General features: G+C 64.4%; 62 protein-coding genes and 2 pseudogenes. 27 read left to right on the top strand and 37 right to left on the bottom strand.

What is annotated here, in order from left to right:
- The 4 genes from DMX12_RS16820 to DMX12_RS16805 all read right to left on the bottom strand — a co-directional run.
- Positions 1–623: phosphate/phosphonate ABC transporter permease (locus DMX12_RS16820; RefSeq protein ID WP_110678813.1), on the bottom strand; the 623-nt coding region annotated here is incomplete at its 3' end.
- A complete protein-coding gene (locus DMX12_RS16815; RefSeq protein WP_110678811.1) occupies positions 620–1,447 on the bottom strand; it encodes an ABC transporter permease in 828 nt (275 codons plus the stop codon). The genes DMX12_RS16820 and DMX12_RS16815, both read right to left, overlap by 4 nt.
- Complete coding sequence (locus DMX12_RS16810) at positions 1,441–2,250, bottom strand: phosphonate ABC transporter ATP-binding protein (protein ID WP_110678808.1); 810 nt, start codon at positions 2,248–2,250, stop codon at positions 1,441–1,443. Before DMX12_RS16810 ends, DMX12_RS16815 begins: the two co-directional genes overlap by 7 nt.
- Positions 2,247–3,101 (bottom strand): putative selenate ABC transporter substrate-binding protein, encoded by an 855-nt coding sequence (locus DMX12_RS16805; protein ID WP_110678806.1) that lies wholly within the window; start codon positions 3,099–3,101, stop codon positions 2,247–2,249. The genes DMX12_RS16810 and DMX12_RS16805 overlap by 4 nt, the downstream gene beginning before the upstream one ends.
- A gap of 279 nt (positions 3,102–3,380) precedes the next feature.
- Here DMX12_RS16805 and selD point away from each other — a divergent pair, with 279 nt between their 5' ends.
- Together selD and mnmH are read left to right on the top strand one after the other, a co-directional pair.
- Complete coding sequence (gene selD, locus DMX12_RS16800) at positions 3,381–4,415, top strand: selenide, water dikinase SelD (protein ID WP_110678804.1); 1,035 nt, start codon at positions 3,381–3,383, stop codon at positions 4,413–4,415.
- On the top strand, positions 4,415–5,527 hold the full coding sequence (gene mnmH, locus DMX12_RS16795; RefSeq protein WP_110678802.1) for a tRNA 2-selenouridine(34) synthase MnmH: 1,113 nt from the start codon (positions 4,415–4,417) through the stop codon (positions 5,525–5,527). Before selD ends, mnmH begins: the two co-directional genes overlap by 1 nt.
- Before the next feature lie 575 nt (positions 5,528–6,102).
- Here the strand turns inward: mnmH and DMX12_RS16790 are convergent.
- From DMX12_RS16790 to DMX12_RS16770, 5 genes are all read right to left on the bottom strand, one after another.
- Positions 6,103–6,489: a lysozyme inhibitor LprI family protein gene (locus DMX12_RS16790; RefSeq protein WP_110678799.1), complete on the bottom strand. Its 387-nt coding sequence runs from the start codon at positions 6,487–6,489 to the stop codon at positions 6,103–6,105.
- A 20-nt stretch (positions 6,490–6,509) separates the two neighbouring features.
- On the bottom strand, positions 6,510–7,049 hold the full coding sequence (locus tag DMX12_RS16785) for a hypothetical protein (protein WP_110678797.1): 540 nt from the start codon (positions 7,047–7,049) through the stop codon (positions 6,510–6,512).
- Between the two features lie 11 nt (positions 7,050–7,060).
- Complete coding sequence (locus DMX12_RS16780; protein ID WP_009681616.1) at positions 7,061–7,624, bottom strand: GNAT family N-acetyltransferase; 564 nt, start codon at positions 7,622–7,624, stop codon at positions 7,061–7,063.
- Positions 7,625–8,125: 501 nt separating this feature from the next.
- A complete protein-coding gene (locus tag DMX12_RS16775) occupies positions 8,126–8,377 on the bottom strand; it encodes a DUF3077 domain-containing protein (RefSeq protein WP_110678793.1) in 252 nt (83 codons plus the stop codon).
- 19 nt (positions 8,378–8,396) lie between these two features.
- Positions 8,397–8,594, bottom strand: a complete 198-nt coding sequence (locus DMX12_RS16770) for a hypothetical protein (RefSeq protein ID WP_174824176.1) — start codon at positions 8,592–8,594, stop codon at positions 8,397–8,399.
- A 444-nt stretch (positions 8,595–9,038) separates the two neighbouring features.
- Between DMX12_RS16770 and DMX12_RS16765 the strand changes: the two genes are divergently transcribed.
- Complete coding sequence (locus DMX12_RS16765) at positions 9,039–9,824, top strand: RHS repeat-associated core domain-containing protein (protein ID WP_110678791.1); 786 nt, start codon at positions 9,039–9,041, stop codon at positions 9,822–9,824.
- 285 nt (positions 9,825–10,109) lie between these two features.
- Here the strand turns inward: DMX12_RS16765 and DMX12_RS16760 are convergent, their stop codons facing one another.
- The 10 genes from DMX12_RS16760 to hmpA all read right to left on the bottom strand — a co-directional run bounded on the left by DMX12_RS16760 (position 10,110) and on the right by hmpA (position 21,012).
- Positions 10,110–10,493, bottom strand: a complete 384-nt coding sequence (locus DMX12_RS16760; protein ID WP_029886718.1) for a YkgJ family cysteine cluster protein — start codon at positions 10,491–10,493, stop codon at positions 10,110–10,112.
- Between the two features lie 126 nt (positions 10,494–10,619).
- Positions 10,620–11,747 carry a hypothetical protein gene (locus DMX12_RS16755; protein WP_110678789.1) on the bottom strand — a complete coding sequence of 376 codons (1,128 nt, stop codon included), beginning with the start codon at positions 11,745–11,747 and terminating at the stop codon, positions 10,620–10,622.
- A 197-nt stretch (positions 11,748–11,944) separates the two neighbouring features.
- Positions 11,945–13,153, bottom strand: coding sequence for an alanine transaminase (gene alaC / locus DMX12_RS16750; RefSeq protein WP_054911420.1), 1,209 nt, complete (start codon positions 13,151–13,153; stop codon positions 11,945–11,947).
- Between the two features lie 337 nt (positions 13,154–13,490).
- Positions 13,491–14,378, bottom strand: coding sequence for a heme o synthase (gene cyoE, locus DMX12_RS16745; protein ID WP_029886721.1), 888 nt, complete (start codon positions 14,376–14,378; stop codon positions 13,491–13,493).
- An 11-nt stretch (positions 14,379–14,389) separates the two neighbouring features.
- Complete coding sequence (gene cyoD, locus DMX12_RS16740) at positions 14,390–14,722, bottom strand: cytochrome o ubiquinol oxidase subunit IV (protein ID WP_003248599.1); 333 nt, start codon at positions 14,720–14,722, stop codon at positions 14,390–14,392.
- Positions 14,722–15,348, bottom strand: a complete 627-nt coding sequence (gene cyoC / locus DMX12_RS16735; RefSeq protein WP_029886722.1) for a cytochrome o ubiquinol oxidase subunit III — start codon at positions 15,346–15,348, stop codon at positions 14,722–14,724. The genes cyoD and cyoC overlap by 1 nt, the downstream gene beginning before the upstream one ends.
- A 3-nt stretch (positions 15,349–15,351) precedes the next feature.
- Positions 15,352–17,370, bottom strand: a complete 2,019-nt coding sequence (gene cyoB, locus DMX12_RS16730) for a cytochrome o ubiquinol oxidase subunit I (RefSeq protein WP_110678787.1) — start codon at positions 17,368–17,370, stop codon at positions 15,352–15,354.
- A gap of 3 nt (positions 17,371–17,373) precedes the next feature.
- Positions 17,374–18,315, bottom strand: a complete 942-nt coding sequence (gene cyoA / locus DMX12_RS16725; protein ID WP_054890292.1) for a ubiquinol oxidase subunit II — start codon at positions 18,313–18,315, stop codon at positions 17,374–17,376.
- A gap of 557 nt (positions 18,316–18,872) precedes the next feature.
- Positions 18,873–19,379 (bottom strand): disulfide bond formation protein B, encoded by a 507-nt coding sequence (locus DMX12_RS16720; RefSeq protein ID WP_009685199.1) that lies wholly within the window; start codon positions 19,377–19,379, stop codon positions 18,873–18,875.
- Between the two features lie 457 nt (positions 19,380–19,836).
- Complete coding sequence (hmpA, locus tag DMX12_RS16715) at positions 19,837–21,012, bottom strand: NO-inducible flavohemoprotein (RefSeq protein ID WP_110678784.1); 1,176 nt, start codon at positions 21,010–21,012, stop codon at positions 19,837–19,839.
- A gap of 153 nt (positions 21,013–21,165) precedes the next feature.
- Here hmpA and norR point away from each other — a divergent pair, with 153 nt between their 5' ends.
- The 16 genes and pseudogenes from norR (at position 21,166) to DMX12_RS16630 (ending at position 58,136) form a co-directional block, all read left to right on the top strand.
- Positions 21,166–22,722, top strand: coding sequence for a nitric oxide reductase transcriptional regulator NorR (norR, locus tag DMX12_RS16710; RefSeq protein WP_110678782.1), 1,557 nt, complete (start codon positions 21,166–21,168; stop codon positions 22,720–22,722).
- A gap of 187 nt (positions 22,723–22,909) precedes the next feature.
- Positions 22,910–39,790, top strand: coding sequence for a BapA/Bap/LapF family large adhesin (locus DMX12_RS16705; protein WP_110678780.1), 16,881 nt, complete (start codon positions 22,910–22,912; stop codon positions 39,788–39,790).
- A gap of 63 nt (positions 39,791–39,853) precedes the next feature.
- The gene (locus DMX12_RS16700) at positions 39,854–41,290 is read left to right on the top strand and encodes a TolC family outer membrane protein (protein WP_110678778.1); all 1,437 of its coding nucleotides are present in this window, start codon (positions 39,854–39,856) and stop codon (positions 41,288–41,290) included.
- Positions 41,287–43,455 carry a type I secretion system permease/ATPase gene (locus DMX12_RS16695; RefSeq protein ID WP_110678775.1) on the top strand — a complete coding sequence of 723 codons (2,169 nt, stop codon included), beginning with the start codon at positions 41,287–41,289 and terminating at the stop codon, positions 43,453–43,455. Before DMX12_RS16700 ends, DMX12_RS16695 begins: the two co-directional genes overlap by 4 nt.
- The gene (locus DMX12_RS16690; RefSeq protein WP_054911426.1) at positions 43,452–44,636 is read left to right on the top strand and encodes an HlyD family type I secretion periplasmic adaptor subunit; all 1,185 of its coding nucleotides are present in this window, start codon (positions 43,452–43,454) and stop codon (positions 44,634–44,636) included. The genes DMX12_RS16695 and DMX12_RS16690 overlap by 4 nt, the downstream gene beginning before the upstream one ends.
- A gap of 508 nt (positions 44,637–45,144) precedes the next feature.
- On the top strand, positions 45,145–46,044 hold the full coding sequence (locus DMX12_RS16685; RefSeq protein WP_009685181.1) for a chemotaxis protein: 900 nt from the start codon (positions 45,145–45,147) through the stop codon (positions 46,042–46,044).
- 87 nt (positions 46,045–46,131) lie between these two features.
- Entirely contained in the window at positions 46,132–46,443 is a 312-nt protein-coding gene (locus DMX12_RS16680; protein WP_110678773.1) for a hypothetical protein, read from the top strand.
- Positions 46,440–47,174, top strand: a complete 735-nt coding sequence (locus DMX12_RS16675; RefSeq protein WP_110678771.1) for a YkgJ family cysteine cluster protein — start codon at positions 46,440–46,442, stop codon at positions 47,172–47,174. Before DMX12_RS16680 ends, DMX12_RS16675 begins: the two co-directional genes overlap by 4 nt.
- A gap of 166 nt (positions 47,175–47,340) precedes the next feature.
- On the top strand, positions 47,341–48,504 hold the full coding sequence (locus DMX12_RS16670) for an efflux RND transporter periplasmic adaptor subunit (RefSeq protein WP_110678766.1): 1,164 nt from the start codon (positions 47,341–47,343) through the stop codon (positions 48,502–48,504).
- Positions 48,501–51,593, top strand: coding sequence for a multidrug efflux RND transporter permease subunit (locus tag DMX12_RS16665; RefSeq protein WP_110678764.1), 3,093 nt, complete (start codon positions 48,501–48,503; stop codon positions 51,591–51,593). Before DMX12_RS16670 ends, DMX12_RS16665 begins: the two co-directional genes overlap by 4 nt.
- A 9-nt stretch (positions 51,594–51,602) precedes the next feature.
- Positions 51,603–52,277, top strand: a complete 675-nt coding sequence (locus tag DMX12_RS16660; protein ID WP_054890587.1) for a heavy metal response regulator transcription factor — start codon at positions 51,603–51,605, stop codon at positions 52,275–52,277.
- The gene (locus tag DMX12_RS16655; RefSeq protein WP_110678761.1) at positions 52,252–53,685 is read left to right on the top strand and encodes a heavy metal sensor histidine kinase; all 1,434 of its coding nucleotides are present in this window, start codon (positions 52,252–52,254) and stop codon (positions 53,683–53,685) included. The genes DMX12_RS16660 and DMX12_RS16655 overlap by 26 nt, the downstream gene beginning before the upstream one ends.
- A 55-nt stretch (positions 53,686–53,740) precedes the next feature.
- Positions 53,741–54,151: pseudogene (locus DMX12_RS16650) on the top strand (ATP-binding protein); the annotation flags it as partial.
- Positions 54,152–54,307: 156 nt separating this feature from the next.
- Positions 54,308–54,532 carry a hypothetical protein gene (locus DMX12_RS16645; RefSeq protein WP_029888076.1) on the top strand — a complete coding sequence of 75 codons (225 nt, stop codon included), beginning with the start codon at positions 54,308–54,310 and terminating at the stop codon, positions 54,530–54,532.
- 206 nt (positions 54,533–54,738) lie between these two features.
- Positions 54,739–56,073: an OprD family porin gene (locus DMX12_RS16640; RefSeq protein ID WP_110678758.1), complete on the top strand. Its 1,335-nt coding sequence runs from the start codon at positions 54,739–54,741 to the stop codon at positions 56,071–56,073.
- Between the two features lie 572 nt (positions 56,074–56,645).
- The gene (locus DMX12_RS16630; protein WP_110678751.1) at positions 56,646–58,136 is read left to right on the top strand and encodes a sensor domain-containing diguanylate cyclase; all 1,491 of its coding nucleotides are present in this window, start codon (positions 56,646–56,648) and stop codon (positions 58,134–58,136) included.
- Here DMX12_RS16630 and DMX12_RS16625 read toward each other — a convergent pair.
- A complete protein-coding gene (locus DMX12_RS16625; protein WP_054911435.1) occupies positions 58,133–58,609 on the bottom strand; it encodes a PA2169 family four-helix-bundle protein in 477 nt (158 codons plus the stop codon). The two genes, DMX12_RS16630 and DMX12_RS16625, sit on opposite strands and share 4 nt — an antisense overlap.
- Positions 58,610–58,810: 201 nt before the next feature.
- On the opposite strand from DMX12_RS16625, the gene DMX12_RS16620 reads away from it, so the two are divergent.
- Positions 58,811–59,029, top strand: a complete 219-nt coding sequence (locus tag DMX12_RS16620; RefSeq protein WP_009682711.1) for a DUF3820 family protein — start codon at positions 58,811–58,813, stop codon at positions 59,027–59,029.
- A gap of 98 nt (positions 59,030–59,127) precedes the next feature.
- On the opposite strand, the gene DMX12_RS16615 is transcribed toward DMX12_RS16620, so the two are convergent.
- Genes DMX12_RS16615 through ptsP form a run of 3 tightly spaced genes read right to left on the bottom strand, consistent with a single transcriptional unit; the run spans position 59,128 to position 64,664 of the window.
- Complete coding sequence (locus DMX12_RS16615; protein WP_009682710.1) at positions 59,128–60,867, bottom strand: PTS fructose-like transporter subunit IIB; 1,740 nt, start codon at positions 60,865–60,867, stop codon at positions 59,128–59,130.
- Positions 60,864–61,811 carry a 1-phosphofructokinase gene (gene pfkB, locus DMX12_RS16610; RefSeq protein WP_110678749.1) on the bottom strand — a complete coding sequence of 316 codons (948 nt, stop codon included), beginning with the start codon at positions 61,809–61,811 and terminating at the stop codon, positions 60,864–60,866. The genes DMX12_RS16615 and pfkB overlap by 4 nt, the downstream gene beginning before the upstream one ends.
- On the bottom strand, positions 61,812–64,664 hold the full coding sequence (gene ptsP / locus DMX12_RS16605; RefSeq protein WP_110678747.1) for a phosphoenolpyruvate--protein phosphotransferase: 2,853 nt from the start codon (positions 64,662–64,664) through the stop codon (positions 61,812–61,814).
- A gap of 388 nt (positions 64,665–65,052) precedes the next feature.
- On the opposite strand from ptsP, the gene cra reads away from it, so the two are divergent.
- Both cra and DMX12_RS16595 read left to right on the top strand, forming a co-directional pair.
- A complete protein-coding gene (cra, locus tag DMX12_RS16600) occupies positions 65,053–66,048 on the top strand; it encodes a catabolite repressor/activator (RefSeq protein WP_110678745.1) in 996 nt (331 codons plus the stop codon).
- A 2-nt stretch (positions 66,049–66,050) separates the two neighbouring features.
- Positions 66,051–66,827, top strand: a complete 777-nt coding sequence (locus DMX12_RS16595; protein WP_110678742.1) for a TatD family hydrolase — start codon at positions 66,051–66,053, stop codon at positions 66,825–66,827.
- Between the two features lie 21 nt (positions 66,828–66,848).
- Here DMX12_RS16595 and ampE read toward each other — a convergent pair whose 3' ends face one another.
- The 3 genes from ampE to DMX12_RS16580 all read right to left on the bottom strand — a co-directional run bounded on the left by ampE (position 66,849) and on the right by DMX12_RS16580 (position 70,451).
- Positions 66,849–67,679 carry a regulatory signaling modulator protein AmpE gene (ampE, locus tag DMX12_RS16590; protein WP_110678738.1) on the bottom strand — a complete coding sequence of 277 codons (831 nt, stop codon included), beginning with the start codon at positions 67,677–67,679 and terminating at the stop codon, positions 66,849–66,851.
- The gene (gene ampD / locus DMX12_RS16585; RefSeq protein ID WP_110678735.1) at positions 67,676–68,248 is read right to left on the bottom strand and encodes a 1,6-anhydro-N-acetylmuramyl-L-alanine amidase AmpD; all 573 of its coding nucleotides are present in this window, start codon (positions 68,246–68,248) and stop codon (positions 67,676–67,678) included. Before ampD ends, ampE begins: the two co-directional genes overlap by 4 nt.
- Before the next feature lie 73 nt (positions 68,249–68,321).
- The gene (locus tag DMX12_RS16580) at positions 68,322–70,451 is read right to left on the bottom strand and encodes a DUF1631 domain-containing protein (protein WP_110678733.1); all 2,130 of its coding nucleotides are present in this window, start codon (positions 70,449–70,451) and stop codon (positions 68,322–68,324) included.
- 221 nt (positions 70,452–70,672) lie between these two features.
- On the opposite strand from DMX12_RS16580, the gene nadC reads away from it, so the two are divergent.
- A complete protein-coding gene (gene nadC, locus DMX12_RS16575; RefSeq protein ID WP_054914219.1) occupies positions 70,673–71,521 on the top strand; it encodes a carboxylating nicotinate-nucleotide diphosphorylase in 849 nt (282 codons plus the stop codon).
- 342 nt (positions 71,522–71,863) lie between these two features.
- On the opposite strand, the gene trxB is transcribed toward nadC, so the two are convergent.
- Positions 71,864–72,826 carry a thioredoxin-disulfide reductase gene (trxB, locus tag DMX12_RS16570; RefSeq protein WP_110678731.1) on the bottom strand — a complete coding sequence of 321 codons (963 nt, stop codon included), beginning with the start codon at positions 72,824–72,826 and terminating at the stop codon, positions 71,864–71,866.
- Between the two features lie 322 nt (positions 72,827–73,148).
- On the opposite strand from trxB, the gene cysZ reads away from it, so the two are divergent.
- Positions 73,149–73,877, top strand: a complete 729-nt coding sequence (cysZ, locus tag DMX12_RS16565; RefSeq protein ID WP_054890456.1) for a sulfate transporter CysZ — start codon at positions 73,149–73,151, stop codon at positions 73,875–73,877.
- Between the two features lie 163 nt (positions 73,878–74,040).
- On the opposite strand, the gene DMX12_RS30365 is transcribed toward cysZ, so the two are convergent.
- Both DMX12_RS30365 and DMX12_RS30360 read right to left on the bottom strand, forming a co-directional pair.
- Positions 74,041–74,451 (bottom strand): methyl-accepting chemotaxis protein, encoded by a 411-nt coding sequence (locus tag DMX12_RS30365; RefSeq protein WP_371928269.1) that lies wholly within the window; start codon positions 74,449–74,451, stop codon positions 74,041–74,043.
- Between the two features lie 129 nt (positions 74,452–74,580).
- Positions 74,581–75,267 (bottom strand): annotated as a pseudogene (locus DMX12_RS30360) (PAS domain-containing protein); the annotation flags it as partial.
- Between the two features lie 266 nt (positions 75,268–75,533).
- Between DMX12_RS30360 and DMX12_RS16555 the strand changes: the two are divergent.
- Positions 75,534–76,739 (top strand): glycosyltransferase family 1 protein, encoded by a 1,206-nt coding sequence (locus tag DMX12_RS16555; RefSeq protein WP_110678727.1) that lies wholly within the window; start codon positions 75,534–75,536, stop codon positions 76,737–76,739.
- On the opposite strand, the gene DMX12_RS16550 is transcribed toward DMX12_RS16555, so the two are convergent.
- The 3 genes from DMX12_RS16550 to DMX12_RS16540 form a co-directional block, all read right to left on the bottom strand.
- Positions 76,731–77,621 carry an RHS repeat-associated core domain-containing protein gene (locus DMX12_RS16550; RefSeq protein WP_110678725.1) on the bottom strand — a complete coding sequence of 297 codons (891 nt, stop codon included), beginning with the start codon at positions 77,619–77,621 and terminating at the stop codon, positions 76,731–76,733. The genes DMX12_RS16555 and DMX12_RS16550 overlap by 9 nt on opposite strands.
- 122 nt (positions 77,622–77,743) lie before the next feature.
- Complete coding sequence (locus tag DMX12_RS16545) at positions 77,744–78,226, bottom strand: glutathione peroxidase (protein WP_110678723.1); 483 nt, start codon at positions 78,224–78,226, stop codon at positions 77,744–77,746.
- 144 nt (positions 78,227–78,370) lie between these two features.
- Positions 78,371–78,856, bottom strand: a complete 486-nt coding sequence (locus DMX12_RS16540) for a peptidylprolyl isomerase (RefSeq protein WP_029887748.1) — start codon at positions 78,854–78,856, stop codon at positions 78,371–78,373.
- Here DMX12_RS16540 and DMX12_RS16535 point away from each other — a divergent pair.
- Complete coding sequence (locus tag DMX12_RS16535) at positions 78,855–79,157, top strand: DUF3565 domain-containing protein (RefSeq protein ID WP_009682694.1); 303 nt, start codon at positions 78,855–78,857, stop codon at positions 79,155–79,157. The genes DMX12_RS16540 and DMX12_RS16535 overlap by 2 nt on opposite strands.
- A 31-nt stretch (positions 79,158–79,188) precedes the next feature.
- Positions 79,189–81,276, top strand: coding sequence for a phosphate acetyltransferase (gene pta, locus DMX12_RS16530; protein ID WP_110678721.1), 2,088 nt, complete (start codon positions 79,189–79,191; stop codon positions 81,274–81,276).
- A 35-nt stretch (positions 81,277–81,311) separates the two neighbouring features.
- On the opposite strand, the gene DMX12_RS16525 is transcribed toward pta, so the two are convergent.
- The 5 genes from DMX12_RS16525 to DMX12_RS16505 all read right to left on the bottom strand — a co-directional run bounded on the left by DMX12_RS16525 (position 81,312) and on the right by DMX12_RS16505 (position 88,032).
- Complete coding sequence (locus tag DMX12_RS16525; RefSeq protein ID WP_029887746.1) at positions 81,312–82,034, bottom strand: OmpA family protein; 723 nt, start codon at positions 82,032–82,034, stop codon at positions 81,312–81,314.
- Between the two features lie 108 nt (positions 82,035–82,142).
- A complete protein-coding gene (locus DMX12_RS16520) occupies positions 82,143–82,787 on the bottom strand; it encodes an MBL fold metallo-hydrolase (protein WP_029887745.1) in 645 nt (214 codons plus the stop codon).
- A 72-nt stretch (positions 82,788–82,859) separates the two neighbouring features.
- Positions 82,860–83,552 carry a sensor histidine kinase KdpD gene (locus DMX12_RS16515; protein ID WP_009682688.1) on the bottom strand — a complete coding sequence of 231 codons (693 nt, stop codon included), beginning with the start codon at positions 83,550–83,552 and terminating at the stop codon, positions 82,860–82,862.
- Positions 83,549–85,156 (bottom strand): response regulator, encoded by a 1,608-nt coding sequence (locus tag DMX12_RS16510; protein ID WP_009682687.1) that lies wholly within the window; start codon positions 85,154–85,156, stop codon positions 83,549–83,551. Before DMX12_RS16510 ends, DMX12_RS16515 begins: the two co-directional genes overlap by 4 nt.
- Before the next feature lie 158 nt (positions 85,157–85,314).
- Positions 85,315–88,032: a LuxR C-terminal-related transcriptional regulator gene (locus DMX12_RS16505; RefSeq protein WP_110678719.1), complete on the bottom strand. Its 2,718-nt coding sequence runs from the start codon at positions 88,030–88,032 to the stop codon at positions 85,315–85,317.
- Positions 88,033–88,518 lie beyond the last annotated feature (486 nt).

The following is an 88,518-nucleotide window of genomic DNA, read 5'->3' as shown; positions in this document are numbered from 1 at the left end:
GCCCCGACAAACCCCAGCACGCTGGCCATGCGAATGTTGTTCTCCCAGCGGTACAAGCTGTACGCCAGCAACTGCGGCCACACATTGGGCAAGGTGCCAAAGCAGAAGGCCGCCACCTGGCTACCCCCCTGCAAACGGATCGCCGCCGCAGGCTCTGGCGGCGCGTTCTCCAGCGCCTCGGCAAACAACCGCCCCAGTACCCCGGCAGTGTGCAGCGCCAGGGCCAGGGTGCCGGCATTGGGCCCAAGCCCGGCAGCCAGCACGGTGAGCGCCGCCCACACCAGCTCCGGAATGGCGCGCAGGGCATTGAGCAGCAACCGCGCAGCGCCCTGCAACGGCCAACCGAAGCGGCCCGCCGCCGGCAGCGCCAGCAGCATCCCCAGCACCATCGCCAACAGGGTGCCCAGCCCGGACATGGCCAGGGTCTCCAGCGCCCCGTGCCATACCGCTTTCAGGTGCCCGGCAGACCAGTCAGGGTGCAGGAAGCGCCCGGCGTATTCGCCCATCTGCCCCAGGCCGCCATTGCCGACCAGTGCTTGCAAGTCCAGCTGCAGGTAGGCAAACGAGGCCGCTACCGCCGCCACGATGGCCCCCAGCAGTAGCAGGTTGATCACCCGGTTCATGCCAACCTCCAACGCAGCAAGCGGCTGAGCAGGTCGGCCAGGATCACCAGCAACAGGAAGGTCAGCAGCATGCTGGCAACCTCGGCACCCGCAAACATGCGCATCGACAGGTCGATCTGCTGCCCCAGCCCCCCGGCGCCAACAAAGCCCATCACCACCGAAGCCCGTACCGCGCATTCCCAGCGGTAAACGGTGTACGACACCACCTCGGCGGCGGCATTGGGCAGGATGCCGTAGAGGAACGCCGCCAAGCGCCCGCTGCCCGCCTGCAACAAGGCATGTGCCGGGCGCTGGTCGACCGATTCGAAAATCTCGGCATAGACCTTGCCGAGCATGCCGCTGTAGGTAATGGCAATGGCCAGTACCCCTGCCGTCGGCCCCAACCCCACCGCACGCACGAACAGCAACGCCCAGACAATCTCGGGCACGCTGCGCAGGAAAATCAGCAACCCGCGCACAGGCATGCGTACCACCCGTGACCCGAACCCGGCCCGTCCGCCCCTGGATGCAGCGCGCAACGACAACGCCCGGCTGGCCAGCAAGCCAGCCGGGATCGCCAGCAGCAATGCCAGCGCCATGCCGGCAGTCGCCACGGCCAGGGTCTGCAACGTGGCGTCGTACAGCAACGCAAGGAAATCGGCATCGTGGGCCGGCGGCCAGAACGCGCGGGTGAACTGGGCGATCTGCTGCCGGTTCTCTGCCTGCAGCAGCACACCGGGGTTCAGCTCGCTCAACTGGATACCCGGCCACAAGACTGCCACAGCCAGCACGGCCAGCAGCAACCGCGGCAATAAGGCCGGGTCGCGGGTGCTGGCATTCAGCATCGCGGAATGTGCACGGTCAGGGGTGCCCCAGGGGTTGGCGGCGAGGCCAGGTGTTCATTGGCGTACAACGCATCCAGCATCTGCCTGGTGACCGCAGTGGCCGGGCAGTCGAACGCCACCTGCCCCTCGCGAATACCGACCACCCGAGGGAAATGCGCCAGCGCCAGCTCCACCGCATGCAGGCTGGCCACCAGGGTGACGCCATGGCGCTGGGCATGGCGGTTGAGCAAAGCCAGGCTGTGGTCGGCCAGCACCGGGTCCATGGCCGACACGGGTTCGTCGGTGAGCAGTACCTGCGGCCGTTGATACAACGCGCGCGCGATGCCGACCCGTTGCAACTGCCCGCCGGACAGTTGCCCACATTGCACGAACAGCTTGTCGGCCAGGCCCAGTTCAGCCAGAACCTGCCGAGCGCCTGCGACATCGCTGGGGTACAGCAGGTTGAACAAGCCGCGCAGCAGCCCCCACTGCCCCAGGCGCCCTGCCAGCACTGCCGTGACCACCCGTTGGCGCGGCGGCAAGGGTGGCGCCTGGTGTACCAGGCCGACCCGCGCACGCAAGCGTTGACGCGCCCGCACCGACAACGCCCAGGGCTGCTCACCGAGCAGTTCCAGGCGCCCGCTGCCAGGCCGCACGGCCGTGGCCATCAGGTGCAGCAAGCTGGACTTGCCCGCGCCCGAAGGCCCGATGATGGCCACGCGCTCGCCCTGGCCGATCTGCAGGCTGACGGCATCGAGAGCGCGCACCTGACCGTGGCGCAGGCCGGCGCCATGCAGGTGGATGGCCGCGTTCGAGGCTGTCACTTGAGCAGGCCGGCCTCACGCGCCGCTTGCTCGGTGCCCAGGTAGTTCTCGGCCTTGGTCTCGATGAAGCGGCTGGCGGCCTGCAGGTCGAGAATCGCCTTGTCCGCCGGGTTGGCCGGGTCGAGGGCGAGGAAGGCCTGTTTGATCTTCTCTTTCAGCGCCGGGTCCATGTTGCCGCGCACGGTCCAGTTGTAGTCGAAATAGGTCGGTGTGGTGGCGAAGACCTTCACCTTGCTGGTATCGACCTTGCCGGCGTCCACCAGCTTCTGCCAGACGCTGGCATTGAGCACACCTGCGTCGACCTTGCCCGCCTGCACCCACGCCACGGTGGCGTCATGCGCACCGGAATAGGCCACACGGCTGAAGTAGTCCTCAGGCTTGATGTTGTCTTGCTTGAGCATGAAGTAGCGCGGCATCAGGCTCCCCGACGTGGACGAGATGGAGCCGAAGGCAAACGACTTGCCCTTCAGGTCGGCCAGGCTTTTCACGTTGGGGTCGGCGGTAATGAACTTGGAGGTGAACTGCGCATCCTGCTCACGCTGCACCAACGGCGTGACGGTCGGGTCCTTCAGGTGAACCTGGACGAACGTGAACCCACCCAGCCAGGCCAGGTCGAGGCGGTCGGAAGCCAGCGACTCGACCACAGCCGGGTAATCGGCCACCGGCACGAACTTCACTTCCATGCCCAACTGCTTGGCCAGGTACTCGCCCAACGGCTTGAACTTGCGCTGCAGTTCGGTGGGTGCTTCATCTGGGATGGCGCTGACCCGCAAAGTTTCAGCGGCCTGCACGACAACGGCACAGCAGGACAGCACAAGGCCAGCGGCGAGCGCCAGGGGGCGTTTGAGCATGGGGGGTTCTCCGGTTCAATGGCGGGGAAAAGCGGCTGCGAGTCGCAAGTCGCAAGTCGCAAGCTGCAAGCTGCAAGCTGCAAGCTGCAAGCAAAAGCAAAAGCAAAAGCAGCCTGCATGTGGCTTTTGCTTTTGCTTTTGCTTTTGCTTGAAGCTTGAAGCTTGAAGCTTGAAGCTTGAAGCTTGAAGCTTGAAGCTGGCCCAAGGAATTATAAGAGGCACAGGCGCAAAGGCCAGCTTTGCTACAATCGCGCAACAAATTGACCTGCTGAGGTACGTATGAGCGAGCCGATTCGCCTGACCCAGTACAGCCACGGTGCCGGCTGTGGCTGCAAGATTTCCCCCAAGGTGCTGGACGTGATCCTCGCTGAAAGCGGCACCCAGGCCCTGGACCCGAAACTGTGGGTCGGCAACGCCTCACGCGATGATGCCGCGGTATACGCACTGGACGACGAACGTGGCGTGGTTTCGACCACCGACTTCTTCATGCCGATCGTCGATGACCCCTATGACTTCGGTCGAATCGCCGCCACCAACGCCATCAGCGACATCTATGCCATGGGCGGCGACCCGCTGATGGCCATCGCCATCCTTGGCTGGCCTGTCAACGTGCTGCCACCGGAAGTCGCCCGCGAAGTCATCCGCGGTGGCCGTGCCGTGTGCGCTGAAGCCGGTATTCCTCTGGCCGGCGGCCACTCCATCGACGCTCCCGAGCCCATCTTCGGCCTGGCTGTCACCGGCGTGGTCAGCAAGCGCCACCTCAAGCGCAACGACACCGCTAGCGCCGGCTGCCAGCTGTACCTGACCAAGCCACTGGGCATCGGCATCCTCACCACTGCCGAGAAAAAGGCCAAGCTGCGCGCGCAGGACCAAGGCCTGGCCCGTGACTGGATGTGCACCCTCAATACCCCCGGCAGCCGCTTTGGCAAGCTGGACGGGGTCAAGGCCATGACCGACGTCACCGGCTTCGGCCTGCTCGGCCACCTGGTCGAACTGGCAGAAGGCAGCGGCCTTACCGCGCACCTGGACTACGCCGCTGTACCGCGCCTGCCCAGTGTCGACCACTACCTGGCCGAGGGTTGCATTCCCGGCGGCACGCTGCGCAACTACGACAGCTACGGGCACAAGATCGGTACGCTCAGCGACGACCAGAAGCACCTGCTGTGCGACCCGCAAACCAGCGGTGGCCTGCTGGTGGCAGTTACCCCGGAAGGTGAAGCAGAGTTCCTGGCGGTGGCCGCCGAACTGGGCCTGCAACTGGCGCCGATCGGCAAGCTGGTCGAGCGGCAGAGCCACGCGGTCGAGGTGATCTGATGCGCCCCGACTGCACCGATTTTCGCCAGCTGTTCCTCGACGACGTGCCGATGATGGACATGCGCGCGCCGGTCGAGTTCGCCAAAGGCGCCTTCCCTGGCGTGGTCAACCTGCCGCTGATGAACGACCAGGAGCGGCAGAAGGTCGGCACTTGCTTCAAGCAACAGGGCCAGGCCGCCGCCATCGCGCTGGGCCACCAGTTGGTCAGCGGTGCTACCAAGCACGCCCGCCTGCAAGCCTGGGTAGCCTTTACCCAGGCGCATCCCGAGGGCTACCTGTACTGCTTCCGGGGCGGCCTGCGCTCGCAGATCGTGCAGGGCTGGCTGCGCGATGAAGCGGGCATCCAGTACCCACGCGTCAAAGGTGGCTACAAGGCCATGCGTAACTTTCTGCTGGGGACGACCCAGCAGGCGGTGGCCCAATGCGATTTCGTGCTGGTCGGCGGCCTGACCGGCACCGGCAAGACCGATGTGCTGCAGCAACTGGACAACGTGCTCGACCTGGAAGGCCACGCCAATCACCGCGGCTCCAGCTTCGGCAAGCGCGCCACGGCGCAGCCGGCGCAGATCGATTTCGAGAACCAGTTGGCCATCGATGTGCTGAAGAAGCGTGCCCGAGGGGTCGAGCAGTTCGTGCTGGAAGATGAAGGCCGTATTGTCGGCAGTTGCACGTTGCCGCTGGAGCTATACCAAGGCATGCAGCGGTATCCGCTGGTGTGGCTGGAGGACAGCTTCGCTAACCGCGTGGAACGCATTCTTCGCGACTATGTGATCAACCTGAGTGCCGAGTTTATGGCCGTGCATGGCGAGGAAGACGGTCGCCGCCTGTTTGCCGAGCGCATGCTGCAGAGCATGGCCAACATCCACAAGCGCCTGGGTGGCGAACGCTACCAACGGCTATCGGAAGTTCTGCGCCTGGCCTTGGAAGAACAGCAGCGCAGCGGCGCGGTGGACCTGCACCGGGGCTGGATCGAGGGTTTGCTGAACGAGTACTACGACCCGATGTATGCCTACCAGCGGGCAGCCAAGGCCGAGCGCATCGAGTTTGCCGGGGATGCCGTGGAAGTGCGCGAGTACCTCAAGGCCCGGGCACTGCGCCAGCCACACCTGTAAAACCAGGGTCGCATCGCGCCCCATCGCAGGCAAGCCAGCTCCCACAGGGATTGCATCAGGGCTGACAGGTGGTTGCCACAAGGTATGGCAGCGCCTGTGAGATCGAGCGCCGCCCGCGCGGCGCAATCGCGAGCTGCGCTCGCTCCTACGTTTGTTTCGGGCCAATTATTCCTGTGGGATTCGCGCGCGAACGCCTTGGTGCATGCCTCAATATCGCGCCGTACAAACAAGGCGGCCGCGCGCGCCTGTCACAGGCGTTACTGGCCCGAAACAAACGTAGGAGCGAGCGCAGCTCGCGATTGCGCCGCGCGGGCGGCGCTCGATCTCACAGGCGCTGAAGATGCTCCGGCTACCCTTGCCAGGAACCATAGAATCTCCCACTTCGATCGCATCGACTTCAAATCCTGTGCAATCCCTGGGGGAGCAACTGTCTTGCTCAAAAGCCCTAAGCTAACGCAACCCCTGTGGGAGCTGGCTTGCCGGCGATGAGGCCAGTCCAGGCAATACAAGACAGTTGCTCCCAACACTACCCCTGTGGGAGCGGGCATGCCCGCGAAGAGGCCCGTACAGGCAACTCACTGCCCCGGGCTAAGCACCCGCTCCAGCTCCGCCGCGCGGTCGCGGGTCATGCTCATCATGCAGGTACCGCCTTCCAACTGCGCCATGGTCCCGCCACTGGCCTGCACATGAAACTGGCAATTGCCATCGCGGTACGCCAGCCACTTGCGCTGCACATCGCGCAAACTTTTCTGCTGCCCGGCATCCAGCTTGCCCATCAGTTGCTTGTACACCCGGTTCAAGCGCTGGTCCTGCACCTGCATCTCGGCCCCGATGCACTCACTCATGGCCACCGTGCTGGAGGCCTTGTCCATGCACTGCACGTACGCCGCCGTGTAGTCATCGGCCACAGCCAATGGCAGCACGCAGGTCAGTGCCAGCCCTGCCAGGTATTGCTTGCACATGCCAACTCTCCTTTTAGGTATCAAAGCGTCTGGGGTAGCACCGGCGGCATCAGCACCTTGCCCGGCTCGAATTGCAGCGCTGGCATCTGTGTGGCGGCATAAACCGCCACACCCAACGCCGCAATCAAGGCCACATCAAGCCAGTTCCAACCGGGCATGTCCTCAGCGCTGCGGGCCTTCCAGCAATGCCAGGCCTGGCCCAGGCAGAACACGCCCATCGCCGCCAGCCACAGGTAGAAGCCGGCACCAAACCCGCTCAGGTCATGGAATTCATAAGTCTGGTTATCCGGCAGACGGGTGATGCCGAAGCTGCTGCCCGCCAGGTAAGCCGCCGCCAACCCGGCCAGCAATGCCAGCCGGCGAAAGCGCCGGTGGGCAAGGATGGCCAACGCCAGCAGCGGGTTGGCAAACCATTGGTGCAAGCCGAAGGGCAAGCCCCATGGCCCGTACAGCAGCATCTGCAGCGCCGGCATGTGATGCCCGCCATTCATGTGCGCGCCGTTGAAGAACAGGGCGAGCAAGTACAGCAGCAGGCTGATGCTCAGGTAGAAAACGGGCAAAGGGCAAATTCCTAGGCGACCGGGGGCTCAAGCAGCAGACCATAGATGCCGGAGTCGGACAACTCACCGGCCACGCACCAGCGCGCCCGCAGGGTGCCTTCAAGCACGAAACCTTGCCGTTCCAGGGTGCGTGCCGAGCCTTGGTTGCGCGGGTCGATCTCACCTTCCAGGCGGCGCATGTGCAGGGTGTTGGCCAGGTAATCGATGAAGCAGGTGAGCGCTTCGTCCATGTAGCCCCTGCCCTGCACGGCGCTGGCCAGGCAGTAGCCGATCTCGCCACGGCGGGAAACATCGTCGATGTTGAACAGCTGGACCATGCCGATGAGTTCACCGTTGTCGCGGCGGTACATACCCAGCTTGAGCTGGTCGCCATTGGCATAGGCTTCGCGGTCGGCGGCCAGGGCGCTTTCGGCCTCGGCCAGGTTTTGCCAAGGGGCATGGTGCCAATAACGCATGACCTCGGGGTCGGCCATGATCGCCAGCCACTGCGCGGCATCGGCATGGCGCATGGGGCGCAGTTGCAGGCGCGGGCTGTCGAGGCAGAGGTCACTGGGGAAACTGCGGGGTGGGGTCACGCCGGATCTCCTGTCCATTGCTGGGGAGATGACAGTTTAACGTCAAGCGCGAGGTTACGGCATCCCGGGGCTGCTGCGCAGCCCATCGCGACACAACACCTGAGCTTTGCGCAGTACCTGTGGGAGATTCTATGGTTTCTGGCAAGGGTAGCCGGAGCATCTTCAGCGCCTGTGAGATCGAGCGCCGCCCGCGCGGCGCAATCGCGAGCTGCGCTCGCTCCTACGTTTGTTTCGGGCCAGTAACCCCTGTGCCAGATGCGCGCGGCCGCCTTGTGCTTACGACGCGATTTTGAGGCATGCGCCAAGGCGTTCGCGCGCAAATCCCACAGGAATAATTGGCCCGAAACAAACGTAGGAGCGAGCGCAGCTCGCGATGCGCCGCGCGGGCGGCGCTCGCTCTAACAGGCGCTGCATACCTTGTGGCAAACACCTGTCAGCCCTGATGCGCCCCCCGTGGGCTGGCTTCCCGGCGATGGGCCGCAGAGCGGCCCCAAAAATCGCTCAGGCGCCGCGATTCAACCCCACTTCCATATCATTGATCAGCGCCTTGGCCATGGCACTGAGAATCCGCGCCGCGCTGCCGGCGATCTTGTCGCCCTCCATCTCGGCCTCTTCGTTCAGGTGCTTGATGCAGCCGATCAGCACCGACAATTCATCGAATGCCAGGTCGAGCGGCACACCCGGCTCTACCCGATACAGCTCAAGAAATTTCTCCACGCCTGCAGTGGTGCGGGACTTGAGGTGGTCGCTCATGCCTTGGCCTCCTGCTCTTTCATGTGGGCCAGCAGGCTTGTAACAGGTCGGTTTGGGCTGACATCGCTTCCAGCAGGCTGGAGCGCACGGCTGGGGCTTCGGCGTCGAGGTATTGGAGAATGGTGCCGGAGAGGTGGTCCATGACCTGGGTGGCCTGGGACTTGGCGGCTTGGTAGGTAACGTCAGTAATGGGTGTATCAGGTACAAGTCTTTTCATAGTCATCTCGGAAATATTTTCAGAGGCAACCACTCGCATCCTTCTCACAGATAAGGTGGCAGCCGTACGCGAGGTGAGAAGACCGTGTCCGAGGTTTCACGGCCAGACCGAAGTCTGCACGCGCACGGCTGCCATAACTGGCAAGCCATCTCGAAACACCGGGCTTCTCACACCCGATCGCCATTTGTGGCGACGCTGGAACGTTATCTCTGAGGTTCCTACTTGCCTATCAGACGGCATCCGACTGAGCTCGTAGGATAATTCCTAATCCCTGGCAACCTGAAGCATTTGGTTTCAAGTTCAGAATCTTCTTACAGCTGGTGATCCTTTCGCGGGCATGCCCGCTCCCACCATGCCAGCAGGGCTTGACAAAAATGCCAGTTGTGACTGCCCACAAACTGAGACAGTGTTGAACTCGGTTTTCTAACGGCGGAGCCATTGATCATGATGACCCAGTTGTTCGACGAGAACGCCCACCTACAAATGAAACGGCGTAGCAACCAGACAGAAATGACGTACACAGCCTACGGCCTGCACACTGTCTCTGATTCAACGACTCCGACCCTTGCCTACAATGGTGAATTTCAAGACACGCTGTCTCAGCTTTATCTACTTGGGAATGGTCATCGCCCCTACAACAGTCGATTGATGAGATTCAACACGCCGGACGCAGAAAGTCCATTTTCGCTGGGCGGCATCAATAGCTATTGCTATTGCATCGGCGACCCAATTAACTTTTCGGACCCAAGCGGAAAAACTCGCACCCCATTTGGTCCGGCAAATTCCTTACAACGTCGCCACGGAGGTAATCCCACTCTCCGAGAATCTTCGAGGTTACGTCAGCGTGAAGCATTACTTAAGCGTCAAGCTAGACTTGCCGATGCGAACGCGAGACGAGACGCACAAGCGGCTCAAGACTTGGCAACATTTGCGGAAAAAGCCAGGGCGGCGATAAACAGTACAAACGATGCGATCCATCGACAAATTTATAGTGCTGTCGCCGATTTGAATCAGCAGCAGCGATCATATCTAGTTGCTCACAGCGCGGACAACCGGGCACTTGAATTATCATTTTTGAATGAAGCTGAACGATTGGCTGAAACCCGAACTGCCCTACTTCTGACCGAATACGAAAACGTGCCCTTGCCACAGGTAAATCCACCAGCCATACCGGTACCGACCCTAGCCACATCGATTCGGCGAACGACTGTCCGAGGAGTCAATTCATGAAATCCGACGAAAAAATCAAATCAGTCGTAGGGCTCGAATGGAACAGCTGCCTGAATACTTTTCTCAACTTTGGGTGGCAGCAGTATGTAAAGTGAGAAGGTCAGGTTTAAGGTTCAAAAAAACCTGATGGTTAGCGCGGTCCCTGCGGGAGCGGCCTTGTGTCGCGAAAGGGCTGCAAGGCAGCCCCAGCAGTTCCTGCAGCGCCGCTGATGCCATGGGGCCGCCTTGCAGCCCTATCGAGACACAAGGTGCTCCCACATCATTCGCGTTGTGCCCAGAGAAATTTCAGGCCACCTCGGCCCCGTCATCCGGCCAATGCGGCTCGTTGGCCCCAGGCGGTGTCAGCGGTGGCAGGCCATATGCTGCCCGGGCGGCGTCACAGCTGGGGTTATGCACCCCACCCTCCCACGACGCCTCGAACTCACGGCAGGGGCTGGAGCGGTTGGCATAAATGGTACAGGCCACCTCTTTGCCGACCTCGCCCTGAAGGGCGATACAGCGGCACGGCTTGGCATCGGTGCCGATCATGGCCACACGGGTAGGGTTGACCTGCACCACCAGGTCATCCGGGACAACGCCCCCGGCAGACTGGCATTCGCCCCAGAAGAAAGACACACGGAAGTACCCGCAGCAGGCGCCGCAGTCAAGGCAAGGGTTGTATTCGGACATGATGGCACGGAGGGAAGGTTGTTGTTATCGGGTCTGGCCCGCGGCGCCATTCTCAGTCCAAGCAGGGGCGGCTGGATAGAGGGGCAATGCAAAAAAAATTGCCGCTGATCCGGCCGCCTGGCAACGCTAGCAGATGGCTTTGTAGGTGTCGGCGTCCCAGCGCTGCAAGGCCAGGCCCGTGCTGGGTTCGTAGGCTGCACCCTGCACCTCGCTGAAGCGCATGGGCGCTTGGCCACAGTGCACCAGGCGGTCGTCCTTCTCACCCTCGGTGATCACGGTATAGGACGCCTTTCGCATGGCCTGGTACTGGTCGTCTGCCGCCGCCATTTGCTGGTGATACTGCATCAGCTGGCTGTCGGTCAACGCCAGGCGCTTGCCCAACTGCACACCCCAGCGGGCCAGGCAGACTTCGGCAAAGTGGCGAACGATCAACCCCGGCTCAGCCAACACCTTGCCCGCGCCCGCGCCGTCAAGCGATGCGTTGCCTACCAGCGTGGCGTGCCGGCCAGGCATTGGATAGATGCAGATGCGTGTAGTGCTCGCCACGGCAGGAACCACGCAGGCAAACCCTTTGGAACGCTCATCCCGTGAATAGAACCCCACGTACTCCTTCACGTTGCCGGTCAGGCTGACCCGCTGCTGCTGCACATTGCCAACGCCCGGTACCGGGTCGATGGCAAAGATGTTCACCGGTATGTCGCGCAGTACAGGGTCTTGTGCCATGGCATTGGCCAGCATGTGGCAACTGATCCCTCCCCTGCTCCAGCCCACCAGGTTGACCTGGGTCGGCAGGCGCGGCTTGCGGAACATGCTGATGATGCCCTCCTGCAATTGCTGCGGTGTGGGGTGGCGGGCGCCGTAGCTGTAGTTGCGCCAGAACCATGAGGCCGCAGACCCGGCATCCGGTATCGGCACCCCGGCTTGCTTCAGCCGCTCGTATTCTTCCTTGCTCAGTTCGTTGCGCTGCCAGTTGCTTTCGCCTTTGATCACCTGCAGCACGTGGTTGACGTTTTCTTCCCAGCCGCGGCCAAACAGCTGCCCGGTCCAGTTGTAATAGCCACCAGGTTCCACGAACAGGTTGTCATCCTGAAGGTTGCCGCTGCCTGGACCATCCACAGCAATCCAATGGGCGAACTCGTGGCCCTGCTCGTTGCTGGCCAGGGTCGAAACCAGCTCGCCGTTCCAGAAGTTGGGGTTGGCGTGGTCGAAGCGGTGCGAGCCGGTGCCGCAGAAATAGGCGGTGAAGACACTCATGGGGGGATCCCTTCGGTGAGAAATGAGTGCCGAAGGTAGGTTGGCTGAGGCTTGGAATGCAGGCGGAAAGCTCGCCCGGCTGAAGATCCTGGGGCTGCTTTGCAGCCCTTTCGCGACACAAGGCCGCTCCTACCGGTACAGCGCAGCTTTCGGATGCTGCGTGGTCCCTGTGGGAGCGGCCTTGGGTGGCGATGGCCTTACTTGCGGGCCAGCCCGTCAGCCCGGAACATCTGCCGGATGCCGCGGATGGCCTGGCGAATGCGGTCCTGGTTCTCGATCAGGGCAAAGCGCACATGATCATCGCCGTAATCACCAAAACCGATGCCCGGCGACACGCATACCTTGGCCTCGGCCAGCAGCTTCTTGGAAAACTCCAGCGACCCCAGGTGCGCATACGCTGGCGGAATCTTCGCCCAGACGTACATCGACGCCTTGGGGTTCTCGACCATCCAGCCCAGCTCGTGCAGGCCTTTGACCAGCAGGTTGCGGCGCTGGCGGTACTGCTCGGCAATGTCGCGCACGCACTGCTGGTCGCCTTCCAGGGCAGCGATGGCCGCCACCTGCAGCGGGGTGAAGGTGCCGTAGTCGTGGTAGCTCTTGATCCGCGCCAGCGCATTGACCAGCTCGGGGTTGCCGACCATGAAGCCAATGCGCCAACCCGCCATGTTGTAGCTTTTGGACAGGGTGAAGAACTCCACCGCAATGTCCTTGGCGCCCGGCACCTGCATGATCGACGGGGCTTTCCAGCCGTCATAGACGATGTCGGCATAGGCCAGGTCATGCACCACCAGCACACCATACTGCTTGGCCAGTGCCACCACACGCTCGAAGAAGTCCAGCTCTACGCACTGCGCGGTGGGGTTGGACGGGAAGCCAAGGATCATCATCTTCGGCTTGGGTATCGACTCGCGAATGGCGCGCTCAAGCTCGTTGAAGAAGTCCACCCCCGGCACCAGCGGCACGGAGCGCACCTGGGCGCCGGCGATCACCGCGCCGTAGATGTGGATCGGGTAGCTGGGGTTGGGCACCAGCACGGTGTCGCCCTGGTCGAGGGTGGCGAGCATCAGGTGCGCCAGGCCTTCCTTCGAACCGATGGTCACAATGGCTTCGCTCTCCGGGTCGATGTCGACTTCGTAGCGTTCCTTGTACCAGTTGGCGATGGCCCGGCGCAGGCGCGGAATACCGCGCGAGGTGGAATAGCCGTGGGTGTCTTCACGCTGGGCAACCTGCACCAGCTTCTCGACAATGTGCGGCGGCGTGGCGCCATCGGGGTTACCCATGCTCAGGTCGATGATGTCCTCGCCACGGCGGCGGGCAGCCATCTTGAGCTCGGCAGTGATGTTGAAGACGTAAGGGGGGAGACGATCGATGCGTGCAAAGCGGCGCGGCGAACCTGGGTTGGCCATGGTTTCCTCTGAGAACGTAAGCGCCCGGAACCGTCCGAGCGACGCTGGCCGATATGGCGGCCTGGATCAGAAGATAGTGCCGAGACAGGATACCTGTAAAGGACAAAATCCTGTTTTGCTAGATTTTTTCAGAAGTATTTTTTGAAAATACAGGATTTATGTTTTCCTGCGCTGGCCTCTTCGCGGGCTCGCCCGCTCCCACAGGGTTACCCGCAGCCCCTGGGACCTGCGCCGTACCTGTGGGAGCGGGCAAGCCCGCGAAAAGGCCGGAACAGGAAAAACACCCATAAAAAAACCCCGGCACATGGCCAGGGTTTTCGTGAAACAGGCAGCTATTTCAGCGTGCGTATGTCATCAGCACGTCTGCAGCGGTTTGGCTGTCCACACCCATCATCACGCTCAGGGCAGTGACGGTGAGGATGGAGAAGCCGAACACCTTGCGCGCCCACTTGCTGTCGTCCTCGGCCTTGTAGCCACCCCAGGCCATGTACAGCCAGTACAGGCCCATGGCAGCTGCCACGGCCAGGTAGCCGAGGCCGGCGTAACCGCCGAGGGTGAGCATCAAGGTAGCGAGCACGAAAGCCAGTACGTACAGCACGATCTGCTTCTTCGCCGCCAGAATGCCGCGCGCCACCGGTAGCACCGGAATGTTGGCAGCGCTGTAATCCTTGAAGCGGAAGATGGCAATGGCAAAGCTGTGCGGCATTTGCCACAGGCTGAACATCACCAGCAGGGTTACCGCAGCCAGGTCGAAGCTGTTGCTCACGGCGCAGTAACCGATCACCGGGGGCATGGCACCCGACAGGCTGCCGACCAAGGTGCCGTGCACCGACTTGCGCTTCAGCCACAGGCTGTAGAAGCCGACGTAGACGACGAACCCTACTGCTGCGCAGAACGCCGACAGCGGGTTGGCCTGGACATACAGCAGGCTGAAACCCGCCACCCCAAGCAGGGTGGCGTAGATCAGCGCGAGGGGCAGCGACATGCCGCCCTGAACCATCACGCGGTTCTTGGTGCGCTCCATCTTGTGGTCGATGTCACGGTCGATGCAGTTGTTGAACACGCACCCGGACGCCACCACCAGCGAAGTACCGATCACCGCCGCCAGGAACAGGGCGAAATCCACATGGCCCTTCGAGGCAAGGAAGAAACCGCCTGCCACGGAAAGCACGTTACCGAAAATGATCCCCGGTTTGGTGATTTGGATAAAGTGCTTAACGGACATGCAGTCTTACCTCACTTGGCCAGCATTTCGAAGTGGATGCTGAACATGATCCACAGCGACAGGCCGACCAGCAGTGCGATCACCAGCGTGGTGAACAGGAACGTCGATACGTTGTTGCGTTGCTCTTTCGAGCGGTCCATGTGCAGGAAGTACACCAGGTGCACAACCACCTGGATCACGGCCATGGCAACGATGATCAGAACGGTCAGGTTCTTCGGCAGGCTGGCGGTCATGGCCAGGCCGAACGGGATCGCGGTCAGGATGATCGACAGTACGAAACCGATCATGTACGACTTGACGCTGCCGTGATTACCTTCGTGATGAGTGTCGTGTGCGTTAGCCATTACAGAACCCCCAGCAGGTAAACGACGGTAAATACGCAGATCCAGACCACGTCCAGGAAGTGCCAGAACAGGCTCAGGCAGCTCATGCGGGTCTTGGCGGTCGGCGTGATGCCGTGCTTGTTGATCTGGTACATCATGATTGCCATCCAGATCAGACCAGCAGTCACGTGCAGGCCGTGGGTACCTACCAGGGCAAAGAAGCCCGACAGGAAGCCACTGCGCTGCGGGCCGAAGCCCTCGCCGATCAGGTGATGGAATTCATAGATTTCCATCGCGATGAAGCCTGCACCGAACAGGAAGGTCACAGCCAACCAGCCCAGCACACCTGCTTTCTTGCCATCGAACATCTTCAGCATGGCGAAGCCGAAGGTGATCGAGGACAGCAGCAGGAACAGCGTTTCAACAGCTACGAAGTCGAGCTGGAAGATGTCGTGACCCGACGGGCCGCCGGCAAAACTGCCGGACAGCACCGCGTAGGTGGCGAAGAGCGACGCAAACAGGATGCAGTCGGTCATCAGGTACAGCCAGAAACCCAGTACGGTCATCTGGCCCGAGTCGTGGTGGTGGTCGTCATGCCCATGGTCGTGACCATGAGCTGCGCCGCCGTGCATTACTTGACTGGACATTGATTACACCCGCTCAAACGATTCGACACGTGCGCCGGCAGGCAGAGCACCTGCATTGGCCAGCGCTTTCATACGCTCGCCTTCGATGCGCGCCACTTCTTCGGCCGGAACCATGTAGCCCTGGTCGTCACGTGCAGCGTGGCGAACGAAGACCGCGATGGTTGCAACCAGGCTCGCGCCCACCAGCCACCAGATGTGCCAGATGAAAGCGAAGCCGAAGACGGTCAGGAACAGGCCCATGAACAGACCGGTAGCAGTGTTGCTCGGCATGTGGATGGCTTCGTACTTGGCCGGAACCTTGTACGCAACGCCTTCTTCCTTGGCTTCGTGCCAGCAGTCCAGGCCAACTTTCTCAGGCATGTGAGCGAAGTTGTAGAACGGAGGTGGCGAAGAAGTCGACCATTCCAGGGTACGGCCGCCCCATGGGTCGCCGGTCACGTCCAGGTTCTGGTTGCGGTCGCGGACCGAAACGTACAGCTGGATCAGCTGGCAAGCGATACCGAACAGTATCAGCACGGCGCCGACAACGGCTACGTACAGGTAGGGTTCCCACAGTGGGTTGTCGGAGTGGTTCAGACGACGGGTCATGCCCATGAAGCCCAGGGCGTACAGCGGCATGAACGCAACGTAGAAGCCCGACAGCCAGAACCAGAAGGCAGCTTTGCCCCACTTCTCGTTCAGGGTGAAGCCGAAGGCTTTCGGGAACCAGAAGGCGAAGCCGGCGATGTAGCCGAATACCGCGCCACCGATGATCACGTTGTGGAAGTGCGCAATAACGAACAGGCTGTTGTGCAGAACGAAGTCAGCACCTGGAACGGCCAGCAGTACGCCGGTCATGCCACCGATGGAGAAGGTGACCATGAAGCCCAGGGTCCAGAGCATCGGCGGGGTGAAGCGCACGCGGCCCTGGTACATGGTGAACAGCCAGTTGAACAGCTTCACACCGGTCGGGATGGAGATCAGCATCGTCGCCAGGCCGAAGAAGGTGTTGACGCTGGCGCCGGCACCCATGGTGAAGAAGTGGTGCAGCCATACCGCAAAGCCAAGGATGGCGATCGCGCCCGATGCGTAGATCATCGAGTGGTGGCCGAACAGGCGTTTGCCAGAGAACGTCGAAGTCACTTCCGAGAACACGCCGAAGGCCGGCAGGATCAGGATGTAAACCTCAGGGTGACCCCACGCCCAGAACAGGTTGACGTACATCATCGGGTTCCCACCAAGCTCGTTGGTGAAAATGTGGAAGTCCAGATAACGGTCAACAGTCAGCAGCGCGAGTGCAGCAGTCAGGATCGGGAACGATGCAACGATCAGGACGTTGGCCCAGGTGCAGGTCCAGGTGAAGATCGGCATGTCCATCAGCTTCATGCCAGGTGCGCGCATCTTCATCACGGTGACGAGGAAGTTCACGCCGGTAAGCGTCGTACCCAATCCGGATAGCTGTAGCGCCCAGATATAGTAATCGACACCTACCCCAGGGCTGTACTGGATGCCTGCGAGCGGCGGATAGGCAACCCAGCCGGTCTTGGCGAATTCACCAACGCCCAGCGAAATGTTGACCAGCAGCACGCCTGCCAGCAGCAGGTAGAAGCTCAGGGAGTTCAGGAACGGGAAGGCAACGTCACGTGCACCGATCTGCAGAGGAACCGCCAGGTTCATCAGGCCGGTGAAGAACGGCATCGCCATGAAGATGATCATGATCACACCGTGGGCGGTGAAGATCTGGTCATAGTGTTCAGGCGGCAGGTAGCCTTCGGAGCCACCGGTTGCGGCAGCCAGCTGGGTACGCATCATGATGGCGTCGGCAAAGCCGCGCAGCAGCATGACCATCGCGACGATGATGTACATCACGCCGATCTTTTTGTGGTCGACAGTAGTCAGCCACTCGCTCCACAAGTAGGTCCACTTGCGGAAATAGGTGATAAGACCGACGACAGCGATACCGCCGAGCGCGATCATGGCAAGCGTCACCATGACTATCGGCTCGTGATAGGGTATCGCCTCCAGGCTTAATTTACCGAACATCTCTTACTCCTCTGCACCGGCAGCTGGTTGCATACTCGATTCCACACCCTTGGTTGTGGCCAGATCTTTGCTGCCAGCTTCTTCGTGGCTACGGCCGCGGTTCATGCCTTCGTACTTGTCTACGATCAGCTGGAACTGCTCTGGCGATGCCTCGCTATACAGCGCGACTGGGTTGTTTTCGCTTGGTTTGGCCAAGGCTTCGTATTCGGCCTTGTCCAGCTTCTTCGGCGACTGCTTGACCTCGGCGACCCACTTGTCGAAGTCTTCCTGGGAAGTGGCAGTAGCCTTGAATTTCATGCCGGTGAAGCCAGCACCGCTGTAGTTGGCGCTGATACCGTCGAATTCGCCGTTTTCGTTGGCGATCAGGTGCAGCTTGGTGGTCATGCCGGCCATGGCGTAGATCTGGCCGCCCAGGCCCGGGATGAAGAACGAGTTCATCACGGCGTCGGAGGTGACGCGGAAGTTGACCGGGGTGTTAGCCGGGAAGACGATCTTGTTGACGGTGGCAATGCCCTGCTCCGGGTAGATGAACAGCCACTTCCAGTCCAGCGCGACCACGTCGATCTGTACCGGCTTGACGTCGGAGTCCAGCGGACGGTACGGATCCAGCTTGTGGGTGGACTTGTAGGTGACGTAACCCAGGGCGATGATGATCAGGATCGGGATGATCCACACCGCGGCCTCGATCTTGGTCGAGTGCGACCAGTCAGGGGTGTAGGTGGCAGCCTTGTTGGAAGCACGGTACTTCCAGGCGAACGCCAGGGTCATGATGATGACGGGCACCACCACCAGCAGCATAAGCCCGGTAGCGATCAGGATCAGGTTCTTTTGCTCAATGCCGACCTGGCCCTTCGGGTCGAGCAGGGTCCAGTTGCACCCACTGAGTAAAAGCATGCCTAAAAAGGGCAATATGCCAAACAGTCTGGGGTAACGCTTTTTACTCATCTCACGACCTCTAGATCAGCTTGCTTCAATGCAATTTGTGTTTTGGTAGCCAACACTTCGTCCTGCCAAGTGAGGCATGTCGCGCCCGTACTCGCTCCTGCCTGGGTCTGACTGCAGGACCTTGGCTCAAGCGGGTTAGCGGTGCTTTTGGTTTCGTAGGCAACAGGCCTGTACTTCAGACCAAGTCCATTTGGTGCGGGAAAACGCGGAGGGGGGTCCGCCCGGTATCGCCGTTGGGCGAAACTTGACGAAGTCAGCAAAAAGAAGCGCTGAGGCTTCCTTCAATCCTGCGACTCGCAAGCAGTGCCGAACGGGAATTGGGGGCGATTGTAGTTAGGTCGCCAACCCTTGACTATGACTTATTGAGCAACAGTCTTTTACAGAATCTGCAACAATGGCGACTGATTATTCAACTTCGCGACAGTTTGTCGCACCCCGCTTGCCAGGCCTCAAAGCCGCACGCTGCAAGGCTTTGAGATTGATCCAGATCAAGCGGGCGGCAACTTTTCCCTGTTCTCGCGGCCTGTAAAAGACCCCATGCAAATCGGGACTTTTGTCTAAGCCTGGCGGCGGTTTCGGTAGATGCCAAGCGGCACCAGCACAGCGGTCAGAACGAAGGCTACCAGCGCCCATTGCGCCAGCGACAAACCGAGGATCGGCGGGTATGGCGTGCTGCAGAAGCCGTCGACCTGGAATGCCAAGGGCCACAGCTTAGCCAGCGGCAGGTCATCGACGATCGGCTGGAGCGTATCGATACCACAACTGACCATCGGGTTGGCGAGTATATACACATGGTTGCCAGCCGCAATCATTCCGCCAATGGCACTGAGCACGACCAGGGCCTCGAAGAACGTCAGGCTACGGCGCCCGGGCATGGCCGCCGCGATGAACGCGAACACAGCAATGAACAGCAGTGCGTAGCGCTGCAGGATGCACAACGGGCACGGCGCCTCGCCCAGTACCACCTGCATGTAGAGCGCGCCGCCGATCAGCGAAATGCAGATCAGGCCCAGCAGCACCAGAAAGCGCCGTTCCCGATTCAGGCGCGATGTTTGTTCGTTCATTACCGGTTCCTTCGATGGAAAGTGGCAGCGTGGTCCGCCTGCCCTGGCGCAAGTCTACACGCTGAGCGGGGCCTGTGAGCGTGCCGAGGAAGCGGCGTGATAGCACTGCGCAGGGCTATCCGGTGTGGCTGAGACCGGCCAGAACGAGGTCGGTTCAACGGCGGGCGGCAAAAAACCACTGCCCGGGCGCCGCGCAGGGGCAAGCCCCTCGACACCCGGGAGTGAAGGATACCGTGATTAAAGGATGATTAAGAATGAAAGCGGCGCTGGTGCTTTCATCTTTCCTTTATATATAGGCAGAAAGGTGTGATGCGTGGCATGCCGCTGGAAATGCATAAGCCTGGACCGGCCCTATCGCCGGCAAGCCGGCTCCCACAGGGAACATTACAAGCCCCAAAACCTGCTCAGTCCCCGTGGGAGCCGGCTTGCCGGCGATAGGGCCGGTACGGCCACTACCTCACTCCAGCGCCGCTGCCGGCCCGAAGAACTCGTAGCGGCTCTGCTGTTCCGGCACGCCCAGGCCCTTGAGCTGGCGCTTGACCGCCGCCATGAAGCCCTTCGGCCCAAGGAAGTACGCATCCACGTCCCGTTCACGCGGCAGCCACTCGGCCAGCAGGTCTTCGCTCAGCACGCCCACGGCATCGGCCGCACCACCATCCGCCTCGGCATAGCAGTAGAAGCGCTTGAGCTGCGGGTGGCGCGCCGCCAGGCCATCGATCCAGTCGCGGAAGGCATGCACCGCACCATTGCGTGCGCAGTGAATGAAATGCACCTGACGCCCGGTGTGCAGGGCGGCCTGCAGCATCGCCAGGGTCGGGGTAATGCCCACACCGCCACTGATCAGTACCAGCGGCTTGGCACTGGCTGCCAGGGTGAAGTCACCTGCTGGCGGGAACAGTTGCAGGGTATCGCCAACCTGCAACTGGTCATGCAGGTAGTTGGACACCTTGCCGCCCGCCTCGCGCTTGACGCTGATGCGGTACTCCTTGCCGTCGCACAACGCCGACAGCGAATAGTTGCGGCGCTGTTCGGCACCGTCGATGTTCAGTTTCAGGCCAATGTACTGCCCGGGCTCGGCCATGAGCACCGGTTTGCCGTCTACAGGGGCGAAGTAGAACGAAACGATTTCGCTGCTTTCCTGTTCGCGGCGCACCAGGCGGAACTCGCGGGTCCCGCGCCAGCCACCTTCGGCCGCTTCCTTTTGCTGGTAAAGGTTTTCTTCGGCACCGATCAGAATGTCGGCCAACTGACCATAGGCAGCGCCCCAAGCCTCGATCACCGCCGGGGTGGGAATGTCCTTGCCCAGCACTTCCTCGATGGCGCGCAGCAGGCAACTGCCGACGATCGGGTAGTGCTCCGGCAGAATCTGCAGGGCGACGTGCTTGTTGATGATCTGCCCGACCAGGCCGCCCAGTTGCTCCAGCTGGTCGATGTGGCGGGCATACATCAGCACGCCGTTGGCCAGCGCGCGCGGCTGGTCGCCACTGGCCTGGTGGGCCTGGTTGAACAGCGGACGCACTTCGGGGTACTCGCTGAGCATCATCTTGTAAAAGTGAGTGGTCAGCGCTTCCCCGCCGCTTTCCAGCAGTGGAACAGTGGCCTTGATGATCGCACGTTGGTCGGCATTGAGCATTGCGGTGACTCCTGGGCCTAGTGCTTCAAATGATGCCTAAGTCATTACACCAATCGTGCCAACTAAAATTTCCAACTAAATCAATCAGTTGAGACTTACCATGTCAAAAAGACCCAGCGAGCGGTATAGTCATAAAGACCTACTGGAGTCCATATGACCACAAAGCCTTTGCTCACCACGTTGCTGCCACTGGTCAGTGACCTGTCCCGCGAACTGCCCGACCAGGAGCGCTACCGCCGCCTGTTGCAGGCCATGCGCAGCCTGCTGCCATGCGATGCCGCCGCGCTGCTGCGCCTGGACGGCGAATGGCTGGTACCGCTGGCCGTGGACGGGCTGAGCCCCGATACCCTCGGCCGGCGGTTCCGGGTGAGCGAACACCCGCGCTTCCAGATCCTGCTCAGCCGCCCCGAGCCCACCCGCTTCGCCAGCGATTCCGAGCTGCCCGACCCCTACGATGGCCTGGTGACCGCCGTCGCGGCCTCGCTCGAAGTTCACGACTGCATGGGCTGCCCGCTGATGGTCGATGAGCGCCCATGGGGCCTGGTCACCCTCGATGCGCTGACCCCGGGGCAGTTCCAGAGCCTGGAGCTGGATGCCCTGCAAGCTTTCGCCAGCCTGGCCGCCGCGACCGTAACCGTGGCCGAGCGTATCCACCACCTGGCCCTGCGTGCCGAAGACGAACACCACCGCGCCGAAATCTACCGCCAGGCCAGTGGCCAGCACCAGGAGCTGATCGGCCAAAGCCCGGCCCACAAACGCCTGGTGGAAGAGATCCGCCTGGTCGGTGGCAGCGACCTGACGGTACTGATCACCGGTGAAACCGGTGTTGGCAAGGAGTTGGTGGCGCAAGCCCTGCACCAGGCCAGTAGCCGCGCCAACCAGCCGCTGGTCAGCCTCAATTGCGCAGCCCTGCCGGACACCCTGGTGGAAAGTGAGCTGTTCGGCCATGTGCGCGGGGCCTTCACCGGCGCGCACGGCGAGCGCCGCGGCAAGTTCGAACTGGCCAACGGCGGAACGCTGTTCCTCGACGAAGTCGGCGAACTGCCGCTGACCGTGCAGGCCAAGCTGCTGCGCGTTTTGCAAAGCGGTCAGTTGCAACGCCTGGGGTCGGACCGCGAGCACCGCGTGGACGTGCGCCTGATCGCCGCCACCAACCGTGACCTGGCGGCCGAAGTGCGCAACGGCAACTTCCGCGCCGACTTCTATCACCGCCTCAGCGTGTACCCGCTGCAGGTACCGCCACTGCGCGAACGTGGGCGTGATGTGCTGCTATTGGCCGGCTACTTCCTCGAACAGAACCGTTCGCGCCTGGGCCTGAACAGCCTGCGCCTGAGCAGTGAGGCCCAGGCCGCGCTGCTGGCGTATGCCTGGCCTGGCAACGTGCGCGAACTGGAACACCTGATCGGCCGTTCAGCGCTCAAGGCGCTGGGCCAACACCCCGACCGGCCACGTATCCTGACCCTTGAGGCCAGCGACCTGGACGTGCGTACAACGGCACCGGCGGCCGCAGCCACGCCCCTCCCTGCCCCGCCGCTGTCGGTAGCCAACCTGCCCGAGGGTGGCCTGCGCGAGGCCGTCGACAGCTACCAGCGCCAGGTGATCGAAGCGTGCCTGCAACGGCATCAGGACAACTGGGCGGCAGCGGCGCGCGAGCTGGGTCTGGACCGTGCCAACCTCAGCCGATTGGCCCGTCGGCTGGGGCTTCGCTGAGGTTTATCTACAAAAGGATTAACCCAGAAAGCCATCTGGTTGCTTCCCGCCTGGCTGCTATATCTCCCTAACCACCCCACTCTCGGCTGCCTGGTCGAGGCTGTGCGTAACACCCCTGCACGGGTCCTGTTACTGCGGTTGTAGCCCGATAACGGGCTGGGGATCCGGACACCAGCAGGGAGCATCCATGGACAACATCGTCGTCGCCGATAAGCAAACTGAAGTCGCCACTCAGAGCGCCTGGGGCAATATCAATCTCAAAGGGCCAGGCGTCGTGCAGATGCCCGTGGCTCCCGATCAGCTGGCCACCGTCACCCAGCGCGGGCAGGACTTGGTCCTCACCCTGAAGTCCGGGGAAAAAATCACCATCGGCAATTTCTTCGCAGTGGACCAGGCCGGTGTCGGCAGCGACATTGTCTTCGTTGGCGAGGACGGCACCCTGTGGCACGCCCAGTACAATGCGGCGGCATTCGAGGGCTTCACCTTCGAAGACGTAAACTCCCTGGATGAGCTGGTTGCAGGCCTGGGTACCGCTGGCAGCGCCATGCCCACCTGGGCGATTGCCGGGCTCAGCCTGCTCGGTGCCGGCGGTGCGGCGGCGGCGGCCGGCAGCGGGGGTGGCGGTGGCGGGGGTGGCGCCGACCCGGACACCACCCCACCGGCCACGCCCATCGACCTGTTGGTATCGCCCGATGGCCTGCGTCTGAACGGCCGCGCCGAAGCCGGCTCGACGGTAACCGTACGCGGGGCCGACGGCGCAGTGCTGGGCACTGCCGTAGCCGGCGCCGACGGCCAGTTCAGCATCACCCTGCAACCTGCGCAAACCGATGGTCAGGCTCTGGAGGTCAGTGCCAGCGACGCCGCCGGCAATGTTTCACCGCCGGCCAGCATCAACGCGCCAGATATCGACACGCCCGACACCACGGCCCCTGACCAGCCGAGTGACCTGGCCCTTGCCAATGGCGTTACCCTCAGCGGTCGCGGCGAGCCGGGTGCCACCGTGCAGGTGCGCGATACTGCCGGTAACCTGATTGGCAGCGGCGTGGTCAACGCCGACGGCACTTTCAGCCTCACGCTTTCCCCCGCACAAGCCAACGGTGAAGCCCTGGACATACGCCAGGTAGATGCCGCCGGCAACAGCTCGACACCCTTGGTGTTCACAGCCCCGGATATCACCGCCCCGGCTGCACCGAGCGCACTGGTGGTCAGCCAGGACGGTACGGTACTCACTGGCCGTGCCGAACCCGGCAGCACCGTACGTATCCTCGCCGCCGACGGCAGCCAGCTGGGCACCGCAGTGGTCGGCGCCACGGGCGTATTCAGCATTACCCTCAGCCCGGCGCAAGTGGATGGCCAAACACTGCAAGCCACGGCCACCGACGCAGCTGGCAACACCTCTACCGCCAGTTCGGTGACCGCGCCGAGCGTCGACGGCGGCGACACCACCCCACCGCAAGCACCCAGCGACCTGGCCATCGGCCTGGCCGGCAGCCAGCTCAGCGGCCGTGGCGAAGCCGGCAGCACCGTGCAGGTGCGTGATGCCGCAGGCACGGTCATCGCGACCGGCACCGTCGGCGCGGATGGCACCTTCGCCATTAGCCTGGACCCGGCCGTCAAGGATGGCAGCACCCTGCAAGTCACCCTCACCGACGCTGCCGGCAACGTGTCGCAGCCAGGCGCAGTGACGTCGCCCGACCTGCTGCCACCGGCACAGCCCACCGACCTGGCACTGGCGGACGGGGTGACCTTCACCGGCCGCGGCGAACCGGGGGCCACCGTACAGGTGCGCGACGCTGCCGGTAACCTGCTCGGCTCGGCGGTGGTCAACCAGGACGGAACGTTCAGCCTCAGCCTGTCCCCTGCCCAGGCCAACGGTGAAGCGCTTGACGTACGCCTGGTCGACGCCGCCGGCAACAGCTCGACGCCCCTGCAATTCAACGCCCCGGACATTACTGCGCCGGATGCCGTCAGCGATATCCTGGTCGGTGCGGGCGGCACCCGCCTCAGTGGCCATGGTGAAGCCGGGGCTTCTGTGGAAGTGCGGGATGCCGACGGCAACCTGCTGGGTCGTGCCGTGGTCACGGCCAACGGCACCTTCCTGATCGACCTCGACCCGGCCGTGCAACCCGGCGACCAGCTGACCCTGCTGCAAGTGGACCCCAGCGGCAATGCTTCGGTGGCCGTCGAGTACGATGTACCGCTCACCACTGCCCCGGCCAGCCCCAGCGGGCTGGCCATCGATGCAGATGGCACTACCCTCACGGGCAGCGCCCCTGCCGGCAGCCGAGTGGAAGTACGCGATGCCAGCGGCACGCTGATTGGCAGCGCCGTAGCCAACGCCGACGGCAGCTTCAGCATCGAGCTCACCCCTGCCCAGGCCAACGGCGAACTGCTGAACGTACTGGCCCTCGATGCCGAGGGCGTGTCCTCCGTGCCCACCCAGATCACCGCGCCCGATATCACGGCACCCGCGGCACCTGCCGAACTGGCCGTCAGTGCCGACGGCAGCGTGATCACCGGCCGCGCCGAACCCGGCAGCACCGTGCGCATCGTGGCTGCCGATGGTACCGAGCTGGGCAGCGCCGTGGTCGGCCCGACCGGGGTGTTCAGCATCGAGCTGGCCCCACCACAAACCGACGGTGAAGTGCTGCAAGCCACCGCCACCGATGCGGCGGGCAACACCTCAGCCACCAGCGCGGTGACCGCGCCGGACCTCGATGGGGTCGATACCACGCCACCAGCAGCGCCGACCGACCTGGCCATAGCGCTGGCCGGTAGCCAGCTGAGCGGGCGTGGCGAACCGGGCGCCAGCGTGCAAGTCCGTGATGCGGCCGGGAATATCCTGGCCACCGGCAGCGTAGGTGCCGACGGCAGCTTCACCATCACCCTGGACCCGCCGGTGAACGACGGCAGTGCCCTGCAAGTGACCCTGGCCGATGCTGCCGGCAACCAGTCGCACCCCGGCTCGGTCACCTCACCCGACCTGCAGCCACCTGCGCCGCCAACCGAATTGGCCCTGCTTGGTGGGGTCACTTTCAATGGCCGCGGCGAGCCCGGCGCCACCGTGCAGGTGCGCGACGCGGCTGGCACCCTTATCGGCAGCGGCGTGGTCGGTGCGGACGGGGCGTTCAGCCTGTCCTTGTCACCTGCCCAGGCCAATGGCGAGGCCCTGGATGTGCGCTTGGTCGATGCTGCTGGCAACAGCTCGATACCGCTGGAATTCACCGCACCCGACACCACGCCACCGGCTGCCGTAAGCAACATCGTGGTCGGCGCCGACGGCCTGGCGCTGAGTGGGCGTGGTGAAGCCGGCGCCACCGTTGAAGTGCGAGATGCCGACGGCACCGTGATCGGCAGCGGCGTGGTCAGCGCTAACGGTACCTTCCTGATCGATCTCGAACCGGCCGTGCAGCCCGGCGCGCAACTGAGCCTGGTGCAGACCGACCCGAGTGGCAATGCCTCCGAGGCCTTGGAGTTCGCAGTGCCGACCACGCCTGCGCCCGCCAGCCCCAGCGACCTGGTGGTTGCCGAAGATGGCAGCAGCATCAGCGGCACCGCGCCGGCCGGCACCCGCGTGGAGGTCCATGATGCCAATGGCACGCTGCTTGGCAGTGGGGTTGCAGGCGACGATGGCAGCTTCACCGTCACCCTCGACCCCGCCCAGGCCAATGGCGAACTGCTGGACGTGGTGGCCATCGATGGCAGCGGTGCTTCGTCCCTGCCAGCCCAGATCTCAGCACCGGACATCACCCCACCGGTCACCCCCAGCGAGCTGGTGATCAGCGCCGACGGCAGCGTGCTCACCGGCCGCGCCGAAGCCGGCAGCACCGTACGCGTGCTGGCGGCCGACGGCACCGCGGTGCTTGGCACCGCGGTAGTCGGTGCCACCGGCAGCTTCAGCATCACCCTCGACCCCGCCCAGGTAAACGGCGAGGTGCTGCAAGTTACCGCTACCGATAATGCCGGCAACGCTTCTGCGGCCGGCACCGTCACCGCCCCAGACATTGACGGTGGCGACAACACCGCACCGCTGGCACCCACAGACCTGGTGATCGGCCTGGCCGGCGGCCAGCTGAGCGGTCGCGGCGAACCCGGCACCCGCGTGGAGGTGCGTGACGCCCAAGGTAACGTGCTGGCCAACGGCACGGTCAACCCGGATGGCAGCTTCGTCCTCACCCTGAGCCCAGCCGTCAACGACGGCAGCGCCCTGCAAGTGACCCTGACCGACGCTGCCGGCAACGTTTCGCAACCTGGCACGGTCACCGCACCGGACCTGCAGGCCCCGTCCCAGCCGACCGACCTGGCCCTGGCCGATGGCGTCACCTTCACTGGCCGTGGCGAACCTGGCGCCACCGTGCAGGTGCGCAATGCGAATGGCACCGTGATCGGCAGCGGCGTGGTCGGTGCAGACGGGGCGTTCAGCCTGTCCTTGTCACCTGCCCAGGCCAATGGCGAAGCCCTGGATGTACGCCTGGTCGATGCTGCCGGCAACAGCTCGATACCGCTGGCATTCACCGCACCCGACACCACGCCACCGGCGGCTGTGGGCGACATCGTGGTCGGCGCCGATGGCCTGGCGTTGAGTGGGCGTGGCGAAGCCGGCGCCACCGTTGAAGTGCGCAATGCCGACGGCACCGTGATCGGCAGCGGCGTGGTCGCTGCCAATGGCGTTTTCCTGATCGACCTGAATCCTGGCGCGCAGCCCGGTGCTCAGTTGAGCCTGGTGCAAACCGACCCGAGCGGTAATACCTCCGAAGCGCTGCAGTTCGAGGTGCCGGTCACCCCTGCCCCTGCCAGCCCGAGCGACCTGATAGTCGCCGAAGATGGCAGCAGCATCAGCGGCGCCGCGCCGACCGGCAGCCGCGTGGAGGTCTACGGCGCCGACGGAACGCTGGTTGGCAGTGTGCAGGTTGGCCAGGACGGCACCTTCACGGTCATTCTCAACCCGGCCCAGGCCAATGGCGAACTGCTGGAGGTGGTGGCCATCGATGGCAGCGGTGCTTCGTCCCTTCCAGCCCAGGTCTCCGCACCGGACATCACCCCACCGGTCACCCCCAGCGAGCTGGTAATCAGCGCCGACGGCAGCGTGGTCACCGGCCGCGCAGAAGTCGGCAGCACCGTACGGGTGCTGGCGGCCGATGGCACCACGGTGCTTGGCACCGCGGTAGTCGGTGCCACCGGCAGCTTCAGCATTACCCTGGACCCCGCCCAGTTGAACGGCGAGGTGCTGCAAGTTACCGCTACCGATGCCGCCGGCAATGCTTCTACGGCCGGCACGGTCACCGCACCAGACATTGACGGTGGCGACAACACGCCACCGGAAGCCGCCACCAACCTGCTCGTCGGCCTGGCCGGTGCCCAGCTCAGCGGCCGCGGTGAAGCCGGTGCCAGCGTGCAAGTGCGCGACGCCCAAGGCAACGTGCTGGCAAACGGCACGGTCAACCCGGATGGCAGCTTCACCCTGGCCCTGGAACCTGCAGTCAAGGACGGCAGCACCTTGCAAGTGGTGCTGACCGACGCCGCCGGCAATGCCTCCGCCCCTGCGTCGGTGGTAACACCGGACCTGCAGGCCCCGGCCCAGCCGACCGGCCTGGCGCTGGTCGACGGCGTCACCCTCAGCGGTAGCGGCGAGCCAGGCGCCAGCGTGCAGGTGCGCGATGCCGCGGGCACCCTGCTGGGCAGCGCTCAGGTCAACGACGACGGCACGTTCAGCGTGACCCTGACCCCAGCACAGGCCAACGGCGAAGTGCTGGACATTCGCCTGGTGGATGCTGCCGGCAACATTTCCTCGCCACTGCAGTACCAGGCGCCAGACACCACTGCCCCGGCGCAGGTCAGCAATATCGTGGTCGGCGCCGATGGCCTGGCCTTGAGCGGGCGTGGCGAAGCCGGCGCGACCGTGCAGGTGCGCGACGCCAACGGCACCCTGATCGGCAGCGGCGTGGTGACCGCCAACGGTACCTTCCAGCTCGACCTGGACCCGGCCGCGTTGCCGGGTGAACGCCTGAGCCTGGTCCAGACCGACCCGAGCGGCAACGCCTCGCTGGCGCTGGACTATGACGTGCCGCTGGTAACCGTACCGCTCAGCCCAAGCGACCTGGTGGTCGCTGAAGACGGTACCAGCGTCAGTGGCTCGGCACCCGTGGGCAGCCGCGTGGAAGTGCATGATGCCGAGGGTGCGCTGATCGGTAGCGTGGTGGTCGGCGCTGAAGGCACCTTCACCGTGGTCCTCAACCCGGCCCAGGCCAATGGCCAACTGCTGGATGTGGTAGCCATCGACAACAACGGCACTTCGTCGCTGCCGGTACAGGTCAGCGCACCAGACATCACGCCACCGGTGGCGCCTGGCGAACTGGCCATTACCGCCGACGGTACCGCCGTCAGCGGCCGTGCCGAACCTGGCAGCACCGTGCGCGTGCTGGCGGCCGATGGCAGCACCGTACTTGGCACTGTGGTGGTGGGCGCCAGTGGTGCGTTTGAAATCACCCTTAGCCCTGCCCAGGTGGCGGGCGAACAGTTGCAAGTGGTTGCCACCGACGCAGCCGGCAATGCCTCGCAGGCCGGCACCCTTACCGCACCGGTCATCGACAACGGCGGCGACACCACGCCACCAGAGCCTGCCACCAACCTGGCGATCAGCAATGACGGCCGCACCGTGTCCGGCCGCGGCGAAGCCGGCACCACCGTAGAGGTACGCAACGACCAAGGCCAACTGCTGGCCAGCGGCACCGTGCAGCAGGACGGCAGTTTCAACGTTACCCTGCCCACCCCGGTGGTGGATGGCTCGTCATTGCAAGTGACCTTGACCGATGCTGCTGGCAACGTGTCCAGCCCAAGCCCGCTGACCGCACCGGATCAGGTGGCGCCACTGCAACCCACCGACCTGGCGCTGGTCGATGGCGTCAGCCTGACCGGCAATGCCGAGGCCGGTGCCCGGGTAGAGGTACGCGACGCTGCTGGCAACGTGATCGGCAGTACCCTCGCCGAAGCGGATGGCAGTTTCAGCCTCACCCTCGACCCGGCGCAGGCCAATGGCGAAACCGTCAGCGTGCGGGTGACCGACGCCGCAGGCAACACCTCGCTGCCGTTGAGCTACGTAACCCCGGACATCACCCCGCCCGGCATTATCAGCAATGTGGTGCTGGGTGCTGGCAGCCTGGTCGTTTCCGGCCGCGGTGAAGCGGGTGCCACGGTAGAAATCCGGGATGGCAATGGCAACGTGATCGGCACCGGGGTGGTCGCAGCGAATGGCACCTTCCTGATCGACCTCGACAGCCCACTGGCCGCAGGCGACGCCATTGCCTTGCAACAGACCGATGCCGCCGGCAACCCTTCGGTTGCCCTGACGGTCACCGTACCGGCCATTGCCGTGCCGGACAGCCCGACGGGGCTGGTGGTAGCTGCCGATGGCAGCGCCATCAGTGGTACGGCCCCGGCTGGCAGCCTGGTGGAAGTGCGGGATGCCCAAGGCGGTGTGCTGGGTAGCGTGCAAGTCGGCAACGACGGCAGCTTCAACATCCCCCTCAGCCCTGCCCAGGCGAACGGCGAGCTGCTGGATGTGGTAGCCATCGACGCGGATGGCAACAGCTCACTGCCGACCCAGATCAGCGCACCGGACATCACCCCGCCCAACGAGGCCACCGAGTTGCAACTGAGCAACGATGGCAGCGTATTGACCGGCCGTGGCGAACCCGGCACCCGCGTGCAGGTGGTGGACGCCCAGGGCAATGTACTGGGCAATGCCCAGGTTGGCGCCGATGGCGTGATCAGCGTGGTCCTGAACCCGGCGCAAACCGATGGCCAGGAGCTGGACGTGGTGCTGCGTGACGCCGCTGGCAACAGCTCGACCGCCACCGTCATCGCACCTGACCTGGATGGCCCGCTGCAACCGTCGGCGCTGGCCATCGACAGCGCCGGCATCCACCTCACCGGCCAGGGCCAGAGCGGCTCGTTGGTCACCGTGCGCGATGCCGACGGCAATGTACTGGGGACCGCTACCGTGGGCGGGGACGGGCGCTTCGACGTCACCCTCAACGCACCGCAGCGCAATGGCGAAAGCCTGACCGTGGAAGCCACCGACAGCCAAGGCAACAGTGCCGGGCCAGTGGACTTCACAGCACCAGACAGTACCCCGCCGCAAGCAGTGACCAACCCGGCCATCGATGGCGACGGCGTCACAGTCACCGGCAACGGTGAACCGGGTGCGACCGTGACCGTACGCGGGCCGGACGGCAGCGTACTGGGCAGCATCGTGGTAGGCGCCAGTGGTGCGTTCGAAATCAGCCTCGATACCCCGCAAACCAACGGTCAGGCCCTGACCGTCGAGCAGCGCGACGCCAGTGGCAACCTGTCGACCGCGGTCGATCTGTCGGCACCGGATACCCAGGCCCCCGACACACCCACCGGCCTGGTACTGGCGGGTGACGGTGGCAGCCTGAGCGGTAGCGGCGAGCCGGGGGCGCAGGTAACCGTGACCGGCGCCGGCGGCGCCGTGCTGGGCACTGCCACCGTACAAACGGACGGCAGCTTCCAGGTGACCATCGACCCACCGCAGCTCAATGGCCAGACCTTGGCCGTCACCCAGGCGGACGCGACCGGCAATACCTCCACCGCCGGCAGCGTCACCGCGCCGGACCTGGAAGCCCCGGTAGCCGCTGAAAGCCTAGGCATCAATGGCACGGGCACGGCACTCACCGGCCAGGCCGAACCAGGCAGTACCGTGCAGGTGCGCAACGGCGCTGGCGACCTGCTGGGCTCCGCGCAGGTGGAAGAGGACGGCAGCTTCAGCGTGCCCCTGGCCCCCGCCCAGACCAACGGCGAAACCGTGTCGGTGGTAGTGGTCGATGCTGGCGGCAACACGTCGCCATCCGTGGCGTTCACTGCCGACGACAGCACCGCACCGCAAGCACCGGGTGGCCTGACCATAAGCGCGGGCGGCGACACCGTTCAGGGTACGGGCGAAGCAGGCAGCACCGTCGAGGTACGCAACGCCGCCGGCGACCTGCTGGGCAGCGTGGTGGTGCCGGTTGGCGGCAGCTTCATTGTCGCGGTCAGCCCGGCCCAGCTCGATGGCCAGGCGCTGCAGGTGACCTTGACCGATGTGGCGGGCAATGTCTCCGACAGCACCCCGATCACTGCACCCGACCTCACCCCGCCGGCCTTGCCCACCGGGGTGGTGGTCAGCGAAGACGGCAGCACGGTCAGCGGCAATGCACCGGGCGCTGATACCGTGACGGTGCGTGACGGCGCAGGCGTGGAAACCACGGTTGAAGTGAACCCCGACGGCAGCTTCAACGTGCCACTGCCAACCCCGCAGAACAACGGCGAAAGCGTGACCGTGATCGTCACCGACCCGGCGGGCAACAGCTCGGCACCGGTTACCGTTACCGCACCCGACACCACCGACCCGGAACCTGCCAGCGGCGTGACTGTGAGCCCCGACGGCAGCAGCGTTGGCGGCACTGCAGAGCCGGGCAGCATCGTGGTCATCCGTAACCCGGACAACAGTGACCGCGGCACCACCACCGCAGGGCCGGATGGTACCTTCGTGGTGCCGGTCGACCCGCCGCTGGCCGCTGGCGAAGAGGTCAGCGTGGTGGTCATCGACCCGGCCGGCAACGAATCCGACGGTGTGACCCTGACTGGTCCGACCGGCAGCGAAGTGGCCACCCCGGCGGACCTGGCCATCAGCGCCGACGGCTTCGTGCTGACGGGTACCGGTACCGTGGGTGCGTTGATCACCGTGACATCCGCCGGTACCACGCTGGGCACCGCGACGGTGGGCAGCGATGGTGTCTTCCGGGTGTTCTTCAGCAACGCTCAGCTCAATGCACAGACCTTGCAGGTCAGCGCACGGATAGGCACCGACGGCCAGCCATCGGTACCGGCCACCGTGGTCGCCAACGATACCACTGCACCCGAAGCCCCGAGCGCCACCATCGACCGCACTGGCAGCACGCTGACCGGCCAAGGCGAAGTGGGCGCCAACGTGCGGGTCACCGACGCCCAGGGCAATGTGCTGGGTAGCGGCGTGGTCGGCAGCAATGGCCTGTACAGCATCACTCTGTCGCCGGCGGCCGCCAACGGCCAGAACCTGATCGTCACCCAGGCCGATGCTGCGGGTAACGTGTCGCTGGCCGCCAGCCTGCAGGCACCTGACCTACAGGCCCCTGCCGCCGCCAGCAACCTCAGCCTGAACGCCGCCGCCACCGTGGTCAGCGGCCAGGGCGAAGCCGGTGCCAGTGTCACTGTGCGCGATGCCAGTGGCGCCATTCTGGCTACCGGCACCGTCAACCAAAGCGGCCAGTTCCAGATCACCCTGCCCAGCACGCAAGTCAACGGCAGCCCGCTGCAGGTCACCCTCGGTGATGCCGCAGGCAACGTATCTGGCCCCGCCAGCCTGGCCACCCCGGATCGCACGCCACCTGCCGCCATCGCCGACCCGCTGCTCAGTGCCGACGGCAGGCAGCTTTCCGGTAGCGGTGAAGTGGGCGCTACGGTACAGGTCAGCAATGCCGCCGGGACCGTGCTGGGTAGCGCCACGGTGGGCGCCGATGGACGCTTCACCGTGACGTTCGATACGCCGCAAAACAGCGGCCAGGTCATTGGTGTGACGCAAGTGGACGCCGCCGGCAATACCTCGCCAGCGGTGAACGTGGCCACGCCAGACCTGACCCCGCCTGCACCGCTGACCAATGTGGTGCTGAACAACAACGGCCTGACCCTCAGTGGCCTGGGCGAAGCCGGCGCCAGCGTGACCGTGCGCGGGCCTGACGGCACCATCATCGGCACCGGCCTGGTCGCGGCCAACGGCAGCTTCAGCCTGACCTTGACCACTGCCCAGCTCAACGCCCAGCAACTGAGCGTGACCCAGACCGATGCGGGCAACAACACCTCCAGCGCGGTGGCAGTGACCGCACCCGACTTCACCCCGCCAGCAGCACCCACGGCATTGGCCCTGTCGGCGACGGGGCTGCAACTGACCGGCAACGCCGAAGCCGGCAGCACAGTGACCGTGCGCGATGCCGGCGGCAGCGTGCTGGGCAGCGTGGTGGCCAGCAGCAACGGCACTTTCCAGGTCACGCTGAACAGTGCCCAGACCAATGGCCAGAACCTGCAGGTAACTGCCACCGACGCGGCGGGCAATGTATCGCCAGCGGCGCCGTACACGGCCGCCGATACCACGCCGCCCACGGCGGTCAGTAACCTGGCGGTGTCTGCCGATGGCGCGACCCTTACCGGCCAGGGCGAAGCTGGTGCGACGGTCACCGTACGCGCCCCGGACGCGACCATATTGGGTACCGCAACCGTGGCCGCCGATGGCAGCTTCAGCGTGGCCTTGTCGCCTGCGGCGCTCACCGGTGAACGCCTGGGCGTTGTGCAAACCGATGCCGCGCAGAACGCCTCGCCTGAGCAAAACGTGACTGCGCCGGGCATTCTGGCCCCCGCCACGCCAGACAACCTGGTGCTGGCAGCAGACGGTCTATCGGTCACCGGCACCGCCACGGCGGGCAGCACGGTCACTGTTTACGGCCCCAACGGCGCGGTGCTGGGCAGCAGCCCGGTCGCCAACGACGGCACCTTCACCGTCAACCTGGGCAGTGCCCAGGCCAATGGCGAAGTGCTGCATGTGAGCGCAATGGCCAGCGATGGCAGCCTGTCGCTGCCGGCCACCTTGCAGGCGCCGGACACTACGGCGCCACAACCGCTCAGCAACCTGGTGCTGTCCAGCGACGGCCTGGTCCTGACCGGGCGCGGCGAACCAGGCGCCACCGTTACCGTGGTCGGTGAAGGCGGTATCGACCTGGGCACGACAGTGGTCGATGCCAGCGGCAACTTCAGCGCCACCCTGGGCAGCGTCCAACTCAACGGCGAACAGCTCAGCGCCAGCCAGGCCGATGCGGCCGGCAACGAGTCCAACAGCGTCAGCATCACCGCCCCCGACCGCGTGGCACCGGATGCCGCTGCAGACCTGGCATTCGCCGGTGGCGGCAGCCTGCTCAACGGTAGCGGCGAAGCCGGTGCCAGCGTGCGGGTACTGGCTGCCGATGGCAGTGTGCTGGGCACGGCAGTGGTACGCGCCGACGGCAGCTTCCAGGTCGTGCTCGCCTCGCCGCAAGCCGATGGCCAGCTACTACAGGTGCTACTGACCGACGCGGCCGGCAACCAGTCGGCCGCCAGCACCATCACTGCGCCAGACACCACGCCACCTGCGGCGCCGAGCGAGCTGGCGGTTTCCGGCGATGGTGTCACCCTGACTGGCCGCGGTGAAGTCGGCGCCGAGGTGACCGTGACCGACCCGAGCGGCGCCCCGATCGGCAGCGCCATCGTCGATGCCAGCGGGCACTTCACCATTACCCTGAACCCGGCACTGGGCAACGCCGAGTTGCTCAGCTTCACCCAGGCCGACGCCGCCGGGAACGTGTCGCCAGCAGCGACCCTGCAGACCCCGGACTTCACCCCACCTGCCCCGCTCACCCAGGTGGTGATCAACGCCGACGGCAGTGTGGTCACTGGCTTGGGCGAGGCCGGCGCCACCGTGATCGTGAGCAACGCCGCCGGTACCGTACTGGGAACCGGTACGGTGCTGGCCGACGGCAGCTTCAGCGTCGCGTTGTCGCCTGCCCAGATCGACAACCAGGTGCTGTCGGTACTGCAGGCCGATCCGCCCGGCAACGTCAGCGCGCCCGTCAGCGTGCAGGCACCGGACTTCACACCGCCCGCTGCTGCTACCGAGTTGCGGCTCAATGCGGCGGGCGATGTGTTGACCGGGGTTGGCGAAGCGGGTACCACAGTGCGCGTCTATGTGGGTACAACGCAAATTGGCACCACCACGGTCGCTGCCGACGGCACCTTCAGCGTCGGCCTGGACACCGCCCAGCTCAATGGCCAGCAGGTGCAGGTAACCCTGACCGACGCCAGTGACAACGTGTCGCCGATCAGTACCGTCACGGCAGTCGACGTAACGCCGCCGGCCATCGTCATTGCCAGCATCAACGACAGCGGTACCCAGTTGATCGGCACCGCCGAGGCCGGTACCCGGGTCACGGTGATAAACAACAACGGTGACCTGCTAGGCCAGGTGACGGTCGACCTGGATGGCACCTTCGTCCTCGGTTTGAGCCAGCCTCAAATCAACGGCGAAACGCTGACCATCATTGCCCAGGACGCCACCGGCAACCCGTCGGCACCCCTGGAGCTGAGCGCCCCCGACCTGACCGCACCGGTGCAGCCAAGCGACCTGCTGCTCAACCCGGCCGGTACGTCGATGACCGGCACTGCTGAGGCCGGCACGCAGATCACCGTGCGTGGCCCGGACAACACCCTCGTGGGCCAGGTGGAGGTCGGTGCCGACGGGCGCTTCACCGTGCCCATCAGCCCGGCGCAGAACAATGGCCAGTTGCTCAGCGTGGTGTCTACCGATGACGCCGGCAACGTCTCGGTTGCTGCGCCCTACCAGGCCAACGACACCTCGCCACCTGACCTGGTGACCAACCTGGCAATCAACAACACCTTCAACGTGCTCACTGGCAAGGGCGAGGTCAATGCCACGGTCACCGTCAGCCTGGGCGGCAGCGTGATAGGCACTGGCACGGTAGACGGCGCGGGCAACTTCCAGATCAACCTGACACCGGCGGCAGGCTCGCTGGCAACGCTGGCCATCACCCAGTCCGACGGCATCAATACCTCGGCGGTGGCGACCTATGTCACACCGCTGGTGGCTCCGCCAGTACCGCCGACCAACGTGACGCTGGGCAGCGACGGCCTAACCTTGTCGGGTAACGCGCCCAGCGGCGTAGGCATCCGTGTGTACGATGCCGCAGGCAACGTGATCGGTACCGGCGGCGCGACATTGAACGGCACTTTCACGTTGACGCTCGACTCGGCGCAACTCAACGGCGAGTACCTGCAGGTCACCGCCGTGGCCCTGGTGGGCGGCGAGTCGCAGCCAACCTTATTGCAGGCAGCCGATACCACCGCACCAGCCGACCCACTGGTGACCAGCCTGTCGACCAACGGCCTGGTGCTGAGCGGTACCGGCGAGGCCGGTGCCACGGTGACCGTGCGCGATGCCGGTGGCAACGTGCTCGGCAGCGCCGTGGTCAATGGCGGTGGCGTGTACACCGTCAACCTCAACGCCGCGCAGCTCAATGGCCAGGTTTTGGCGGTGAGCCAGGCCGACGTTGCGGGCAATACGTCCGGCAGCACCCGCTACACCGCTGCCGACCTGCAACCGCCTGCGCTACCGACCAATGTCACCATCAACGGCGCAGGTACCGTGGTGACCGGTAATGGTGAAGCTGGCGCCACCGTCACCGTGCAAGGCGCCAACGGACCGGTGGGCAGTGCAGTGGTGCAAGCCGACGGCACCTTCAGCGTCACTTTGACCACGCCTCAGAACGACGGGCAATTGCTGGTGGTGCGCCAGGCGGACGCTGCGGGCAACCTGTCCAGCAGCGTCAACCTCAACGCCCCGGACACCACCCCGCCGGCGGCGCCGCTGGCCACCATCAATACCAACGGCACAATGGTCAGTGGCTCTGGCCAGGTTGGCAGCACGGTTACCGTGCGCAACAGTGCCGGGACCGTGCTGGGTACGGCAACCGTGGGCAGCACCGGCCTGTTCGTGGTCAGCCTGAATGCCGCGCAGATCGACAACCAGGCACTGAGCGTCACCCTCACCGACAGTGCTGGCAATGTGTCTACCGGTACCACGCTGACCGCCCCGGACCTGACCCCACCTGCTGCGGCCGCCAACCTGGCGATCAGTGCCGACGGCAGCACCCTGACCGGTACCGGTGAAGTGGGCGCCACGGTGACCGTGCGCAGCGCCAGCGGCACCGTGCTGCAAACCGCCACCGTGCAAGCCGATGGCAGCTTTACCGTGACCCTGAGCCCCCCTCAGGACAACGGGCAGGTGCTTGCGGTGACACTGAGCGACCCACGCGGCAACGTGTCGGGCAACGCCAGCATCACTGCGCCGGATGTGGATGCCAACGCCCCTGTCATCGCCAGCGATAACCTGGCCACCGCGACGGTCGACCTGGCCGCGGTCACCGCCAGCAGGACCTACACCGACAGCTTCACCACCCTGTTGGCAGGGTTCACCAAGACCTACACCTGGACGGTAGCCGCCGGCACCACGGCCGACCCCACGCTGACCCTGACCACCAGCAGCGCACTGGCCCTGCTGGACAACACCACCTTCACCCTGCAGGTGAAGAATGCCAGCGGAACCTGGGTCACGCTGGCCACCGGTAACAGCCAGGGCTTGCTGGACCTGATCCTGTTGCCGTTGGGCCAAGGCCTGCGAGTCGACATCGGGGTGCTGCAGGCGGGCGATTACCGCCTGACGGTGGGCAGCGGCGGCATTGGTCTGATCACCAATGTCAGCACCTCGCTGGATATCACCTCCACCAGCCTGACCGAGTTCACCGGTACTGGCACAGCCACCTCTGGCAACGTCATCACCGACGTGGGCACCGATGGCGTGGTGGATGCGCGGGGCCCGGACAGCGCCGCGGTGCTGCAGGTGCTCAAAGGGGGCAGCTACGTCTCGGCCGGCAGTGCCACCACGGTGCAAGGCCTGTACGGCACGCTGGTGATTCGCGGCGACGGCAGCTACACCTACACGCCAAACGGCAGCCCCGCCAGCGTCGGCAAAGTGGATGTGTTCAGCTACCAGCTGGTGCACCCCAACGGTCTGTCCGACAGCGCCAATTTGTATGTGCGCATCGATAGCCCACAAGCCACGGAAGTCTGGAGCGACAGTAACTACGCGGCGCCAGCCACGGTACTTGACGCAGTCAACGACGTAGGCTTCAGCAACCTCACCCTGGCCAACCGGGTAGACACCAGCAGCAGTACGCTGGGCTCGTTGACCCTGCCGCTGATCGGCAGCCGCCAGGCCACTTACACCACTACAGTGGCTGCCGATACCACGGCTAACCTGCAAGTGGTACTCAATTCCGCCAACCTGCTGAGCCTGCTCAACGGCACCACCCTTGAACTGCTCAAGCTCAACCCGGCCACGGGCCAGTACGTGCTGGTGCAATCGGTAGGCGGTGGCTCGTTGATCAGCCTGTTGGGCGGGGGCGCTGGGTATACCTTCCAGAACCAGGGCGCAGGCACCTACCACGTGCGGGTGACCGCTGGCGGCATTGGCCTGGCCAGCTCGATCACCACCAGTGTCAATGCCACCACCACGCACCTGAACGAGTTCGTGGTCAGTGGCGCTACGGCGGCCACCGGCAACCTGCTGGCGGACGATACCCTGGGTTCGGCACTGACCGTGCTGAGCGTAATGACCGCAGCCAACACCTACACCATACCCGGCTACAACGGGGTGAGCGTGGCGGGCACCTATGGCACCTTGCTGGTGCAGGCCGATGGCAGCTACACCTACACCCTCAACTCGGGGGTCAGCGCCGCAGCGGTCGGCCAGCACGATACCTTCACCTACGAGCTGACCCACCCTAACGGCAGTACCGACACGGCAACGTTGACCATCAACCTGGACAATGCCGCTGGCCTGGTCAGCACCACGTCGCTGCTGGCCGACAGCGGTGAAGAGGCAGTCGCCCTGGCCAGTGTCGCCGCTGTCAGCGATGTGGTTGCTGGCAGCGACGGCAACGACCACCTGGTGGGCAGCCAGGGCGGGCACATCACGCTTGAAGGTGGTGCCGGTGACGACACCCTGGTGATCGTCGACCAGAACTTCGCCAGCGTCGACGGTGGCACGGGTACCGACACCCTGCAATGGGGTGGCGGCGATGTCAGCATCGACCTAGGCAACCTGGTCGGCCGCGTGCACGGCATCGAGGCCATCGACCTCAACGACACCAGCGCGGTGGCCCTGACACTCAACCTGGCCGACGTGGTGGCCATCACCGAAACCGGCACCGACACGTTGATCATCAAGGGCGACAACCATGACTCGGTGCACATGACTGACAACTGGAACCTGGTCGGCAACCAGACCGCCGACGGGATCGACTATAACCAATACACGGCCCAGGAGGACCCGAGCCACCACCTGTGGGTACAGAACGGCATTCACGTCGTCTGAGGCCGCGGCAAACCCGCCGGGCAAACGCCCGGCGGCATGGACGACCAGCAGTAAGGGAACTATGTGAAGCGAAGCAGTCCGCTGTCACCGTTATTGCTTGGAGCCTGCGGGCTCCTGGCCCTGAATCTCCAACCGGTTGCCCAGGCAGCCGATGATATAGACCCCCACCTGCGCCACATCGGGCCATCGCTGCTACGCGATGCGCCCGCGGCGGTGCCTGCGCGGCCACCCACCGGCATGGCCCCGGTCGCCAGTGGCGAGCGCCTGGGCCTGACCGAGGCGGTGTTGCAGGCCGCGCAATGGCACCCCAGCATCGCCGAAGCGATCGGCAACCTGTACAAACAGGGCGAAGGCATCAACGTCGCCCGCGCGGGTTACTACCCGCAGATTTCCGGCGGTATCCGCACCGGTTATGACACCGGCTACGGGGGCGATCGCAACAGCCAGGCCCTCAACCTGTCGCTCAAGCAGATGCTCTACGACTTCGGCAAGGTCGACAGCGCCGTCAACGCGGCGCAGGCCGCCGCCGCGCGGGCCCAGGCCAATATCCTGCTGGTGGTGGACGACCTGGCCCGTGACACCGCCTATGCCTGGATCGAAACCCGCCGCTACGAACAGTTGATGGCCATTGCCCGCGAACAGATCCGCGGGGTGGGCGACATTGCCGGGATGGCTCGCCAGCGCAGCGACATGGGCGCCAGCACCCGCTCCGACGTGGTACAGGCCGAATCCCGCGTGGAAAGCGCCCGCGCCACCCTGGAGGAGTACCAGTCGCAATACGAGCGCTGGCGCTCCACCCTGGCCGCGCTGATGGGCCGCGTGACCCCGCCGGCCCTGGCCGAGCAGTCGCCTGCGGCGTTGAACCAGGCCTGCAAGCGGCCTGCGCAAGGCGATGATCGCCTGCCGGCCGTGCTGATGGCCCTGGCCCAGCGTGCGCAAGGCCAGGCAGAGCTGGCCCAGGCCAAGGCCGAGGCCTACCCGACCGTGTCGCTGCAGCCCCAGGTCAACCATTACCTGGACAACGACTACAACCGCGATAACTCACGCATGGACCGCACCCAGGCGGGCATCTACCTCAACGTCGAGGTACCGATCTACCAAGGTGGTGCGATCAGCGCCCGCAGCCGCGCTGCCAGCCACGCCTTGAGCGCCGCCGACTCCGCCGAAGATGCCGCACGCCTGCAGGCACGGCGTGGCCTGGCCGAGGCCCAGGCACAAACCTCCGGGCTGGGCCGCCGGCTGAGTTCGCTGGAAGCGCGCCAGGTCAGCATCCAGGAGGCGCGCATGCTCTATGGCCACCAGTATCTGGACCTGGGCACACGGCCGCTGCTCGACCTGCTCAACGCCGAGCAGGAGATCTACCAGTCACGGTTCGAACTTGCCGGCACCCGCTCCGACCTGCTGCGCCTGGATGTCGACTGCCTGTACAACACCGGCGCGCTGCGCGCGGCCTTTGGCCTTGAGGGGCGCAACCTGCAAGGTGTGGAGATCCAGCCATGAGCGATTCGATCAATGTAACCCTGCCCACCCAGCCAGCGGCAGCAGCGCCTGAGGCGGCCCAACGGCCTGACCTGGGGCCGTGGCTGGAGGTGATGCTGCAGGTGGCGCACCACTACCGCCTGGACGTGTCGCCCCAGCGTATTCGCCTGGCGGCGGTGGAGGATGCCCGGCCGCTGGACGAAATTCTTCGCCACATGGCCCGCCAGGCCGGCCTGGCACTGCGCTTCGTGCGCTTCGATGCCAAGGGCCTGCGGCAATGGCGTACACCGCTGGTACTGGAGCTGGACGATGGCCAGTTGGCCGTGGTCGAGGCAGTCACCGAAGAAGATGACCTGGCGGTGGTGTTCGCCGGTGACCAGGGCCTGACCACACGCCTGCCCCGCGCCACGCTCAAGGGCCGCATCACCCGGGTTGCGCTGTTGCGGCCGGCGCGGCCGTTGCGCGATGTGCGCACCGATGACTACACCGCCCCCTACGACCGCCACTGGTTCGCCCGTATCGTGCTGCGCGACCTGCGCCCCTATGGGCAGGTGATGGTCGCCTCGCTGGTGGCCAACGTGCTGGCGCTGGCCGGGGTGCTGTTTTCGATGCAGGTCTACGACCGTGTGATCCCGGCAGAATCGCTGCCCACCTTGTACGTGCTGTTCGGCGGCGTGGTGCTGGCGCTGGTGTTCGACTTCAGCATGCGCCTGCTGCGCCTGAAGGTCACCGACCTGCTCGGCAAGCGCGCCGACCTGCGGGTGAGTGACCTGGTCTATGGCCATGCCTTGCGCCTGCGCAACTCGGTGAGGCCGAAGTCCACCGGCTCGTTCATTTCGCAACTGCGCGAACTGGAGTCGATCCGCGATTTGATCACCTCCAGTACTGCCACGGCGTTGGCCGACCTGCCGTTCTTCCTGCTGTTCTTGTTCGTGTTCTGGCTGATCGGCGGCGTGCTGGTGTTCATCCCGCTGGTGGCGCTGCTGGCCATGCTGCTGCCAGGCCTGCTGGCGCAGCGGCGCCTGGCGCGGCTGGCCAACGCCTCGATGCGCGAGTCGGCGCTGCGCAACGCCATGCTGGTGGAAAGCATCCAGGGCCTGGACGAAATCAAGGCGCTGCAGGCCGAGGCACGCTTCGAGCGCCAGTGGAACCAGTACAACGCAGCCTGTGCACATACCAACCTGCGCCTGCGCACGCTCACCAACGGCCTGGTGACCTGGACCCAGAACGTGCAAGGTGCCGTGTTTGCCGTGGTCATCGTGGTCGGTGCACCGATGGTGATCGCCGGCGACCTCACCACCGGTAGCCTGGTGGCAGCGTCGATGCTGTCGTCGCGGATGATGGCGCCACTGGCCCAGCTGACCCATGTGCTGACCCGCTGGCAGCAGGCCAAGGTCGCCCTGCAAGGCCTGGACAAGCTGATGCAGTCGGCGGTCGACCACCCCGAAGGCGAAGCGCGCGTGCACCTGCCGGCAATCCGCGGTGAATACCGCCTGCGCCAGGCCAACTTCCGCTACAGCGAAGAATCCCCCCCGGTGCTCAACATTGGCCAACTGGATATTCAGCCGGGCGAACGCATTGCAGTGCTCGGCCGCAACGGCGCGGGCAAGTCCACCCTGCTGCAGGCGTTGGGCGGGGCCATGGACCTGGTACAGGGCGAGGTCAGCCTGGACGGCATCGCCCTGGCCCACCTCGACCCTGCTGACCTGCGCCGCGACGTAGGCTTGCTGCCGCAGTACGCGCGGCTGTTCCACGGCACCCTGCGGGAAAACCTGACCCTCGGTGCCGGCCAGGCCAGCGACCAGGAACTGGTGGCCGCGCTGGCTGCCACCGGGGCGCTGGACTTTGTCCGCCGCCTGCCCAAGGGTATGGACCACCTGATCCTCGAAGGCGGCCTGGGCCTGTCTGGCGGCCAGCGCCAGGCACTGGTGCTGTCGCGCCTGTTGGTGCGCCAGCCACAGGTGCTGCTGCTGGATGAACCTACGGCATCGCTGGACGACATGACCGAGCGCAAACTGCTGGATAACCTGGAGCGCTTCTGCCAGGGCCGCACGCTGGTGATCGCTACCCACCGCCTGAGCGTGCTGCAACGGGTCGAGCGCATCGTGGTGCTCGACGGTGGGCGCATCGTCATCGATGACACCCGCGATGCCGCATTGGCCAAACTGCAAGGAGCGCAGGCATGAGCAACCACGAACTCCCGGCGTCCTACCTGGACGGGCAGGACGACCAGGCCGTATTCCGCGCCGGGCGCCTCATCACCCTCAGCGCGCTGATGCTGGCCGCGTTCCTGGCCTGGGCCGCCTGGTTCGAGGTGACCGAGGTTTCCACCGGTACCGGCAAGGTCATCCCCAGCTCCCGGGAGCAGGTGATCCAGTCGTTCGAAGGGGGGATCGTGGCGCAGATGAACGTGGCCGAAGGCGACCTGGTCGAGCGCGGCCAGGTACTGGCCCAGTTGGACCCGACCAAGACCGCCTCCAGCGTGGGCGAAAGCGAAGCCAAGTACCGCGCCGCCAAAGCCAGCCAGGCCCGGCTGCAAGCCGAGGTGACCGGCAAGCCGCTGACCTTCCCGGCCAGCCTGCGCGACTCGCCCGAGCTGATCGAAGCGGAAACGGCGCTGTATCAGACCCGCCGCCGTGGCCTGGAGCAGACCCTGGCCGGCATCGAGGATTCGCTGCGGCTGGTGCGCAGCGAGCTGAAGATCACCGAAAACCTGGCGAAAATGGGCGCCTCCAGCCGGGTTGAGGTCATCCGCCTGAACCGCCAGCGTTCGGAGCTTGAACTCAAAGCCAACGAGGCCCGGTCCGACTACCTGGTGCGCGCCCGGGAGGAGCTGGCCAAGGCCAGCGCCGAGGCCGACAGCCTGTCAGAGGTGATCCGCGGGCGCAGCGACTCGCTCACCCGCCTGACCCTGCGTTCGCCGGTGCGCGGCATCGTCAAGGACATCGAGGTGAACACCCTGGGCGGCGTGGTACAGCCCGGTGGCCAGGTGATGAAAATCGTGCCGATGGACGAGCGCCTGCTGATCGAAACCCGCATCGCCCCGCGCGACATTGCCTTCATCCACCCCGACCAGGCGGCCAAGGTCAAGATCAGTGCCTATGACTATTCGGTGTATGGCGGGCTGGATGGCAAGGTGGTGGGTATTTCGCCGGATACCTTGCAAGACGAGGTGAAACCGGAAATCTACTACTACCGCGTGTTCATCCGTACCGAGCAGGACAGCCTGAAGAACAAGGCCGGCAAGCACTTCGCGATTGTCCCGGGGATGATTGCCACAGTGGATATCCGCACTGGCGAGAAAACCATCCTCGATTACCTGATCAAACCGCTGAACCGGGCCAAGGAGGCCCTGCGCGAGCGGTAACTGGCCGGGGCCCACAGGCGCTGCATATCTTCTGACAAACACCTGTCAGCCCTGATGCGATCCCTGTGGGAGATTCTATGGTTTCTGGCAAGGGTAGCCGCAGCATGTTCAGCGCCTGGGAGATCGAGCGCCGCCCGCGCGGCGCATCGCGAGCTGCGCTCGCTCCTACGTTTGTTTCGGGCCAGTAACCCCTGTGCCAGGTGCGCGCGACCGCCTTGTTTGTACGGCGCGATATTGAGGCATGCGCCAAGGCGTTCGCGCACAAATCCCACAGGCATAATTGGCCCGAAACAAACGTAGGAGCGAGCGCAGCTCGCGATGCGCCGCGCGGGCGGCGCTCGATCTCACAGGCGCTGCATATCTTCTGACAAACACCTGCCAGCCCTGATGCAATCCCTGTGGGAGCCGGCTTGCCGGCGATTGGGCCAGAACAGGCAATACAGACCTAAAGCCCGGCCCGACCAGGCCGATAACCGGTTATCCCCCCTGTTTCCCACCGAAGGTCACCATGGCCACGCAAAAAGCCCGCGCGGACTCCTTGTCGCTGCTGCTGTTCACCCTGCGCAGCGGCAAGCTGATGGCAATCAACCTGCTCAAGGTCAGCGAGATCATCCCCTGCCCGCCGCTGACCAAGCTGCCCGAGTCCCACCCCCACGTGAAAGGCGTAGCCACCTTGCGTGGCCATTCGTTGTCGGTCATCGACCTGTCCCGTGCCATCGGCGAGCAGCCGCTGGAGGACCCGCAAGGCGGTTGCCTGATCGTCACCGAGATCAGCCGTTCGCGCCAGGGCCTGCACGTGCAGGCCGTAAGCCGCATCGTGCATTGCCTGAGCACCGACATCAAACCGCCGCCCTATGCCTCGGGCAACCGCTCGTTCATCACCGGTGTTACCCGCGTCGACAACACCTTGGTGCAGGTGCTGGATATCGAGAAGGTCATCCACGGCATTGCCCCGCCTGCGCCAGAGCCAGCGCGCGGCTCAGTAAGCGCAGAAGATGCCAGCCTGCTGGCCGCCACCAATATCCTGGTGGTGGACGACAGCCAGGTGGCCCTGCAGCAGTCGGTGCACACCCTGCGCAACCTGGGCATCGAGTGCCACACCGCGCGCAGCGCCAAGGACGCGATCAATGTGCTGCTGGAACTGCAAGGCACTGCACAGGAGATCAACGTGGTCGTCTCCGATATCGAAATGAGCGAGATGGATGGCTACGCCTTCACCCGAACCCTGCGTGAAACCCCCGACTTCCAGCACCTGTACGTGCTGCTGCACACCTCGCTGGACAGCGCCATGAGCAGCGAGAAGGCAACCCAGGCCGGGGCGAATGCCATCCTCACCAAGTTTTCCTCGCCGGAGCTGACCGATTGTCTGGTGGTGGCAGCACGCGCCGTGGTGTTCGCCGAGCACTGATATATTCAGCGACAAACTCCCCGGCTTGCTGCCGGGGGCAAGTCGGGCATAATTCGCGCCCTCGCAAAAAATATGCCGGAACCCGCCATGAAGTATCTCAGCTCCATCCTGATCGGCTGCGCCCTTTTCAGCGGTATCGCCCAGGCTTCCAGCAGCCAGGCCTGGAACACGCAGCGCCAGCAGATGCTCAAAGCCTGCCTGGCGGCCAGCCAGTTCAAGGACGCCCACGCCCGCGGCAAGCCCGCCGAATTCGATGACCAGATAGGCATGAGTGCCTTGCTGGTAGAAGGTGTCTACCCGCAGAAGCACATGCAGCAGCGCACTGGCACCGAGCTGTGCCTGTACGACCGCCAACAGCAGCGTGCCTTCGTCAGCGAATGGAGCCCGCAAGCCAAGTGACCGCCACCTTGCGTTTTGGCTGCACCGGATGCGGCAAGTGCTGCAGCGGCCACCATGTCCCCCTGACCCTGGCCGAGGCAGGCCGCTGGGCACATGACGGCGGTCAGGTGGTTGTGCTGATCGAAGCCTTCGTCACCGATGGCCCGGGCATGCCGGTGGAGCAACGTGAGCATGTGCTGCGCCGGTCGTACCCGGTAGCCTGCGGCAATGGCCAGGCGCGGGTGTCGGTGACCTTTGCCGCGTTCAACCCCGGCCGCTGCCGCAACCTGGACGACAACGACCGGTGCAGCATCTATGAGCAACGGCCGTTGGTTTGCCGCATCTACCCGGTGGAAATCAACCCGCACCTCCCCCTGCGCCCAGAGGCCAAGGACTGCCCGCCAGAAGCCTGGCAGCAGGGGCCTGCGCTGCTTCACGGCACGCAACTGGTGGATGCCGGGCTGGAGGCGTTGGTGCAGGCTTCGCGCCAGGCCGACCGTGACGACATTGCCGCCAAGGTGGCGGTGTGCCAGGCACTGGGCATGACCACCAGTGCGCTCAAGGGCAACGGGTTTACCGCCTACCTGCCGGACATGGGCGCGTTTGCCGGGGCGCTGGCGCAGGTGCCGGATGATGACGGTACACAGTGGACCTTGCATGTGGAGGATGAGACGCTGGCGGCGGGCTTGCAAGGGCATGGTTTGCACACCACCAACGAGCCCCCGGTGTATTACGCCTTTATCGGTTTCTAGCCCTGCAGGTGGTGGGCGCGGGTTCACCCGCGAAGGAGCAGACCGTGCAGCCGGTGATCTGAAACTGACACGGCTGTCAGCCAGCGGTCACGCTGCCGACCCGGTTCGGCGGCTATAAGATTGAATGACTGACCACCCTTCCCCTCTGGCCAAGGTGCCCGCGCCAATGCGACGTCCGTTCCGCTCTGCCTTGCTTGCCGCCTTGGTACTGCTCGTCCTGGTAGCAGCGGGAACTTGGTACACCCAGCGCCAGCCTGCCCCCGCCGCCCGCTCGCAAACGGCCATCCCGGTGCGGGTGGTAACCGTCGTCCAACAGGACGTACCCCGCTACGCCAGCGCCATCGGTTCGGTGCTGTCGCTGCACAGCGTCGAGGTGCGCCCGCAGGTAGAGGGGGTACTGACCCAGGTTCTGGTCAAGGAAGGCCAGTGGGTCAAGCAGGGCGACTTGCTCGCCACCCTCGACGACCGCGCCATACAGGCCCAGCTCGACCAGGCGCGCGCCCTGCTCGGCCAAAGCCAGGCGCAGATCCAGGTGGCGGCAGTGGACTTGCGGCGCTACCGCCTGCTCAGCCGCGATAACGGCGTGTCCAGGCAACAGCTCGACCAGCAACAGGCACTGGTCAATCAGTTGCAGGCCACCGTCAAAGGCAACCAGGCAGCCATCGCCAACGCCCAGGTGCAGCTGTCGTACACCCGGATCCGCTCGCCGGTGACTGGCCGGGTGGGCATTCGCAACGTCGACCCGGGCAACCTGGTACGCACCAGCGACACGCAAGGCTTGTTCAGCGTGACTCAGATCGACCCGATCGCCGTCGAGTTCGCCCTGCCCCAGCAAATGCTGCCAACCCTGCAACGCCTGCTCACGGCACCGACACCTGCGCTGGTGCAGGCGTACATGGACGCTGACGGCGAACGCAGCCTGCTTGGCGAAGGCCACCTGGCGCTGATCGACAACCAGGTTTCCGCCACCACCGGCACCGTGCGGGTCAAAGCCGAATTCGACAACAAGGACGGCCGCCTGTGGCCGGGGCAACTGGTCACCGTCCGCCTGCGCACCGCCGTGCAGGAAAACGCCCGGGTGGTCCCGCCGCCGGTGGTGCAACGTGGGGTGGACGGGCACTTCGTCTACCGCCTGGACGGCGACAAGGTCACCAGCGTGCCGGTCAAGGTGCTGTACCAGGACAGCGAGCTGAACGTCATTGCCGGGGTCAAGCCGGGTGAGCGCCTGGTGCTCGATGGCCAGTCGCGGCTCAAGCCCGGTTCACGGGTAGAGGTCAGCCCCGCTGCGCCTACAGCGCCGGCCATGGCAGACCAGCGGAGCCAGCCATGAACACGCGCAACGGTGTTTCGGCCTGGTGCATCGACCACCCCATCGCCACCTTGTTGCTGACCTTCGCCCTGGTGCTGTTGGGCGCCATCGCCTTCCCACGGCTGCCGGTCGCCCCCTTGCCCGAGGCCGATTTCCCCACCATTCAGGTGACCGCGCAACTGCCCGGCGCCAGCCCGGAAACCATGGCCTCGTCGGTGGCAACCCCGCTGGAGGTGCAATTCAGTGCCATCCCGGGCATGACCCAGATGACCAGCAGCAGCGCGCTGGGCTCGACCACCCTGGTGCTGCAGTTCACCCTCGACAAGAACATCGACACGGCCGCGCAGGAAGTGCAGGCGGCAATCAACACCGCTACTGCGCGCCTGCCGCAAGACCTGCCCAACCCGCCCACCTGGCGCAAGGTAAACCCGGCCGACAGCCCGGTGCTGGTGATGACAGTCAGCTCCAGCCAGATGCCCGGCAACGACCTCAGCGACTACGCCGAAACCTTGCTGGCTCGGCAGTTGAGCCAGATCGAAGGGGTCGGCTTGATCAACATCACCGGGCAACTGCGCCCGGCGATCCGCGTGCAGGCGCAGCCGGAAAAACTCGCCGCCATCGGCCTGACCCTGGCCGACCTGCGCCAGGCCATTGCGCAAACCAGCCTGAACCTGGCCAAGGGCGCCCTGTACGGCGAACACAGCGTGTCGACCCTGGCCGCCAACGACCAGCTGTTCCACCCCGAGGACTACGCGCAACTGATCGTCTCGTACCGCAACGGTAGCCCGGTGTACCTGCGCGACGTGGCCACGGTCGTCAGCGGCGCGGAAAACGCCTACGTCAAGGCCTGGTCCGGCGACCAGCCGGGGCTGAACCTGGTGATCTTCCGCCAGCCCGGCGCCAATATCGTCGACACCGTGGACCGGGTCATGGCCGCGCTGCCCAAGCTGCAGGAAATGCTGCCGGCCTCGGTCGAGGTGTCGGTGCTGCAAGACCGCACGCAAACCATCCGCGCCTCGCTGCATGAGGTGGAACTGACCTTGATGATCGCCGTGGCGCTGGTCATCGGGGTGATGGCGCTGTTCCTGCGCCAGTGGTCGGCGACGCTGGTGGTATCCAGCGTACTGGGTGTATCGCTGATCGCCAGTTGCGCACTGATGTACGTGCTGGGCTTCAGCCTGAACAACCTGACCTTGGTGGCCATCGTCATTTCCGTGGGTTTCGTGGTGGACGATGCCATCGTGGTGGTGGAGAACATCCACCGCCACCTGGAAGCCGGCGACGACAGCCGTACCGCAGCGCTCAAGGGTGCAGGGGAAATCGGCTTCACCGTGGTCTCGATCAGCCTGTCGCTGATCGCAGCGTTCATCCCACTGCTGTTCATGGGCGGGGTGGTTGGCCGGCTGTTCAAGGAATTCGCCCTGACCGCCACATCCACCATCCTGATTTCAGTGGTGGTGTCGCTGACCCTGGCGCCGACCTTGTGTGCGCTGTTCATGCACCGCCCACCTGGCGGGCACCAGGGCGGTTTCGGCGAACGCCTGGTCAACTGGTACGAGCGGGGCCTGAACCGTGCCCTCGCCCACCAGCGCGTGACGCTGGGCGTGTTCGCAGTGACCCTGGCGCTGGCGGTCGTGGGCTACGTGGCTATCCCCAAGGGCTTTTTCCCGCTGCAGGACACCGGCTTCATCCTTGGCACCAGCGAGGCGGCCGCGGATGTGTCGTACCCGTCGATGATCGAGAAACATCAGGCGCTGGCGAAAATCATCGGTGCCGACCCGGCGGTGCGCGCGTTCTCGCATTCGGTGGGCGTTACCGGCAGCAACCAGACCATCGCCAACGGCCGTTTCTGGATTGCCCTCAAGCCCCGTGGCGAGCGGGATGTCTCGGCCAGCGAACTGATCGACCGCCTGCGCCCCAAGCTGGCCCAGGTGCCGGGAATCGTGCTGTACATGCGCGCCGGCCAGGACATCAACCTCAGCTCCGGCCCTTCACGCACCCAGTACCAGTACGTGCTCAAGAGCAACGACGCCGAGGCGCTCAACCTGTGGACCCAGCGCCTGACCGAGCGGCTGCGCAACAACCCGGCGCTGCGCGACCTGTCCAATGACCTGCAACTGGGGGCCAGCGTCACGCGCATCGACATCGACCGCCAGGCCGCCGCCCGTTTCGGCCTGACCACTACAGACGTCGACCAGGCACTGTACGACGCCTTCGGCCAGCGCCAGATCAGCGAGTTCCAGACCGACAACAACCAGTACAAGGTCATTCTGGAACTGGATGCGCGCCAGCGCGGCAAAGCCGAGAGCCTCAACTACTTCTACCTGCGCTCGCCCCTGAGCAATGAAATGGTGCCCCTGGCGGCCGTGGCCCATGTGGCGCCGCCCAGTACCGGGCCGCTGTCGATCAGCCACGACGGCCTGTTCCCGGCCGCCAACCTGTCGTTCAACCTGGCCCCCGGCGTGGCCCTTGGCGATGCGGTGAGCATCCTTGAACGCACCCAGCGCGAGCTGGGCATGCCCGATTCGATCAGCGGCAACTTCCAGGGCGCGGCGCAGGCCTTCCAAAGCTCGCTGGCGAGCCAGCCTTGGCTGATCCTGGCGGCACTGGTGGCGGTGTACATCATTCTCGGCGTGTTGTACGAAAGTTTTGTCCACCCACTGACGATCATCTCCACCCTGCCCTCGGCGGGCCTTGGCGCGTTGATCCTGCTGTGGGCCATGGGCCAGGATTTCAGCATCATGGGGCTGATCGGCATCGTGCTGCTGATCGGCATCGTCAAGAAAAACGGCATCCTGCTGATCGACTTTGCCCTCCAAGCCCAGCGCCAGCAGGGCCTTTCCCCGGAACAGGCGATCCACCAGGCCTGCCTGACGCGGTTCCGGCCGATCATCATGACCACCCTGGCCGCGCTGCTCGGCGCGGTACCGCTGATGTTCGGCTTTGGCACCGGCGCCGAATTGCGCCAGCCACTGGGCATTGCCGTGGTCGGCGGCCTGCTGGTGAGCCAGGCGCTGACGCTGTTCACCACCCCGGTCATATACTTGGCCCTGGAGCGCCTGTTCCATCGCCGTCAGGCTGCCCACGCGGCAGCGCCAAGTGCCAGTTAGGACAAGACCATGCGTGTGCTGATCATCGAAGACGAAGAAAAAACCGCCGACTACCTGCATCGCGGCCTCACCGAGCAAGGCTTCAGTGTGGACCTGGCGCGCGATGGCATCGATGGCCTGCACCTGGCCCTGGAGGGCGACTATGCCGTCATTGTGCTGGATGTGATGCTGCCCGGGCTGGACGGTTACGGCGTGCTCCGCGCCCTGCGTGCGCGCAAGCAGACCCCGGTGATCATGCTGACCGCCCGTGAGCGGGTCGAAGACCGTATTCGTGGCCTGCGCGAAGGCGCCGATGACTACCTGGGCAAGCCATTTTCGTTTCTGGAACTGGTGGCCCGGCTGCAGGCACTGACCCGCCGCAGCAGCAGCCATGAGCCCCTGCAGGTTCAGGTGGCCGACCTGTGGATCGACCTGATGGCACGCAAGGCCACGCGGGCCGGCCAGCGCCTGGACCTGACCGCCAAAGAGTTCTCGCTGCTCAGCGTGCTGGCCCGCCGGCAGGGGGAAATCCTGTCGAAGACGGCAATTGCCGAACTGGTCTGGGACATCAATTTCGACAGCGACGCCAACGTGGTCGAGGTCGCGATCAAACGCCTGCGGGCCAAGCTCGACGGGCCGTTCGACCAGAAACTGCTGCACACCATTCGAGGCATGGGTTATGTCCTGGAAAACCGTGCGGGGTAACTCGATTGCGCTGCGTTTGTCGGCGTTGTTCATCCTGGTGGCGTTGGCCGTGTTCCTGCTGATCGGTTCGGCCCTGTATCGCCAGGTCGACCGCAGCCTCGATCTGCTGCCGCAAGCCGAGCTGGAGGCGCGCTTCAACGTGCTCGAATCCACACTCAACCGCTACGGCACGCCCGAGCACTGGGCCAAGATCATCAACAAGCTGAACCTGCTGAGCGAGGAAGACAAGCGCATCCGTTTCTGGGTGGTCGGTAGCGACCCCGCCTATGAATATGGCCAGCCCAGCGCGCGGGTGCGCCAGTTCGCCGAGGGCGCGCCGGGCATGCGCGACCTGCGCCTGCCGGACCACCCCTACCCGTACAAAGTGCTGGTCAGCGAGCTGCCGGCGCTAGGCCAGCGCCCGCCACTGCGGTTCATGATCGGCATCGACACCGAAACCTTCTGGCAGGCCCAGCACAGCCTGCTGCTGGCGATCATCGGGCTGGCGGTGCTTGGCGTGCTGCTGGCCTCGGTGCTGGGCTACTGGGTCGCGCGCATCGGCTTGCGCCCTTTGCTGGCGCTTTCCAGGGAGGCCCAGGCACTGGCCCCGCCACGCCTGGACGGGCGCCTGCAAACCCAGGCCCTGGCCCCTGAGCTGGCGCAGTTCGCCAGTGCCTTCAACGCCGCGCTCGACCGGGTCAGCCAGGCCTATTCAAGGCTGGAAGCGTTCAATGCCGACGTTGCCCACGAGCTGCGTTCGCCGCTGACCAACCTGATCGGCCAGACCCAGGTGGCGCTGACCCGCGGGCGCAGCGCCGAGCACTACTTCGAAGTGCTGCAATCGAACCTGGAAGAGCTGGAGCGCCTGCGCAGTATCATCAACGACATGCTGTTCCTGGCCAGTGCCGACCAGGGCAGCAAAGCCACTGCCCTGACCCAGGCATCGCTGGCCGAAGAGGTGGCGACCACCCTCGACTACCTTGACTACATTCTCGAAGATGCGCAGGTCAGCGTCAGCGTCAGTGGCGATGCCCAGGTTCCCATCGAAAAAGCCCAATTGCGCCGGGCGTTGATCAACCTGCTGAACAATGCCGTGCAGCATACGGCGCCGCACCAGGTGATCCAGGTAAGGATCGTCCCCGGGCCGCAGCAAGTCAGCATTGCCGTGAGCAACCCGGGGCCGGCAATTGCCGACGAGCACCTGCCGCTGCTGTTCGAGCGTTTCTACCGGGTGGATGCGGCGCGCAGCAACAGCGGGGGCGGTAACCATGGCTTGGGCCTGGCCATCGTCAAGGCAATTGCGCTGATGCATGGCGGGGACGTGTTCGTGCGCAGTGAAGCCGGGGCGAATACATTCGGTATCCAGCTCCCGACCTGTAGGAGCGGCCTTGTGTCGCGATGGGGTGCGAAGCAGCCCCTGGCTCAGTGACAGGGCGGCAATTGCCGGGGCTGCCATGCAGCCCATCGCGACACAAGGCCGCTCCTACATTCTCGAAGATGCGCAGGTCAGCGTCAGCGTCAGTGGCGATGCCCAGGTTCCCATCGAAAAAGCCCAATTGCGCCGGGCGTTGATCAACCTGCTGAACAATGCCGTGCAGCATACGGCGCCGCACCAGGTGATCCAGGTAAGGATCGTCCCCGGGCCGCAGCAAGTCAGCATTGCCGTGAGCAACCCGGGGCCGGCAATTGCCGACGAGCACCTGCCGCTGCTGTTCGAGCGTTTCTACCGGGTGGATGCGGCGCGCAGCAACAGCGGGGGCGGTAATCATGGCTTGGGCCTGGCCATCGTCAAGGCAATTGCGCTGATGCATGGCGGGGACGTATTCGTGCGCAGTGAAGCCGGGGCGAATACATTCGGTATCCAGCTCCCGACCTGTAGGAGCGGCCGCGTCTAGCCTGCGGCTTGCAGACGAAAGCCCTATTGCTTTTTGCGTAGATCGTTACCTTTTGCGCAACAGTGCTTATCGCACTTCGCTCTGTATCAAGTGCAATGAAAGGACTAACTTTAGCCCGTCCTCATTAGCACTTGCACAGCAAGAAGGTAGTTTCAAATGTCCAACAGTATGGGTATTGCCAGCGTTTTCGTCCTGTCGTCCCTGTTGTTGTCGCCCCTGGCCATGGCCGAAGAATCGCCGGCGTTCGTCAACCGTAACAGCGAACTCGCCGCCGTGCACCAGGAGGCCCGCGAAAGCGTTGCCGCACACAAGGCCGACGTGATGAAAGATGCTGAACAGACAGCTTCCAAGGCCTCTGTCGATGCCAAAGCCGACAGCTGATCAGGCGCTGTTGTTGCTTCCACTTTCCCTTGGCTACGCCATGGGCACAGCCTGTGCCGATATGTTAGCCTTTTAAAGCCGCTGCCCATCAGCGGCTTTTTTTTATGTGCCCGTAACTCTCAGCCCGGCTGTAACGTTTACCCATAAGAAAGACGCACATTCAAAATAAAAACTGCCCCACCGTCAGACCAAAGGAGCTTCTACCGGTGCCTTCCGCGTTTCGTTTCACCCCGTTTTTCATTGCATTGACTGCAACGATCCCTTGCGCCGCCCAGGCAGATGAAGACAAGGCTGAGGGCTTCATCGAAGGGTCGTCCTTCAATCTGCATTTGCGCAATGCCTACTTCAACCGCGACAACCACAACGCCGGCGTGCGCGATACCCGCGAGTGGGGCCAGGGCGCAGTAGCGCGGTTCGAGTCGGGCTACACCCCAGGCACGGTCGGTTTTGGCCTGGACGCCCATGCCATGCTGGGCCTGAAGCTCGACGGTGGCGGCGGCCATGCCGGCACCAGCATCCTGCCAGCGCACATCAAGGACGACGGCGAACTGGGTGCTGCGCCGCATTCGTTTTCCACCGCTGGCGCTGCAGTCAAGCTCAAAGCCTTCGACACAGAACTGAAGGCCGGTGACCTGTTCCTCACCAACCCGGTGATTGCCGGCGGCGAAACCCGCATGCTGCCGCAAACCTTCCGCGGTGTGAGCCTGACCAACACCAGCGTCGACGGTTTGCTGCTCGAAGGCGGCCAGGTGAGCTTCACCCACCCGTACAACCAGAGTGGCCACCGCCGCATCGACACCTACTACGGCTCGCTCGACGAACACGACAAGAGCAAGCACCTGAACTGGGCTGGTGCCTCCTGGAGCGGTACGCCGAACATCACCGCCAACCTGTACGCCGCCGAACTGAAGGACATCTGGAACCAGTACTACGCTGATTTCGACTACACCTACGTGGTCAGCGATCTGGTCAGCCTGAACCCCGGTGTGCACTTCTATCACACCCAGGACACCGGCCAGGCCCTGCTGGGCAAGATCGACAACAACACCTACAGCGTGCACTTCACCGTCAACGCCGGGTACCACAGCGTCACCGCCGCCTACCAGCGGGTCAATGGCAACACCCCGTTCGACTACATCAACCTGGGCGACAGCGTGTACCTGGACAACTCGCGCATGTACTCGGACTTCAACGCCCCCAACGAGCGGTCGTGGAAGCTGCAGTACAACTATGACTTCGCAGGTGTCGGCGTACCTGGCCTGACCAGCTCGCTGTCCTATTCGCGCGGCGAAGCAGACCTGACCAAGGCCACCCAGGACACCACCCATTACGACTACTACCGTGCCGATGGCAAGAACGCCATGCATTGGGAACGCGACCTGGACCTGAAGTACGTGTTCCAGGAGGGTGACCTGAAGGACCTGTCGGTGCTGGTGCGCTATGCCACCCACCGTGGCAGCCAGGGCTATGCCTCGATCGACAGCAACAGCGACAACGATGAACTGCGGGTGATCGTCGATTACCCCGTGAACGTGTTCTGACCCTCGTTGGCAGGCAGCACACCTGAACGCCTGTGGGAGATTCTATGGTTCCTGGCAAGGGTAGCCGGAGCATCTTCAGCGCCTGTGAGATCGAGCGCCGCCCGCGCGGCGCAATCGCGAGCTGCGCTCGCTCCTACGTTTGTTTCGGGCCAGTAACGCCTGTGACAGGCGCGCGCGGCCGCCTTGTTTGTACGGCGCGATATTGAGGCATGCACCAAGGCGTTCGCGCGCAAATCCCACAGGAATAATTGGCCCGAAACAAACGTAGGAGCGAGCGCAGCTCGCGATTGCGCCGCGCGGGCGGCGCTCGCTCTAACAGGCGCTGCCATACCTTGTGGCAATCACCTGTCAGCCCTGAGGCGATCCCTGTGGGAGCGGGCATGCCCGCGAACACCGGTGAAGCCGGTGCCATACACCGCAACACTTGCTTCGCGGGCCCGCCCGCTCCCACAGGGTTCAGCGTAAATCCAACATGCAGTACAGCGTGATTCCGTCGGACAAATCTTGTCCGACAATCCATGCTTCCCTAGAATACCGCCGCCGCGAATGGCCCTGCCCCTGCAGTAGCGACCATGCCCACCCAATCCCCGCCTCGAGCATTTTACAGGTCGCACCCCGAGCTGATCCTCAATTTGGGCAGTTGCCTTGCCGTGCTCGCTATCGTGGCGATCGTCAGCTACCTGCTGGCCCGCGAGCGGGACAGCGTCGAGCAGTCGGCCGTGCGTTCAGCCAACAACATCGTGCAACTGATCGAAAGCGACATCCTGCGCAATGCCGAGCTGTACGACCAATCGCTCAAAGGGTTGATCTGGGCCGTTGGGCGCAAGGAGCTTCCGGAAATTCCCGGCCCGTTGCGCCAGCGTCTGCTGTTCAATGAGGCGTTCGTCGACCGCCAACGCGGTGACGTGCTTTGGCTGGACAAGCAAGGCAACGTGGTCGGTGACTCCACCAGCAGCGTGCCGCGCCAGGCCAACTTTGGCGATACCGGGGTCTTCAGGGCGCACCAGCGCAATGCTCACCTGGGGCTGCTGGTGGGCCCGCCATTCAAGGCCAAACTGGGTGACCTGGACTGGTGCATCAGCTTCAGCCGGCGTATTTCCGGGCCGCAAGGCGAGTTTGCCGGGGTCGCCGCCGGGGCGCTGCGCCTGTCGTACTTCAACGACCTGTTCCGGCGCCTGGACATCGGCGACGACAGCAGCATCAGCCTGCTGAACACGGATGGGCAATTGCTCGCCCGGCAAACCTCGCGCCCGGAAACGCTTGGGATCGGTACCAATTTTGCCACTCGGCCGAATTTCAAACGCATTCTCCGCGAGCAGCACGGGAGTTTCACCGCCCCCGCGACCAGTAACGGCCAGCCACGCATGTTCACCTTCGCCCGGGTAGCGCAGTTACCGCTGATCGTGCTGGTGCAGCATTCAGCTGACGAGGTGTTCCAGTCGTGGCGCCGTACCGCCACGGTGGTCAGTGTCGCCACGGGCGTATTGTGCATCGGCATCCTCTGGCTCACCTTGCTGCTGGGCCGGGAATTGCGCCGCCGCCACGAAGCCGAACAGGGCTTGGCGACACTGGCAGCTACCGACAGCCTCACCGGCCTGGCAAACCGCCGGCGGCTGGACCAGGTATTGCGGCAGGAGTGGGCGCGGGCGCAGCGCAATCACACGCCGTTGGCGTTGCTGATGGTGGATGTCGACCATTTCAAGGCATTCAACCAGCGCCATGGTCATGCCGGTGGCGACCATGCCCTGCGCGAGGTGGCCAAGGCAATCGAGGCATGCCTGAGGCGCCCTGCAGACCTGGCTGCGCGCTATGGTGGGGAGGAATTTCAGGTAGTACTGCCGGAAACCGACCTGGCAGGTGCTCAACTGATGGCTGAACGCATCCGCCTGAGCGTAGAGGGGCTGGCACCGTTTGCCGATGATGCCCGTGGGGTCACGGTCAGCATCGGCATCGGGTTGTCCGGCACCCAGTACGACCTTGCCAGGTTGCTGGGTGCTGCGGACGAGGCCCTCTACCGGGCCAAGGCCAAAGGCCGTAACCGGGTAGAAGGGCCAGAGGCTTAAGAGCGAGCGCGGGCAGCGTTGCGCAGTGCCTTCACCTGGTCGTGGTTGCGCTGCACGCCTTGCAGCTGTTTTTCCACCAGGGCATAGGAATTGTCGGAAGCAATACGGCCCAGTTTAACCAGCTTCTCGCGGGCTTCCTTGTATGCCTTGAGCGCATGGTCCTCGCCACGCTCGACCTCATTGAGCACGGACTCTTCGTCTTTACCGGTAACCATCGATTTCAGGCTGACCCAGCCGCGATGAAGGTCGCCGCTAATGCTGGTGGAGGTTTCCGGATCGCCACCCAGGCGGCGAACCTCGCTCTGCAGCTCAGCAGCCGCATTGGCACATTCTCCAGCACGCTGTACGAAGAACGCTTTCAGCTCTGGATTCTTGACATCATCGGCCGACTCACGAAAACCTTTCTCGCCGTCCTTGCTGTACTCGATCAGGTCGTTCAGTACATCGATCACGTCTTTGTTCGGGTTGCTCATGGTAAAGCTCCTTGGCAGGTGATAGTCATCTGGATAGGAGCAGTGTTCATGCCAACCTGGAATTATCTTGTATGTCCTTCAATATCAATGACTTACATCAGACGCAGAAAAGCCGGATACCGGTGTTCTGCATGATTACCGCTTGGGGGCTCGTGCAGATTGCAGTATGGTCAGCGCTTCGTCACAACCCGGTCTCTTCTGATGAAACCCGAAACCCTGGAACTGTTGGTGACCCGCACGATGCCCTTCGGCAAATACCAGGGGCGATGCATTGCCGACCTGCCGGGAGACTACCTGGCCTGGTTCGCACGCAAGGGTTTCCCTACGGGGGAACTGGGGGGGTTGCTGGCGTTGATGCATGAGATCGACCATAACGGCCTGGGTGATCTGCTAAAGCCATTGCGGCAGAAGCACGGGTGAACCCGCTCCCTCAGGTGGCCCGCGCAATCTGCAAGCCTGCGAAATGCCTGTAGGAGCGGGCTTACCCGCGAAGAGGCCAGTACTGCCTATACAAACCGCTAGCCTTTAACGGGCGCCACAGCCAGCTCTACCCGCTCACTCTTCTTGATCACGGCATAGACCACCGCCGTGAGCAAACTGCCCGCGACGATCGCCAACAGGTACAGCAGCGCGTGGTTGATCGCATTAGGGATCAGCAGCACGAACAAGCCGCCATGCGGGGCCATCAGCTTGCAGCCGAAGTACATCGACAATGCCCCGGTCAACGCACCACCGGCGACACTGGCCGGAATAACCCGCAGCGGGTCTTTGGCAGCAAACGGGATCGCCCCTTCCGAGATGAAGCACAGCCCCAACGCCAGGGCCGCCTTACCGGCCTCGCGCTCGCTTTGCGCGAACTTGCGCCGGGCGATGAAGGTGGCGATACCCAGGCCGATGGGCGGCACCATGCCCGCCGCCATGGTAGCGGCCATGGGGGCGTAGCTCGACGAGGCCAGCAGCCCCACCGAGAACGCATAGGCGGCCTTGTTGATCGGCCCGCCAAGGTCGACACACATCATGCCGCCCAGCAAAAGCCCCAGCAGAATGGCGTTGGTGGTGCCCATGCTGTCCAGGAAGCGGGTAAGGCCTTCCAGCATGGCTGCAACCGGCTGGCCGACCACGTAGATCATCACCAGGCCGGTGAACAGGCTCGCCAGCAACGGGATGATCAGGATCGGCTTGAGCGCCTCCAGGCTGCTGGGCAAACGAGCCCAGCGGGCGATGGCCTTGGCGCTGTAGCCCGCCAGGAAACCGGCCACGATGCCGCCAATGAAGCCGGCACCCAGGGTGCTCGCCAGCAGGCCACCGATCATGCCCGGCGCCAACCCGGGGCGGTCGGCGATAGACCAGGCAATATAGCCCGCCAGCAGTGGCACCATCAGTTTGAAGGCCGCTTCGCCACCAATCTGCATCAGCGCCGCCGGCAAGGTGCCGGGCTCCTTGTAGGCCTCGATGCCGAACACGAATGACAGCGCGATCAGCAGGCCGCCCGCCACCACCATCGGCAGCATGAACGACACGCCAGTCAGCAGGTGCTTGTACACCCCGGTCTTTTCACCCTTGGCGGGCGCGGCCGCCGCGGCATCGGCGCTGTTTTCCACCTTGCCTTCGGCCAAGGCCTTGTCCAGCGTGGCCCGCGCCTGCTTGAGGGCGACCCCGGTACCACAGCGGTAAATACGTTTGCCGGCGAAGCGGGCGGTGGGCACCTCGATGTCGGCGGCCAGCAGCACCACATCGGCCTGGGCGATGGCTTCGGCAGACAACGGGTTGCGTGCGCCGACCGAGCCCTGGGTTTCCACGGTGAGCTGGTAGCCCACTTGTTGCGCTGCCTGCTGCAAAGCCTCCGCGGCCATGAAGGTGTGAGCCACACCGGTCGGGCAGGCTGTGACTGCAACAATCTTAACGCCGGCAGAACGCTCTTCCAGCGCCGGTTTGCCTGGCACATCCGTCAGCAAGCGGGCGTTGGCCGCCGCCTCATCGAGGAAACCTTCGCGGTCAGCCAGGGCCTGCGACGGCGTGCTCTGGAACAGGCGCTTGCCGACGAAGCGGGACAGGTCAACCGGGCCGGTGCTGACCACCAGCACCCAGTCGGCCTCGGCGATTTGCGTCGCGCTCAGTTGCCGCTCGGGGTGTTCGGCATCCTGCACCTCGACACTGGTGCTCCAACCGCGCCGCTGGGCTGCGGCAGACAGCAAGCGGGCACTCAGCAAACTCGACACCTGGCCATTAGGGCAGGCGGTGACAATGGCAATGTTCATCGGCAACCCTCTTGTTGTTCTGTCAGTTGCACGGCCGCCTGCAGCCGAGCCAGTTGCTCACGGTCGCAGATGCCGAAGCCTACCTGGGTGACGGCCTGGGCGGCGATGGCGGTGGCCCGGGACAAGGTCTGCGCGGGCGCTTCGCCCTGCAGCAGGCCATGCACCATGCCGGCGACCAGGGAATCCCCTGCCCCTACCGTGCTGGCGACCCGCACCGTGGGCGGGACTGCGTGCAGCACGCGGTCGCGCATGTACCAGCTGACCCCCTCCTCACCCGCCGATACCACCACGTGTTCGATGCCGCTGGCCAACAGGCGCTCGGCAGCGGCGCCTTGCTGCGCCTGGGTAACCACAGCCTCGCCGAGCACTTCGCCCAGCTCTTCGGTGTTGGGCTTGACCAGCCACGGCGCGCTTTGCAAACCGGCCCGCAAAGCTTCACCGCTGCTGTCCAGGGCCACCTTGAGGCCTTGGGCCTTGAGCTGTTCGAGCAATTGTTGGAACCACTCGGCGCTGACCCCACGCGGCAGGCTGCCGGCCACCACCACCGCATCGTGGCCTGGCGCGACCTGGGCCAGGCGGCTGAGCAAGGCATCGCGCGCCGCCTGGTCCACCTGCGGGCCTTGGCCGTTGATGTCGGTCACGCGGCCATCGGCTTCGACCAGCTTTATGTTGCTGCGGGTTTCACCCGACACGCGGACAAAACAGTCGGCGAAGCCGCGGGTTTCGATCAGCGCCTCGAACGGTTGCAGGTTGTCACCCCCGAGGAAGCCGCCCACGGTTACGCTGTGCCCCAGGTCGGCCAGCACCTGGGCGACATTCAGCCCCTTGCCGGCGGCGTGGCTGTGCTGCGCCTGGCTGCGGTTGACTTGCCCTGGGCGCAAGGTGCCCAGGCCGATGGTGATATCCAGCGCCGGGTTCAGGGTAAGGGTGAGGATCTTGGCCATTCAGTAACGCTCCACCAGCGCGCGTACCGCTGCCGCGCTGTCCTGTTGCAGGGCCTCGCGCGCCAGGGCGCGGGCCGTCTGGTGATCGGCCTGGCGGACCAGGGCCTTGACTTCGGCAATGCTGCGCGCGGCGACGCTGAGTTCATCCACGTCCAGGCCCAGCAACACGGCGACCGCTTGCGGGTCGGCCGCCAGCTCACCGCACACACCTACCCATTTGCCATGGGCATGGGCGGCACGCACCGTCATGTCGATCAGGCTGAGCACCGCCGGGTGCAGGCCGTCGGCCTGGGCCGAGAGGCTCGGGTGGCCACGATCGATGGCCAGGGTGTACTGCGTCAGGTCGTTGGTGCCGATGCTGAAAAAGTCCACTTCGCGGGCCAGCTGTGGCGCCAGCAGGGCTGCCGAGGGGACCTCGACCATGATGCCCAGTTGCAGGTCGGCGACCGGGATTTCGGCACGCAAACGCTCGACCATGGCCCGCGCCTCACGCCATTCGTGCACCTGGCCGACCATGGGGAACATGATACGCAGCGGCCGCTGGTCGGCGGCCCGCAGCAACGCACGCAACTGGTCTTCCATGAGGTGCGGGCGCTGCAGGGTCAAGCGCACGCCGCGCACGCCAAGGAACGGGTTTTCTTCGGCTGCAATCGGCCAGTACGGCAACGGTTTGTCACCGCCGACATCCAGGGTACGCACTACCAGCGGCCGCCCGTCCAGGCCATCGAGCACACGGCGGTACTCGGCCTCCTGGGTGGCCACGTCCGGCGCTTGAGGGTGCGCCATGAAAATCAGCTCGGTGCGCAGCAGGCCCACGCCCTCGGCACCTTGGTCCACCACCTTGGCGATGCCAGTGCTTTCGCCGATGTTGGCAAACACCTCGACTGCATGCCCATCACGGGTAACCGCGGGCTCGAAACGGCTGGCCCAGGCAGCCTGCAAACGCTGCTCGCGCTGGTCGCGCTCGGCCAGCGCGCGTTGCAGCTCATCGGCCGGCGGCGCCACGCTGACCGTACCGCGCTGGCCATCGAGCAGCAGCGGTGTACCGCTTTGCAGCAGCAGTATCGCGGCCCCTGCGCCAACCACCGCGGGGATACCCAGGGCCCGAGCGACGATGGCGCTGTGCGCGGTCGCGCCGCCCTGGGCGGTGACGATACCGGCCACCCGGCTCGGGTCCAGCCGGGCGACATCGGAGGGGCCCACTTCGGTCATGACCAGCACGTAGGGCTGCTCGGGTTCCACTTGCGCCTGCACCCCGCACAACTGCGCCAGCACGCGACGGCCCACGTCACGCAGGTCGGCGGCGCGCTCGGCCAGCAAGGCATCATGCAAGGCCTCCTGCTGGCGGGCCGCGGCCTCGATCACCGCCATCCACGCGGCGGCGGCGCTCTCGCCTTGGGCCAGGCGCTGTTCGACATCGTCGGTCAGGGCGGGGTCGGCAAGCATCTCCTGGTGGGTGACGAAAATCTCGCCAATGGCTTTGTCGCTGCGCTGCACCAGCGCCTGCAGTTCACTGCTCACGACCGCCAGGGCGTCGCGCAGCTTCTGCCGCTCCTGCGTGCACGACTCGCCACGCAGGGGGTAGTCGAACTCGCGCTCGACACACACGTGCGCGGGGCCGCTGGCGATGCCTGGGGCGGCGCCCACGCCTTGAATGCGGCTCCCGGCCGGTGGCTCTTGTACCACCTCGGGCGCGGCCTCCGGTTCAGCGCTGGTGCCCTGTGGCAGCGGCTCGACTTCCTCGCCCAGACCCTGCTCGATGGCGGCCAGCAGCGCTGGCAAGGCATCGGCGGCAACCGCGGGTTCGGCGAGCAATTCCAGCACCTGGCCACGGCGGGCGCCCAGGCTGAGCAGCTTGCTCAGGCTCTTCACCGACACCGCTGGCTGGGCGCTGTCGGCCAGGCGCACGCGGATGTCCCCTTCAAAGCCTTTGGCCAGTTGCGCCAGCACCTTGGCCGGGCGGGCATGCAGCCCATGCGGGTTGGCCAGCACCACGCGGGCGCAGGGCCAGTCTGGCGGCGCCTCGCCTCCCAGAACCTCCAGCACCGCACGGCTACTGGTGGCCTGGTAGAGCGTCTGCCCGCGGCCTTCGATCAGCACTTCGCACAGCCGCTCCAGCAAGGCCTGGTGGGCCGCGCCGAGGCTGGCCAGGCAAAACAGGCCATTGAGCGGCTGGTCACGGTAGCGCAGCGGCTGTTGCGGGGTGACGAAGGCCAGGCCTGGCTGGCGCACCTGGCGCTCGCTGTGCAGCCACCACAGGCCTTCGCCCAGCGGCAGCGGCTCGGCCTGCTGCAGTACGGCGGCAAAACCGCTGTCGACGCAGTCGGCGCGCTGCAACAGCCGGGCCCCACGCCAGGCCAGTTCGTCGAAGTCTTCGGCTGGCAGGTTCAGGCCGACCAGTTGCGCATCCAGGGCCAGCGCTTGCGGCGCGCCTTGCAGCAGCTTGAGCAACGCCTCGGCGGAGCTGGCGCGGCGCAGCGCTTCGGCCAGGTCGGTTTCGCCCAGCGCACGGGTCAGCAGTTGCAGCAGGCGCAGGTGTTCATCGGAACGCGCAGCGATGCCGATGGCCAGGTAGACCATCTGCCCATCACCCCAGTCCACCCCTTCAGGGAACTGCAACAGGCGTACGCCGGTGGCATACACCAGGTCACGGGTTTGCGGCGTACCATGGGGAATGGCGATGCCCTGGCCAAGGAAGGTAGAGCCTTGCGCCTCACGGGCTTGCAGCCCTTGCAAGTACCCGTCGGCAACCAAGCCATCGGTAACCAGCCGGTCGGCCAGCAGGCGCAAGGCCTCAGCCTTGTCGGCTGCCGTCTGACCCATGGCTATCTGCTCCTTGGCGAGCTCGAGCATGACCTTCTCCTTATGCAGTTCCCGTTGGGGTACTGGAGTATTGTTGTGAAATTCACGTAACGGCCAGCGGCGGGCTGCAGGCCTCGAGCTGCGCGTTGCAAGCGAAAGCGGACAGTGCACCGACACGCTTTTTCTTATAGCTTGCAAGTTGAAATTTGCAGCTTGGGGCTGCCAGCCTAACGCTTGCAGCTTTCTCGGCCGAGGCAGAAAATCGGCAGCTGAAACGTTTAATCTGACCAGGCGGCCACGTTACTCGATAATCTGCCAAGGAAAAAGCCCCATCTTGTCGGACAATTGCGACAATAGTCGTCTGCGCGGATGGCCGGTAGGCGGTCAAACTAGCCGGCCCGGCCTGCCCGCCAGCCCCGGTAACAACAAGGAAAATTCGGTGAAACTCAGCGATATCGCCCGTCTGGCCGGTGTGTCCGTGACCACCGCCAGCTACGTCATCAATGGCAAGGCTGAACAGCAACGCATCAGCAGCAGCACTGTCGACAGGGTGCGCGCGGTGGTCGAGGCCCACGGCTTCACCCCCAACCCACAGGCTGCTGGCCTGCGCAGCCGGCATACCCGTACCCTGGGGTTCATTCTCCCGGATCTGGAGAACCCCAGCTACGCGCGCATTGCCAAGCAACTGGAACAGGGCGCCCGCGCCCGCGGCTACCAGTTGCTGATCGCCAGCAGCGATGACCAACCCGAAAGCGAACGCCAGTTGCAGCAACTGTTCCGCGCCCGTCGTTGCGATGCGCTGTTCGTTGCCAGTTGCCTGCCAGCCGAAGATGACAGCTACCGCGAACTGCAGAACAAAGGCCTGCCGGTGATCGCCATCGACCGCCGCCTGAACCCAGCGCATTTCTGTTCGGTGATCAGCGACGACCGCGACGCCAGCCGCCAGCTGGCCGCCAGCCTGCTGCGCGCCGCGCCACGCAGCATTGCCTTGCTCGGCGCCCGCCCGGAGCTGTCGGTCAGCCAGGCCCGTGCAGGTGGTTTCGATGAAGCGCTGCAAAGCTATGCCGGTGACGTGCGCCGCTACCAGGGCGAAGCCTTCAGCCGGGCATGCGGCCAGCGCCTGATGCAGCAACTGATCGACGACCTGGGGGGCCTGCCCGATGCCCTGGTGACCACCTCGTATGTGCTGCTGCAAGGGGTATTCGACACACTGCAGGCGCGCCCCGCCGGCTCCCGGCAGCTGCAGTTGGGCACGTTTGGCGACAACCAGTTGCTGGACTTCCTGCCACTGCCGGTCAATGCCATGGCCCAGCAGCACGGCCTGATCGCCGCCACTGCGCTGGAACTGGCGCTGGCCGCCATCGAGGAAAAGCGCTACGAACCTGGCGTGCATGCCATAGGCCGTACGTTCAAACAACGTATCGCCGCAGGCTGAACATGCGCCTGATCGACACCCACACCCACTTGGACTTCCCCGACTTCGACGCCGACCGCGCGCGCCTGCTGGCCAACGCGGCGGCCCGCGGTGTGGAGCGAATGGTCGTGCTCGGGGTGTACCAGGCGAACTTCCAGCGGGTGTGGGCGCTGGCCGGCGCCGAACCAGGCCTGTACGCCGCGCTGGGCCTGCACCCGGTCTACCTGGAGCAGCATCGGCCCGAGCACTTGCAGCAATTGCGCGAGTGGCTGCAGCGCCTGCGCGGTGACCCACGGCTGTGTGCAGTGGGCGAATTTGGCCTGGACTATTACCTCGAACACCTGGACAAGGCCCGCCAACAGGCGTTGTTCGAAGCACAACTGCAGATGGCGTGTGATTTCCAGCTGCCGGCGCTGTTGCACGTGCGCCGCAGCCATGCCCAGGTAATTGCCACGCTCAAGCGCTACAAACCGGCACGGGCGGGGGTGGTGCATGCCTTTGCCGGCAGTTATGAAGAGGCCCGCGAGTACATCAAGCTGGGCTTTCGGCTGGGGCTGGGCGGTGCAGCGACCTGGCCGCAGGCATTGCGGCTGCGCAAGACCCTGGCGCGCCTGCCGCTGGACAGCGTGGTGCTGGAGACCGATGCGCCAGACATGGCGCCGGCCATGTTCCCAGGGGTGAGGAACAGCCCGGAGCATTTGCCCGAGATAGCCGGTGCGCTGGCGCAAGTGATGGGGGTCGAGGCCGGCGAGCTGGCTGCAGCGAGTACCCGCAACGCGTGTGAGCTGTTCGGCTGGTAGCCGCGCTGCCCCCGCCTGATTTCAGGCCAGCACCGTCCACAGCGCAAACGCGGCATACCACAACACCGCGCAGCGCAGCAGCAGCTCCCACAGGCTGTCCAGGCGCCCCAACCCACGCTGGCTGTCTTCATCGTCGGGAATGTCGTCGGCAACGCGCCCGACCCGGGCCACCAGGTGTGCGGCGCTGATGTGCCAGTTGAGCACCTCGTGCAGCATCACCCGCGTCACCGCCAGGAAATTGCCCACCAAGGCAAAGCTCAACGCCAGCACGCGCACCGGCAGCCAGTCCATGATGTGCCGCAACTGCTCGGCGCGCGCCTTCAGCACCGCTTGCCCGCTGTGCCCAGCGCACAGCGCCAGTAACCGATAAGCCAACGCTGCCCCCGGCCCCAGCACGAAATACCAGAAGATCACGGCGAAGAAGCCCTGGTACACCTGCCACAGCAAGTGGCCCTGCACCCGCACCAACAACGTGTGCGGCTCATCGGCCGCCAGGCCAAGGTCGCGCTCTGCCACGTGCAAGGCAGCCTGGTCATCGCCCCGGCGCCAGGCGTCACGGAACGGGCCAAGCGACGCCTTGGCGTCACCGCGGCCCAAGCTGTAGACCAACACCAGCAGATGCACCGGCAGCGCCAGCAGGCCATAGGCCACGGGCTCCAGTACGTGCAACAGCAAGACCAGCAGGGCGACCGGTGCCAGCACCAGAAGCGTCAGCGTCCACCACGGGTGGACCTTGCCGCTGCGTTCCAGGCGCACCAGCTCACCAAGGAAAAAACCGTCACGTTGCACCTGATGGCGCAGGGCCGAGAACTTCTCGACCCACAGCGCCAGTACCAACACCAGAAAACTCATGCCTTGTCCTCATTGTGCTGCAGCGCTTCACGGTAGCGCGGCCAGTCGAATGCCGGGCCGGGGTCGGTCTTGCGCTGCGGGGCAATGTCGCTATGGCCCTGGATACGGCCCAGGTCGATGGCCGGCCAGGCACCGCAGATGTGCCGCGTAAGCTGTTCCAGCACGGTGTACTGGGCATCGGTATAGGGCAGGTCGTCAGTGCCTTCCAGCTCGATGCCGATGGAGAAGTCATTGCAGCCTTCGCGCCCGTCGAAACACGAAACACCTGCGTGCCAGGCGCGGTCGCACAGCGACACGAACTGGGTCACCGCGCCATCACGCTCGATGAACAGGTGGGCGGACACGGTCAGGTGGCTGATGCTGGCAAAGTACGGGTGTTCCTGGGGGTCCAGGCGGTTCTGGAAAAATTGCTGAACCTTGCCGGTACCGAAACACGCCGGCGGCAGGCTGATGTTGTGAATCACCAGCAGGGAAATCGCTTCGCCCTCCGGCCGAGCATTGAAGTTGGGCGAAGGGCAATGGGTGATTCCGTTTCCGTGGAACCAGCCAGTGGCACGGTCCAATTGCATGGGGCAGATCCTGAAAACGCCTTGAACAGGACAACAGTATGCCTTGCGGCTCACGCCCTGTGCAGGTGAATGATCACGGGCGCAGGCCGTCAAGTACGGCCTCCAGTGCACGCTCGAACAACAGCCCGTCCCCCAGCACCCGCACTTCGCCGCGCTGCAGTGCCCTGGCCAGGCTGGCGCTGCTCCACTCTCGCACTTTCAGGCCGGTGCGGTTGCTGAACACCAGCCTGTCGCTGTTCTCGACACGTGCTACCAGCTTGCAGCGCAGCGGTGGGTCTTCATCCAGCACCTGGACCCAGGTACCGACGCGCAGGCGCTGCGCCTGGCGCACTGCCGCAGCGTGCCCGCTGTCGCCCCCTGGCGGCGGGCAGCCTGGTTCTTCGGCACTTGCCAGGACAATCGCTTGCGTCACCCGCACCTGGTCCAAGGGTTGCCACTGGCCTCCCCCGCAGGCGCACAGGTGCAACCGCTCAAGCTGCTGGAAGAATGCGCGGGTCGTGAGCGAGTCCTGCGCCACGCTGGCCAAGCCGTCGCGCAACGCCTTGAGCAGCCCTGGCACCTGCTGCAACAGGGTTTGCGGCTCACGGCCCGGGGTAACGCTGAGCAGCAGCGTGTCCATGGTCTGCACCGCATCGCACCACGCCCCGGAACCCTCGCCGTGCTTCAGCCAGGCCAGCAGCAGGACCTGGCTCCAGGCCTGTACCAGCATCTGCACCACCACCTGGGGCAACACCTGGCCGCGCAGGCGCTGGTTGAGCAATTGCTGCACCTGGTGCCTGGCCTGCAAGGTGCGTGCGCGGCCCTCTTCGGCGTCGCGGGTACGTTGCTCGAGCAGCTCGCTGCGCCGCCGCTCCTCTTGGCTGAACGCGAGAAAATCTTGCAGCAGGTGGTCGAACACGCGGGTATCTTCGTCAAAATCACTGAGCACGCGCTGCACGATCAGCGCCACCCGCACGTGCAGACTGTCGCGCACATTTTCGCGGCCACTCTCCCAGCCGATGCCCGCCGCTGCGATTTCGTTGAGCAGCCGCCGTGCGGGGTGGCCAGCCCGGCAGAACAACCCCTTGTCCAGCAGCGCCACCTTCAGCAGCGGGATGTGCAGCCGGATGATCAGCGCCCGCAGGCTGGCCGGCAGGTTGTCGTCCTGCTGAATGAACGCGAACAGCAGGTTCACCAGGTTGATCATGTCTTCGTCGGCGACCGCGATACGCCTGCGTATGCCACTGCGCACGCTGACCCGCAGCAGCAATTGCTCAAGCTGCTGGCCAAGCTCGAAGTCATCTGCCTCGTGCGTGGCGGGCACATAATGCTGCAAATGGGTCAGTAACCGCAGCAGGTCGGCGGTGCTGATCGGCTGTGCGGCAGCCACCCCCTGCAAACGTGGGGCAAATTGCCCCCGCACCGGCGCCAGCAGGGTTTGCAACGAGGCAAAAAACGCCTGCCCGGCTGCGTCCGCGCCCACATCCTGGCCTGGCATGGGCGGGCAACGTCGCGCGCCCAGGCGCCGCTCCTCGGCAGGCCGGCGCGGTACCGGTTGCAGTTCGGGCAGCACGCCGGCGGCGGCCAGCAGTTGGTTGGCCTCGCCGTAGATCACATCGGCATCACTGAGCACATAGCGCTCGAACAGCGTGAGCAACACCAGCTTCACCCGCAGGCAAACCCCCAGGTTACGCCCGGCATCGAGGAAGTAACCACATAATGCGGCGGGCCCTAGCGGGTTGTCGCCCTCGTACATGGGGCGGTCGAGCAGCACCTGCAAGCGCAGCCCCAGCTGTTGCAAGGCCGGGCGATGACGTGCCAGCACGCGCCCCACCATGCCGTCGACAGCAGCGCCCCGCTCGGCCTGCGCTTTGCCGCACGTGTTCCCCGGCTGGGCCAGGTGCAGCAACAGGTCCGCCTGGCCGATGCGGGCGAAAGTTGCATGGAAGATGTCGAGAAAGCCACGCTCGATGCTTTTGCGCTTCAGGCGCAGGTCGCGCATGGCCTCGAAATACAAGTTCTGGTCGGCGTGCTCGAAGGCTTTGTCAGCCATCTCGAACAGGGTGTCGTCAGCGTTGTCGAACAGCGCCTGCAAGCCCAGGCGCAACTGCAGGGCGGCCTTGTCGCGGACTTGCAGCAGCAACACCGGAAGGCAAGGCAGAGGCGCACGCCGGCCCCGGTCGATGGCGGCCGCCAGCGGCACCACCTTGCCTTCTTCATGCATCCTGGACTCCTTGCAGGGTGTGTGGCCTGCCGCAGCAGGTATCGTCAAAGCTATGACGCCAAATACTGGTCGCCATTATCGGCAAAAACCCGCAGCGCTGCCAGCACGGATTCACCCCAGGCAGGCGCCCGCCACGCGCCGACCAAAGGTCGGCGCCAAGGCGGCTGTACACACCAGCCCCCTGCCCTATAATCGCGGGCATCTTGCTTGTGGAGCCGACCATGCCGAACCTACGCCTTGCCGACCTGACCGCTGAAATCGAAGCCAACGTGCGCCGTGCGCTGTTGGAAGACATCGGCAGTGGCGATATCACCGCGCAGTTGATCCCGGCCGAGCGCCTGGCCAAGGCGACCATCATCACCCGCGAGGACTGTGTGATCGCCGGCACTGCCTGGGTCGATGCGGTATTCCGCCAGCTCGACCCGCGGGTGGCGGTGCACTGGCAAGTCACTGACGGTGACCGTGCCAGCGCCAACCAGCCCCTGTTTCACCTCGAAGGCCCGGCCCGTTCGCTGCTCAGCGGTGAGCGCAGTGCCCTGAACTTCCTGCAACTGCTGTCGGGGGTCGCCACCCGTGCGCGCTTTCTTGCCAGCCTGGTAGAAGGCACCCAGGTGCGCCTGCTGGACACCCGCAAAACCCTGCCTGGCCTGCGCCTGGCGCAAAAGTACGCGGTGACCTGTGGCGGCTGCGACAACCACCGCATCGGCCTGTACGACGCTTTCCTGATCAAGGAGAACCACATCGCCGCCAGCGGTGGCGTGGCTCAGGCCGTGGCGGCTGCGCACCGCATTGCCCCGGGCAAACCGGTGGAAATAGAAGTGGAGAGCCTTGGCGAACTGCGCGAGGCGCTGGCGGCGGGGGCCGACATCATCATGCTCGACGAACTGAACCTGGAAGAAATGCGTGAGGCTGTGCGCATCACGGCCGGCAAGGCCAAGCTGGAGGCCAGCGGCGGGGTCAACGAGAGCACCCTGCGGGTGATTGCCGAAACGGGCGTGGACTACATCTCGATCGGGGCGATGACCAAGGATGTGAAGGCGGTCGACCTGTCGATGCGGCTGAGCCTGTGAGCTGATCGCAGGCAAGCCAGCTCCCACAGGGATCGCATCAGGGCTGACAGGTGTTTGCCACAAAATATGCAGCGCCTGGGAGATCGAGCGCCGCCCGCGCGGCGCATCGCGAGCTGCGCTCGCTCCTACGTTTTTTTCAGGCCAATTATGCCTGTGGGATCTGCGCGCGAACGCCTTGGCGCATGCCTCAATATGGCGCCGTACGAACAAGGCGGCCGCGCGCGCCTGGCACGCGCAGCTCGCGATGCGCCGCGCGGGCGGCGCTCGAACTCACAGGCGCTGAAGATGCTGCGGCTAGCCGGTTTCCAGTTGGGGGCGCGTGGCCCCCGTGCACTTGGCAAATCAGAATGAGGCGTTGGCCAGCCCGTCCAGGTAGCGCTCGACGTCCAGCGCTGCCATGCAGCCAGCACCGGCCGAGGTAATCGCCTGACGGTACACGTGGTCGGCCACGTCACCGGCCGCGAATACGCCTTCGACGTTGGTGGCGGTAGCATTGCCTTCACGGCCGCCGTTGACCACCAGGTAGCCGTCCTTGAGGGTCAGCTGGCCTTCGAACAGCGACGTGTTCGGGGTATGGCCAATGGCGATGAACACGCCATCGACCTTGATTTCATCGCTGCTGCCGTCGTTGTTCTTCAGGCGCGCACCGGTCACGCCCATGTTGTCACCCAGTACTTCGTCCAGGGTGGCGTTGAGCTTGAGCTCGATCTTGCCTTCGGCCACGCGAGCGTTGAGCTTGTCGACCAGGATCTTCTCGGCGCGGAAGGTTTCGCGGCGGTGCACCAGGGTCACCTTGCTGGCGATATTGGCCAGGTACAAGGCCTCTTCCACGGCGGTGTTGCCACCGCCCACCACAGCGACCGGCTTGTTACGGTAGAAGAACCCGTCGCAGGTAGCGCAGGCCGAAACGCCCTTGCCCATGAAGGTTTCTTCCGACGGCAGGCCCAGGTAGCGGGCGCTGCCGCCAGTGGCGATGATCAGTGCGTCGCAGGTGTACTTGCCGCTGTCACCCTGCAGGGTGAATGGCTTGTTGGCCAGGTCGACAGCATTGATGTGGTCGAACACGATCTCGGTTTCAAAACGCTCGGCATGCTCCTGCATACGCTGCATCAGGGCCGGGCCAGTCAAGCCGTGCGGGTCGCCCGGCCAGTTGTCGACTTCGGTAGTGGTGGTCAGCTGGCCACCGGCCTGCATGCCGGTGATCAGCAGCGGCTTGAGGTTGGCACGGGCGGCATACACCGCAGCGCTGTAACCGGCAGGGCCGGAACCCAGAATGATGACGCGCGAATGACGTACTTCAGACATGTCGAACTCCTGTCGAGCGGGCCGGTTTCGATACACCGGCGGCGCCAGCTGGAAAATTTAAAAGGACCCACGCAGCACTTGGGGAAGGCTACAACGCGCAGGCCCGGAAAGCGGAAAGGTGAACGCACTGTAGCGAGGTCGCAAAGATTAAGGAAATATCCTTCGACAATCCACCTCATAGGCATCGTCTATGCTGCGATTTCATCGGCGATCATACTGTCGATGCTTTTGTTACAGCCGGTTTCCCGACCACCCGCTGCCTTTCGTCGGCACGCCAAACTCGGTAAGGTCAGCGCGTTTCCCTTCTCTGCGGAGTACCTTGATGCAAGCCCCTGTCCTCTCTGGCCCCCAATACCTGCGCGAAGGCCTGAAACTGGTGCTCAGCCCCAACCTGCGCTTGTTCGTGCTGCTGCCGCTGGCGGTCAACCTGCTGCTGTTCGGTGGCCTGATCTACTTCGCCGGCCATCAGTTCAGCCTCTGGGTGGATGCCCTGATGCCAAGCTTGCCGAGCTGGCTGAGCTTCCTTACCTACATCCTCTGGCCGCTGTTCGTCGCCTTGGTGGTGTTGATGGTGTTCTTCACCTTCACGCTGGTCGCCAACGTCATCGCCGCGCCGTTCAACGGTTTTCTCGCCGAAAAGGTTGAAGTGGTGGTACGTGGCGAAGACAACTTCCCGGCGTTCAGCTGGGGCGAACTGGTGGCAATGGTACCGCGCACGCTCAGTCGCGAAATGCGCAAGCTGGGCTACTTCCTGCCACGGGCCATCGGCCTGTTCATCCTCTCACTGGTTCCGGTGGTCAACGTGGTAGCCGCGCCGCTGTGGCTGATCTTCGGCGTATGGATGATGGCCATCCAGTACATCGACTACCCGGCCGACAACAACAAGATGAGCTGGCAGGACATGCTGGCCTGGCTGCGCCAGAAGCGCTGGCAGAGCCTGGGCTTTGGCGGGGTGACGTACCTGGCGTTGCTGATCCCGGGGGTGAACGTGCTGATGATGCCGGCGGCGGTGGCCGGGGCTACATTGTTCTGGGTGCGGGAGCGGGACTGATCCCTGGGCGTTACGCGATCTCTGGAGCGGCCTTGTGTCGCGATAGGGCCGCAACGCGGCCCCAGGATCTCAACGTTAATGCACAAATTGTTGGGGCCGTTTTGCGGCCCTATCGCGACACAAGGCCGCTCCTACAAAAAGCAGAGCGCGTCTGGTTTGGGTTTCACTGCCCCAACCGGCTGGAAAACTGCCCCACCACATCCACCACCCGCTTCGCCCCGTCCTGGATCTCGACAATCACGCTGCCCGTCTGATCGGCCAGCGCCAGCCCCTGTTCGGCCTGGCGCTTGCTGGTGTCGATGATCGTCACCGCCGCTTGCGCCAACTGCTCGTTCTGCTGCACCACCCGTGCGATTTCCTCGGTGGCGCTGCTGGTACGCGAGGCCAGTTGCCGGACTTCGTCGGCAACCACGGCAAACCCGCGCCCCTGCTCCCCCGCACGGGCGGCCTCGATGGCCGCGTTGAGCGCCAACAGGTTGGTCTGCCCGGCAATGTCACTGATGGTCTTGATGATCGAGCCGATCACCCGCGACTGCGTGTCCAGCGCCTGGATACCCTCGGCCGCCTCTTGCATCGAAGCTTCCAGGCCGCGCATCACGCTGACACTCTGGGTGACCACCTCGGTAGCCTTGCGCGCGCTGGCATCGGTGCCCAACGAGGTGGTGTAGGCCACATCCGCCGCTTCGGCCACCGCCTGTTCCTGGTTGACCTGGTCGGTGATCACGGTGGCGAATTTGACCACCTTGTACAGCACGTCGTGGGCATCGAAGATCGGGTTGTAGGAGGCCTCCAACCAGACCACCCGGCCGTGGGCATCGATGCGCTTGAAGCGGTCAGCCACGTACTCGCCACGACGCAGCCTGTCCCAGAACGCCTGGTAAGCGGTTGAATGGACCTCTTCCGGCGTGCAGAACAGGCGATGGTGCTTGCCGCGAATCTGCTCCAGGCGATAGCCGACCGTGGCCAGGAAGCGCTCGTTGGCGGTGAGGACGTTACCATCGAGGTCGAACTCGATGACCGCCGTGGAGCGCATCAGCGCCTTGATCAGGCTCTCATGTTCACGCGAAGCCTCGATGGTGCGGGTCAGGTCGCTGGAATGCAGGGTGAAGTAGCGGATGCGCCCCTCGCTGTTCTTGACCGGCTGCAGGATCGAGCGCAGCCAGGCTTCCTGGCCATTGCCGCGCAACAGGCGAAACGCGCCGTTCAGGTGCTCGCCACGGGTTATGGCGGCTTTCATCCGCTGGTAGAAATCCAGCGACCGCACATGAGCGGGGACGATGTCCTCGATGTTGCGTCCAAGCAGTTGGTCGGCCCGGTAGAGCATCTCGCTCTCGAAGTTGCCATTGACCATCTCGATCCGTCCCTGGGGGTCGAGTTGCAGCACCAGCATCTCGCTGTCGAGGCTGCTCTTGACCTGTTCGATACACATCAGGTCTTCGCGCAGTTGCCGGTTTTCTTGCTTGAGCTTGTTGTTGAACATCACCGCTCTCCTGGAGCGCAACAGGTGGTCGAATGCATCTTCATCGGCCGACGGCACGGCCCCTTGAGCGGCGCACCAGGAAATAATCTGCACGCTGCACAAGCCGATGGTCAGCTGTCACCTGCGCGCCACGTGACCGTCACATTGATGCAATCGGGCAGGCAGAAACTTTTGCCATGAACACACCTGCGCTACGCATCACCCTGGTCAGCGAAACCTTCCCACCCGAAATCAACGGCGTGGCCAACACGCTTGGACGCTTGAGCGAAGGGCTGCGTCAACGTGGCCATGTAGTTGAAGTGGTGCGCCCGCGCCAGGCCGGCGAAGGGCCAGTGCACAGCGACCCGCAGCTGATGCTGTGCCGGGGCTGGGCCTTGCCGGGCTACCCCGGTCTGCAGTGGGGCGAGGTGTCGATGCACAAGATGTTGCGCCGCTGGCGCCGACAGCGCCCGGATGTGCTGTACATCGCAACCGAAGGGCCGCTCGGGCTCAGCGCTTTGCGTGCGGCGCGGCGCCTGGGGGTGGCAGTGGTCAGCGGTTTCCATACCAACTTCCCACAGTATTCTGGCCAATACGGGCTGGGCCTGCTGGCGCGCATGCTCACGCACTACCTGCGCTGGTTCCATCGCCGCACGGCCATCACCTTGGTCCCCAGCCTCAGCCAGCGCCTGGAGCTTGAACGCCGTGGTTTCGAACGCTTGGAACTGCTGGCCCGGGGTGTCGATGCCTGCCTGTTCAACCCGGCGCGGCGTAGCCAGGCGTTACGCGAAGGCTGGGGGCTTGGGCCCAACGACATCGCCGTGCTGCATGTCGGCCGCTTGGCGGTGGAAAAGAACCTTGGCTTGTTGCGACCCTGCCTTGAGGCACTGCAAAAGACTTATCCACAAAAGCGCCTGCGCCTTGTTTTTGTCGGTGACGGCCCACAGCGCGCGACCCTTGAGCAACAGTTGCCAGACGCGGTGTTCTGTGGCGCCCAGCGCGGCGAGATACTGGCTGAACACTATGCCAGCGGAGATCTGTTCCTGTTCCCAAGCCTGACCGAAACCTTTGGCAACGTGGTACTCGAAGCCATGGCTTCGGGGTTGGCGGTAGTGGCTTATGACGAGGCCGCTGCAGCACAGCACATTCGCCATGGCCATAACGGCGCGCTGGCCATGCCGGGAGACCAGGCGGCGTTCATCGATGCGGCCTGCTGGTTGCTTGAGGAAGAGGAAACCTTGCGCCGGGTGCGGCTGAATGCACGGCAACACGCCAGCCGCCAGGGGTGGGCGGCGATCGTCGAGCAGTTTGAGGGGTATCTGAACGCGGCGTCCAGAAAAGATGCTGCGCCCCTGCCCGACAGTGGCTCGCTGGCAATGAAGATCAAGCCTGAATCACCCTAAACGCGCGTGTACACGCGTTTGATAACTTACAGCCCTTTTGTGCTCTCTCAAATCGGCAACTGCTTTTTCCAATCTCTCGATCGCATTCAATTCTTGAGCGCTTTTGATGGCAAGATTATCTGCAATATAACTGGAGGGCTCATCGAAGATCATTGTGCTACCTTCTTTACCTCGTTCTGCGCGTTTTAGGTGTTTGCTTGATCTTTTTTGAGTATCCTTTAGATAGTCGAGCTCATCAGCCAGCATGCGCCCACCGACCTCGATCTCAGCCGGGCTGAGATTGCTTGTCGGAACACTGGCGCCAGCGCTTGGCCGAGCGGAAGGGGCCGCTTTCAATTGGTCTATCTTCTTGAAAATCTTTTTCCCATACTTGGCTTTAACATATTCATACGCCACCGTATCGATGGCTTTCAGCGCAGCACTTTTCACAGCCTTGAGTATTTTTATGTGACCCGAGGGGTCACTGTGGTTGACCGGATCACTGTCGCAGTAAACATAAGGATTGATGCCCGCAGCACCGAATGGGCTCCAATTGTCTGGCGAGTTGAAGCGCATCAAGAGCGGACTGTATAGACGGTAGCCATTACCCAGCAGGTATCCGCCCATTACGGGCTCAGGTACTTGGCCGGTAAATGCAGGCAACCCGGGATGAGTAGGCTGATACCCGTACGGTGAATAGCAATAAGGTTTGGCTTTCTGCTGTGGATTAATTAGCAGAGTGGAATGCAAAGCATCACTGGCCAGTAAAACGTTGGGGGTCGCCTGCATTGCCTCTACCAGCACTGCATGGGTTTGTATCACTGAAGTCATCAACCGGCGCTGTACCTGCGCGTCCTGTATCAGCGCCAAACGTTCGTGTTGATAAAACAACTTGCTCGCCATCGATCAAACCTCGTTTGCATTTCGCAAGGTTGAAGTTTGGCAACACCGTCATTCGGTCGGCAACTGGCAAAAATGTCAGGGCCTGCCACTGACAGAAAGGGCCGCACAGCGGCCCCGAATACTCATCCCAACGCTTTCTCGATGGCCTGCACCACCGTCGGATCATCCGGCGCCGTACGCGGCGAGAAGCGCGCCAGCACCCGGCCATCCTTGCCGACCAGGAACTTCTCGAAGTTCCAGCTGATATCACCCGGGAACTCCGCGCCCTCGCCCGCCAGCAGGCGATACAGCGAATGGCGCTGCGCCCCATTGACCTCCAGCTTGCCCGCCAGCGGGAAGCTCACCCCGTAGTTCAGGCTGCAGAAGTCCTGGATTTCCTTTTCACTGCCCGGCTCTTGCCCGGCAAACTGGTTGCACGGCAGGCCAAGCACATTGAAGCCCTTGTCTTTGTAAACCTGATAGAGGTTTTCCAGGGCCTTGTATTGCGGCGTGAGACCACACTTGGAAGCGACGTTGACCACCAGCACCACTTGGCCCTTGAACGGTGCGAGGGGCAGCTCCCCGCCGTTCAGCGCCTCCAGTTTCAGCTCGTGAAATGCACTCATGATGAACCCCCTCTCAGCTTCCGGGTTGCCGCGCAGGCAAATCGCGCCCACTAAAAAGGCGCCCGTTCAAACCGCCCACCTCCCGTAGGAAGGCAGATCGGCTTGCCCGAGCGCCTGGCGACTTTCTGAGCTTAGCGCAGAAAATCAGTGGTGATGGCCACCTTCACCGTGGATGTGACGGTGAGCGATTTCTTCGTCGCTGGCGTCACGCACGTTGACGACCTTGACCTTGAAGTTCAGACGCTGGCCAGCCAGCGGGTGGTTGCCGTCAACGGTGATGTCGTCGCCGTCCACGTCGCGGATGGTCACGATCTGCATCTGGCCATCCGGCGCCGAAGCGTGGAACTGCATACCCACTTCCAGCTGGTCGACGCCTTCGAACAGGCTGCGGTTCAGGGTGCTGACCAGCTCGGCCAGGTATTCGCCGTAGGCGTCTTCCGGCTCGATGGCAACTTCCAGTTCGTCACCGGCTTGCTTGCCTTCCAGGGCTTTTTCCAGGCCTGGGATGATGTTGCCGGCACCATGCAGGTAAACCAGCGGCGCGCCACCGGCGGAGCTGTCGATGGTCTCCCCGGCGTCGTTGGTCAGGGTATAGTCGATGGAGACAGCCTTGTTGGCGGCGATCAGCATGGGGCAAGACCTTTTGCAAAAGAATGTAGAGCGCACCAGTGTAACCAAGCCATCGCCCGATTGCGAACGCACTGGCGTGCAGCAACGGTCCATCAGTCGGATCATCGGCTTTCACCAGGACGAAGAAGGCCACTGGGTAGCCGAGCTGTCCTGCGGCCACACCCAGCACCTGCGCCACCAACCGCCGTGGCAGGCACGCCCGTGGGTGCTCGACCCGGCCCAGCGCCTGCAGCGTATCGGCCAGCCGTTCGCATGTGGCTGGTGCGCACAAGGGGCCGATAGCGCTACCCTTGGCCGTTAATTTCTTGCACCGCTTATTTCGAGAAGCACGCATGCAGACATTTTTCATTGCGCCGACCGACTTTGGTGTCGGCCTGACGTCGATCAGCCTGGGCCTGGTGCGTACCCTGGAACGGGCCGGGCTGAAGGTGGGTTTCTTCAAGCCCATCGCCCAGCCCCACCCGGGCGACACCGGCCCCGAACGCTCCAGCGAACTGGTCGCCCGTACCCACGGCATCAAGCCCCCCGTGCCCATGAGCCTGGCCCAGGTCGAGCGCATGCTCGGTGATGGGCAGCTGGACGAACTGCTGGAAGAAATCATCCGGCTTTACCAGCAAGCCTGCATCGGCAATGACGTGGTCGTGGTCGAAGGCATGGTGCCCACGCGCCACGCCAGCTACGCCGCGCGGGTCAACCTGCACATGGCCAAGAGCCTGGATGCCGAGGTGATCCTGGTCTCGGCGCCGGAAAACGAAGTGCTCAGCGAGCTGTCCGGGCGGGTCGAACTGCAGGCGCAACTGTTCGGCGGCCCTCGCGACCCGAAAGTACTGGGGGTGATCCTCAACAAGGTCCGCACCGACGAAAGCATGGCCGACTTCGCCACCCGCCTGCGCGAACACTCGCCGCTGCTGCGCGGCAATGACTTTCGCCTGCTGGGCTGCATCCCCTATCAACCCGAGCTGAACGCACCGCGCACCCGCGACGTGGCCGAGTTGCTTGGCGCCCAGGTGCTCAATGCCGGCGATTACGAACAACGGCGCATGAGCAAGATCATCATCTGCGCGCGCACCGTGGCCAATACCGTGCCACTGCTCACCTCCGGCACCTTGGTCGTCACACCGGGCGACCGCGACGACATCATCCTGGCCGTCAGCCTGGCTGCGATCAATGGCGTACCGCTGGCCGGCCTGTTGTTGACCAGTGACAGCAAACCGGACGCTCGCATCCTCGGGCTGTGCCGCGGCGCGCTGCAGGCGGGCCTGCCGATCCTGTCGGTCAGCACCGGTTCCTACGACACCGCCAACCAGCTCAATTCGCTCAACCGGGAAATCCCGGTGGACGACCGCGAACGCGCCGAGTTCATCACCGACTTTGTCGCCAGCCACCTCGACGCAGCCTGGCTGCACCAACGTTGCGGCACCCCGCGCGAGCTGCGCCTGTCGCCGGCGGTGTTCCGCTACCAGTTGATCCAGCGCGCGCAGCAGGCAAACAAGCGCATCGTTCTGCCCGAAGGTGCAGAGCCGCTGCTGGTGCAGGCAGCGGCCATCTGCCAGGCCCGTGGCATCGCCCGCTGCGTGCTGCTGGCCAAGCCCGAAGATGTCGACGCCGTCGCCCGCGCGCAGGGCATCACCCTGCCACCAGGCCTGGAAATACTGGACCCGGAGCTGATTCGCGGGCGCTATGTGGAGCCGATGGTGGAGCTGCGCAAAAGCAAGAACCTCAACGCGCCAATGGCCGAGCAGCAACTGGAAGACCCGGTGGTGATCGGCACCATGATGCTGGCCCTGGATGAGGTGGACGGCCTGGTGTCGGGGCTGGTGCATTCCACCGCCAACACCATCCGCCCTGCCCTGCAGTTGATCAAGACCGCGCCGGGGGCGAGCCTGGTATCGTCGGTGTTCTTCATGCTGTTCCCCGAGCAGGTACTGGTGTACGGCGACTGCGTGATGAACCCTCACCCAAGCGCCGCCGAACTGGCGGAGATTGCCCGGCAAAGTGCCGAATCGGCGCAAGCCTTCGGCATCGCGCCACGGGTGGCGATGATCAGTTACTCAAGCGATTCGGCCAGCGATGAGGAAGTGGGGAAAGTGCGCGAGGCGACCCGCCTGGCGCAGGCCGCCACGCAAGGCTTGCTGATCGATGGGCCGCTGCAATACGACGCTGCAGCCAACCCGGCAATTGCCCGGGACTTGGCGCCCACCAGCCAGGTGGCCGGGCGCGCCACGGTCTTCGTATTCCCCGACCTGAACACCGGCAATACCACGCACAAGGCGGTGCAGCGCAGTGCCGACGGGGTCAGCCTGGGGCCAATGCTGCAGGGCCTGCGCAAGCCGGTGAACGACCTGCCACGCGGGGCGCAGGTGGACGATATCGTCCATACCATTGCCCTCACGGCGATTCAGGCCAGCGTAGGGCGCTGAAACAAACGGGGCCGCAACGCGGCCCCCATGCCTATTCAGGGATACTGCTGCACCTGGCCCTGCTGCTGGTCATACTGCTGGCCTGGAATCGGCTTCAGGTTCACTTCGACACGGCGGTTCTGCGCACGGCCATTGGCATCGGCGTTGCTGGCGATCGGCTGGTCCGGGCCCATGCCACGTACCGACAGGCGCGAGCTGTCCACACCCTGCGAGGTCAGGTAGGTGCTGACGGCCTGCGCCCGGCGCTGGGACAGGTCCATGTTGTGCTGGCGGCTGCCGGTGCTGTCGGTAAAACCGACCACTTCGATGGTGTTCTGGTTGAACTGCTTGAACGAGCTGGCGAGGTTGTTCAGCGGCTGGTAGAAGCTTGGCGCGATGTTGGCCGAATCGGTGGCGAAGGTGATGTTGCCCGGCATGATCAGCTTGATCTGGTCACCTTGGCGCTGCACTTCCACACCGGTGTTGGCCATTTGCGCGCGCAGCTCCGCTTCCTGCTTGTCGGCGTAGTAGCCATAACCGGCGGCGGCAGCGCCCACGGCGGCAGCGCCGATCAGGGCGCCCTTGCCACGGTTGTTGTGGTCGATGGCGGCACCGGCGATCGCACCGGCCAGCGCACCCAGGCCACCGTACTTGGCGGTCTTGCTCATCCCGGTAGAGCCCTGCGCCTGCCCCTGGTTGTCGTAAGGGTTCTGACTGGCACAGCCGGTCATCAGGGCGGCGGCAGTTGCGACGATAATCAGACGACGCATGGTGAACATGGACAAGCTCCTACTCAATTCATGAATGCGACAGATCGCAAATGCATCTATGCCAGCCTTGGAACGCACCGGCAACGAAAAATTCCATGAAAGCGCCTTCATGTGCCATCAGGCACGCACGAACGGGTTTTCGCGCATCTCGTCACCCAGCCGTGTATCAGGCCCATGACCGGTGACCACGGTGGCCTCCTCGTCCAGCCGGTACAGCCGCTCCTTGATCGAGCGCACGATAGCCCGCTGGTCGCCACCCCACAAATCGGTGCGGCCTATGCCCCGGCGGAACAAGGTGTCACCTGCGATCAACAGCTTGGCGTCGGCGAACCAGAAGCTCATCGAGCCAGGCGTGTGCCCGGGTGTATGCAAGGCCACGCCGCAGCCGCACGCCAGTTCTTCGTCATCGGCCAGCCAGCGATCAGGCGACGGCACCGGGGTGTAGGGCACGCCGAACATCTGGCACTGCATCTCCAGGTTGTCCCACAGCGCCTGGTCGGCCTTGTGCAGATGCAGCGTGGCGCCGGTCAGCGCTTTGAGCTTGCCCGAGGCGAGGAAATGATCGAAGTGGGCGTGGGTGTGGATGATGCTCACCAGCGTCAGGCCATGGGCCTGCAGGCGGGCCAGGATCTTGTCTGGATCACCGCCCGGGTCGACGACGATGGCCTTTTTGCTCAACGGGTCGCCGATGAGCGTGCAGTTGCACTGCAAAGGCCCGACAGGGAAGGTTTCGCGGATGAGCGCAGGCAGGGCTTGGGTCATGGTGTTCTCGCAGGTAAAGCCGGGGTTCTGCGCAAAGCCTGCCAGGAAAAGCCGGCAGACGCACCCCAATCCCTACGGCAGAAACAACTTGAACAAGCCACCGCCCAGTGCACCGCCATTGGAGATCTCGATGCGCCCACGCACCCCGCCACTTTCATGCAGCGCCGCAATGCGTGCGGCAAAGTACAGCCCCAGGCCGGTGCTGCCGCTGGTCGAGTCGATACCCTGGGTATATTCCTCCTGGCGGTCGAGCATGCGCTGTGGATAACCCGGGCCGTCATCGTTCACGCAAATGGCCAGCTGGTTGTCGGCCTCCTCGATGCTGATCAACAAGGCATGCCCGGCAAAGCGGGTGGCATTGGTGATGACGTTGGCGATCACCGAGGCCACCAGCTCGCGGTCAAAGAAACCCAGCGGGTTATCCGTGTCGATGCGCCAGGTGGCGAGAATATCGTTGTGCTTGAGCACTTCCTCATGCGCCGCCAGCTGGGCCTCGATGAAGTCGTCCAGTTCGTGGTAGTCCGGGCACACCGGCAGCTGGTTCACACCAAGCTTGTACAACCCCAGCAGCTGCACCAGCATGCCGTTGAGGTGACGAAACTCGTGCTCCATGATCCCTTGCTCGGCCCCGCCGCGCAGTTCCTCGGGCAGGCGCTCCACCCACTGGCCGTGGCACTGGATCAACGCCGCCAGGGAGCTTTTGAGGTCGTGCACGGTGGAGGCGATCACCGTGGAAAAATCCAGCCCCTGATTGTCTTGATTCATGCGCCGAACACTCGGATGTGCAGTTTGCGGTAACGGTCATAGCGATTGTCGCTGGCAGGGATACCGGCCACGCTGGTCAAGGCGTCGCGGCATTCCTGCATGATCGCGGGCTGGGGGGTTTCACCACCAATGCGCAGCAGCGCCTGGGCGGTGTTCAGGGCGATGCTGATGTTCCTGGGCTGTAGACCCAGCGCCTTGCGGAACAGTTGCAACGCCTCGCCGAGCTGCCCTCCCTGGTAACTGCGCACACCCTGGCGATTGAGGGTGACCGCTTCGGTAATGGCGTTGAGCACACTCGGGTCGTCCGTCAGCTTGCCCACTTTTTCCATGACCTTGGGGTCATCGCCATAACTTTCCACACAGCTTTTCAGTACGCCGATGGCGGCGGCTTCCTGGCCCATCGCCTGCAACTGCGCGGCGACGGTGAGGGCCGAATCGACCGAGAAGAACTGGTTCATCTTGTCCAGGCGCAGAATGGCCTGATCGGTCAGCTTGGCAGCCGTCTCCGGGTCACCGGCCTGCTGCAGGCTGGCGGCCTTCATCATCCGCGCACGCACCTGCAAGCCTTGGTCTTCGGGGTTTTCCTTGGCCACTTCGCTGAGCGTGGTGTTGATCTCGACGCGGGTACGGGCGTCCAGGCCAAAGCCTGCATTCTTGCTCATCAGCGCCTGCACCAGGCCCAGGTTGTTTTCCGGGTCTTTGTAGCGCGAACTCTGCCCTTGGTTCACCGCATGGCGGAAGGCCTTGGAAGCGCTTTCGAAGTCTTCGTTTTCCAACGCCAGCTTGCCCAGGGTCGACTGCCGCCGCACCGACAGTGGCGACAGGCGCACAGCCTCTTCCAGCAGGCTCTGCGCACGCTTGCTTTCGCCTTGGGCCACCAGCACTTCGGCCATGCCATCGTACAAGGCTGGCATGATCGGGAAGGCTTTGAGCGCCTGCTCGTATACGCCCTGGGCCTGGGCATTCTGGCCACGTTTGTGCATCAAGGCCCCCAGCGCCGCGTACACCCACGGTTGCGGGCGGCTGGCGAGAATGGCCTTGAGGAATTTCTCCAGCTCATCGAAGCGGTTGAGGTTGCGCAAGGCATCGGCCCGGTAGCGCAGGCACAGGGGTGCCAGGCGCGGGTCCCTTTTGCACAGCTCGGCGCATGCCGCCAGCACCTCGCCCGGGCGGTTGCGGTCCAGCGCCTGCAATATCGGCTTGAGCAGGGTTTTGCGCTGGAACAGCTTCTCGACCCGCTGGGCCAGCCCCACCCGGTTGAACGGCTTGGTCAGGTAGGCGTCGGGCTCGTGCTCGATGGCACTGAGAACGATGGCCTGGCTGCTCTCGGCGGTGACCATGATGAACACGCACTCATGGCTGATATGCTTGTCGATGATCAGGTCTTCGAGTACCTGCTGGCCATTCTTCTTGCCATCGCCCAGGTGGAAGTCCTGCAGGATGAAGTCATAGCGCTTCTGCGCGCACATGCGCAGCGCCTGCTCGCCGCTGTCGGCGGTGTCGACGTCGCGCACACCCAACTCGCGCAACATGGACCGGGTCGACGTGCGAAAGTCGGTGAAATCGTCGACGATCAGAAAGCTCTTTTGCCCGTACTGCAGCATCAACACGACCTGCCCTGGAATGATTGAAAAATCGCGCGAGGCGATGCCACCGATCGCTGTATCGGCAGCTGGCCGGGAAAGATGAGCATCGAGCATTATCGGCCGCGAACATGGCCCGAGGCCATTACTCTAACGGGCGGTAGCCAGCACCGCCAGCACTACGCCAGCAACCCCAGTGACTTGGCCTTGGCCACCGCCTGGGTCCGCCGCTCCACGCCCAGCTTGCTATTGATATGGCTGGCGTGGGTTTTGACCGTGTGCAAGGAAATGAACAAGCGCTCGCTGATCTGCTGGTTGGAGCAACCTTGGGCGATCAGTTCGAGCACTGCCAGCTCCCGCCCGCTCAGGGCCTCGCTGCTACCGCATGGGGCGCTTGGCAACGCTGGCAAATGCCCCAGCAGGTCGACCTGCACCGGGCAGCCGGCCCTGGCCAGCAACTGCTCCTGCAGCCACTGCGGGTGCCGTTGCAGCAACGGCTGGAACGGTTGCAGCACGCCCCCGCGTGCAGCCTCCAGCAAGCCGGGCAACAACTGCGCGGCCTGGCCATCGCGGCCTTCGTCCAGCAACAGCAGCATCCACTGGCTGAGCGCGCTGACGGTGAGCATCATGCCGCCGCTGGCCTGGCCGCGCTCGACCAGCCCGGCCAGGCGCTCGAGCGCCTCTGTGCGGCGTGACAGCACACGTTCGAGCAGCGCCTGCTGCAGGGCGATATGCACCGGCAGCAGCGGGTGAAACTCTGGCGCCGCCGCCGGCTGCTCACCGCCATAGGTCTGGCCCAGGCGCAGCAACCAGGACTCGGCCAGGTCGACGCGCCCCTGGGCCAGCCACAGCTCGCATTTGACCAGGGTGATCATGGCCAGGTAGTAAACCGGCGGCACGTCCCAGATATGCATCAGCCGCTCTGCCTCGGCCAGTTCGGCAAAGGCCTCGGCGAACTGCCCGTCGCGCCCATCGAGGGTGGCAATCACGCAGTGGCCGATAAGCACGCTGATGTCGCGGCAGGCACGTGCCTCGCCCAACCCCGCGCGCAAGCGTGCACGGCCCTGGGCCGGTTGCAGGCGCGAGACCAGCAGGTAGCCTTCATACAGCGTCAGGCGGGCGCGCACCGCATATAGCCGCTGCGCCGAGAGCCCTTGCAGGCGCTGCAGCCCCTGGCGCACTTCATCCAGTGCGCGCAGCACCTCGCCACGGGCGTGCAACACCCGCGCCCGGTCATAATGCGCCAACGCCTCGAACAACGGGTTACCGACCCGCTGGGCCAGCTCCAGCGCCTCACGGTTCCAGCCACGGGCGCGCCAGAAGTCGCCATCGGCAATCGCCAGGTTGGACAACGTCGACAAACAGACCAGGCGCTGCCCATAGCGCTTGCCGGGCAGGCTCTGCAGGGCTTCGCCACAGTAGGCCAGGGTGCGCTCACGATCACCGCGGCCACGGGCGATGACACCGCTCAGTGCCAGCCACTGGGCCAGCATGGACTTTTGCGCGGTCGCCGAAGGTGCAGGCAGGAAGCGGCTGAGGTGGCCTGCCAGTTCTTCAGCCGCGTCCAGCTGGCAGGCCAGGCCCAGCGCCCAGCTGTACAGCACGATCAGCCGCGGGGTGCTGATCAGCAGGCTGTCGGGCAGGTCCATCTTCCAGCGCAGCAGCATGCCGACATTCTGTTCGGCCAGCAGTTGTTCCTCGGACAGGCTCTGTACCAGGTCGGCAGCGATGTCGAGGTGGCCGGCACGCAGGGCCTGCTCCACGGCTTCATCCAGCAACCCCTGGCGCTCGAACCAGCGGCAGGCACGCAGGTGCAGGTCGGCCAGTGGCTCACTGGCCTGGCGGCTGCGCAGCAGGTCGGAGAACAGGTGGTGGTAGCGGAACCAGTGGCCATGCTCGTCAAGCGGTACCAGGAACACCTGGTGTGCCTGCAAGAAGCGCAGGATCGCGGCGCTGTCGTCGCGCCCCCGCAATGCATCGCACAGCGGGGCACAGAAACGTTCCTGGCAGGCGGTTTCATCGAGGAAGGCCTGCACGTCGGCAGGCAGCATGTCGATGACCTCTTCGAGCAGATAGTCGCGGATCAGGCCCTCGCCCCCGTGCAGGGCCTGTGGCAAGGCCTGCTCGTCGGCGCTCTCGCTGACCGCCAGTTGCCAGAAGCGCAACCCTGCCACCCACCCGTCGCTGCGCTGGATCAGGTTGTCCAGCGCCTGGCCTCGCAACCCGTTGGGCTGGCGACCGATCACCGCCAGCGCTTCTTCGGCGGTCAGCCGCAGGTCCTGTTCGTTGAGCTCGACCAACTGCCGTGACAGGCGCAGACGTGCCAGGTGCCAGTCCGGCCGCTGCCGGCTGGTAACCAGCAACACCAGGCCCGGCGGCAAATGGTTGAGGAAAAACTGCAGGCAGCGGTCGAGTACCGGCCCCTGGGCCAGGTGATAGTCGTCGAGCACCAGCAGCAACGGCGTATCGGCACGCAGGTACTGCGCCAGCTCGTCGAGCAGGCCATCGAGCCACTCCTCGAAGGCGAATGGCTGATGGCGCTGGCGCATTTTCAACAGGCCCATGGCCTGGCCGCCCAAGGCCGGGCAGTACTGCTGCAGGCCTTCGAGCAGCCGCTCGAGAAAGCGCCCAGGGTCGGCATCGCGCTGGCTCAGGCCCAGCCAGAGGCTGCGCCAGTGATCGGGCAGCGACTCGCAGAACTCGATGGCCAGCGAGCTCTTGCCGAAGCCGGCCGGCGCATTGACCAGCAGCAAGCGGCCACCAAGGCCGGCGTACAAGCGCTGGCACAAACGCGGGCGCGGCACGTGCCCGTCCGGCAATGGCGGCCGGAAGAAACGCCCGTCCAGCAGGCCCAAGGCCTGAGTCGCGAATCCATGCGTGCGGGACAGTTCTGTCATGGCCGGCTCGTTCTGGTTTGAAGACTACGGCGATATAGATGCCTGCGAGACTAGCCGGTAACGCCACGCATTTGAAGATGATGGAAACAATTGCCGTAGAAAAGACTGCGACAAAAAGCGACATGGCTGATGGACACGGGGGTGGGGGCGGGTTTGGGGAGGTATTCAGCGGACTTATCGCCCGTTCAGGCTTGCACGCCGAAGGCATGGAGCCGCCAATGAAAACGCCCCGGTAAACCGGTGATGCTGCTCGCTCAAGCAACTGGGGCCGCATTGCGGCCCATCGCAGGCAAGCCAGCTCCCACAGGGATCGCCTTAGGGCTGACAGGTGTTTGCCACAAGGTATGGCAGCGCCTGTTGGAGCGAGCGCAGCTCGCGATTGCGCCGCGCGGGCGGCGCTCGATCTCACAGGCGCTGAAGATGCTCCGGCTACCCTTGCCAGGCACCATAGAATCTCCCACAGGTATTACATAGGGCTGGAGTACT

Origin of the sequence: Pseudomonas sp. MB-090624, from assembly GCF_003205245.1 — a bacterium.
Classification (GTDB): domain Bacteria; phylum Pseudomonadota; class Gammaproteobacteria; order Pseudomonadales; family Pseudomonadaceae; genus Aquipseudomonas; species Aquipseudomonas juntendi.
This window is presented reverse-complemented; position numbering and strand designations above follow the sequence as displayed.

Excerpts from the sequence above, each read along its gene's own strand:
- DMX12_RS16815 (WP_110678811.1), bottom strand. The coding sequence starts at position 1,447 with ATGCTGAATGCCAGCACCCGCGACCCGGCCTTATTGCCGCGGTTGCTG.
- DMX12_RS16805 (WP_110678806.1), bottom strand. The coding sequence starts at position 3,101 with ATGCTCAAACGCCCCCTGGCGCTCGCCGCTGGCCTTGTGCTGTCCTGC.
- selD (WP_110678804.1), top strand. The coding sequence starts at position 3,381 with ATGAGCGAGCCGATTCGCCTGACCCAGTACAGCCACGGTGCCGGCTGT.
- mnmH (WP_110678802.1), top strand. The coding sequence starts at position 4,415 with ATGCGCCCCGACTGCACCGATTTTCGCCAGCTGTTCCTCGACGACGTG.
- DMX12_RS16790 (WP_110678799.1), bottom strand. The coding sequence starts at position 6,489 with ATGTGCAAGCAATACCTGGCAGGGCTGGCACTGACCTGCGTGCTGCCA.
- DMX12_RS16775 (WP_110678793.1), bottom strand. The coding sequence starts at position 8,377 with ATGAGCGACCACCTCAAGTCCCGCACCACTGCAGGCGTGGAGAAATTT.
- DMX12_RS16770 (WP_174824176.1), bottom strand. The coding sequence starts at position 8,594 with ATGAAAAGACTTGTACCTGATACACCCATTACTGACGTTACCTACCAA.
- DMX12_RS16765 (WP_110678791.1), top strand. The coding sequence starts at position 9,039 with ATGATGACCCAGTTGTTCGACGAGAACGCCCACCTACAAATGAAACGG.
- DMX12_RS16760 (WP_029886718.1), bottom strand. The coding sequence starts at position 10,493 with ATGTCCGAATACAACCCTTGCCTTGACTGCGGCGCCTGCTGCGGGTAC.
- DMX12_RS16755 (WP_110678789.1), bottom strand. The coding sequence starts at position 11,747 with ATGAGTGTCTTCACCGCCTATTTCTGCGGCACCGGCTCGCACCGCTTC.
- alaC (WP_054911420.1), bottom strand. The coding sequence starts at position 13,153 with ATGGCCAACCCAGGTTCGCCGCGCCGCTTTGCACGCATCGATCGTCTC.
- cyoE (WP_029886721.1), bottom strand. The coding sequence starts at position 14,378 with ATGTCCGTTAAGCACTTTATCCAAATCACCAAACCGGGGATCATTTTC.
- cyoD (WP_003248599.1), bottom strand. The coding sequence starts at position 14,722 with ATGGCTAACGCACACGACACTCATCACGAAGGTAATCACGGCAGCGTC.
- cyoC (WP_029886722.1), bottom strand. The coding sequence starts at position 15,348 with ATGTCCAGTCAAGTAATGCACGGCGGCGCAGCTCATGGTCACGACCAT.
- cyoB (WP_110678787.1), bottom strand. The coding sequence starts at position 17,370 with ATGTTCGGTAAATTAAGCCTGGAGGCGATACCCTATCACGAGCCGATA.
- cyoA (WP_054890292.1), bottom strand. The coding sequence starts at position 18,315 with ATGAGTAAAAAGCGTTACCCCAGACTGTTTGGCATATTGCCCTTTTTA.
- DMX12_RS16720 (WP_009685199.1), bottom strand. The coding sequence starts at position 19,379 with ATGAACGAACAAACATCGCGCCTGAATCGGGAACGGCGCTTTCTGGTG.
- hmpA (WP_110678784.1), bottom strand. The coding sequence starts at position 21,012 with ATGCTCAATGCCGACCAACGTGCGATCATCAAGGCCACTGTTCCACTG.
- norR (WP_110678782.1), top strand. The coding sequence starts at position 21,166 with ATGACCACAAAGCCTTTGCTCACCACGTTGCTGCCACTGGTCAGTGAC.
- DMX12_RS16705 (WP_110678780.1), top strand. The coding sequence starts at position 22,910 with ATGGACAACATCGTCGTCGCCGATAAGCAAACTGAAGTCGCCACTCAG.
- DMX12_RS16695 (WP_110678775.1), top strand. The coding sequence starts at position 41,287 with ATGAGCGATTCGATCAATGTAACCCTGCCCACCCAGCCAGCGGCAGCA.
- DMX12_RS16690 (WP_054911426.1), top strand. The coding sequence starts at position 43,452 with ATGAGCAACCACGAACTCCCGGCGTCCTACCTGGACGGGCAGGACGAC.
- DMX12_RS16685 (WP_009685181.1), top strand. The coding sequence starts at position 45,145 with ATGGCCACGCAAAAAGCCCGCGCGGACTCCTTGTCGCTGCTGCTGTTC.
- DMX12_RS16680 (WP_110678773.1), top strand. The coding sequence starts at position 46,132 with ATGAAGTATCTCAGCTCCATCCTGATCGGCTGCGCCCTTTTCAGCGGT.
- DMX12_RS16670 (WP_110678766.1), top strand. The coding sequence starts at position 47,341 with ATGCGACGTCCGTTCCGCTCTGCCTTGCTTGCCGCCTTGGTACTGCTC.
- DMX12_RS16665 (WP_110678764.1), top strand. The coding sequence starts at position 48,501 with ATGAACACGCGCAACGGTGTTTCGGCCTGGTGCATCGACCACCCCATC.
- DMX12_RS16660 (WP_054890587.1), top strand. The coding sequence starts at position 51,603 with ATGCGTGTGCTGATCATCGAAGACGAAGAAAAAACCGCCGACTACCTG.
- DMX12_RS16655 (WP_110678761.1), top strand. The coding sequence starts at position 52,252 with ATGTCCTGGAAAACCGTGCGGGGTAACTCGATTGCGCTGCGTTTGTCG.
- DMX12_RS16645 (WP_029888076.1), top strand. The coding sequence starts at position 54,308 with ATGTCCAACAGTATGGGTATTGCCAGCGTTTTCGTCCTGTCGTCCCTG.
- DMX12_RS16630 (WP_110678751.1), top strand. The coding sequence starts at position 56,646 with ATGCCCACCCAATCCCCGCCTCGAGCATTTTACAGGTCGCACCCCGAG.
- DMX12_RS16625 (WP_054911435.1), bottom strand. The coding sequence starts at position 58,609 with ATGAGCAACCCGAACAAAGACGTGATCGATGTACTGAACGACCTGATC.
- DMX12_RS16620 (WP_009682711.1), top strand. The coding sequence starts at position 58,811 with ATGAAACCCGAAACCCTGGAACTGTTGGTGACCCGCACGATGCCCTTC.
- DMX12_RS16615 (WP_009682710.1), bottom strand. The coding sequence starts at position 60,867 with ATGAACATTGCCATTGTCACCGCCTGCCCTAATGGCCAGGTGTCGAGT.
- pfkB (WP_110678749.1), bottom strand. The coding sequence starts at position 61,811 with ATGGCCAAGATCCTCACCCTTACCCTGAACCCGGCGCTGGATATCACC.
- ptsP (WP_110678747.1), bottom strand. The coding sequence starts at position 64,664 with ATGCTCGAGCTCGCCAAGGAGCAGATAGCCATGGGTCAGACGGCAGCC.
- DMX12_RS16595 (WP_110678742.1), top strand. The coding sequence starts at position 66,051 with ATGCGCCTGATCGACACCCACACCCACTTGGACTTCCCCGACTTCGAC.
- ampE (WP_110678738.1), bottom strand. The coding sequence starts at position 67,679 with ATGAGTTTTCTGGTGTTGGTACTGGCGCTGTGGGTCGAGAAGTTCTCG.
- ampD (WP_110678735.1), bottom strand. The coding sequence starts at position 68,248 with ATGCAATTGGACCGTGCCACTGGCTGGTTCCACGGAAACGGAATCACC.
- DMX12_RS16580 (WP_110678733.1), bottom strand. The coding sequence starts at position 70,451 with ATGCATGAAGAAGGCAAGGTGGTGCCGCTGGCGGCCGCCATCGACCGG.
- nadC (WP_054914219.1), top strand. The coding sequence starts at position 70,673 with ATGCCGAACCTACGCCTTGCCGACCTGACCGCTGAAATCGAAGCCAAC.
- trxB (WP_110678731.1), bottom strand. The coding sequence starts at position 72,826 with ATGTCTGAAGTACGTCATTCGCGCGTCATCATTCTGGGTTCCGGCCCT.
- cysZ (WP_054890456.1), top strand. The coding sequence starts at position 73,149 with ATGCAAGCCCCTGTCCTCTCTGGCCCCCAATACCTGCGCGAAGGCCTG.
- DMX12_RS30365 (WP_371928269.1), bottom strand. The coding sequence starts at position 74,451 with ATGCAAGAGGCGGCCGAGGGTATCCAGGCGCTGGACACGCAGTCGCGG.
- DMX12_RS16555 (WP_110678727.1), top strand. The coding sequence starts at position 75,534 with ATGAACACACCTGCGCTACGCATCACCCTGGTCAGCGAAACCTTCCCA.
- DMX12_RS16550 (WP_110678725.1), bottom strand. The coding sequence starts at position 77,621 with ATGGCGAGCAAGTTGTTTTATCAACACGAACGTTTGGCGCTGATACAG.
- DMX12_RS16545 (WP_110678723.1), bottom strand. The coding sequence starts at position 78,226 with ATGAGTGCATTTCACGAGCTGAAACTGGAGGCGCTGAACGGCGGGGAG.
- DMX12_RS16535 (WP_009682694.1), top strand. The coding sequence starts at position 78,855 with ATGGGGCAAGACCTTTTGCAAAAGAATGTAGAGCGCACCAGTGTAACC.
- DMX12_RS16540 (WP_029887748.1), bottom strand. The coding sequence starts at position 78,856 with ATGCTGATCGCCGCCAACAAGGCTGTCTCCATCGACTATACCCTGACC.
- pta (WP_110678721.1), top strand. The coding sequence starts at position 79,189 with ATGCAGACATTTTTCATTGCGCCGACCGACTTTGGTGTCGGCCTGACG.
- DMX12_RS16525 (WP_029887746.1), bottom strand. The coding sequence starts at position 82,034 with ATGTTCACCATGCGTCGTCTGATTATCGTCGCAACTGCCGCCGCCCTG.
- DMX12_RS16520 (WP_029887745.1), bottom strand. The coding sequence starts at position 82,787 with ATGACCCAAGCCCTGCCTGCGCTCATCCGCGAAACCTTCCCTGTCGGG.
- DMX12_RS16515 (WP_009682688.1), bottom strand. The coding sequence starts at position 83,552 with ATGAATCAAGACAATCAGGGGCTGGATTTTTCCACGGTGATCGCCTCC.
- DMX12_RS16510 (WP_009682687.1), bottom strand. The coding sequence starts at position 85,156 with ATGCTGCAGTACGGGCAAAAGAGCTTTCTGATCGTCGACGATTTCACC.
- DMX12_RS16505 (WP_110678719.1), bottom strand. The coding sequence starts at position 88,032 with ATGACAGAACTGTCCCGCACGCATGGATTCGCGACTCAGGCCTTGGGC.